The 115,110-nt window shown below is 62.6% G+C and carries 99 protein-coding genes, 5 tRNA genes, 2 pseudogenes and 1 riboswitch (1 of these 107 only partly in view); of the genes and pseudogenes, 60 read left to right on the top strand and 46 right to left on the bottom strand.

Annotated features, from left to right (window positions below; all coding sequences use genetic code 11):
- From ACB032_RS04405 to hypA, 13 genes are all read left to right on the top strand, one after another.
- Positions 1-1,658: the 3' portion of an NADH-quinone oxidoreductase subunit C gene (locus ACB032_RS04405; protein ID WP_049047265.1), read on the top strand. It extends 61 nt beyond the left edge of the window; 1,658 of the gene's 1,719 nt are visible here — the last part of the coding sequence; its start codon lies beyond the left edge, outside the window; its stop codon occupies positions 1,656-1,658.
- 9 nt (positions 1,659-1,667) lie between these two features.
- A complete protein-coding gene (locus tag ACB032_RS04400) occupies positions 1,668-2,225 on the top strand; it encodes a formate hydrogenlyase complex iron-sulfur subunit (protein ID WP_371137444.1) in 558 nt (185 codons plus the stop codon).
- On the top strand, positions 2,225-3,040 hold the full coding sequence (locus ACB032_RS04395) for an NADH-quinone oxidoreductase subunit B family protein (RefSeq protein ID WP_371137443.1): 816 nt from the start codon (positions 2,225-2,227) through the stop codon (positions 3,038-3,040). The genes ACB032_RS04400 and ACB032_RS04395 overlap by 1 nt, the downstream gene beginning before the upstream one ends.
- Entirely contained in the window at positions 3,033-3,446 is a 414-nt protein-coding gene (locus ACB032_RS04390) for a formate hydrogenlyase maturation HycH family protein (protein ID WP_371137442.1), read from the top strand. The genes ACB032_RS04395 and ACB032_RS04390 overlap by 8 nt, the downstream gene beginning before the upstream one ends.
- Positions 3,446-3,955, top strand: coding sequence for a hydrogenase maturation peptidase HycI (gene hycI / locus ACB032_RS04385; protein ID WP_371137441.1), 510 nt, complete (start codon positions 3,446-3,448; stop codon positions 3,953-3,955). Before ACB032_RS04390 ends, hycI begins: the two co-directional genes overlap by 1 nt.
- A 193-nt stretch (positions 3,956-4,148) precedes the next feature.
- Positions 4,149-4,240, top strand: a tRNA-Sec gene (locus ACB032_RS04380).
- Between the two features lie 268 nt (positions 4,241-4,508).
- Complete coding sequence (gene selA, locus ACB032_RS04375; protein ID WP_371137440.1) at positions 4,509-5,945, top strand: L-seryl-tRNA(Sec) selenium transferase; 1,437 nt, start codon at positions 4,509-4,511, stop codon at positions 5,943-5,945.
- Between the two features lie 4 nt (positions 5,946-5,949).
- Positions 5,950-7,833 (top strand): selenocysteine-specific translation elongation factor, encoded by a 1,884-nt coding sequence (selB, locus tag ACB032_RS04370; protein ID WP_371137439.1) that lies wholly within the window; start codon positions 5,950-5,952, stop codon positions 7,831-7,833.
- Positions 7,830-10,268 carry a carbamoyltransferase HypF gene (gene hypF, locus ACB032_RS04365; protein WP_371137438.1) on the top strand — a complete coding sequence of 813 codons (2,439 nt, stop codon included), beginning with the start codon at positions 7,830-7,832 and terminating at the stop codon, positions 10,266-10,268. Before selB ends, hypF begins: the two co-directional genes overlap by 4 nt.
- A gap of 5 nt (positions 10,269-10,273) precedes the next feature.
- A complete protein-coding gene (locus ACB032_RS04360; RefSeq protein WP_042061786.1) occupies positions 10,274-10,525 on the top strand; it encodes a HypC/HybG/HupF family hydrogenase formation chaperone in 252 nt (83 codons plus the stop codon).
- Complete coding sequence (gene hypD / locus ACB032_RS04355) at positions 10,519-11,637, top strand: hydrogenase formation protein HypD (RefSeq protein WP_371137437.1); 1,119 nt, start codon at positions 10,519-10,521, stop codon at positions 11,635-11,637. The genes ACB032_RS04360 and hypD overlap by 7 nt, the downstream gene beginning before the upstream one ends.
- Positions 11,634-12,638, top strand: a complete 1,005-nt coding sequence (gene hypE / locus ACB032_RS04350) for a hydrogenase expression/formation protein HypE (RefSeq protein ID WP_371137436.1) — start codon at positions 11,634-11,636, stop codon at positions 12,636-12,638. The genes hypD and hypE overlap by 4 nt, the downstream gene beginning before the upstream one ends.
- A gap of 69 nt (positions 12,639-12,707) precedes the next feature.
- Complete coding sequence (gene hypA / locus ACB032_RS04345; protein ID WP_005301911.1) at positions 12,708-13,049, top strand: hydrogenase maturation nickel metallochaperone HypA; 342 nt, start codon at positions 12,708-12,710, stop codon at positions 13,047-13,049.
- On the opposite strand, the gene ACB032_RS04340 is transcribed toward hypA, so the two are convergent.
- A complete protein-coding gene (locus ACB032_RS04340; RefSeq protein ID WP_371137435.1) occupies positions 13,027-13,383 on the bottom strand; it encodes a hypothetical protein in 357 nt (118 codons plus the stop codon). The two genes, hypA and ACB032_RS04340, sit on opposite strands and share 23 nt — an antisense overlap.
- Between ACB032_RS04340 and hypB the strand changes: the two genes are divergently transcribed.
- On the top strand, positions 13,270-14,154 hold the full coding sequence (hypB, locus tag ACB032_RS04335) for a hydrogenase nickel incorporation protein HypB (RefSeq protein ID WP_371137434.1): 885 nt from the start codon (positions 13,270-13,272) through the stop codon (positions 14,152-14,154). The two genes, ACB032_RS04340 and hypB, sit on opposite strands and share 114 nt — an antisense overlap.
- Positions 14,155-14,475: 321 nt before the next feature.
- On the opposite strand, the gene ACB032_RS04330 is transcribed toward hypB, so the two are convergent.
- The 11 genes from ACB032_RS04330 to hybO all read right to left on the bottom strand — a co-directional run bounded on the left by ACB032_RS04330 (position 14,476) and on the right by hybO (position 25,529).
- Positions 14,476-15,117 (bottom strand): ATP-binding cassette domain-containing protein, encoded by a 642-nt coding sequence (locus tag ACB032_RS04330; protein WP_371137433.1) that lies wholly within the window; start codon positions 15,115-15,117, stop codon positions 14,476-14,478.
- Positions 15,110-15,904: an ATP-binding cassette domain-containing protein gene (locus ACB032_RS04325; protein ID WP_371137432.1), complete on the bottom strand. Its 795-nt coding sequence runs from the start codon at positions 15,902-15,904 to the stop codon at positions 15,110-15,112. The genes ACB032_RS04330 and ACB032_RS04325 overlap by 8 nt, the downstream gene beginning before the upstream one ends.
- Positions 15,898-16,710, bottom strand: a complete 813-nt coding sequence (locus ACB032_RS04320) for an ABC transporter permease (protein WP_042066226.1) — start codon at positions 16,708-16,710, stop codon at positions 15,898-15,900. The genes ACB032_RS04325 and ACB032_RS04320 overlap by 7 nt, the downstream gene beginning before the upstream one ends.
- Positions 16,700-17,704, bottom strand: a complete 1,005-nt coding sequence (locus ACB032_RS04315; protein WP_371137431.1) for an ABC transporter permease — start codon at positions 17,702-17,704, stop codon at positions 16,700-16,702. Before ACB032_RS04315 ends, ACB032_RS04320 begins: the two co-directional genes overlap by 11 nt.
- Entirely contained in the window at positions 17,689-19,320 is a 1,632-nt protein-coding gene (locus tag ACB032_RS04310; RefSeq protein ID WP_371137430.1) for an ABC transporter substrate-binding protein, read from the bottom strand. The genes ACB032_RS04315 and ACB032_RS04310 overlap by 16 nt, the downstream gene beginning before the upstream one ends.
- 107 nt (positions 19,321-19,427) lie before the next feature.
- On the bottom strand, positions 19,428-19,976 hold the full coding sequence (hybE, locus tag ACB032_RS04305) for a hydrogenase-2 assembly chaperone (protein WP_371137429.1): 549 nt from the start codon (positions 19,974-19,976) through the stop codon (positions 19,428-19,430).
- A complete protein-coding gene (locus tag ACB032_RS04300) occupies positions 19,958-20,488 on the bottom strand; it encodes a HyaD/HybD family hydrogenase maturation endopeptidase (protein ID WP_371137428.1) in 531 nt (176 codons plus the stop codon). Before ACB032_RS04300 ends, hybE begins: the two co-directional genes overlap by 19 nt.
- Positions 20,488-22,191 (bottom strand): hydrogenase 2 large subunit, encoded by a 1,704-nt coding sequence (gene hybC / locus ACB032_RS04295; protein WP_371137427.1) that lies wholly within the window; start codon positions 22,189-22,191, stop codon positions 20,488-20,490. The genes ACB032_RS04300 and hybC overlap by 1 nt, the downstream gene beginning before the upstream one ends.
- Positions 22,188-23,375 (bottom strand): Ni/Fe-hydrogenase cytochrome b subunit, encoded by a 1,188-nt coding sequence (hybB, locus tag ACB032_RS04290; RefSeq protein WP_016351002.1) that lies wholly within the window; start codon positions 23,373-23,375, stop codon positions 22,188-22,190. The genes hybC and hybB overlap by 4 nt, the downstream gene beginning before the upstream one ends.
- Positions 23,368-24,393 carry a hydrogenase 2 operon protein HybA gene (gene hybA, locus ACB032_RS04285; protein WP_010674402.1) on the bottom strand — a complete coding sequence of 342 codons (1,026 nt, stop codon included), beginning with the start codon at positions 24,391-24,393 and terminating at the stop codon, positions 23,368-23,370. Before hybA ends, hybB begins: the two co-directional genes overlap by 8 nt.
- Positions 24,394-24,395: 2 nt before the next feature.
- Entirely contained in the window at positions 24,396-25,529 is a 1,134-nt protein-coding gene (gene hybO, locus ACB032_RS04280; RefSeq protein ID WP_371137426.1) for a hydrogenase 2 small subunit, read from the bottom strand.
- A 730-nt stretch (positions 25,530-26,259) separates the two neighbouring features.
- Between hybO and ACB032_RS04275 the strand changes: the two genes are divergently transcribed.
- The 10 genes from ACB032_RS04275 (at position 26,260) to alr (ending at position 37,825) form a co-directional block, all read left to right on the top strand.
- The gene (locus ACB032_RS04275) at positions 26,260-26,628 is read left to right on the top strand and encodes a response regulator (RefSeq protein ID WP_323993701.1); all 369 of its coding nucleotides are present in this window, start codon (positions 26,260-26,262) and stop codon (positions 26,626-26,628) included.
- On the top strand, positions 26,625-26,945 hold the full coding sequence (locus ACB032_RS04270) for an STAS domain-containing protein (protein ID WP_254200026.1): 321 nt from the start codon (positions 26,625-26,627) through the stop codon (positions 26,943-26,945). Before ACB032_RS04275 ends, ACB032_RS04270 begins: the two co-directional genes overlap by 4 nt.
- On the top strand, positions 26,932-29,088 hold the full coding sequence (locus tag ACB032_RS04265) for a chemotaxis protein CheA (protein WP_371137425.1): 2,157 nt from the start codon (positions 26,932-26,934) through the stop codon (positions 29,086-29,088). The genes ACB032_RS04270 and ACB032_RS04265 overlap by 14 nt, the downstream gene beginning before the upstream one ends.
- Before the next feature lie 43 nt (positions 29,089-29,131).
- A complete protein-coding gene (locus ACB032_RS04260) occupies positions 29,132-30,808 on the top strand; it encodes a methyl-accepting chemotaxis protein (RefSeq protein ID WP_371137424.1) in 1,677 nt (558 codons plus the stop codon).
- A 9-nt stretch (positions 30,809-30,817) separates the two neighbouring features.
- Positions 30,818-31,345 carry a chemotaxis protein CheW gene (locus ACB032_RS04255; protein ID WP_029300496.1) on the top strand — a complete coding sequence of 176 codons (528 nt, stop codon included), beginning with the start codon at positions 30,818-30,820 and terminating at the stop codon, positions 31,343-31,345.
- Between the two features lie 2 nt (positions 31,346-31,347).
- Positions 31,348-32,211, top strand: coding sequence for a protein-glutamate O-methyltransferase CheR (locus tag ACB032_RS04250; protein WP_135320970.1), 864 nt, complete (start codon positions 31,348-31,350; stop codon positions 32,209-32,211).
- Complete coding sequence (locus ACB032_RS04245; protein WP_029300494.1) at positions 32,208-33,284, top strand: chemotaxis response regulator protein-glutamate methylesterase; 1,077 nt, start codon at positions 32,208-32,210, stop codon at positions 33,282-33,284. Before ACB032_RS04250 ends, ACB032_RS04245 begins: the two co-directional genes overlap by 4 nt.
- A 2-nt stretch (positions 33,285-33,286) precedes the next feature.
- Positions 33,287-34,495 (top strand): EAL domain-containing response regulator, encoded by a 1,209-nt coding sequence (locus ACB032_RS04240; protein ID WP_011706358.1) that lies wholly within the window; start codon positions 33,287-33,289, stop codon positions 34,493-34,495.
- Positions 34,496-34,606: 111 nt separating this feature from the next.
- Complete coding sequence (locus tag ACB032_RS04235; RefSeq protein WP_211067554.1) at positions 34,607-36,238, top strand: methyl-accepting chemotaxis protein; 1,632 nt, start codon at positions 34,607-34,609, stop codon at positions 36,236-36,238.
- A 474-nt stretch (positions 36,239-36,712) separates the two neighbouring features.
- The gene (alr, locus tag ACB032_RS04230; RefSeq protein ID WP_371137423.1) at positions 36,713-37,825 is read left to right on the top strand and encodes an alanine racemase; all 1,113 of its coding nucleotides are present in this window, start codon (positions 36,713-36,715) and stop codon (positions 37,823-37,825) included.
- A 146-nt stretch (positions 37,826-37,971) separates the two neighbouring features.
- Here alr and ACB032_RS04225 read toward each other — a convergent pair whose 3' ends face one another.
- Positions 37,972-38,667: a B3/4 domain-containing protein gene (locus ACB032_RS04225; protein WP_371137422.1), complete on the bottom strand. Its 696-nt coding sequence runs from the start codon at positions 38,665-38,667 to the stop codon at positions 37,972-37,974.
- A 43-nt stretch (positions 38,668-38,710) separates the two neighbouring features.
- Between ACB032_RS04225 and ACB032_RS04220 the strand changes: the two genes are divergently transcribed.
- Positions 38,711-39,313 carry a helix-turn-helix domain-containing protein gene (locus ACB032_RS04220; RefSeq protein WP_201973924.1) on the top strand — a complete coding sequence of 201 codons (603 nt, stop codon included), beginning with the start codon at positions 38,711-38,713 and terminating at the stop codon, positions 39,311-39,313.
- Positions 39,314-39,457: 144 nt separating this feature from the next.
- Here ACB032_RS04220 and ACB032_RS04215 read toward each other — a convergent pair.
- Positions 39,458-39,545: transfer RNA gene (locus tag ACB032_RS04215), tRNA-Ser, on the bottom strand.
- 183 nt (positions 39,546-39,728) lie between these two features.
- A complete protein-coding gene (dauA, locus tag ACB032_RS04210) occupies positions 39,729-41,525 on the bottom strand; it encodes a C4-dicarboxylic acid transporter DauA (protein WP_371137421.1) in 1,797 nt (598 codons plus the stop codon).
- Positions 41,526-42,005: 480 nt separating this feature from the next.
- Between dauA and ACB032_RS04205 the strand changes: the two genes are divergently transcribed.
- A tRNA-Asn gene (locus ACB032_RS04205) sits at positions 42,006-42,081 on the top strand.
- A 2-nt stretch (positions 42,082-42,083) separates the two neighbouring features.
- A tRNA-Asn gene (locus ACB032_RS04200) sits at positions 42,084-42,159 on the top strand.
- Between the two features lie 736 nt (positions 42,160-42,895).
- On the opposite strand, the gene ACB032_RS04195 is transcribed toward ACB032_RS04200, so the two are convergent.
- Positions 42,896-43,276, bottom strand: a complete 381-nt coding sequence (locus tag ACB032_RS04195) for a hypothetical protein (RefSeq protein WP_371137420.1) — start codon at positions 43,274-43,276, stop codon at positions 42,896-42,898.
- A 596-nt stretch (positions 43,277-43,872) separates the two neighbouring features.
- Between ACB032_RS04195 and ACB032_RS04190 the strand changes: the two genes are divergently transcribed.
- The 8 genes from ACB032_RS04190 to ACB032_RS04155 all read left to right on the top strand — a co-directional run bounded on the left by ACB032_RS04190 (position 43,873) and on the right by ACB032_RS04155 (position 53,576).
- Positions 43,873-44,358, top strand: a complete 486-nt coding sequence (locus tag ACB032_RS04190; RefSeq protein WP_011706364.1) for a YqhA family protein — start codon at positions 43,873-43,875, stop codon at positions 44,356-44,358.
- Between the two features lie 117 nt (positions 44,359-44,475).
- Positions 44,476-44,925 carry a hypothetical protein gene (locus tag ACB032_RS04185; RefSeq protein WP_005302000.1) on the top strand — a complete coding sequence of 150 codons (450 nt, stop codon included), beginning with the start codon at positions 44,476-44,478 and terminating at the stop codon, positions 44,923-44,925.
- A 4-nt stretch (positions 44,926-44,929) separates the two neighbouring features.
- Positions 44,930-47,926 (top strand): YncE family protein, encoded by a 2,997-nt coding sequence (locus tag ACB032_RS04180; RefSeq protein ID WP_371137419.1) that lies wholly within the window; start codon positions 44,930-44,932, stop codon positions 47,924-47,926.
- Positions 47,926-48,750 carry an FTR1 family protein gene (locus tag ACB032_RS04175; RefSeq protein WP_039213490.1) on the top strand — a complete coding sequence of 275 codons (825 nt, stop codon included), beginning with the start codon at positions 47,926-47,928 and terminating at the stop codon, positions 48,748-48,750. Before ACB032_RS04180 ends, ACB032_RS04175 begins: the two co-directional genes overlap by 1 nt.
- 91 nt (positions 48,751-48,841) lie before the next feature.
- Positions 48,842-50,266, top strand: coding sequence for an FAD-dependent oxidoreductase (locus ACB032_RS04170; RefSeq protein ID WP_371137418.1), 1,425 nt, complete (start codon positions 48,842-48,844; stop codon positions 50,264-50,266).
- Between the two features lie 47 nt (positions 50,267-50,313).
- Complete coding sequence (locus ACB032_RS04165; protein WP_323993660.1) at positions 50,314-50,874, top strand: hypothetical protein; 561 nt, start codon at positions 50,314-50,316, stop codon at positions 50,872-50,874.
- A gap of 179 nt (positions 50,875-51,053) precedes the next feature.
- Positions 51,054-52,337 (top strand): hypothetical protein, encoded by a 1,284-nt coding sequence (locus ACB032_RS04160; protein WP_371137417.1) that lies wholly within the window; start codon positions 51,054-51,056, stop codon positions 52,335-52,337.
- Positions 52,338-52,388: 51 nt separating this feature from the next.
- Positions 52,389-53,576 carry a Bcr/CflA family multidrug efflux MFS transporter gene (locus ACB032_RS04155; RefSeq protein ID WP_016351032.1) on the top strand — a complete coding sequence of 396 codons (1,188 nt, stop codon included), beginning with the start codon at positions 52,389-52,391 and terminating at the stop codon, positions 53,574-53,576.
- Positions 53,577-53,685: 109 nt separating this feature from the next.
- Here the strand turns inward: ACB032_RS04155 and ACB032_RS04150 are convergent, their stop codons facing one another.
- Entirely contained in the window at positions 53,686-54,153 is a 468-nt protein-coding gene (locus ACB032_RS04150; RefSeq protein WP_016351033.1) for a DUF4357 domain-containing protein, read from the bottom strand.
- Positions 54,154-54,350: 197 nt separating this feature from the next.
- Here ACB032_RS04150 and ACB032_RS04145 point away from each other — a divergent pair, with 197 nt between their 5' ends.
- The 4 genes from ACB032_RS04145 (at position 54,351) to ACB032_RS04130 (ending at position 60,009) form a co-directional block, all read left to right on the top strand.
- Positions 54,351-55,031: an ABC transporter ATP-binding protein gene (locus ACB032_RS04145; RefSeq protein ID WP_371137416.1), complete on the top strand. Its 681-nt coding sequence runs from the start codon at positions 54,351-54,353 to the stop codon at positions 55,029-55,031.
- A 21-nt stretch (positions 55,032-55,052) separates the two neighbouring features.
- Positions 55,053-57,263 (top strand): ABC transporter permease, encoded by a 2,211-nt coding sequence (locus tag ACB032_RS04140; RefSeq protein ID WP_371137415.1) that lies wholly within the window; start codon positions 55,053-55,055, stop codon positions 57,261-57,263.
- Positions 57,260-58,324 carry a lipocalin-like domain-containing protein gene (locus tag ACB032_RS04135; RefSeq protein ID WP_371137414.1) on the top strand — a complete coding sequence of 355 codons (1,065 nt, stop codon included), beginning with the start codon at positions 57,260-57,262 and terminating at the stop codon, positions 58,322-58,324. The genes ACB032_RS04140 and ACB032_RS04135 overlap by 4 nt, the downstream gene beginning before the upstream one ends.
- Positions 58,325-58,614: 290 nt before the next feature.
- On the top strand, positions 58,615-60,009 hold the full coding sequence (locus tag ACB032_RS04130; protein ID WP_371137413.1) for a hypothetical protein: 1,395 nt from the start codon (positions 58,615-58,617) through the stop codon (positions 60,007-60,009).
- Between the two features lie 324 nt (positions 60,010-60,333).
- Here the strand turns inward: ACB032_RS04130 and ACB032_RS04125 are convergent.
- The 6 genes and pseudogenes from ACB032_RS04125 to ACB032_RS04100 form a co-directional block, all read right to left on the bottom strand.
- Positions 60,334-60,746 (bottom strand): annotated as a pseudogene (locus ACB032_RS04125) (alpha/beta fold hydrolase); the annotation flags it as partial.
- A 174-nt stretch (positions 60,747-60,920) separates the two neighbouring features.
- Positions 60,921-63,728 carry an FAD-binding and (Fe-S)-binding domain-containing protein gene (locus ACB032_RS04120; RefSeq protein ID WP_371137412.1) on the bottom strand — a complete coding sequence of 936 codons (2,808 nt, stop codon included), beginning with the start codon at positions 63,726-63,728 and terminating at the stop codon, positions 60,921-60,923.
- Entirely contained in the window at positions 63,728-64,372 is a 645-nt protein-coding gene (locus ACB032_RS04115; RefSeq protein ID WP_371137411.1) for a lactate utilization protein C, read from the bottom strand. Before ACB032_RS04115 ends, ACB032_RS04120 begins: the two co-directional genes overlap by 1 nt.
- A 1-nt stretch (position 64,373) precedes the next feature.
- Entirely contained in the window at positions 64,374-65,810 is a 1,437-nt protein-coding gene (locus ACB032_RS04110; RefSeq protein ID WP_371137410.1) for a LutB/LldF family L-lactate oxidation iron-sulfur protein, read from the bottom strand.
- Complete coding sequence (locus ACB032_RS04105; RefSeq protein WP_371137602.1) at positions 65,803-66,594, bottom strand: (Fe-S)-binding protein; 792 nt, start codon at positions 66,592-66,594, stop codon at positions 65,803-65,805. The genes ACB032_RS04110 and ACB032_RS04105 overlap by 8 nt, the downstream gene beginning before the upstream one ends.
- A 13-nt stretch (positions 66,595-66,607) precedes the next feature.
- A complete protein-coding gene (locus tag ACB032_RS04100; protein ID WP_371137409.1) occupies positions 66,608-68,305 on the bottom strand; it encodes an L-lactate permease in 1,698 nt (565 codons plus the stop codon).
- A 60-nt stretch (positions 68,306-68,365) separates the two neighbouring features.
- Here ACB032_RS04100 and ACB032_RS04095 point away from each other — a divergent pair, with 60 nt between their 5' ends.
- Both ACB032_RS04095 and ACB032_RS04090 read left to right on the top strand, forming a co-directional pair.
- Positions 68,366-69,343: a LysR family transcriptional regulator gene (locus ACB032_RS04095; RefSeq protein WP_011706382.1), complete on the top strand. Its 978-nt coding sequence runs from the start codon at positions 68,366-68,368 to the stop codon at positions 69,341-69,343.
- A gap of 66 nt (positions 69,344-69,409) precedes the next feature.
- Entirely contained in the window at positions 69,410-69,724 is a 315-nt protein-coding gene (locus ACB032_RS04090; RefSeq protein ID WP_371137408.1) for a ribbon-helix-helix domain-containing protein, read from the top strand.
- A gap of 77 nt (positions 69,725-69,801) precedes the next feature.
- On the opposite strand, the gene ACB032_RS04085 is transcribed toward ACB032_RS04090, so the two are convergent.
- Positions 69,802-70,197 (bottom strand): VOC family protein, encoded by a 396-nt coding sequence (locus tag ACB032_RS04085; protein ID WP_371137407.1) that lies wholly within the window; start codon positions 70,195-70,197, stop codon positions 69,802-69,804.
- Between the two features lie 153 nt (positions 70,198-70,350).
- Positions 70,351-71,133, bottom strand: a complete 783-nt coding sequence (locus ACB032_RS04080; protein ID WP_005302068.1) for an alpha/beta fold hydrolase — start codon at positions 71,131-71,133, stop codon at positions 70,351-70,353.
- A gap of 106 nt (positions 71,134-71,239) precedes the next feature.
- Between ACB032_RS04080 and ACB032_RS04075 the strand changes: the two genes are divergently transcribed.
- Genes ACB032_RS04075 through ACB032_RS04065 form a run of 3 tightly spaced genes read left to right on the top strand, consistent with a single transcriptional unit; the run spans position 71,240 to position 72,472 of the window.
- Positions 71,240-71,596: an MmcQ/YjbR family DNA-binding protein gene (locus tag ACB032_RS04075; RefSeq protein WP_016351046.1), complete on the top strand. Its 357-nt coding sequence runs from the start codon at positions 71,240-71,242 to the stop codon at positions 71,594-71,596.
- Positions 71,593-72,081, top strand: coding sequence for a GNAT family N-acetyltransferase (locus ACB032_RS04070; protein WP_252476021.1), 489 nt, complete (start codon positions 71,593-71,595; stop codon positions 72,079-72,081). The genes ACB032_RS04075 and ACB032_RS04070 overlap by 4 nt, the downstream gene beginning before the upstream one ends.
- A 55-nt stretch (positions 72,082-72,136) precedes the next feature.
- A complete protein-coding gene (locus ACB032_RS04065; protein ID WP_024944925.1) occupies positions 72,137-72,472 on the top strand; it encodes a DUF3802 family protein in 336 nt (111 codons plus the stop codon).
- Positions 72,473-72,810: 338 nt separating this feature from the next.
- Here ACB032_RS04065 and msrA read toward each other — a convergent pair whose 3' ends face one another.
- Entirely contained in the window at positions 72,811-73,443 is a 633-nt protein-coding gene (gene msrA / locus ACB032_RS04060) for a peptide-methionine (S)-S-oxide reductase MsrA (protein ID WP_024944924.1), read from the bottom strand.
- A gap of 259 nt (positions 73,444-73,702) precedes the next feature.
- On the opposite strand from msrA, the gene argA reads away from it, so the two are divergent.
- Together argA and lysC are read left to right on the top strand one after the other, a co-directional pair.
- Positions 73,703-75,031, top strand: a complete 1,329-nt coding sequence (gene argA, locus ACB032_RS04055; protein ID WP_011706389.1) for an amino-acid N-acetyltransferase — start codon at positions 73,703-73,705, stop codon at positions 75,029-75,031.
- Positions 75,032-75,138: 107 nt separating this feature from the next.
- A riboswitch (Lysine riboswitch) is annotated at positions 75,139-75,363 on the top strand.
- An 89-nt stretch (positions 75,364-75,452) separates the two neighbouring features.
- Positions 75,453-76,805, top strand: a complete 1,353-nt coding sequence (gene lysC, locus ACB032_RS04050) for a lysine-sensitive aspartokinase 3 (RefSeq protein WP_371137406.1) — start codon at positions 75,453-75,455, stop codon at positions 76,803-76,805.
- Between the two features lie 94 nt (positions 76,806-76,899).
- Here lysC and ACB032_RS04045 read toward each other — a convergent pair whose 3' ends face one another.
- A complete protein-coding gene (locus ACB032_RS04045; RefSeq protein ID WP_024944922.1) occupies positions 76,900-77,988 on the bottom strand; it encodes a hypothetical protein in 1,089 nt (362 codons plus the stop codon).
- 254 nt (positions 77,989-78,242) lie between these two features.
- Between ACB032_RS04045 and ACB032_RS04040 the strand changes: the two genes are divergently transcribed.
- On the top strand, positions 78,243-80,504 hold the full coding sequence (locus ACB032_RS04040; protein ID WP_371137405.1) for an LTA synthase family protein: 2,262 nt from the start codon (positions 78,243-78,245) through the stop codon (positions 80,502-80,504).
- 89 nt (positions 80,505-80,593) lie between these two features.
- Here ACB032_RS04040 and ACB032_RS04035 read toward each other — a convergent pair whose 3' ends face one another.
- A complete protein-coding gene (locus tag ACB032_RS04035; protein ID WP_371137404.1) occupies positions 80,594-81,607 on the bottom strand; it encodes a S66 peptidase family protein in 1,014 nt (337 codons plus the stop codon).
- Positions 81,608-81,872: 265 nt separating this feature from the next.
- Between ACB032_RS04035 and ACB032_RS04030 the strand changes: the two genes are divergently transcribed.
- The 5 genes from ACB032_RS04030 (at position 81,873) to cysG (ending at position 87,401) form a co-directional block, all read left to right on the top strand.
- Positions 81,873-82,715, top strand: coding sequence for a patatin family protein (locus tag ACB032_RS04030; RefSeq protein WP_044800216.1), 843 nt, complete (start codon positions 81,873-81,875; stop codon positions 82,713-82,715).
- A gap of 200 nt (positions 82,716-82,915) precedes the next feature.
- Positions 82,916-83,974, top strand: coding sequence for an anaerobic sulfite reductase subunit AsrA (asrA, locus tag ACB032_RS04025; protein ID WP_166463876.1), 1,059 nt, complete (start codon positions 82,916-82,918; stop codon positions 83,972-83,974).
- A gap of 1 nt (position 83,975) precedes the next feature.
- On the top strand, positions 83,976-84,815 hold the full coding sequence (gene asrB, locus ACB032_RS04020) for an anaerobic sulfite reductase subunit AsrB (RefSeq protein WP_371137403.1): 840 nt from the start codon (positions 83,976-83,978) through the stop codon (positions 84,813-84,815).
- A gap of 11 nt (positions 84,816-84,826) precedes the next feature.
- Positions 84,827-85,837: a sulfite reductase subunit C gene (gene asrC, locus ACB032_RS04015; RefSeq protein WP_049047804.1), complete on the top strand. Its 1,011-nt coding sequence runs from the start codon at positions 84,827-84,829 to the stop codon at positions 85,835-85,837.
- 172 nt (positions 85,838-86,009) lie between these two features.
- Positions 86,010-87,401, top strand: coding sequence for a siroheme synthase CysG (cysG, locus tag ACB032_RS04010; protein ID WP_371137402.1), 1,392 nt, complete (start codon positions 86,010-86,012; stop codon positions 87,399-87,401).
- 87 nt (positions 87,402-87,488) lie between these two features.
- Here the strand turns inward: cysG and ACB032_RS04005 are convergent, their stop codons facing one another.
- Positions 87,489-88,091, bottom strand: coding sequence for a hypothetical protein (locus ACB032_RS04005; protein WP_371137401.1), 603 nt, complete (start codon positions 88,089-88,091; stop codon positions 87,489-87,491).
- Positions 88,092-88,362: 271 nt separating this feature from the next.
- Complete coding sequence (locus ACB032_RS04000) at positions 88,363-88,680, bottom strand: heavy metal-binding domain-containing protein (RefSeq protein ID WP_011706400.1); 318 nt, start codon at positions 88,678-88,680, stop codon at positions 88,363-88,365.
- Between the two features lie 437 nt (positions 88,681-89,117).
- On the opposite strand from ACB032_RS04000, the gene ACB032_RS03995 reads away from it, so the two are divergent.
- The 3 genes from ACB032_RS03995 to ACB032_RS03985 are packed head-to-tail and all read left to right on the top strand — an operon-like array spanning position 89,118 to position 92,186.
- On the top strand, positions 89,118-90,236 hold the full coding sequence (locus ACB032_RS03995; protein ID WP_371137400.1) for a hypothetical protein: 1,119 nt from the start codon (positions 89,118-89,120) through the stop codon (positions 90,234-90,236).
- A 24-nt stretch (positions 90,237-90,260) separates the two neighbouring features.
- The gene (locus ACB032_RS03990) at positions 90,261-91,340 is read left to right on the top strand and encodes an HBL/NHE enterotoxin family protein (protein WP_371137399.1); all 1,080 of its coding nucleotides are present in this window, start codon (positions 90,261-90,263) and stop codon (positions 91,338-91,340) included.
- Positions 91,341-91,385: 45 nt separating this feature from the next.
- Positions 91,386-92,186: a hypothetical protein gene (locus ACB032_RS03985; RefSeq protein WP_371137398.1), complete on the top strand. Its 801-nt coding sequence runs from the start codon at positions 91,386-91,388 to the stop codon at positions 92,184-92,186.
- A 105-nt stretch (positions 92,187-92,291) separates the two neighbouring features.
- On the opposite strand, the gene ACB032_RS03980 is transcribed toward ACB032_RS03985, so the two are convergent.
- Both ACB032_RS03980 and ycfP read right to left on the bottom strand, forming a co-directional pair.
- Positions 92,292-93,584 carry an NAD(P)/FAD-dependent oxidoreductase gene (locus ACB032_RS03980; RefSeq protein ID WP_011706404.1) on the bottom strand — a complete coding sequence of 431 codons (1,293 nt, stop codon included), beginning with the start codon at positions 93,582-93,584 and terminating at the stop codon, positions 92,292-92,294.
- A gap of 78 nt (positions 93,585-93,662) precedes the next feature.
- Complete coding sequence (gene ycfP / locus ACB032_RS03975; protein WP_016351064.1) at positions 93,663-94,202, bottom strand: alpha/beta hydrolase YcfP; 540 nt, start codon at positions 94,200-94,202, stop codon at positions 93,663-93,665.
- 469 nt (positions 94,203-94,671) lie between these two features.
- Between ycfP and ACB032_RS03970 the strand changes: the two genes are divergently transcribed.
- Positions 94,672-96,087, top strand: coding sequence for a nucleobase:cation symporter-2 family protein (locus ACB032_RS03970; RefSeq protein ID WP_371137397.1), 1,416 nt, complete (start codon positions 94,672-94,674; stop codon positions 96,085-96,087).
- Positions 96,088-96,138: 51 nt separating this feature from the next.
- Here ACB032_RS03970 and ACB032_RS03965 read toward each other — a convergent pair whose 3' ends face one another.
- The 3 genes from ACB032_RS03965 to ACB032_RS03955 all read right to left on the bottom strand — a co-directional run bounded on the left by ACB032_RS03965 (position 96,139) and on the right by ACB032_RS03955 (position 100,917).
- Positions 96,139-97,947 (bottom strand): M3 family oligoendopeptidase, encoded by a 1,809-nt coding sequence (locus ACB032_RS03965; RefSeq protein WP_371137396.1) that lies wholly within the window; start codon positions 97,945-97,947, stop codon positions 96,139-96,141.
- Between the two features lie 92 nt (positions 97,948-98,039).
- The gene (locus ACB032_RS03960) at positions 98,040-99,818 is read right to left on the bottom strand and encodes a M3 family oligoendopeptidase (protein WP_371137395.1); all 1,779 of its coding nucleotides are present in this window, start codon (positions 99,816-99,818) and stop codon (positions 98,040-98,042) included.
- Positions 99,819-99,999: 181 nt separating this feature from the next.
- Positions 100,000-100,917 carry a DUF808 domain-containing protein gene (locus ACB032_RS03955; RefSeq protein ID WP_371137394.1) on the bottom strand — a complete coding sequence of 306 codons (918 nt, stop codon included), beginning with the start codon at positions 100,915-100,917 and terminating at the stop codon, positions 100,000-100,002.
- Positions 100,918-101,174: 257 nt separating this feature from the next.
- Here ACB032_RS03955 and ACB032_RS03950 point away from each other — a divergent pair, with 257 nt between their 5' ends.
- Positions 101,175-101,771: a DUF924 family protein gene (locus ACB032_RS03950; RefSeq protein WP_371137393.1), complete on the top strand. Its 597-nt coding sequence runs from the start codon at positions 101,175-101,177 to the stop codon at positions 101,769-101,771.
- A 64-nt stretch (positions 101,772-101,835) separates the two neighbouring features.
- Here the strand turns inward: ACB032_RS03950 and secF are convergent, their stop codons facing one another.
- The 9 genes from secF to hinT form a co-directional block, all read right to left on the bottom strand.
- Positions 101,836-102,750: a protein translocase subunit SecF gene (gene secF, locus ACB032_RS03945; RefSeq protein WP_024944906.1), complete on the bottom strand. Its 915-nt coding sequence runs from the start codon at positions 102,748-102,750 to the stop codon at positions 101,836-101,838.
- Between the two features lie 112 nt (positions 102,751-102,862).
- The gene (gene secD, locus ACB032_RS03940; protein ID WP_167825017.1) at positions 102,863-104,665 is read right to left on the bottom strand and encodes a protein translocase subunit SecD; all 1,803 of its coding nucleotides are present in this window, start codon (positions 104,663-104,665) and stop codon (positions 102,863-102,865) included.
- A gap of 147 nt (positions 104,666-104,812) precedes the next feature.
- Positions 104,813-105,319 (bottom strand): hypothetical protein, encoded by a 507-nt coding sequence (locus tag ACB032_RS03935; protein ID WP_039214529.1) that lies wholly within the window; start codon positions 105,317-105,319, stop codon positions 104,813-104,815.
- 66 nt (positions 105,320-105,385) lie between these two features.
- Positions 105,386-106,243, bottom strand: a complete 858-nt coding sequence (locus tag ACB032_RS03930; protein ID WP_011706414.1) for a DUF6279 family lipoprotein — start codon at positions 106,241-106,243, stop codon at positions 105,386-105,388.
- Between the two features lie 61 nt (positions 106,244-106,304).
- Positions 106,305-107,159: a choline kinase family protein gene (locus tag ACB032_RS03925; RefSeq protein ID WP_275201736.1), complete on the bottom strand. Its 855-nt coding sequence runs from the start codon at positions 107,157-107,159 to the stop codon at positions 106,305-106,307.
- On the bottom strand, positions 107,149-107,745 hold the full coding sequence (lpoB, locus tag ACB032_RS03920) for a penicillin-binding protein activator LpoB (protein WP_103829102.1): 597 nt from the start codon (positions 107,743-107,745) through the stop codon (positions 107,149-107,151). Before lpoB ends, ACB032_RS03925 begins: the two co-directional genes overlap by 11 nt.
- Positions 107,745-108,143 (bottom strand): YcfL family protein, encoded by a 399-nt coding sequence (locus tag ACB032_RS03915; protein ID WP_275201735.1) that lies wholly within the window; start codon positions 108,141-108,143, stop codon positions 107,745-107,747. Before ACB032_RS03915 ends, lpoB begins: the two co-directional genes overlap by 1 nt.
- Before the next feature lie 83 nt (positions 108,144-108,226).
- On the bottom strand, positions 108,227-109,648 hold the full coding sequence (locus ACB032_RS03910) for a COG3014 family protein (RefSeq protein WP_371137392.1): 1,422 nt from the start codon (positions 109,646-109,648) through the stop codon (positions 108,227-108,229).
- A complete protein-coding gene (hinT, locus tag ACB032_RS03905; RefSeq protein ID WP_010633658.1) occupies positions 109,648-109,998 on the bottom strand; it encodes a purine nucleoside phosphoramidase in 351 nt (116 codons plus the stop codon). The genes ACB032_RS03910 and hinT overlap by 1 nt, the downstream gene beginning before the upstream one ends.
- A 262-nt stretch (positions 109,999-110,260) precedes the next feature.
- On the opposite strand from hinT, the gene ACB032_RS03900 reads away from it, so the two are divergent.
- Positions 110,261-112,261: a methyl-accepting chemotaxis protein gene (locus ACB032_RS03900; protein WP_227656830.1), complete on the top strand. Its 2,001-nt coding sequence runs from the start codon at positions 110,261-110,263 to the stop codon at positions 112,259-112,261.
- Positions 112,262-112,337: 76 nt separating this feature from the next.
- On the opposite strand, the gene ACB032_RS03895 is transcribed toward ACB032_RS03900, so the two are convergent.
- Positions 112,338-113,222, bottom strand: a complete 885-nt coding sequence (locus ACB032_RS03895) for a 6-carboxytetrahydropterin synthase (RefSeq protein ID WP_371137391.1) — start codon at positions 113,220-113,222, stop codon at positions 112,338-112,340.
- A 79-nt stretch (positions 113,223-113,301) separates the two neighbouring features.
- On the opposite strand from ACB032_RS03895, the gene ACB032_RS03890 reads away from it, so the two are divergent.
- Together ACB032_RS03890 and ACB032_RS03885 are read left to right on the top strand one after the other, a co-directional pair.
- A complete protein-coding gene (locus ACB032_RS03890; RefSeq protein ID WP_011706420.1) occupies positions 113,302-114,645 on the top strand; it encodes a dihydroorotase in 1,344 nt (447 codons plus the stop codon).
- A 232-nt stretch (positions 114,646-114,877) separates the two neighbouring features.
- A tRNA-Pro gene (locus ACB032_RS03885) sits at positions 114,878-114,954 on the top strand.
- Between the two features lie 47 nt (positions 114,955-115,001).
- Here the strand turns inward: ACB032_RS03885 and ACB032_RS03880 are convergent.
- Positions 115,002-115,110: pseudogene (locus tag ACB032_RS03880) on the bottom strand (IS1595 family transposase); the annotation flags it as partial.

Below are 115,110 nucleotides of genomic sequence, written 5' to 3'. Positions count from 1 at the left end.
TGCCCCACGCCATCGTCGACGAGGAGTGGCAAACCGCCGATCAGGCCACCATCACCGTCAAGCCCACCAGTCTGGTCGAGACGGCCAGCCTGATCTTCCATCAGCTGGGGGGCTGGCTTCCGCTCTCCTTTGCCAATGACGAGCGCAGCCTCAACGGCCACTTCGCCGTCTACCACGTCTTCTCCATGGAGGGCGACACCAAGTGCTGGATCACCGTCAAGGTGCTGGTGGATGCCGATACCCAGGAGTACCCCTCCATCACCCCGACCATTCCGGCGGCGGTGTGGGGCGAGCGGGAGATCCGCGACATGTACGGCCTGCGTGCCATCGGTCTGCCGGATGAGCGCCGTCTGGTACTGCCGGACGACTGGCCGGAGGATATCCACCCGCTGCGCAAAGACGCCATGGATTATCGCCAGCGCCCGATGCCCACCACCGACACCGAGACTTACCCCTTCGTCAACGAGCTCGGCAGTGATGCCAACCGCATCGTGCCGGTCGGCCCGCTGCACATCACCTCGGACGAACCGGGCCACTTTCGTCTGTTCGTCGATGGCGAAGACATCATCGATGCCGACTACCGCCTCTTCTATGTCCATCGCGGCATGGAAAAACTGGCGGAAACCCGCATGGGCTACAACGAAGTGGCGTTTCTGACCGATCGGGTCTGCGGCATCTGCGGCTTTACCCACAGCGTCGCCTACACCACCTCGGTGGAGAACGCCATGGGTATTGTGGTACCCGAGCGGGCCAAGATGATCCGCGCCGTGCTGCTGGAGGTGGAGCGCCTGCACAGCCATATCCTCAACATCGGCCTGTCGAGCCACTTCACCGGTTTCGACACCGGCTTCATGCAGTTCTTCCGGGTGCGGGAGAAATCCATGACCCTGGCCGAGCTGCTGACCGGCGCCCGCAAGACCTACGGCCTCAACCTGATTGGCGGGGTGCGCCGCGACATCTTCAAGGAAGATCGCATCAAGGGTGCCCAGCTGGTGCGCGAGCTGCGTGATGAGCTCAAACCCCTGGTGGCCATGCTGCTGGATACCGCCAACATCTCCTCCCGCCTCATCGGTATCGGCAAGCTCGAGCCGCAGATTGCCCGCGATTTCAGCTGCGTCGGCCCCATGGTGCGGGCGAGCGGCTTCAAGCGCGACGTGCGCCGGGTCCACGACTTTGCCGGCTACCGCGAGCTGCCGATGGAGATCCAGACCAAGGCGGGTTGCGACGTGCAATCCCGGGTGCTGGTGCGCATCCACGAGCTCTACGACTCCCTCGACATGATTGAGTTTGGCCTGGAGCACCTGCCGGAAGGGCCACTGCTCACCGAAGGCTTCACCTACCAGCCGGGCAAGTTTGCGCTGGGCTTTACCGAAGCGCCGCGCGGCGAGAACGTCCACTGGAGCATGACGGGAGATAACCAGAAGCTGTTCCGCTGGCGCTGCCGCGCCGCCACCTACGCCAACTGGCCTGCCCTGCGCTACATGCTGCGCGGCAATACCGTGGCGGATGCGCCGCTCATCATCGGCAGTCTGGATCCCTGCTACTCCTGTACCGACCGGGTCACCCTGGTCGACCCCAAGAAGGGCAAATCCACCGTGGTCTCCTACAAGGAGATCGAGCGCTACGGCATCGATCGCAAAAACTCTCCGCTGAAATAAGGGGTCATCATGATCAAGCTGTTCAAGACCATCCTCAAGGCTGGCACCCCGACCGCCAAGTACCCCTTCGCCCCTTACGAGGTGAACCGGGATTTTCGCGGCAAACCCAAATATCAGGCGGATCAGTGCATCGCCTGCGCCGCCTGCACCAAGGCCTGCCCGGCCAATGCTCTGGTGATGGAGGTGGACATGGAGACTGGCGAACGGCGCTGGGAGATCTCCATGGCGCGCTGCATCTTCTGCGGCCGCTGCGAAGAGGTCTGCCCGACCCGCGCCATCGCCCTCTCCCCCGAGTTCGAGCTGGCGGTGACCAACAAGGCGGATCTCTATGAAGAGGCGCGCTTCGCGCTGGCCCCCTGCACCCTGTGCGGCACCTACTTTACCCCGAGCAAACTGGTGGCGCTGGTGGAGGACACCCTCAAGCAGGCGGGTACACCGCTGGCGACCCCGGAGCGGCTGCACCACTGCCCCGACTGCAAACGAAAACAGAGCATGCTGAGCCAGCCTGACTCGGCCCTGATCACACCGATAGCCACACCGATGGCCGCACAAAAGGAGTGGATATGATGAGCAAGATCAAAGGCATAGAACCGGTTGTCGGCCATGCCCATACCCGCGCCGTGCCGCTGGCACAGGATCCCGAGATCACCAAACTCAAGAAGACCCTGCTCAAGGACATTCGCCGCTCGGCCTATGTCTACCGGGTCGATTGCGGCGGCTGCAACGCCTGTGAGATCGAGATCTTCGCCACCATCACCCCGCTGTTTGATGCCGAGCGCTTCGGCATCAAGGTGGTCGCATCCCCCCGCCACGCCGACATCCTGCTCTTTACCGGCGCGGTGACCCGGGCGATGCGGGTACCCGCCCTGCGCGCCTACGAGGCGGCGCCCGCTCCCAAGATCTGCATCGCCTACGGCGCCTGCGGCTGTGACGGCGGCATCTTCCACGACCTCTACTGCGTCTGGGGCGGCACCGACAAGATCGTGCCGGTAGATGTCTATATCCCCGGCTGCCCGCCTACTCCTGCCGCCACCATCTACGGCTTTGCGGTGGCGCTCGGCCTGCTTGAGCAAAAACTCAAAGCCACCAGCCACGAGGTGCAACCGGGTGAGCGGGTCGAACTGCGCCACACCGGCATCCCCAATGAAATCCGGGTGATGATCGAACGCGAAGCGCGCCGCATGGCCGGTTACCGGCAGGGGCGGATCATCGCCGACGAGTTTATGGCCCTGCTCGAAGGGGCGACCCAGCAGGATGTGGATCTGCGCATCCAGAGCTACCTCGATCAGCACGACGATCCGCGCCTCTCGGAGATCGTCAACAACCTCGCAAACGCCTGCCTCAACCGCGCGGCTGGCAAGGGAGAGGCGGTACATGGCTGACGAGGTTTTTTTCTATCGCCTCTCGCGCAAGTTCGTCGACGAGCAGTTCGACGTGCCGGAAGAGGCCAGGGAGGTGATGTACTACAGCCTCGCCATCGGCCACCACCTCGGCATTGTCGATTGCCTGCGAGCAGACCTGATCTGCTCGCTGATCGGTTATCGCGACTGGGTGGCCAAGCTGCCAGAGGGGAGCGAAGCGCGCCGCAAGATGGAGGGGTTTCTCACCTTTGGCGAGATCACCATCTATCGCGAGCACTGCCATATGCTGGCCTGCGCCTTCGATCGACTGCGCAAAGCCGAAGGCGTGCTCGATGAGCAGGAGCTGGGCTGGACCAATACCTTTATGGAGCAGCTCACCGCCCTCTTTAACGACCCCCATATGTACCTGATGGTAAGGAGCCGCTGATGGGCTGCAATCTCGTGTTGACCGTGGGCAATGCCATGATGGGGGACGACGGTGCCGGCCCCTATCTCGCCGACAAGCTGCAGGCCGTCCCCCTGCCCGGCTGGATCCATATCGACGGCGGCATCGCGCCGGAAAATGTGGTCTACAAGGTGCGGGAGCTGCAACCGGAGCGGGTGGTGCTGGTGGATGCCGCCGAGATCGGCGAGAAGGCGGGAACCCTGCAGGTGATCCCCCCCGAGACCATCGCCGAGATGTTTATCTTCTCGACCCACAATATGCCGCTCAATTTCCTGATCGACGAGCTCAAGACCTTTGTCCCAGAGGTGATCTTTGTCGGGGTGCAACCCGCCATCGTGGCGTTCTCCTTCCCGATGACCGAGATGGTGAACGAGGCCATGGATTATCTCTACGATCATCTGGAAGAGGCCAAAGATAGCGAGTTGTTAATAAACCAGCTAGCCCAGTGGAATATCACCAATGCGGCCACCGATTATTTACCAGCTTGTTAACGGCAGCAGTCTGCGCTCCCTCTAAAGGCATATATAAACGCCCGATGTTAAATTAAAAACATCGGGCTAATTGCCATGAAGTTGATATAAATCAACGCGCGGACATTTTTCAGAAAATCGGCCAACTCACTATTTTTAAACATAAAAAAGCGTTGCCAGTCACAGAAAATTGCCACAAAATGGTGGCCATTGCGGAAGCTGATGGGGTCTGGTGGCCTCCTCGGTCTTCAAAACCGATGAGAGCCGAGAAGGCTTTGGCAGGTTCGATTCCTGCCTCTTCCGCCAAATTTCATATATTGGAGAGAAACCGTCAATTATGTTTCACGCTGGTTGGCGACTGTTTCACATATTGTTCTAACAAGGCGCCTGTCGCATTGCCAATATAATCTGAATGCGCTCCGACACGCTTATTTATCTGCTCGAACATTAATTTATCCATTCGCCTTTTTTATTAATTCATGAATGGCGAGAAGCAGCAATAAGCAGCGTCGCAGCGGCCTTCCTCCGGCAAGGCGGCGTGCATGTCACTCCCACGCACAGCCCGGGTCATCCCATGCCAACTCCGTCTGACGTATCCTCCCTCGCCCCCAGCGCCTCTTATGCCGCGACTCCCGCAAATCAGCGTCGCTTGCCGCAAGTGGAACAGCTGCTGCAGCAACCTTTTCTCGCCGGTTTTATCGATGAACTGAGCCGCCCGCTGGTGACCCAGGCGGTGCGCGACACCCTGAGTGAACTGCGCCAGAGCGAGGCGTTTCGCCAGCATGGCGTTGCTCCCGAGCAGATCGAGGCGCTGATTGCCAAACGCTGCCAACAGCAGTTGCGCCAGCGTCAGACCCGGGTCATCAACGCCACCGGCACCCTGGTGCACACCAATCTGGGGCGCTCGCCGTTAAGTGCCGATCTGTGGGACGAGGTGCGCGACCTCAACACCGGCTACAACAATCTGGAGCTGGATCTCGCCACCGGCAAGCGCGGCGGGCGCAAGGGGCTGATCGCTCCCCTGCTCCGTTGCCTCACCCAGGCCGAGGATTCGCTGGTGGTCAACAACAATGCCGCGTCGCTCTTCTTGCTGCTGCAGGAGGTGGCCAAGGGGCGCGAGGTGATCGTCTCGCGCGGCGAGCAGATCCAGATTGGCGGCGGCTTTCGCATCCCCGACATTCTGGCCCTCTCCGGCGCCAAGCTGGTGGAGGTGGGCACCACCAATATCACCACAGCCCGGGATTACCTGGATGCCATCACCGATCAGACCGCGCTGGTGCTGATGGTGCACAGATCCAATTTCGCCATTCGCGGCTTTACCGAATCCGCCGACATCGGCGAGCTGGCCCGCGCCCTGCCCGAGCAGGTGGTGCTGGCGGTGGATCAGGGCTCGGGCTTGACCACCGAGGAGTTTGCACCGGACGAAACCTCGGTGCGCCAGTACATCAAGGCGGGGGTGGATCTGGTCTGCTACTCCGGCGACAAGCTCTTGGGCGGCCCGCAATCGGGCATCATCAGCGGCCGAGCCGATCTCATCAAGCGGCTGGAAAAACACCCCATGATGCGCACCTTCCGCTCAAGCCGCATCATTCACTCCCTGCTCGAACGCCTGCTCATTCACAAGCTCAACAAATCCCCTATCGGCGAGGGTATCGCCCAGCAAGTCTTAAGCAACCCGGCCGCCATGCAGGCGAGAGCCTCCCAGCTGATGGCAGCCCTGCCCGGCTGCTTTGTGCCGGTCCCCGCCCAGCTGGTGGTGGGCGGCGGCACCCTGCCGGACGAGTTCTACCCGGCACCTGCGCTTGAATGCACCGACCCGAGACCGGCCCAGCAACTGCTCGACGCCCTGCGCGAACTGCCTGTGCCGGTCATCGCCACCGTGCGCCAGCAGAAGGTGCTACTCAATATGGCGACCCTGCTGCAGGCGGAGATGGAACTGCTGATCGCCCAACTCAAGGAGTTGCTGCTGCCCGCCCCATTCAATGCAACAAATGCGACCGAGGAGCCCTGATCCCATGACCCCCTATCGCGCCGTTATCGGTCTTGCCGGCCACGTGGATCACGGCAAGACCTTGCTTATCAAGGCCCTCACCGGCATCACCACCGCCCGCGCCCACGAGCAGGCCATCGGCATGACCCAGGATCTCGGCTTTGCCCACTTTGACGACGGTCAGGGCAACACCATCGGCGTCATCGACGTGCCCGGCCACGAGCGCTATATCCGCAATATGGTGGCGGGGCTCTGGAGTCTGGATCTGGTGCTGCTGGTGATTGCCGCCGACGAGGGGTGGATGCCGATGACCGGCGATCACCTGCGCCTGCTCAAGGCGATGGGGGTGCCGCGCCTCTTGGTCTGCATCAACAAGTGCGATCTGGTCTCCCCCGACGAGCTTTTGCTGTTGGAAGAGAGCCTGCTGGAGCGGGTGATGGACGAGAGCGGCATGGTGCCCGATATCGTCAGCGTCAGCGCCAAAACCGGCGAAAATCTGGCCACCCTGCACACCGCCATCGTGCGTCAGTTGGGGGATATGACCGAGCATCATGCCCTCCGCGAACAGGCCGCCCCGCGACTATATGTAGACAGGGTCTTTACCGCCAACGGCACCGGTACCGTGCTCACCGGCACTCTGCAACAGGGCAGCCTCAAGGTGGGGGACAAGCTGCGCCTCTACCCCGCCGATCGGGAAGTGCAGGTGCGCTCCCTGCAGGCCTATCACCAGAGCGTCGACGAGATCGGCGCCGTCTGCCGGGTGGCGGTGGGATTGAAAAAAGTGCCCCACAAGGAGGTGGCCCGCGGTCACTGCCTGACCAGCGCAACTGGCCAGTGCGAAGCGGCGACCCACCTTATCGTGCGACTCAGCGAGGTCGGCGGCAGCATCCGGGAACAGCGCAACCGCGAGGTCGAAGTGGCCCTCGGCAGCTGGCATGGCCGGGCCCGTTTCGTGCCTATCAAGGACACCCGGCTGGCACGGCTGATCGTTGCCAGCCCCATCCCCTGCTTCTTCGGCCAGCCAGTCGCCATCATTCGCCACGGCAGCAGCGAACTGCTGCACGGCGCCCGCATCGTCTGGTGCGGCGACATCCACCCCGCCAGACGCAAGGCACTGCACGCCCTGCTGGGCGAGCTGCCGGATGACTTGGAGCACTACAACCCGGCCACCCTGCAGTTGGGGCTCAACGGCTATGTGCTGGCCAGCCGCTTTGACCAGCGGCCCAAGCAGGTCACCCCCCTCGGTGACTGGCTGCTGGACACCCACTGGCTGGCCCAGAGCCGCGACCAGCTGCTGGCCACCCTGGCCAGCGAACCGCTCAGCGCCGCCGAGCTGGCGACCCGCTTCGGCATCGCCCTGCCGGTCACTCAGGCCCTGCTCCAGCAGCTCAAAAGCGAGCAGCTTGTTCGCCTGCACCATGACAAGTGGCAGCCGGGCAGCGGCGAATCGGAAGATGATCTGGGGGAAGAGGCGCAGCTGGTGCTCAAGGTGGTGCGAGATCAAGGCAAAGAGGGGTACGAGCCCGGTAAACTGGGCCCCGGCGGCGTTGAACTGGATCCCTTTATCACCCGCAAGCTGCCCGCGGCCCTGCAGCAGGGCCTGCTGCAAAAAGGCGCCCTGCAAAAGCAGCTGCGCAACCTGGCGCGACTCAAGTATCTGGTGCAGCTCGATGGCCCCATCTACTACGACGCCGCCCTTTACAACCAGATGGTCGCCGCCGTGCTGGCGGGCCAGCAGGTGGGAGATCTGATCGACATGGCATCCTTCAAGGAGATCACTGGTTTGTCGCGCAAATACGCCATTCCGTTCTGCCTGCGCATGGAGATGGATGGCTGGGTACGGCGCGAGGAGAACGAGCGCCGGGTGCTGCGTTTGCCAGCCACTCAAGATGAGATGGAGCCGGTATGAGCGCCACCATAACCCCCTCTGGCTCTCCCAATCCTGTGGCCAACCGGCTGCGCCGCGAATTTCATATCGACGGCATAGTGCAGGGGGTCGGCTTTCGCCCCTTCGTCTATGGGCTGGCGCTGCGCCACGGCCTTGCCGGCTATGTCTTGAACGACGCCAATGGCGTCACTATTGGCGCCGAAGGATCGCCTGAGCAGCTCGCCAGCTTTGCCCGTGAACTGCGGGAATTGGCGCCTCCCTTAAGCCGCATCGATCACTTCAGCGAGCGGGAACTGCCCCTCGCTCACGATCCCGACTTCGATAGCCAATTCCATGGCCAATTTCGAATTAAAGCCAGCCAGCAGCAGAGCGCGGCCACGGTCGCCATCTCGCCGGATCAGGGAATGTGTGAGGCGTGCGCCCGGGATGTGGCCAACCCTGCGGATCGCCACCACCAATACCCCTTTACCAACTGCACCCACTGCGGCCCGCGCTACACCATCATCCGCCGCCTCCCCTACGACCGCCCCCACACCGCCATGGCCGACTTTGCCATGTGCCCGCGCTGCGCGGCAGCCTATGAAGACCCGCTGGACAGACGCTACCACGCCCAGCCGGTGAGCTGCCCCGAGTGCGGGCCCCATCTCAGCTGGCGCAGCGGCCGCGGCGATGCGCTGGCCGAGCGCGAGGATGCCCTGCGGGCCGCAGCAAGCGCCCTGCAAGCAGGCAAGCTTATCGCGGTCAAGGGGATGGGGGGTTATCACCTGATGTGTGATGCCCGCAATGAGCAGAGTGTTGCCAGATTGCGAACACTCAAGCGGCGCGCGCGCAAGCCGCTGGCGGTGATGATGGGCTCCCTAGCCGAGGCCAAATTGCATGTCAGCGGCAGCGAAGACGAGTGGCAGCTGCTTGCCTCTCAGGCCAGACCCATCACCTTGCTGCGCAAGCGCAAAAATGATGATCGGCACTCAGAATCGCAGCAATCTGCAGCGCCGCTGGCCGAGGGGATCGCTCCCGGCATCCCCTACCTCGGCGTCATGCTCCCCTATACCCCGCTCCATCAGCTGCTGCTGGACGCCTGCGCCATGCCGCTGGTGGCGACCAGCGCCAATGGTCGCGGCAGCCCGATCCTTATCGAGTGCGAGGCGGTGGTCAGGGGACTCGGGGGCGAGATTGACGGTATCCTGGATCACAATCGCCCCATCCTGCACCCGTGCGACGACAGTCTGGTGCAGTGGGCAGGCGGGCGGCGTCAGACGTTGCGGCTAGCCCGAGGCTATGCCCCCTGCACCCCCAGCCTGCAAGAGGCAGTCAAGGCGCCGCTCTTGGCTGTCGGGGCGCAACAGAAGAACCAGCTGGCGCTCGCCTTCGGCCGCCAGCGCATCTACAGCCCCTATATCGGCGATCTGCACAGCCTGCCGATGCAGGGTCACTTCGAACAGACCCTCGCCACCTTTCGCAATCTCTACGATCTCAAACCCGAACTGCTGGTATCGGATCGCCACCCGGGCTACCTCAGCCACCAGTGGGCCAAGGGCTATTGCCGCGATCACAATGCAACCCATCTCGAGGTGCAGCACCATCACGCCCACCTGCTGGCAGTGATGGCCGAGCACGACATCAGGGGCCCGGTGCTGGGGGTTGCCTTCGACGGTACCGGCCTTGGCGATGACGGCACCCTCTGGGGCGGCGAGCTGCTGCTGGCAGACGTTCAGGGCTTCGAGCGGGTTGCCCACCTCCAGCCCTTCAAACTGATCGGTGGCGAGGCGGCCATTCGCGAGCCGGTGCGCCAGCTGCTGGGGCTGCTGTTTGAATCGCACACTCCTGAGCAGATCAGTGCCCTCGATATTCCGGCGATCAAGCAACTGCCCGCTGGGCAGATCAACAATCTGCACCAGCTCTGGCAGCTGGGTCGAAACGCCCCTTACACCAGTTCCATCGGTCGGCTGTTCGATGCGGTGGCGGCGCTCTTGGGGGTGATCGATACCCCGGATTACGAGGGCGAAGCGGGGCTCTTGCTGGAGGCGGCCGCCTTGCAGCTTGCTCCCGATGAACAGCCCTTCCCCCTCGCCTTTGATCTCAGCCAATCATCAGAGGGGCCACTGCAGATCGAGTGGGCAGCGCTGCTCAATACCCTTGTCGGCGAGCGGAGCAAAGGCACCTCAACCGCCAGCCTGGCTGCCGGTTTTATCCGTGCCATCAGCAATCTGGTCATCACCCTGGCCGAGCGCTTCCCTGGCTATCCGGTGGCGCTCGGGGGCGGCGTGTTTCAAAACCGGGTGCTGATGGACCAGCTTGTGCCCGCACTCGAAGCGACCGGCCGGCAGGTATTGACCAGCGAAACCCTGCCGCTCAATGACGGTGGCATCGCCGCCGGTCAGCTCTGGTTTGCCATCCACCATCTTGCCACGCACCAGCCTGTCACCACCGGTTGTGCCACCTTGTCGGAGTCCTGAAATCCATGTGTCTATCCATCCCCTCTCAGGTGGTGCAACTGCACCCCGAAGATAACTGCGTCACCGTCGACACCCTGGGGGTACAGCGGCGCGTCAGCTGCATGCTGCTCGAGGAGCCCCTCCAGGTGGGCGACTATGTGCTGCTCCACATCGGCTTTGTGATGAGCAAGATTGACGAAGAGGAGGCGCAGGCCAGCCTAGAGAGCTTCCGCCAGATGGTGGCCCTGATGCCCAACCAGGATATCTTGCCATGCTGACCTTGAATGATCTCTTTCAGGGCTTTCGCCAGCCCGAGGTGATCCGCGCCCTCGCAGCGCAAATTACCGAGCTTGCCAAAGACCTGCCCGAGCCACTGCGGGTGATGGAGGTATGCGGCGGCCATACCCACACCATCATGAAGTACGGCCTGCACCAGCTGCTGCCGGCCAGCATCGAGTTTGTCCACGGCCCCGGTTGCCCGGTTTGCATCATGCCCAAAGAGCGCATCGATCAGGCCATCGAGCTGGCCCGCCAGCCCAACGTCATTCTGGTGACGCTGGGGGACATGATCCGGGTGCCGGGCTCCAAAGGCACGCTGGCCCAGCAACGGGCCAAGGGGAGCGATATTCGCCCGGTCTATGACCCCCTCGATGCCCTGCGTATCGCCCGTGAGAACCCTGAGAAAACCGTGGTCTTCTTCGCCATCGGTTTCGAGACCTCCACCCCCATGACCGCAGCCTTGCTGGCTGCCGCTGAAGCTGAGGGGATTGAGAACCTGCTGTTTCATATCAACCATGTGCTGGTGCCCCCTGCCATTCATGCGGTGATGGCCGACGGGGTGGCCAAGGTGAACGCCTTTATCGGCCCCTCCCACGTCAGCGTCATCACAGGTGCCGATATCTACCTGCCCATCGTCGATCGCTATCAGGTGCCGGTGGTGGTGAGCGGTTTCGAACCGGTGGATGTGATGGAAGCGCTCTTGATGATGGTGCGCCAGAAGGTGGAGGGTCGCTACGCCCTGGAGGTGCAGTACAGCCGCGCGGTCACCGCCAGCGGCAATAAAGCCGCTCAGCGGCTCGTCGAGCGCTTTTTCGAGACCCGCGAGCACTTTCGCTGGCGGGGCCTTGGGGATATCAACGCCTCCGCCCTGCGCCTGCGGGATGCCTTCGCCAAACGCGATGCGGAGCGCCACTTTCAACTCAGTGAGACCCCCATCGATGACCACAAGGCGTGCCAGTGCGCCGATATCCTGCGCGGGCTGGCCAAGCCGAACCAGTGCAAAGTCTTTGGCCGGGGCTGCACCCCGACCCAGCCCATGGGCAGCTGCATGGTCAGCTCCGAGGGGGCCTGCAATGCCTACTACCGATATATGGGGATCCAGGAACGATGAGAGAAATCCAACTTAGCCACGGCGGCGGCGGCGTGGAGATGAACCAGCTGATCAACCAGCTCTTCTTTCGCCACTTTGGCAACGAGATCCTGTTGCGCGGTGAAGATGCCGCCCTGTTGCCGGTCAGCGGCCCCGTCGCCTTCACCACCGACAGCTTTACCGTCTCACCGCTCTTCTTCGAGGGGGGCGATATCGGCAAGCTGGCCATCGCCGGCACGGTCAACGATCTCGCCATGATGGGGGCCAAACCCGAGTATCTGAGCGCCAGCTTTATCATCGAGGAGGGCTTTCCCTACGCCGATCTGGCCCGCATCGTCGAGTCGATGGCGGCTGAGCTTGCCAAGAGCGGCGCCCGCATCGTCTGCGGCGACACCAAGGTGGTGCCCAAGGGGGCGGCCGACAAGATCTTCATCAACACCAGCGGGGTCGGCACCTTCCCGCTGCCCGAACAGAGCCGGGGCATCTCGGTACGCAACCTCAAGGCCGGTGACGCCATTCTGGTGTCGCGGGATATCGGCAGCCACGGCGCCTGCATCCTGATGGCCCGTGACGCACTGCAGCTGGGATCTGATCTCAAGAGCGACTGCACCACCCTCTGGCCGCTGGTAGAAGCGCTGCTAAAAGCGGGTATTACCCCGCACGCCCTGCGCGATGCCACCCGCGGTGGCCTTGCCGCCGTGCTCAACGAGTGGAGCAGCGCCTCCGGTGTTGCCATCGAACTGGAGGAGTCCGCCATTCCGGTGTGCGATCCGGTGCGCGGCCTGTGCGAGCTCTACGGTTTCGAGCCCCATGATCTCGCCAACGAGGGGACCATGGTGCTGGCCCTGCCTGCCGAACAGGCGCAGGACGCACTGGGCATCTTGCGGCAATTCAACCCCGCCGCCAGCCAGATCGGCGTGGTGCAGGCGAGCGATCGCCACAAGGTGATCCTCAATAACCCCTGGGGCAGCCGCCGTTATCTGGAGCTGCCGCAAGGAGAACTGCTGCCGCGAATCTGTTGAGCAGCCATGCCGTTCTGTCAATTACAGGGAGGAGTCACTGCTCCTCCCCATATCGGTTAAGGAGCCACCATGCACGAAATGTCTCTGGCCATGGCCGCCATCGATCTGGCGGCCGAACAGGCCACCCAGCGGGGCTTTAACAAGGTGACCGCCCTCTGGCTCGAGGTCGGCAGCTTCTCCTGCGTCGACCCGGACACCATTGCCTTCTGTTTCGAGGCGGCAGCCAAGGGCACCGCCGTCGAAGGGGCCCAGCTGCACTTTCAGCACCAGGCGGCAGAAGCCTGGTGTTACGACTGCAACCAGACGGTCACCCTCACCGAACGCGGGCAAGCCTGTCCCGAGTGTGGCGGATACAAATTACGAGTCGCGCAGGGTGATAGCCTGCGCATCACCGACATCGAGGTAAGTTGATATGTGTAGCGTATGCGGATGCGGCCAGGCGCGGATCGCCGGCCATGAGCACGAACATGAACATCACCATGAACATGGTCATGAGCACGACCATCATCATGCTCATGACGCCCATCACCATCATGACCACGAGCAGAGTGCGCCGCGCACCCTGATCATTCACCACCACTACCACCATCAGGGGGATGTCCATCACCACTACCACGGGGTGCTGGCGCCCATGAGCCATGAGGGGCATGATCACCCACACGATCACCACCATGATCACCCCCACGACCATCATCATGAACATGGCCACTCTCATGACCACGGCCATTCCCACGCGCATCCCCATGATCACAGCCATGACCATGACCATGACCATGACCATGACCATGACCATGACCATGACCATGACCATCAGCAGGGTGACCTGCACTATGGCAAAGGGGAAGCGGGATTGTCGGTGCCCGGCATGGGGCAGCGCCAGCTGATCGCCATCGAGATGGATGTGCTGGCCAAGAACAACGCCTTGGCCGTCCACAACCGTGAGCACTTCGATGAGGCGGCCCAGCTGGTGCTCAATCTGGTATCAAGCCCGGGTTCAGGCAAGACCACCCTGCTGTGTGAAACCCTGCGCCAGCTGGCCGACAAACGCCCCTGCGCGGTGATCGAAGGGGATCAGCAGACCAGCGCCGATGCGGATCGCATCCGCGCCACCGGCGTCCCTGCCGTGCAGATCAACACCGGCAAGGGCTGCCATCTGGATGCCAAAATGGTCCACGACGCCTGCCACCAGCTGCCCGCCAATGAAGGGGGCATCCTCTTTATCGAGAACGTGGGCAATCTGGTCTGCCCCGCCAGCTTCGATCTCGGCGAGAAGTACAAGGTGGCGATCCTCTCCGTCACCGAGGGGGAAGAGAAGCCGCTGAAATACCCGGATATGTTCGCCGCCGCCCAGCTGATGGTGATCAACAAGATTGATTTGCTGCCTTACGTCAGCTTTGACGTGGCCCGCTGTATCGAGAACGCCAAACGGGTCAACCCCTATATTCAGGTGATCCAGGTCAGCGCCACCACAGGCGAAGGGATGGATGCCTGGCTCAACTGGCTGGCCACTGCCTGAAACAGTTAAACGCCGCTGATAACGGTAGAAAACAAGAGAGGGAGGCTGATGCCTCCCTCTCTTTTATCTGCGAACCTTGTCGGCCGTCCTATCTGTCCAGAGTGGCCAGCCTCTCACACTCGCGTCTCCTCACCCTGGCCCTCTCCCCAGGGAGAGGGAACCGGTTCGTGGATGCTGGCAATATGCTCGAAGTACGCGCAGCCCCCCGGAGAGTCTGCGAGCATAACAACCAGCATTGTGCCCCCCCAAGCTTGGGGAGAGGCACCTTCCGCCCCCTTCTCCCCTTGCGGGAGAAGGGTTGGGGATGAGGGGAACCAACTATCAAGCTGCGCTTTCGGTCAGCTCCCCAGATTCGGGCTGCATCTCGCCAAAGCGCAGCACCCGATGGCAGATCTGGCGCAGCAGTGCCTGCTGGTGACTGAAGACAAGCATGCCAAGACCGCGCTGCTCGCACTCCATCATCAACTCCCGCCAGAGTTGGCGCTGAATTTGCGGATCCAGCTGGGCGGTCACCTCATCGGCAATCAGCAGTCGGGTGCGGGGATCGAGGGCACGCAGCAGCGCGATGCGGGCCAGCTCGCCGCCGGAGAGCTGACCGGGTTTACGACCGAGCCACGCAGGCTTGACCATAAAACGGGCCAGCATGGCGTCATCGGGGCGCCACACATCCCACAGCGCCTGCCCGGTGGTGCGATAGGGATTGAAGGTGAGTTCCGGGTGCTGGGGCACCAGTTGGATGGGGTTATAGCCCTTCACTGGCTCAGGCACCGGCTGCCCATCTAGCAGGATCTGCCCGCCTGCACGAACTGGTTGCCAACCCGCCAATACCCACCCCAACGTGGTCTTGCCATGGCCGCTCGGGGCAGAGATGCCGAGCCGCTCGCCCGCCTTCACCGTCAGCGACAACCCCTGCCAGAGAGCGCGTTCCCCCTGGGCGATGGTGAGATCCCGTACCTCAAACATCAGCGACCTCCGGTACAGAAAAGAGCGAATTGAACTCCGGCAGCGCCTGCCAGTGGGCGCGGAGCATCTCGCTCCCCTGCCCCTGGCGCAGATGGTGGCAGCTCAAGGTATCGCTCACCTGGCCCTGATGCAGCGCGACTATGCGATCGGCAAAGCGGGCCGCCAACGCCAAATCGTGGGTGACCCAGAGGATGCCGCTGCCCTGATTGGCCAATTCACGCAACTGAGTGAGCAGCTGGCAGGCCAGCCCCTCGTCGAGCCAGGCGGTGATCTCGTCCGCCAGAATGTAGCGGGCGCCGCCAAGGGCCGCGGTGCAGGCCAGAATGCGTTTGGCCATGCCGCCGGAGAGCTGGCGCGGATAGCTGTCCAGGGTGGTGGTGGGCAGTTGGTAGCGCAGCAGTTGCTGGCCGAGCCGTTCGCGAGAACCGCTCTGACCGCACAGACGCGCCGCCCGCCCCAGCTGGCGCTCCACCGTCAGCAGCGGATTAAGGGCGCTCACCCCCTGCGGCACATAGCAGAGGGTGTGGCCGCGCAGTCCGGCCCGGCTGGCGTCGCACAGGGGCACGCCATCGAGGGAGATGGTGCCGCGCATGCGCAGGTTGTCCGGCAGCAGGGTCAGGGCGCTTTGCAGCAGCAGGCTCTTGCCCTCGCCGCTCCCCCCCACCAGTGCCACTATCTCCCCCGGCGCCAGTTGCAGGCAGATATCGGTCAGCAATGGCTGCCAGCTGCGCCGCCCCAGCCAGGAGTAGTGGGCCGCCTCTATGGTCACGTGGTCGAAGCTCAGCATGGTTCTCCCCCAAACCAGAGTTGTTGCAGGGCGCGGGTGGCCTGATCAAACAGTAAAACCAAGGTCAGCAGCATCAGACCAGGGAAGAGAGCCAGCCACCAGCCGCCGCCGGCCAGATAACGCAGGGCATCGGCCAGCAGCAGACCCAGCGAGGCCTCGTGGGCCGCCAGGCCAAAACCGAGGAAGCTCAGCGCCGCGCTGTGCAGCACCGCGTGGGGGAACATCAGCAGGGTGCCGATAAACCACTGGGGCAAGAGCCCCGGCAGCAAGTGGGTGCGCCAGCGGCGCAGCGCCCCCATCCCCTGACAGCGGGCCAGTACCACGTAGTCACTGCTGGCGATCCGCCGCGCCTCGGCGCAGAGAATGAGTGCCAGCTTGGGCCAGTGGGTGAGCGCCACCGCCAGGATCACCCCGCGCATGCCGCCCCCTGCGGTAAAGCAGATCAGGATCAGCAGCAGCATATGGGGCAGCGCCAGCATGGCATCGATCACGAGGCGCACCGCCGCATCGCACCTGGGGTGAATGAGCGACACGCTTGCCGCCACCATGGCCAGCAGGCCGCTGCACAGGGCCGTGCTGATGCCAAGCTCCAGACTGGTGAGGGTACCCTGAAAGGCCCGCAGCCAGAGATCCCGTCCCATCTGATCGGTACCGAACCAGTGCACCAGCGAGGGGGGCTGCTGGCGCGCCAGCAGATCCATCGGCACATCCTGATGAGAGAGGCTCCAACCATAGCTAGCCAGCAGCAGCAGGCAGATCAGCGCAAAGCCCAGACGCAGCAAGGAGGGGAGCGGATTAAACAGCATGCACACCCTCCCAACCGCGGTTGATGCGGGCCAGCAGCACCCGCGCCGCCGTGTTGCCCAAAAAGACCAGCAGGGTGCAGAAAAGCACGATTCCCATCAGCAGGGGAATATCCCCCCGCAGCCCCGCATCCACGGTGGCCTGACCGAGTCCCGGATAGGAGAAGACCTTCTCTGCCAACAGCGATCCGCCAATCAGCTCACCCAGCGAAGCAAACTGCAGACAGATGGCCGGGGTCAGGGCGTGGCGCAGCACGTGAAAACGCAGCATGGGCCAGCCGCCATCACCCTGGGCGCGGGCATAGCGAATAAAATCGCTCGCCAGCACCTCGGCCACCCGCTCCCGGGTGTGCAGCGCGATATTGCCAAGCCCCAGCAGGGCCAGGGTTGTGACCGGCAGCAACAGATGACGCAACCGCATGGCCCAATCCGCCTCATCGGCAGCCAGCCCCGGCGTCCAGGCGCAGCAGACTGGCAGCAAGGGCCAGTGCACCGCAAACAGCGCCAGCAGCAACAGGCCAACCCAGAAGGTAGGCAAGGAGGCGAACAGATAGGCAAAGCGGCAGATAAGGCGATCGGGCCAGCGGTTGAGATAGCGACCGGCGCAGAGGCCCAGCAAAATGCCGAAGAAGCCGGAGAGCAGCCAGGCCCCCGCCAACAGCAGGAAAGAGGCGGCAAAGCGCTGGCCAATGACCTCACCCACAGGCGCGTTGTAGAGCATGGAGTAGCCGAGATCTCCTTGCAGCACCTGGCTAAACCAGTGCCAGTAACGCAGCCAGAGCGGCTGATCCAGCCCCCAGCGGGCGGCGATGCGGGCGTACTGCTCGGGCGGCACGTGCAGCAGATCGTTGCCGATATAGGCCTTGATGGGATCGATGGGGGAATAGCTCAGCAGCACAAAGGTGGCGACAGAGACCAGACAGAGCAGCCCTGCCAAACGCAGCAGGGCTTTCAGTGTGGCAGTCATCATGGTGGACGAACTTAGCGGCACGTCCACCGCCAATCCTGCAGGTTGTTAAGCAAAGACCAGCTACCGTGAATTTCCGGCGCCCCCTTGCCAAGGTCGATGCAGCGGTTGGCGAGATAAGTATGCTGCACATTGAGCAGCCAGGCCCAGGCGGCATCTCCCTGCACCCCGGCGCCACGCTTGCCATCCCACTCCACCTGCTGCCAGAACGGCACGGCCGCCTGCCAGTCGGGGGCATCCAGCGCCTGCTTGAGGTGCGCATCCACCACCGGATTCTGGTAATAACCCGGGTTGTAGAACTCCACGCCGGCGGAACCGCTCTGGTAGTGGTGGTAGAGCTCCATGGGATCCAGACTCCCCCACCCCATCAGCACCGGGTTGGCGTGCATCTCGCGCTCCACCTGCTCCCAGCTGCCGGACTTGAGGCTCACCTCCAGACCTATGGGTTTGAGCATGGCCCGCACCGCTTCCGCCAGATCCCTGCGGGTGCTGTCGCCACTGGTGTACCAGAGGGTAAAGGCGGCGCGCAGATTGCCTTTGTGGCGAACGCCGTCGCTCCCCATCTTCCAGCCTGCCTCGTCGAGCAGGGTGTTGGCGTGGGCCGCATCCCCGTCCTTGAAGGCGGTCGCCTTGTTTAGCCAGGGCAAGCCTTCTACCGCGCTGTAAGCGGGGATGGCATGCCCTTCCAGCAGCTGATCGGCCAGCAGCTTGCGGTCGATGGCGTAGTTGATGGCGCGGCGCACCGCCACGTCCGAGGTCACGTCGTTGCCGATGGGATAGCCCTTGGCATCCTTGCCACCCGCCGGCGGAATGGGGAAGACGATGCCGCGATTCTCCACGCTTGGCCGCACCCACAGCTTGAGGGAGGCAGGGACTGTGGGCGCCAGCGACGGGGCGATGCGCACCAGGTCGAGCTGGCTGCTCTGGGCAGCGGCATAGGCGCTCTCTTCATCGATAAAGACAAACACCAGCCGTTTGAAGTCATTGTTGCCGCCGGCGTAATGGGGGTTGGCCTCCACCACCAGCTGCTGGCCGGGCAGGAAGTTCACCAGCCGGTAAGGGCCGGCACCGACCGGATGGCGGGCGTAAGCCTTGGGATCGTAATCCCGCTTCGACACGATTCCGAGCGATCCCAGCACGTTGACGAAGGTACTCTGGGGGGCGCTTAAAGATATGGCAACCTCGGTGGGTGAGAGCACCTTGGCCGAGACAAAGTTGCCCATGTCGATCTTGCCGCCGCCCTGGGCTGCGCTGTTGTAGGTAAAGGCCACATCCTCGGCGGTGAGCGGCGCGCCGTTGGAGAACTTCAGATCGGGCTTGAGGGTGATGAGCCACCCCTTGCCATCCTTGCTTGGAGTCACCGCCTGGGTGAGCACGTTCTGCCAGCTAAGGTCGGCGTTTTGCTTGAGCAGCGGGCTGTGCAGCAGCAGGTAGCTGCCGTGGCTCCAGCCAAGCAGCGGGTCGAACCCTTCGGTGGGCTCACTGCCGATGGCGAGCTTGAGTTCGGCGGGGACGGGCTGGGCAGCCGGCGCCATGGAAGAGAAACCGCCCGAGAGCAGGGCCAGCAAGGCGGCCGCAGTGGCAGAGAGGCCTTTGCGGCGGGTGGCGTTGCTGCCTGAATGGCAGCCAAAACATTGAATGGTCATAAGATCCCTTGTTCGTTTTACCACTCACTACCCAAAAAACAGGGGCACGACAGAAGCGAGTGAGGGGCCAAAACGGCCCCTATTCTAAACCTGATTGCAGATGAGACCTAGCGCTGGGTGTCGCCCAGAGCGTCACCGCGCCGGCCGCTGAACAGGCGGCGCCGGCTCAAGTTCACGCCGCCCTCCCCCTGCTGCACCGGAAGCGAAAGCAACATCTTGAGGGTGCTGCTCACCAGCGCGCGCCCCTCGTCGGCCCCCAGATGCGGGTCGATGGGGGACATAAGCGAGCAGGCCAGCAACTGCCCCGTCTCGGGCAATGCCCCCACCATAAAGGTCAGGTTGCCGCAGGGGAGCTGCAGGGCGAGCCGATCGCTGCTGCCGCGCACCGGCCAGAGTTGATCTGGCCCCGGCAGCACCACCACGCTCAACATCCAGGGGGTGAGCACACAGCCGAGCCACTGACCTTCAAACAGCACGCACTCCGCAACTATGGGCATGGTGGCGTGATAGAAGGGCAGCGCCTGCATCTCTTGCTGCGCGATCCGCTCGTACTGGGCTACCAGCAATGGTGCGGGATTGGTGGCAAAACCGCTAAACTCCTGCGCCGGCTCTTGCGCGGCTTCGTTCACTGCCTCATTCACAATGGATTGCACCATACGCCCTCCCGCGCTCGCTCGGCCTTCTCCTGCTCAGAGAGCGGGATGGCCGGAGCCCCCAGGCTGGCCAGCAGAGTCAGGATCCGATCCGTCGCCTCCCCCAGCGCCGCCACCACCACGGGGGTGAGGCCGATGCGGGGCTCGAGGGATTCGGGCTCGACCCCGATCAGGGTGAGCCGCTTGGGCGACTCCCCTGTCATGTGCAGCGCCGAGAGCACGTCCGCCAGCCCCAGCTGATGGGGGGAGATCTTGCGACCGAACAGGGTCGGGATCTCCTCATCTTTCAGGGTCACCACGGTACCCGGCGGATTACCGCTGCGCACCGCGTCCGCCAGTATGATGTGGTCGCGACTGGCCATCGCTTCGAGCAGCTCCATGCCAGCGGTGCCGCCGTCAAGCAGCTCGATGCCGGGGGCGAAGCGGTAGTCGTGCTCCAGCCCCTCGACGATGCGCACGCCGACGGCCTCATCGCTCAACAGCAAGTTGCCCACGCCCAGGATCAGGGTGTTCATCACAGCACCTTCACCTGAGTTGTTTCACCACTCTGGGTATCCACCACGTGCACCGCGCAGGACATGCAGGGGTCGAACGAGTGGATGGTGCGCACCACCTCCAGCGGCTTGGCCGGGTCGGCCACCGGGGTGCCCACCAGCGATTGCTCGTAGGGGCCGGGCTCGTCGTTGAAGTTGCGCGGGCCCGAGTTCCAGGTCGATGGCACCACCGCCTGATAGTTCTCGATCTTGCCGCCCTTGATGACGATCCAGTGGGAGAGCATGCCACGCGGCGCCTCTTCAAAGCCCACCCCGCGAAACTCCTTGTCCGCCGGGATCTCGGTCTTGATGTAGGCGCTGACATCCCCCTTGCCGATGTTGTCCACCAGCGCCTTCCACTGATGGGACAAGGTGTCTTTGAGCACGCAGCAGCGCACCGCCCGGCCGATGATGCGGCCCAGGGTGGAGTGCAGCTGTTCGGTCTTGATGGCAGAGCCAGTCAGCGTCTTGTAGAGGCCGTTCAGCTGATCGAAGTGCGCCACCGTCTCCGGATGCTTGGCGGCCAGATTGACCAAGAGGTCTGCGAGCGGCCCCACCTCCACCACCTTGCCGTAGAAGGTGGGGGATTTGACCCAGGAGTACTTGCCGTCATCCTGCCAGCCGGTGTAGTTGGGCTCGGTCTTGCCCTCCCAGGGTTTGAGGGGGGCATCATCCTTGTACCAGGCGTGCTTGTTGCTCTCGGCGATGCCATCCATCAGCCAGGCATCCTGATGGCTCTCGATGGGGCGATAGCCGGCCAGATCGCCGTTCTCGATGTAGCCACCCGGCATCAGGAAGCTGCCGCCGTCACCGTCGGTGGGCAGCTCAGGCACGCTCAGGTAGTGCTTGGCCCCCTGCCCCAGGTTCAGCCACTCGGGGTAGTGCGCGGCTATGATGGCGGCATCCACCTTGTAGACCTGCTCGATGAACTCGCCGAGCCGGTCGATGAAGCTCTTCACGTAGAGCAGCCGCTCCAGGTTGAGCACGCTCGGTGCATCCAGGTTGATGGGGTTGGCCACGCCGCCCACCGCCAGGTTCTGGATGTGGGGGGTCTTGCCGCCGAGGATGGCGACGATGCGGTTGGCATCGCGCTGGCACTCCAGTGCCTGCAGGTAGTGGGCCACGGCGATGAGGTTCACCTCCGGGCTCAGTTTCATCGCCTTGTGGCCCCAGTAGCCGTTGGCAAAGATGCCGAGCTGGCCGCTCGCCACCAGGGCGCGGATCTTGTCCTGCACCTTGGTCAGCTCGTCGGCGCTGTTGAGGGACCAGGTCGATACCCCCTTGAGCAGGTCGGCCGCTTTTTGCGGATTGGCCTCAAGGGCCGCGGTGATGTCCACCCAGTCCAGCGCGGAGAGCTGATAGAAGTGGACGATGTGATCGTGGATGTTGTGGGCCGCAATGATCAGGTTGCGGATGTACTGGGCGTTGACCGGCACCTTGGCGCCGATGGCATTCTCCACCGCCCGCACCGAGGCGATGGCATGAATGGAGGTGCACACACCGCAGATGCGCTGCACTATCATCCAGGCATCGCGCGGGTCGTTGCCCTTGACGATCTCCTCCATCCCGCGCCACATGGTGCCGGACGACCAGGCCTTGGTGACGACGCCGCCTTCGATTTCACAGTCGATACGCAGGTGACCCTCGATGCGGGTGATGGGGTCTATGGTGATACGTTGGCTCATACGTTGGCTTTCCCTCGGGCCTGATAATCTTGGTGAACACGTTCAAGTGATGGCAGTACCGGCAAGAGCCGGATCAGCAGCAAATAGGCACACACCTCGATGGCGACGAAGCCCAAGGAGATCAGCACTTCCGCCGCGGAGGGGAAGTAGTGGTAGCCATTGCCGGGGTTGAAGGCGAGCAGGGAGTAGTCCAGTCGCCAGAGGGCGGCGCCCAGCAGCATGCTGAGGGCCCCCAGGAACAACATGCGCGAATCGCGGCGGCTCTTGTCCCAGTGGAACACCAGCAGCGGGAAGATCATCAGCGCGATCTCGCTCCAGAACATCAAGGCGTAGCGATTCCACTGGGAGAGGTACTCCGACTTGTCGTTGATGACGATCTCGGCAAAGCGCAGCGCCACGAACAGGATCAGGAAGATGTCGATCACCTGGGTCAGCTTGTAGAACAGCGGCTTCTCGTTGGGGCCGCGCCCCGCCAGCCCCGCCTGCACCAGGGAGCCTTCAAACACCACGATGGAGAAGCCCATGATGAAGGCGGTGAGCAAGGAGAAGACCGGCAGCAGCTCATAGCTTTGCCAGAGCGGATGGATTTTCTCCCCCGCCACTATCATCAGGGATCCCATGGAGGATTGGTGCATGGTGGGCAGCAGGGCCCCCAACGCCAGGATGAAGAACATGACCTTGTTGATCCGCGCAAGGGAGACCTTCCAGCCGAACTTCTCCATCAGCACGGGGGCAAACTCCAGCGCCATCACCCCGATGTAGATGGTCATGCAGACCGCCGTCTCGAACAGCACCGAGGAGGTGTTGAAGAAACCCGGAATGTAGAAATACGGCAGGTTCCAGTAACGGCCGACGTCGATGGTGATGGAGAGGCCGCCCAGCGAATAGCCGAACAGGCTCGCCAGCAGGGCCGGCCGCACCAGGGGGTGATACTCGCCCCGGTTGAAGACGTAGACCGCCCAGGCCAGCGCCCAGCCACCGCAGGCGAAACCGGTGCCGATCAGCAGATCGAACGAGATCCAGAGTCCCCAGGGGTAGCCGCCGTTGAGATCGGTGACCGAGCCCAGCCCGAAGATCAGGCGTTTGAGGATCAGCATGCCGCACAGGATGACGAACGGCGCCAGCACCATGACCGGCCAGCTGACCAGCCTGCCCCCCAGCGGATGTGCCTTGTGATTACTCATGATCCTTGCCTCCCGATTGCTTGTCATGGCCCGCGTGCGAGTCATGATCGTCGCCATCCTGATGGTCCTTGGTATTGCGGCGAATGAGCACCGACAGCCCGGTCAGCACCACCAGCGGCAGCACCATCCCCTTGTAAAGGGTGTGCTGGATGTGCTCGGAGCGCGCCCCGGAGGAGAGCTCCGGCAAATCAGGCATGTCGAGCTTGGTGTAGGGCACCCCGGCCAGCACCAGCACCTGGGTGCCGCCCCCCTCTTTCTCGCCATAAACGTAAGGCTGGTAGTTGGGCACCTCGTGCAGGTAGGGATCGTTGGCGCTGAAAGTCTGGCGCGGGTAGGCATATTCGCTGCCCGGGGTGGCCAGCAGCCGGCGCTTGGCCTCGGCCATCAGCGCCTCGCGGGTGCCGAAGATGACGGCGCCGGTGGGGCACACCTCGACGCAGCCGGGCAACTTGCCCTGATCGATGCGCTCAAGCCCCTTCTGGTTGCAGAGCTCGCACTTGTGGATCGCCCCGAACGGGTTGTCGTAGTCATATTTGGGCACGTCGAACGGGCAGCCCACCATGCAGTAGCGACAACCGGTGCAGACGTCCGGGTCGTAATGGACGATGCCGGTCTTGGGATCCTTGGTCAGCGCCTGCACCGGGCAGACGGAGACGCAGTTGGGATCGACGCAGTGCATGCACTGCTTCTTGATGTAGGCATAGCCATCCACCAGCTGATCCTTGTGCTCACCCGCGCCGCTCTTCCACACCTGAATGATGTTGTTGGTGTAGGGGCTCAGCTTGTCGTTGTTGGACCAGGTCGCTTCCCCGGCCGGATTGGCCGGGTTGCCGTTGAGGCGCTGGCACTCCGCCACGCAGGCCTGACAGCCGATGCAGAGGGTGGAGTCGTAAAGCATACCGAGCGCGCCGGGAATGGGCGGCTTGTTCTCGGCCGCCGCCAGGGCCGTGCCGGAGACGGTGGTGCCCGCCGCCAGCGCACCGACGGAGGCGAATTTGAGGAAATTGCGTCTGTTCACGGTCACTCCTCCCGTGAGGTGTGCTGCCCGGCTTCATGGCGCTTCTGCTGGCGACCGAGCTCGCGCACCGTCATCAGACTCACCCCGACCAGCACCCCGAGCGCCCCACCGATAAGGCCGGTGGCGGTGGGCGACATGTGTCCTCCCTCCTGGATGGCCACGTCGGGCTTGTTCACCCGCGGGGTGGGATTCTCCACCTTGGCGAGCTGGAAGATCCCCTTGCTGAAACCCACTCCCTGCTCGTTGCAGCCGTAGCAGGGATGGCCGATACCCACCGGCCAGATGCCGCCGCCCACGTCGCAGAACTCCAGGGTCGAGCAGTTGCCGTAGGTCTCCGGCCCCTTGCAGCCAAGATGGTAGAGACACCAGCCCTGACGGTGGCCCTCGTCGCCGAACTCCTTGGCGAAGCGGCCGGCATCGAAGTGCGGGCGACGCTCGCAGTTTTCATGGATGAGCCGTTCATAGGCAAACAGCGGCCGCTTCTTGGCATCGAGCGCCGGCAGCTTGCCGTAGGTGATGTAGTAGGCGACCGTGGTGAGGAAGTTGTGGGGATTGGGCGGGCAGCCCGGGATATTGATAATCGGCGTGCCGAGGTTGCCGAGGGCCTCTTCCAGGCTGACGGCGCCGGTCGGATTGCCACCGCTGGCGGGCACCCCGCCCCAGGCGGCGCAGGAGCCGATGGCGATGACGGCAGCCGCATCGGCAGCCGCGCGGCGAATATGGTCGACGATGGGCTCACCCGCCACCATGCAGTAGATGCCGCCATCTTTGAGCGGGATGGAACCATCCACCACCAGCACATACTTGCCCTTGTAGCGTTCGATGGCATTGTGCTTGTTCTCTTCGGCCTGATGACCGAAGGCCGCCGAGAGCACCTCGTGGTACTCCAGCGAAATGGTGTTGAGGATCAGGTTCTCGATGGTGGGGTGGGTGGCGCGCAGCAGCGATTCGGTGCAACCGGTACACTCCTGCGCCCCTATCCAGATCACCGGTGGCCGCTCGGGGCTGGCGAGCGCGGTGGCCATCTTGGCCACGGCATGCTGGCTTAATCCAAGGGTTGCGGCCATCCCGGCGCACAATTTCATGAAGTCACGGCGATTAATTCCATGAGCCGATAAAAAAGTATCCTCGACCATTCTTTTTATTCCCGTAGTGAGCACTTGTTTGATAAATGCTTAATAGCGGAAATGCTAAGTACTCCCCCCCTGCCCCGCGTTGATCTCCATCAAGTGACGGAACATTATTCAAATAGAAAACTCATCAGCATGGATTTAAAAATTTCATATGTAGCATAGGCTTAGAAAGCATATCGCCAACTACAAAAATACCCACTAGGGGGTAATCTTGCGTGTTAATGAATTTAATCCATTTAAATTACCCGTTAATTCGTGATGTTAAATAATCAGAATGAAAGCGTTGTCACACTATTTTACCCGGTCTTTATGTTACCAGCCATAGGCTATTTTACCTCGCCAAAAGTGGCTGATAATATATACCTTTATATTTGTATGATTATATGTAAACAAGTTAAATGGACGCGCGAACGATATTTGTTATCATCTTCTAAAATAATCTCCCCTGCCTATTTCAAGAAATATCCCCTTGCTTGATTAATTAATTGTCATCAACAGGGTATCTGCATTTCCCCCCTATTCCCCCTCTTGCAACATGTGACCCACCCCCTCCTTCCCGGCCCGGCTGCGCCACCGGGCCCGTACAACTGGCGCCATTTGTATCTATTAGTCAGTGATGACATAAAAATCTCTCCAACATCAAGCTGTTGAACAACAATTATCACTGAGCCCTGTGCGAGCTCTGCCCTTGGCGCTAAGGGCAAGGAACCCATGAAGTCGATGAGGATGACCGATGAGCAAAACCATACTGGTGGTGGATGATTCCGTGGGGATCAGGGCGGCCATCACCATGACGCTCACCAGCGCCGGTTTTGAGGTGATTGAGGCCGGCGACGGCGAAGCCGCCCTCATCGAACTGGATCAGCGGCGAGTACACCTCATCATCTCCGATCTCAACATGCCCGGCATGGATGGCATGACCCTGCTAAGACGGGTCAAGGCCCAGCAGACTACCCGCTACCTCCCCTTCATCATGCTGACCACCGAAGACTCCGAGCAGATCAAGCGGGAAGGATTCGAGGCCGGCGCCCGAGTCTGGCTCACCAAGCCGTTCGAACCGCTCAAGCTGCTGGACGATGTCTGCAAGGTGGTGCAGCCATGAGCCTGGCGATCGACACCCGACAAACGCCGGTGACCGCCACCCTGAGCGGCGAGCTCAGCGTCATCACGCTGGGTGATCTGCAGGATGATCTGTTCGGTCTGCTCAATTTCTCGGTACTGACGCTGGATCTCACCCCGCTGGAGATGCTCGATGGCTGCGGTGCCCAGCTCATCGCCATCCTGCAGCAAGAGGCCGGTCAGCAGGGCAAGCAGCTGCGACTCGAGGCCGCTGAAGGCAGCCAGGCCCGCCATGTCTTGAGCCTGATGGGGTTGTGGCCAACCGACCACGGGGAGGGCCGCGCGGATGGACATCAATAAGGCCCGTGCCCTCTTCTTCGAGGAAGCCTACGAGCAGTGCGACAATCTGGAACACGCTCTGCTGGATCGCGACACCTATCCGGCCAATCCCGACACCTACAACCTGATGTTTCGCACCGCCCACACCATCAAGGGCTCGGCCGGCATGCTGGGGCTGGCCATGCTGGTGCGCTTCGCCCACGCCATGGAGAACATGCTGGAGCGGCTGCGTAGCGGCGAAATTGCGCTTGACGAACACCTCATCAACCTGCTGCTGGCCTGCAACGATCAACTGCGCGACCTGCTGCAAGGGGCCGAACACAACCCCGAGCTGCAACAGACCGAGACCCAGCAGATCCTGGCCCTGCTCTCCCAACTGCAAGGGCACCAGACCCTGCCCAGCCAGCCGCTGATCATGCCGGCTCCCGCCCCGGTCAACCAGACGGATCGGCGCGCCTGGCACCTCTCCCTGCGCTTCTATCCGGCCCTCTATCAGGACGGCTTCGATCTGCTGGCCTTCATTCGCTACCTCGGCAACCTGGGGGAGATCCACGTCATCCAGCCGGTCTGGCAGGAGTGGCCCCCGCTGCAACTGCTCGATGCCACCGAGTGTTTCCTCGGCTACGAGATTGGCCTGCTCAGCGCCGAACCGGCCGAGCGGATCCGGAGCACCTTTGATTTCGTTGCCCACGCCAGTCTCATCTGCCTGCTCAGCCCCCATCAGGATCTGGCGCAGTTTTCAGAACAGGGGCAAAAACTGGCGGCCTGGCGCAATGAGCCGCTCGCGGCCCAGCTGCAGCGCTGGGTGCAGGCTGACGCCCTGAGCGAAGAGGAAGCTGCCTGCATCGCGCGGGGCGAACTGACGCCCGGCGCGGCAAACTCAGAACCGGCCCTGGCGCCCCCCATCCAGTCAGCCCAGCCGCCGCAGGAGGCCCCCCCACAGCAGACCAGACCCGCACCGCTGCGGGCGGAGGGACACTACATCCGCATCGAGGCGGCCAAGCTCGATCGGCTGATCAATCGGGTCGGCGAGCTGGTGATCGCCACCTCGGCCATCACCCTGCAGGCGAGGATGAGGGGCGATGCGGAGCTCATCGAATCAGTAGCCATCGTCAACACCCTGGTGGAAGGGATCCGCGACGACGCACTCACCCTGCGCATGGTGCCCATCAACGAGATCTTCAACCGCTTCCCGCGATTGGTGCACGAGCTCTCCCAACAGACCGGCAAGGAGATCCAGCTGCAGATCCGCAACGCCGATACCGACATCGACAAATCGATGGTCGAGAAGCTGACCGACCCCCTGATGCACCTGGTGCGCAACGCCGCCGATCATGGCCTCGAAGAGCAACAGGCTCGGCTCGCCGCCGGCAAGCCGGCGCAGGGAACCATCACCCTCAACGCCTATCACGATGCCGGCGCCGTGGTGGTGGAGGTCAGCGATGACGGCCGCGGCATCGACCGCGACAAGATCCTCGCCAAGGCCCATGGCCAGGGGCTGCTGCCGGAAGACAAGGTATTGAGTGAACAGGAGATCTTTCAACTGCTGTTTCTGCCTGGCTTCTCGACGGCCAGCGATGTCAGCGATCTCTCCGGGCGGGGGGTCGGGCTCGACGTGGTCAAGCGCAACCTGGAGTTTCTGCGCGGTGAAACCACCATCGACAGCCGGCTGGGGCTGGGCACCACCTTCAGGCTGAGACTGCCGCTCACCCTGGCCATCATCGACGGTTTTCGCATCGAGGTGGATCACGCCTCCCTGGTGATCCCCCTCGACATGATGGTCGAGTGCATCGATCTGCCGCCGGATGCCCTGCGTACCCCGGCCCGCCAGATCAACGTGCGCGGCGAATGGGTGCCCTTCATCGTCCTGCGCGAGCTGTTTGCCCTGCCCCCTGCCGACGAACCCGAGTTCGTGGTGATGGTGGACTATGCCGACCATCGTGCCGGCATCGTGGTGGATCGCCTGATTGGCGAGGTGCAGGCCGTCATCAAGCCGCTCGGCGAACTGTTCAAGTCCCTGCGCTACGTGAGCGGTTCCACCATTCTGGGCAACGGCCAGCCGGCGCTCATCCTCGACGTCCCCCAGCTCATCCAGCTGGCCTGGCGGAGGGAACAACATGCGCTCCGGCAACAGGCCGATACCATTTACAGCCTCAGAGATTGACCACACACCTTAAGCACATCAACAGAATTGACGGAGTCAGACCATGGACTGGTTTCACAACTTGCAAGTCAGAACAAAGCTGGTGTTCTCGTTCGCCATCCTCATGGTGCTGCTGGTGGTGCTGTCGCTCACCAGCTACTACTCCACCAGGACCATGGTGCAGCTGGTCAGCAACATGCACGCCAACCAGCTGTTGCCGATCAAGGACATCGCCAACGCCAACATCTATGCGGTCTACCAGAACCGGGCCCTCTATCGCTACATCGGTGAGGTCGACCCGGATCTCAAGGCTCAGGCGTTGGTCAATGTCGACAAGTTCGAGAAGGGGATGTGGGATTTTCTGGCCAGCTACCGCAAGACCTATCTCACCCAGCGGGAGGTAGACCTGCTGACCCGCTTCGATCAGGCCTGGGCCACTTACAAGCAGTACGCCAGCGAGATCCTGAAGCTGGCCCAGACACCGGGCCAGAATGGGGAGCCCGAGCGTAACGCCTTTCGGCTGATGGGGGACAAGGGGCGCCCCACCTTCGACATCGCCGATTCCCTGTTGAGCGATCTGGTCAAGGTGAATGCCGAGCTCGCTACCCAATCCATGGATGAGAGCCAGAACATCTATCAGGACAACCTGCAGATCCTCATCGCCATCGCCAGCGCCGCCTTTCTCATCTGCCTCATCCTGGCCCTGCTGGTAACCCGCAGCATATTGCGCCAGCTGGGGGGCGACCCTTCCTACACGGTGCAGGTGGTGGCCCGGGTCGCCGAGGGGGATCTCTCCACCCCCGTGCTGCTCAAGGCCGACGACACCTCGAGCCTGCTCTATGCAATCAAGAGCATGGCCCACCGCCTCTCCGACACCCTCAACGAGGTGGGCGCCATGTCGGAAGCCATCGGCTCGGCCTCCGAGCAGGTGGCCGCCACCGCCAATGCCCTCTCCCAGACCTCCTCCGAGCTGGCCTCCAGCGTCGAACAGACCAGTGCCTCAGTCGAGGAGATGACCGCCACCGTCAGCCAGAATGCCGACAATGCCAAGGTGACCGAAAACATCTCCACCCGGGCGGCCAGCAGCGCCACCGAAAGCGGCAAGGCGGTCGGTGAGATGGTGCACGCCATGAAGGAGATAGCGTCGCGCATCACTGTCATCAACGACATCGCCAACAAGACTGACCTGCTGGCCATCAACGCCGCCATCGAGGCGGCCCGCGCCGGCGAGCACGGCAAGGGCTTTGCCACCGTCGCCGCCGAGGTGCGCAAACTGGCCGAACGCTCCCAGACCGCCGCCAAGGAGATTGGCGAGCTGGCCGGGCGCTCGGTCAGCGTCGCCGAACAGGCAGGATCCTTGCTGCGTGAAATGCTGCCCGGCATCGATCAGACCGCCACCCTGGTGCAGGAGATCGCCTCCGCCTCCCGCGAACAGCGGGCCAGCGTCTCCCAGATCAACATCGCCGTGACCCAGATAAGCGACGGCATGCAGGCCTCGGCCGCCTCGGCGGAAGAACTGAGCTCCACTTCGGAAGAGCTGAGCTCCACAGCCCTACAGTTGCAGGAGCTGATGCAGCAGTTCACCCTGCGCGGCGGCAACACCCGCCAGCCCTATACCCCGCACGGCGGCGCCCATGTCATCCGGCGCAGCAAGCCGAAGTCGGCATTCTCCCGCCCCTACCCCTTTCATGAAGAGGATCTGGAGCGAGAGATAGACGATGGCAAGTTCACCAACTACTAGGAGCCGGCGATGAGAGACAAGCTTGCCCCTGATACCAGCGCCCACTTTCACTGCGTCACCTTCATGCTGGGCGGCGAACTGTACGGCATTGACATCGGCTGCATTCGCGAGATCATCGAGTTCGAGGGGATGACCCCGGTGCCCATGATGCCGCGCTTCGTGCGGGGCATCATCAACCTGCGCGGCGCCGTGGTGCCGGTGATCGACCTCTCCATCCGTTTCGGCCGGGGCCAGACCCTGCTGCAGCCCACCACCTGCGTCGCCATCCTCTCCCTGCCCAACAGCACCGGCGAGGAGCAGGAGATCGGCATGCTGCTGGATGCGGTCTGCGAGGTGCTGGAGATCCGCAGCGACGCCATCGAACCGGCTCCCACCTTCGGCACCCACATCCGCGGTGACTTCATTCAGGGGGTGGTCACCATCGATCAGCAGTTTGCCATCCTGCTCGACATGCACAGGGCCCTCTCCATCGCCGAGCTGAGCACCATGGCCGAGGCGGCCACCGAGCAGCAGTTCTCCCCGGAACAGGGCGGCTGACCATGGTGGCGCCCCCCTTCACCGCCGAACTCACCCCGACTCTCAGCCAGAGCGAGTTCGATCTGTTTCGCCGCTTCATCCTGAATTCGGCCGGCATCGATCTTGCCCCCTGCAAACGGGCGCTGGTGCAATCCCGGCTCGCCAAGCGGCTGCGGGCGCTGCACCTCACCAGCTATCACTCCTACTGGGAGCGGATCAATCAGTCCAGCGATCCCCACGAGCGGCAGCTCGCCATCAACCTGCTCTCCACCAACGAGACCTATTTCTTTCGCGAATCCCAGCACTTCAGCTGGCTCAAGCACCATGCCGAACAGCTGCTTGCCACTCGCCGCCAGCCGCTGCGGATCTGGTCCGCCGCCTGCTCCACCGGGGAAGAGGCCTACTCCGCCGCCATGGTGCTGGCCGAACAGCTCGGCATCAACGATCGCTGGAGCATCCACGGCACCGACATCAACACCCGGGTCATCCCCTTTGCCCGCCGCGCCGTCTACTCGGTCGAGCGGGCCCAGCACGTGCCACCCCATCTGTGGCTGCGCTATTTTCAGCGCGGTCATGACGAGTTCGCCGGCAAGATCCGGGTCAAGCCGGAGCTGGCCGGCAAGGTCACCTTTGCCAACCTCAACCTGCTGACCTGCGGCGACTATCCGGAGCGCAACTTCGACGTCATCTTCCTGCGCAACGTGCTCATCTACTTCAATGACGAGACCAAGGCCCGGGTACTGACGCAGCTCTGCAACCTGTTGCGCCCGGACGGCTACCTGCTGGTCGGCCACTCCGAGATCATCCGCCAGCAGGATCTGCCGCTGGTGCAGGAGGCCCCCTCCCGCTACCGCTGCCTGCCCCTTCAGCCCAAGGAGCTGCCATGACCATACGCGTGCTTATCGTCGACGACTCGGCCCTGGTACGAGAGGTACTGACCCAGATGCTGAGCAAGGCGGAGGATATCGAGGTGATTGGCGCCGCCTTCGACCCCATCTTCGCCATGCAGCAGATGAAGAAGTGCTGGCCCGACGTCATCATCCTCGACATCGAGATGCCGCGCATGGACGGCCTCACCTTCCTCAAGAAGATCATGGCCGAGCACCCCACCCCGGTCATCATCTGCTCCTCCCTCACCGAAGAGGGGGCCATGATCACCCTGGAGGCGATGTCGGCGGGGGCCATATCCATCGTCACCAAACCCAGCGTCGGCATCAAGAGCTTCCTGCAGCAGTCCGCCAACGACTTCATCCAGGAGATCCGGGGCGCCGTCGGTGCCAAGCTGCGCAATCTGCTGCCCGGTGCCGCCCCGCTACCGGTCACCCCGAGGCGCAATGCCGACGAGGTACTCTCCCCGCCGGCGGAGCGGATCTCCTTTCGCACCACCGAGAAGATCGTTGCGCTCGGTACCTCCACCGGTGGTACCCAGGCGCTGGAGTACCTGCTCTCCCGCCTGCCCGCCACCTGCCCGGGGATCGCCATCGTCCAGCACATGCCGGCCCGCTTCACCGCCTCCTTTGCCGAGCGGCTCAACGGCCTCTCCCAGCTGGAGGTGAAAGAGGCCGAGACCGGCGATCGCCTGCTGCCCGGGGTCGCCATCATAGCGCCGGGGGGCAAGCACCTGCTGATCCAGCGCAGCGGCACCCAGTATCTGGCGGAAGTCAAAGAGGGGCCGCCGGTCTCCCGTCACTGCCCCTCGGTGGACGTGCTGTTTCGCTCGGTGGCGGTGAGTGCGGGGCGCAACGCCCTCGGCGTCATCATGACCGGCATGGGGGATGACGGCGCCCGCGGCATGCGGGAGCTGCACGACACGGGTGCACGCACCATTGCCCAGGATGAAGCCAGTTGCGTGGTATTCGGCATGCCCAAAGAGGCCATAGCCCACGGCGGAGTGGATGAAGTCATGTCCCTCACCCACATTACCCAGACGCTCAGCCGTCCGGATCTACGAGGCGTGTAATTATGTCATTGGAAAAATGGCAAGGCCGCAGTGCCATGGTGGTGGATGACTCCCGCACCCAGCAGTACGAAGTGACCTGTCTGCTGCAGGAGCTGGGGTTCGGCCAGATCCACGTTGCCCATGATGGCCAGGATGCCCTGAACAAGCTGCAGCAGCTCGAGCGCATCGATCTGCTGCTGACCGACCTCAACATGCCCGGCATGGACGGGGTCGAGCTCATCAGCAACCTGGAGAAGAACACCCACTACCGGATGTTCGTGGCCGTGATGAGCGGGGTGGAGCGGGACGTGCTGGACGTGATCCACGCCATCGCCGATGCCAGCACCCTGGAGGTGATCGGCGTGCTGTCAAAGCCGCTGCGACAAAGCGATCTGCGCAACATGTTGCAGCATTGCGATCCGCTGGCGCACCGGGAAAACAAGAAGTGGATGCAGCTCACCTTCACCGCCGAGGATGTACAGCAGGCGCTGGACAACCGCCAGCTGATCCCCTTTCTGCAGCCCAAGGTGCTGATGGCGGACGCCAGTCTCTACGGCTTCGAGGCGCTGGTGCGCTGGATCCATCCCGAGCACGGGGTCATCCCCCCCATCTGCTTCGTTCACCACCTGGAAGAGGGGCAGCTGGCGCTCGATTTCTTCTACCAGTTTCTGCACGCCACCTGCGAGGCACTCACCACCCTAGGCGCACTGTCCGAGCATCCCACCTGCTCCATCAACATGCCGGTCAGCCTGCTGCTGACGGACAAGCTGGTCGAGAACATGATTGCCATCGTGCAGGCCCATCAACTGCCCTGCAGCGCCATCATCATCGAAGTCACCGAGACCACCTTTATGTCCAATCTCGCCATGTCGCTGGGCACTCTGGCACGATTGAGACTGCGGGGATTTGGCATCGCAATGGATGATTATGGCACCGGCTACTCCTCCATGAAGCAGCTATCTCGCTGTCCTTTCACCGAGATCAAGATTGACAAGGAATTCGTGCACGACGCCCATAGCAGCCCCAAGAAGCTGGCTATATTGACCTCAGCGATCGTCATGAGCCAGAAGCTCAACCTCAAGACGGTCGCCGAGGGAGTGGAGACCGAAGAGGACTGGAAACAGCTGGCACTGCTCGGCTGTGAGCTGGCGCAAGGCTATTACATCAGCCGACCGCTGCCGGTCGATCAGATTGAAAAATGGTTTGCCGAATGGCAGGCCAGAGCGACCTGAATCGTGTCCCTTTGCGCTATTGAGGAACCCCGCTCTGAGAGGGCGGGATAACAACAACACCGGCAGTATCGACATCGCTGCATGGACGCTTGAAACAAGCATGAGGCTACCATGAACAACCTACTTCGCCAGCTCTCCATCAAGACGCGGCTTATCGTCTCCTTCCTGTTGCTGAATCTCATCCTGATCGGGGTCGGACTCTACGGCAAGCAAAACACCAACACCATCAATGACATGCTCAACGACATGTACCTCAACATCCTGACCCCCATCACGGATGTCGCCAACGCCAACATGCAGGCCATCTATCACAACCGCTCGCTGTTCGATTACGTCATCGAGCCGACCCAAAGCGGCATGGACAAGATTGCCAGGGATATGGATCTGCACGAGCAGAAGATGGCCGCCTTGCTGGACAAGTACCGGGCAACCCAGCTGAGCGAACCGGAGAAACTGGCTCTGGCGGACTTTGACCGCGCCTGGCCGCTTTACAAGGAAGCGGCACACAAGGCGATGGCGGCAAGTTACGCCAACGACAATGACAGCGCCATCAAGCTGATGAAGGGCGAGGCCGCCACCACGTTTCAGGTGGTGGACGATCTGCTCAGCAAACTGGTCGACATCAACCAGGGGCTGGGCAAACAGGCCTTTGATGAGAGCGACGTGATTGCCAGCGACATCACCACCGCCACCTACACCATACTCGCCATCTCGGTGCTGCTCTCCTTGCTGCTGGGCTGGTTGCTCAGCAGCAGCATCAACCAGCCGCTGCTCGCCATCATGCAGGATCTGCAGCAACTGGCGCAGGGCCGGCTCACCGCCCAGGATCAGGCCGAGGGCAACGACGAGCTGACCCGCATGCAGCAGGCGATGATCAGCACCCGCCGCAGCCTGCGCGACATCGTCTCGACCATGCAGCATGCCGCCGAAAGCCTCACCGCCAGCGCCTCCCAACTGGGGGCGGCGGCCGAGCAGGTCAATACCAGCTCCCAGCAGCAGTCCCTCGCCACCGCCAACACGGCCGCCTCGGTCGAAGAGCTCACCACCTCCGTCTCCCAGCTCTCCTCGTTTGCCAATCAGGCCAACAGCGTGGTGATGCAATCCGGGGAGATAGCCCAGGCCGGCGAGAAGCAGGTCAAGCACGCCTCCCAGGAGGTGCTCAGGGTCACCACGGCGGTCAACGACTCCGCCAAGCAGGTGCAGGGGCTGTTTGACGACATCACCCGCATCAGCCAGATCTCGGTGATGATCCAGGGGGTCGCGGATCAGACCAACCTGCTGGCGCTCAACGCCGCCATCGAAGCGGCCCGGGCCGGCGACATGGGCCGTGGCTTCGCCGTGGTGGCCGACGAGGTGCGGACCCTGGCGGCGCGCACCACCCAGGCCACCCAGGAGATCAACGAGATGCTCACCTCCATCCAGCAAGGGGCCACCAGCGCGGTCAAGGGGATGAACGCCTGCTCCGACAGCATGAGCACGGTGCGGGAGACCACCGAGGGATCCAGCGAAACCATGGCCCAGGTGGATCAGAGCTCCCGCAAGGTGGTGGAGCTGATCCAGGAGATAAGCTCCATGCTCCACGAGCAGGCCGCCGCCAGCCAGCTCATCGCCCAGTCGGTGGAGGAGATCACCCAGATGTCGCTGGAGAACGTCTCCGCCGCCGAAAGCGTCAATCATGACGCCTCCCAGCTGACCACCATCATCCAGCAGCTCAACCAGGGCATCGGGTTCTTCAAGGTCTAATAAAAACGTCGAGACCTGCCCGGCCATGGGCCGGGCAGGCCCCTCCTCCTTATCCTGCCATCAAGCTCCCATCTTTACCCTGCCTCTTTGCCACGGGCTCACGACGGCCGGCGCTGGAGCGCCGACATCAGAGCGGTATCCGCTCAACCATCCATCAGAAACAGCCCAAAACAGCCTCATTCCCCTCCCGTTTGGAGGGACAAAACCAGTGATAAATACTGGGTCATAGGGAGCCAGAGAAAGCGTTGGCAGGCAAATTTATACAGAGGAATATCCCGTATTTTACGCATTTACACATTCCTATTCGCCACATAATTTACCAACAAAAAAACAACTGATAACATCTTTTTACATTTTAAAGCATATAAAACAACATGATTCAGTGACCCCCCGTTTGCTCGTCGCGGCAGCCAGGATCACCGGATCAGGATTGAAACCAGCAGCCAACTTATCATCGAGCAGACACCCGACCCCATGATGAACACAGTTACGGCCAGCATCGATATCGATGCACTCCAGCACAATTTCGCCGTGGTGCGCCGCCATGCCCCCCACAGCAAGATCATCGCGGTACTCAAGGCCAATGCCTATGGCCACGGGCTGCTGCCGGTGGCCCATGCACTCGCCCAGGCCGATGCCTATGCGGTGGCCAGGGTCGAGGAGGCACTGGTGCTGCGCGCCAACGCCATCACCAAGCCCATTCTGGTGCTGGGAGGCTTCTTCAGTGCCGAAGCGCTGCCGCTGCTGGTGAAACACGAACTGCAAACCACCTTGCATACCTGGGAGCAGCTGGCACTGCTCGAGCAGGCCAGTCTGCCCGCCCCCATCAAGGTGTGGCTCAAGCTCGATACCGGGATGAACCGGCTCGGGCTGCGCGCCGAGGAGCTGCCCGCCTTCATCGAGCGGCTGAGCCATTGTCGCAACGTGGTGCAGCCGTTCCATCTGATGACGCACTTCAGCCAGTCCGATGAACAGGATACCCGGGCCACTCAGTTGCAGATCGAGGAGTTCAACCGCCTCTCTGCCCATCTGCCGGGCGAGCGGGCCATGGCCAACTCCGCCGGCATCCTCGCCTGGCCGGCATCGCGCAGCGACTGGATCCGGCCCGGCCTCATGCTCTACGGCGCCTCACCGTTTGCCGGTCAGCTCGCCGCCGACCATGACCTGCGCCCGGTCATGACCCTCAAGAGCCAGCTCATCGCCACCCGCGCCTGCGCGCAGGGCGAAGCTGTCGGTTATGGGGGACACTGGGTGGCGGATCGCAATACCACCCTCGGCGTGGTGGCGGCGGGCTATGGGGATGGCTATCCGCGCATGGCGCCCGAGGGGACCCCCATGCTGATCAATGGCCGCCGGGTACCCATCGTGGGTCGGGTTTCCATGGACATGATCACCGTCGATCTGGGGCCGGCGGCCCGCGACAAGGTGGGAGACGAGGTAACGCTGTGGGGGGAAGGGCTCCCGGTGGAACAGGTGGCCGAAAAGATAGGCACCATCCCCTACGAACTGCTGACCCGCCTGACCAGCCGGGTTCATCTCACGCACTGCGACAAACGCGAACAGATGCCGCTGTTGAAGCTGGCCTGAGCAAGCGGGTACGGGCCTGCGATGTGGGCCCTGTTATGCCGTCATCAGGGAATAAGTTGGCCTCTCCTCATGGCGGGAGCTGCAATACCGCGGCAGGAACGCCCTTCCTCTCAGCGTTGGAATGAAGGGCCCCCCTGCTGCCCGGTTCAAGGAAGATCGAAGCCGACCAGGCTCTGCTCGATGCGGGCGTCAGGCATCATGCGCCGCAGCCCGTCCACCAGCCTGGCACCAGCCTCCTGCAAGGCCGCCAACGGCATCTCTGGCAGGCTCTCCAGAATGAACCACATCTGTCTGGCATCTCTATCCAGGCGCGTTCTTACCCCTTGACGCCAGTTCCAGCGCCGGCAGGTAACACCCAGATCGTCGCGCCAGATCACCTCGCCCGCCTCCGGGCACTCCTGCGCCGGCGCCCCCTCTTTCATGGTGTCAAATGCTTCGCTGCCATCGGCAATGACCAGCCGGGGCATCCCGACATAGGCGGCCAGGTTTTCCCCGCCGACCGGGAGGGCGTAGGCGAGGCTGATGGCGTTGTAGAGATCCACCACGGGATCGATGCTCGGCAGAGCGCCATCACGCAGCACCCGCTTGCGCAGGGCATCCGCCGAACAGGGAGTACGCTGGGGCTTGGCGCCAAACCCCTTGAATACCTCGGCCCAGGCGGTCAGATGCGCCTCGGTCCAGGGCGCGGGGTCGTGCAGAACCCGCTGGCAGGCCTGCGCCAGCGCCTCCGTAGCGATGGCCGGATTGACGATCTCGTCGGTCTGCAGGGTAATGCTGATAGCCCGAAATCCCGGAGCCAGCGTCGCCAGCGCGGGATCGATTGACGGTTGTACCGATCTCATGGAATATCCTTATATCGACTATTTTATTTCATGATAATGACCGATGACCAAGAGAGTCAATATAACGACCGATGCCGGCGCCGACGTGGGGCATGTTACTGCCGCCGTCTCCCGCCGGCTCAAGGAGTACAGACAACAGGGCCGACTGTCGCTCGATGAGCTGTCGCGCCGGGCTGGGGTGAGCAAGGGGATGCTGGTCGAAATCGAAAAGGGGGCGGCCAATCCCAGCATCGCCATCCTGTGCAAGCTGGCCGCCGCGCTCGGGGTATCGGTTGCCGATATCGTCGACGTGGCCAGCACCCCAACGCTGCACCTGATCGAGCCGCAAGCCATCCCGACCCTGTGGCAGGGCCCGTTCGGCGGCTCGGCCCGCCTGCTGGCCGGCACCCGGGGACCGGACATGATAGAGCTGTGGCACTGGCAGCTGCATCCCGGCGAGCAGTTTGACTCTGACGGCCACCCGCCCGGCACGGTGGAGCTGTTTCACGTCGAGCAAGGTACCCTGCAACTGCAGTTGGGAGCGGGCGAGCTTGCCGTCACTCAGGGTTGTTCAGCCGTGGCCCGCACCGACCTGCCCCACGCTTATCGCAACGCAGGTGACAGCGTGCTGCGCTTTACCATGACGGTGGTGGAACCGCACGGCTGAGGCTGGTCGCTGCGAGGTGACAAACCGTATCCTGATAAACAAAAGGCCCCATCTTGCGACGGGGCCTTTGCCAATTGGTGGCGAGCACGGATATTGCTGCGCCCAAAACAAAAAAACCGACCATCAGGTCGGTTTTTTGTAATTTGGCGGTGAGGGAGGGATTCGAACCCTCGATACGTTGCCGTATACACACTTTCCAGGCGTGCTCCTTCAGCCACTCGGACACCTCACCAAATTTTGGTCTGCTGTTTAACGTGCTCAGCCAGCACGCTGTTCGCTGCGCTGTTGCGCTGGAACGGGGCGTAATGTACGGGATACGACGGCATGCGGTCAATGCAATTTTTCACTTTTTGCGTTCGTTTGCTCATTATCCGAACCAAGTGACTAAAAACATGCCGTTTCGTATCCCTTTCCATCAATTTCCAGTCGCTTCGTGCAAGTGCTCGCCTTTGAGCGCCTCTTCCAGCGAGCCATAAAACTCCAGCTGACCGGGCACCGGACGCACCTTGGCGCGCGCCAGGGTCTTGAGCGGCTGGAACTGCAACTCGGCGACCCGCAGTTGCACCCCCGCCTTGGCCATCTGCTTTTCAAACTGCAGGAAGGCGGAGAGCCCGCCGGCGTCCAGGATGGAGACCGCCTCCATCTGCAGTACCAGCAGCTTGTGGCCCTTGACCTGGGCTACCAGCTCGCCGAACACCCGCTCGGCAGCGGCAAAGAACAGCGGGCCGTTGATCTTGTAGAGCAGCGCCTGCTCCGGCACTTCATGGGCATAGCGCTTGTGATCCGCCAGATCGTGCAGCTTGGTCATCTTGGCAATCTCGCGCATGAACAGCAGGGAGGCGAGGATCACCCCGAAGGTAATGGCGATGACCATGTCGAAGATGACGGTCAGCGACAGACAGACCAGCAGCACCAGCACGTCGGATTTGGGTGCACGCCGGATCAGCTCCACCACCTTGTGCGCCTCGCTCATGTTCCAGGCGACGATGAGCAGCAGGGCCGCCATGGCCGAGAGCGGCAGCCAGGAGAGCCAGGGCGCCAGTACCATAATGGCCGCCAGCACCACCAGCGCATGCACGATGCCGGAGATGGGGGAAGTTGCCCCAGCCCGCACGTTGGCGGCGGAGCGGGCAATGGCGGCGGTGGCGGTGATGCCGCCGAAGAAGGGGGCGACTATGTTGCCAAGCCCCTGCCCCACCAGCTCGGCGTTGGAGCTGTGCTTGCGACCTGTCATGCCGTCCAGCACCACGGCGCAGAGCAAGGATTCGATGGCCCCCAGCATCGCCATGGAAAAGGCGGCGGGCAACAGGCGCTCGATGGCGGCCAGGTTCCACTCCACCGGCGAGCCATCCGGCCCCGGCAGAGCCCAGGGCATCACAAGGGTCGGCGCGATAGGCGGGATCCCCATGCCCTGGCTGCCGTCGGCCAGGGTATAGCTGAACTTGCTGCCGATGGTGGCGACGTCCACCCCGAACTGATGCAGGCCAAAGCCAAGGCCCACCCCCACCAGCACGGCGGGTAAGTGACCGGGCACCGGCAGCCGCAGGCGCGGCCAGAGCAACAGCACCGCCAGGGTCGCAATCCCGACCAGCGTATCCCCCCACTGCCAGCTGGGCAGGGCATGAGCCAGCGCCTCGACCTTGCCGATGTAGGTTTCCGGCATCTCGGCCACGTGCAGGCCGAAGAAGTCCTTGATCTGCAGGGTTGCAATCACGATGGCGATACCACCGGTGAAGCCCAGGGTCACCGAAGGCGGAATGTACTCGATGAGACGTCCGAGCCGGGCCACCCCCATGGCCACCAGAAAGAAGCCCGAGATCAGGGTCGCCATCAACAGGCCGCCCACGCCGAACTGCTGGGCCACCGGATAGAGGATCACCACGAAGGCGGCGGTCGGCCCCGAGATGGAGAAGCGGGAGCCGCCGGTCACGGCGATGACGATGCCGGCGATGATGGCGGTATAAAGACCGTGCTGCGGCGGCACGCCACTGGCGATGGCCAGCGCCATGGCCAACGGAATGGCAATGATGCCGACCGTGATGCCGGCGATCAGGTCGCGGCCGAAGCGGGGAACGCTGTAGGGTTCGTCAATACAGGATTGGCGTAAAGCAATGGCCAGCTTCACGCTTTGCAAAGGTGCTTGGTTGTGCATGTATTCGTAATACCAGAAGAGGGAGATAAAGGCCGGATTGAACCGGCGCCCGATCATCATCAAGGGCCGGCAGAGCTGTCGACACGGCGATGGTATCCTGGCCAACCATACCCCAGCCGATGAAATATTTCGATGGGCGGGATCAATGAATGGCCGTTACCACGCAGAATTAGCGTTTATTGTCAGCATATCGACCACTTTTCTCACCATTACGCAGCACACTCACTTCGCCTGCTAACCAATTTATCCCGCCCTTATGCGTGCCCCTGCCCCTCCCCCCCCTTTATATCTGCATTGCTCGGCCATAAGACAGCTGCTTATCCCGGGCACCGACATCTCCTCGCCCATTCCCTCTTCATGCCACTGAACCGTCTCGATGAGCCCGAGAGGCCAGCGCCAAGCTGCTGATTGTGCTGAAAATAGTCCGCAGCGGCCAAGTTTTGGGCAAACGGGCCAAAATCCCCTTTTTGCAGCGGATCGCGGGTTGACACCCGGCGGATGGGCCATTAATATCCGCACCGTCTCGACGAGACAGGCAATTCCTCCTTAGTTCAGTCGGTAGAACGGCGGACTGTTAATCCGTATGTCACTGGTTCAAGTCCAGTAGGAGGAGCCAATTCCCTCGTAGTTCAGTCGGTAGAACGGCGGACTGTTAATCCGTATGTCACAGGTTCAAGTCCTGTCGAGGGAGCCACATTCGAAAGCCCAGCCTTATGGCTGGGCTTTTTCGTTGCTGTCGCTTTGATTATTACAAGCTGATCCAGCCCCTCAACTACTGCATGCTCTCCCATAATTTCTTCTCGTAGTAAGCCACCAACACGCTCTATTTTTCTCAACTCAACTCCCAACTAATCATTGCTCCGGTCCCGATCCGGTCAACTCAGCTCAGCTCAGCTCAGCTCAGCTCAGCTCAGCGTGTGAATGGGTCACGATCTAGCCCAAACCAAAAGTCATCCCCTCCCCTGACGTAAATACCCTCCAAAAAACCTCCGTTCACAGATTCCTGTCTTTCTTCTTGGAAGCCATGGGGATGTTCAGGCCGCAACTGTTGCACTGGCGTAGAGATAACGCAGATTGGAAGATAAAAGCACTAACGAAGGGCAAAGGAAGAGGAGTTGTTAGCGGGCAAGCGCAACGCAACTCTGGGGCATATCCGGTCTTTAGAGCTGTTACTGAATTTGCCAAGAGTTAGGTAAAGTAGCGACAAGGTAGCGGTCGTCACTCCGATACGACAGCCTACAATATCTCGCCATACGAAAAAAGCCGCTAAATAAGCGGCTTGCTCAGTAAAGATAACTACGGGCATGGGAAAATATCAGGATAACCTATCTATTTCTGTGAATCTATCACACTGAAACAACGTCATAAACTGTGAAATCTACAATAACTTATTAAATTAATTTAAAATAAAACTTCTTTACTTTTCAGCATTAGCTTTCTGAACAAATAGGATTGACAGTGTAAATTGTCTGCTCTGCCGCCATTGCGCCACCAGTTGCAAAGTCAATCGGAATTGTAAAAATACCAAAATCAATAAAGATCCCTAACAAACTGGTGCCATCAAAACGCCAATCCGTATGAACTGTACCAGTTGAACACTCAGGAGCCTTAGCTTCAAGAATCGTCTTTTTTCCACGTTTTTGGTTAAACATGACGGTATCTTTACCCATCTTCATCCCATCAACGTAGAGGGTTGCATTAGGATTAGCAGATCGAACAGTGATATTGTCACTTGTGCCATTGATGATACCAGCACAACCAGATAAACCCAAACACACAGAAAAACTCAAAGCAACAGCAGAATTATTCATTATCTCTCACGACTTAAAATTAAATTGATAGAAATGTTATTTTACAAATCAACACCAGATACATCAACGCAAATTGGTTTTCTGAGACTATAAATATTCAACAAAAATGATGTAAAACACAAAGTAATTCATCACTGATTAAGGGCGCATTCAGTTTTGTAATCAGCCGCACAACAGCCTTTACAATATTCAATAAACAGCTTATTTCACTAACATTTAAACTTGGATGTTTTCACAACCCCTATCTAGCCCAAGCTCCCGTTCTTTTGCCATATAACCCATGGGAATGTTCAGACCGGAACTGGTGGCTCTAGCGTAAGATAATGTAGATTGAAATATGGAGACGTTCACGAGGAGCAAGGGAGGATGAATGGTTAGTGGCCAAGACCGGCGCAACTCTGGGGCATATCCGGTCTTTAGGACTGGGGGCTGGACTTGCTAAGCGTTGCACAAAGCCGCGCCTATGCCGACGAAGTGTCAGGTCATTATGCTGATGCGACCTCTTCTGCCATCAGCCCTCTGTGCGCAAACAGGGATGCCCTCGATGGCGGATCCGCGCCATAATCAGCGCAACCTCACCCTCTTCAGGAGTTTTCATGCGCCGTTTCAACTTCATGCTCAATGGCAGCCGGTTGATGATGTTCCCCTTCTATGTCTGCATTCTGGTCTGCGTGGCCCTACTGATGGTGAAATTCGCCATGCTGCTTTATGCCCTGTGCATCGACATCGTGGGCATTCACTACATGGACCTCATCACCGGCGTGCTCACCCTAGTGGACTTCGTGCTGGTGGCCCAGATGCTGATCCTGGTCTCCATCTGCGGCTATGTGCAGTTCATCCAGACCCAGGAGCAGCGCGAGGCGCTCGGCAACAACTGGCTCAGCAAGATCAACTTCGCCTCCCTCAAGCTCATCGTCATCAACTCCCTGGTCACCATCGCCGGGATTGAAGTGCTCAAGGCCTTCCTGGATGACGGGGTCGGCAACGAGGTGGAGATGAAGTGGTCGGTGATCGTGTTCCTCGCCTTCTCCACCGCGGCGCTCATCTACGCGGTGACCGAGCGGCTGGCGGACCACAAATAGCGCCGGTTTTCATTCAGCCTTTATTCATCAAGAGCGGAATTGATAACTCTTTTCATTACCTTTCCTGCATTGTAAACTTGCTCCCCCGGGCTGCAGTGCCCGGGCGTTGGAGCACCTATGACAAGCCTTTCCCTCTCACCACGACACTGCTGGCAGTGGCTGGCCTATCACCATCAGGCCGCCGAGGGCTCCCTCTATCTGATGTTCTTCTCCGGCCTGCTGCTGTGGGAACCGCTGACCCCGCTCTGGTCGCTGGCACGCTGGAACCTGTTCCTGCACGTCGCCCTCTCGCTCACCCTGTTCCCCTTGCTGTTCGGCGCCTTCTGGCTCTCCCATCGCAGCCTGCTGCGCAAAAGCCGCAAGCCTTTCTTGCGCACCACCGGCCGCATCATCGAGGCCTTGCTGCTGGTCTGTCTGGCCAGCGGATTGCTGCTGGTATTGCACGGCACCCCGGGCGATAGCCTGGGCAACCTTGCCAGCTGGGCCCACTGGCTGAGCGCGCTCGCGTTGACTCCCCTGGTGCTGCGCCACGCCTGGCGCTGGACCATCTTGAAATGGCGCACCTGATCTTATGTTGAAGTTGTTGTTATCCCTGATGTTGACCGCCCTGCTGCTGGGGACCGCCTCAGCCCAGGAGATGGGCGCCGCCATGATTGCCTATGACGAGGGGAACGCTCCGCGCCTTGTCACCGCCAACCAGAGCGCCGGCTCGGTCACCCTGCTTGAGCGCAATAGCGGCAAGCGACTCAAAGAGGCACAACTAGGTGGCGATCTGCGCCAGCTGGCCCGCGCAGACGACGGCACCCTGCTGGTGAGCGATTATCGCGGCGATCGCCTGCTGCTCTTGGATGATGATCTCGACCTGAACAAGGCGATCCCCACCGGCCATCGCCCCTACGGGGTCATCTTCGATCCTAAGCGGCGCTGGTTCTGGGTCACGCTGTTCGAATCCGCTCGCCTGCAGGCTTATGACACAGCGGGCAACTTGCAGCTGGATGTGGCCACTGCCGAGACCCCGCGCGGGCTGGCCTTGACCGATGACGATCGCCTGCTGCTCACCCACGCCATGACCGGCCAGCTCGCCATCTATGATCTCGCCAAACTGGGCAGCGGCGCCAAGGGTGCCTCCCTGCTCGAGACCACCCTGCCCAAACCCAGACTCATCACCCTCGCCGAGACCCACAGCGACACCCCAAGCGACTCGCAGGGCTTGCCGCGCCTGCTGGACGGCATCACCCTCTCCCCCGATGGCAGCGAAGCCTGGCTGCCCCACGTGCTGTGGAGTTTCGACCACCCCTTCCAGTTTCAGAGCACCGTCTTCCCGGCCGTCTCCATCATCGATCTCGATGAAGAGAAAGAGCGGGTGGACGAGCGCAAGCAGCTCTTCTTGCAGATCAACCTGCCCAGCGTCGGCAACCGCAGCCAGATCGTCTCCAATCCGTTCGCAGCACGCTTCGCCGCCGACGGCAAGCGGGTCTACCTGACTCTGGCGGGCTCGGAAGATCTGCTGGTGTTCGACCTGTCGCGCAGCGGCAAGCAGAACAGCAACCGCCACCGCCGCAAGAAGTTCCAGGGGGGCGCCAAGGCGACCCAGCTCCTTCGCCACCTGCCGGGCCAGAATCCGCGGGACTTGTTTGTAGACGGCGACCATATCCTGGTGCACAACGTCATGGGACAGGATCTCACCCGCCTCAACACCGGCGGCAGCGGCCCGTTTGCCCGGGTCACGGTGGATGTGCCCCACTTCGCCAAACTGGTGGAGATGGATCCGCGCCCCGAACCGCTCAAACGCGGCGAGCGGTTGTTCCATCTTGGTAACACGCTCGGCAACAACGGCGCCAACAGCCGCTTCCCCATGGCGGGGGACAACTGGATGAGCTGCAACTCCTGCCATCTGGACGGGTTCAACTTCACCAACCGCTATCTGATGGCGGCCCACCGCCAGCAGAGCGGCGACAATGCCATCAACGGCCACGCCAACCTCGCCAACATGGTGGCGGGGGACTTTATCGGTGAATACCTGCGCATGACCCAGCAGACCCAGGGTGGCATGGGCCATGATACCCGCGATGGCGCCGAGCCGGTTGACCCCGCCAAACCCCAACCCGAGGTGAAGGCGATGATGGAGGAGTTGCACGCCTTCGTCACCGCCGATGGCAACCTCCCCTATCTTGCCAACTGGCTGCGGCTCGATGCCCCGCGCAGGGATCCTGCCAAGGCGCCGACCACTCATCCCAGGGAGTGGCTCAACTCCGCCTCCTGCCAGAACTGCCACCAACAGGCGTTCCAGGACTGGAGCGAGAGCAACCACCGGCTGATGGGCAACTCCCACCCCTACTACAAGGTGGTGCAGGCGCTGGCTCGCGAAACCGAGGGCGAAGCCTTCGGCCAGTGGTGCCAGGGCTGCCACATGCCCCAGCAGGTGATGAACGGCCAGCAAGATCTGCCCAAGGGCTCTCACATGTTCGAGCAGGGCGGCGCCTCGCTCATTGCCGCCCACAAAGCAGGCGAGCCCGTGGTGGAAGAAGGCACCGGCTGCGTGCTCTGCCATCGCATCACCCGGCTCGAGGATGCCGGCGGCAACAGCGCCTTTACCGTGAATCTGAAAGACCGCGAGAGCTATGTGTTCGAGGATGCCGCCGGTGGCAGCCTCCAGCACTGGCTGGCGGAGCGGCAGATCAATGCCCGCCCCGCCATGCACAAGGCCTCTTACCAGAAGGATTTCTACCGCGACGCGGCCCTGTGCAAGTCGTGCCACAACGAGTTTGCCCCCGGTACCGGCGCCAACATCGTCAACACCTGGGACGAGTGGGAGAACTCCAGCTTCGCCAAAGCCAAAGATCCTGCCAAGCGGCGCACCTGCATCGACTGCCACATGAACCCCGAACCGGGCAACGGCGGCGCGCCGGTGGCTGGCCAGTCCACCGAAAACGGCACCGTGAAAGAACGGCTCTACCGCCACAACTTCACCGGCGCACAGCACCAGCTGGTGGGGCTGAGAAGTGCAACCCTCGAGCAGGAGAGCCTGGCCCTCTTGCGCTCAAGCGCCACCCTCTCGGCCCGTATCGAGCAGGGGGCCGCTAGCCCGCAGCTGGTGGTGCGGGTCGCCAATACCGGCGCCGGCCACGCCCTGCCCACCGGGGTCGCCGATTTCCGCGAACTCTGGTTGGAGCTGACCGTCACCGATGCCAGCGGCAAGCAGGTGCTTGTCAGCGGCCAGCCGGTGGATGGCGCCGTGCCCGACGATGCGCGGCTATTTAGAAAAGTGTTCGGCGATGCCGAGGGCAAGCCGGTGGGGCTCAAGTTCTGGCGCTACGCCAAGCTCTTGGAAGATACCCGCATCCCGGCAGATGGCTGGCGCGATGAAGCCTGGCCGCTGCCCGCAGATGCCCAAGGGCCCTTCAAGGCCGATATCAAACTCAATTTCCGCACCTACCCCAAGTGGGTCAATGATGCGGTGCGCGCCGCCGAGCCGAGCTTGCCGGAGCCACCCATAGTGCTACTCAATCGGCTGCAACTCACCTTGCCGCCTCTCCCCGTCACGCCCGCTACGGAGCCTCAATCCTGATGTTTGCAAGTTTTCTCATTACCCTGCGCGAGGGGCTGGAAGCCTTCCTGCTGGTCGGCATCTGCCTCTCCTACCTCGCCAAGCTGGGGGCGAGCCGCTACAACAAATTCGTCTATCTGGGGGTGGGGCTGGGTCTGCTTGCCTCCCTCGTCGTCGCCTTCCTGTTCCAGGTGGTGGTGAGCCAGTTCGAGAGCGAGCGCTACAACCATTTACTGATGGCGGGGATCCTGATTTTCGCCACCCTGGTGCTCACCTACATGGCGGTCTGGATGCAGAAGCAGGCCAAATCCCAGGTGGGGGCCATGACGGCGCGCATCGATGCCGCCATCGACGGCGGCAACCTGTTTGGTCTGGTGCTGCTCGCCTTCCTGGCGGTGATGCGCGAAGGCTTTGAAACCGTGCTGTTCTTCTCGGCCCTGGTCTACTCCGGACAAGGGGTGGATCTGCACGAGGGGCTGATGGGAGCGCTGGGCGGCCTGCTGCTGTCGGTGGTGCTGGTGTGGGGGCTGCTGCGCTCCACCCGCAAGGTGGCGCTGGCCCCCTTCTTCCGCTGGACCGGCCTGCTCATCATCATCATCGCCGCCGGGCTGCTGTCGTCCGCCGTCAACATGTTGCAAGCAGCCGGGCTCATCACCTTCTGGACGACGCCGGTCTTCAACATCAGTCACATTCTCGACGATCAGGGGGTATTTGGTACCTTCCTGCGCGCCCTGTTTGGCTACAATGCCTCACCAGCCGGCCTGCAGTTGCTGACCTGGGCCAGCTACCTGGTGATCTTCGTCACCGTCTGGCATCGCAACTATCGTCCCCAGCCCCAGCGCTGATCGCCCAGCGCGGCAGCGGATGACAAGGCGGCTCAGCGGGGCCGCCTTTTCAACGTCTTCTCTTTTGGTCAGCTTTTCGGATAACAGAGTCATGAGCGACAACAACACACAACACATTGCGGTACTGGGCGCCGGCCCTGCCGGTCTGATGGCCGCCTGGCGCCTGCGCCAGGCCGGTTTTGCAGTCACCCTGTTCGAGCAGGAGAGCGTGGTGGGCGGCATGTGCGCCACCCAGACTTTTAAGGGGCGCGACGGCGAGTATCGCTTCGACTACGGCGGCCACCGCTTCATCACCAAGAACCCCGAGCTGCTGGCCTTTATCGACGAGCTGATGGGGGACGATCTGCTCCACGCCGAGCGCAAGAGCGTGATCCGCTTTGGCGGGCGCACCTATGACTACCCCTTGAACCTGCCCAACCTGCTCAAGACGGCGCCACTGGCCCTGATGGCCGGTGCGCTGAAAGACTTGCTGCTGTTGCCCTTTGCCAAGAAGCCCACCGATTTTGCCAAGGCGAGCTTTGCCGAGTGGATCCAGAGCCACTTTGGCCGCACCCTCTACCGCCAGTTCTTCGAGGGTTACACCGGCAAGCTATGGGGCATCAACCCGGACCAGCTCTCCGCCGACTGGGCCGGTCAGCGCATCAGCCTGATCGATCTCAAAGACGTGGCGCGCCGCCTGCTGCCAAGGCGCAACGGCAGCATGTCGGTGCGCACCTATGCCCGCAAGTACCGCTACCCCAAGTACGGCTTTGGCCAGATCTTCACCACCCTGGGGGAGCGGTTGGTGGCCGAAGGAGTTGAGCTCAAAACCGGCGCCACCATCACCCGTCTCGAGCAGACCGATGGCCGCATCGAACGGGTCTATTGGTCACAAGATAATGTGGAGCAGAGCGCACGCTTTGATCAGGTGATCTCCACCCTGCCGCTGCCGCTCACCTGCCAGCATCTGGGCTTGCCGTGCGATCTGCACTACCGGTCGCTTCGCTTCGTCAATATGCCGCTCAAACAGGAGAATTTGTCGGACAACACCTGGCAGTACCTCTCCGACCCCCATATCCTGGCCACCCGCTTGCAGGAGCCGCGCCGCCGCAGCCCCTTTATGGCGCCAATGGGGCAAACATCCGTGATGCTGGAGATCCCCTGCAACCCGGGAGATGCCACCTGGCAGGCGCCGCTCGCTGATCTGCGCGGTCGGGTCACCGCCGATCTCGCCAGCCTCGGCGTCGATACCCAGAAGCTTGGCGATGAAACTTTTGAAGCACGCAGCGAGTACGCCTATCCGCTGATGGATCTGGGCTATCAAACACGGCGCAACGAAGCCATCAAGGCGCTGATGCCGATAGGCAACCTCATCATGACCGGCCGTCAGGGGACATTCCGCTACATCTTCACCGACACCGCCATGGAGATGGGGATGATGGCCGCCGACATGGTGATCGACGGGGTGGACAGACGTCACGCCATCTTCAATCATCGCAACGAAAACAGCGTGATCGAGACCCAGAGCGTGGCCTGACCGCCGCGCCATGGGCCTAACCTCTTGGCATAAGTAAGGAGAACAGGATGACCATCCGCCCGGGTTTACTCGCCCTCACCCTGCTGCTGACCCTGAGCGGCCAGGCGCAGGCTTACTCCTACGCCGCCGCCGGCAAGGAGCCGCTGATCGATGCCCGCGAAGCACTGCTGGGCGCCGCCACTGACGGCAAGGATGCCAGCGCCACCTTGAGCGACATCGCCGAGGAGCTGACCTATCTGGAACAGCACCACATGGTCGAACTGCAAGCGCCGCTGGCTGCCGCCATAAAATCCAAGGATGCGGCCGCCACTGCCGCCCTGCTCAACCGGGCCTACAAGGCGGAGATCGAGCGCCGCCTCGAAGGGGCCAGCCAGAACCTTGGCGACTACCAGACCGCCAAGGTGCTGGTGGTCAAGAGCAAGCGCTTCCTCGACTTGATCCTCCCATCACTCAGTGAAGGGGATCGCAAGGCGGCCGAGCAGGCGCTGGCCAAGGTGCTGGATGCCATCGGCAACCCTGGGGTGTTCGGGGTGGGTGCCAAGCCTGCCGATGCCACCGCCTTCGCCGAGGCGGAAAAAGCGCTGATGGCCGTGCTGGCACCGCTTTGATGGCCACCAGCCAATCATTGTGCCATCTCGCTGTGACAAACGGTGGGTTTCGCTGCGCGCTACCCACCCTACGCACGGCCGGCCGATAAATGTACCGGGACGCCGGTTTGCCCCCTTCTCCCCCGGCGGGAGGAGGGAGGCGTCACCACGGCCGATTACGCTTCGCCAATCGACTCTACTTGCTTGCCCTGCTGCAACTGGTCTGGCTTGGCTGGCTGCTGGCCTTCCCGGTGGCGCTCGATTCCGACGATGCCCTCAACTTTGCCCACGGGGTGGTGCGCTTCAGCGTGCTGGAGTTCTCCCCTCACTTTCCGGGCTACCCCGCCTTTATCTGGCTGGCGCGGCTGATCAATCTGGTGGTGGACGATCCGGCCCGCGCGGTGCAGTGGGCCAGCCTCTTGGGGAGCAGTTTGCTGGCGCCACTCGCCGCCTCCCTCGCGGTCAGATTGTGGCAGCGGCCCAGCCTGCTGGCGCCGGTCTGGCTGCTGGTACTGGCCCTGCCGCTCACCCCGACGCTGGCACTCTCCGGCCTCTCGGACGGGCCGGCGCTGGCCGCCTGGCTGGGCGCACTCTTGGCCTTGCAACAGCGCAAGATAGCGCTGGCGGGTCTGCTACTGGGCCTCATGCTGGCGCTGCGCCCCTCCTACTTCGTGCTGACCCTGCTGCCCCTTTGGCTCGGGATGGCGCAAAAAGGTCAGCGGCTTAACTTTCTGCTCCCCATTGTTCTGGTGGGGCTAGCCTGCCTGCTGTTTGTCTGGCAGGCCGACGGCTGCGCCTATTTCAGCGAGGGGCGCCGCTTTACCGACGGTCACTTTACCCTGTGGGGCAATACGGCGGCGGCCCACGGCGATCGACTGCTGAGCTGGGCGAATACCTTCAACGATCAGCTCACCCCGCTCTGGCCCCTGTTGATGGGGGCCTTGCTGGTACTGCCGCTCTGGCAACGCTCAAAGGATCACAATCCAGCCCTCTCCCCCTGCTGGCCCCTCTACTGGCTCGTTCTGCTGCTCTGGACCCTGTTTGGCCAGAACCCGGACAATCCCCGCCATCTGGCCCCCATCACCCTGCTCTGCCTGGTGCTGCTGGCAGGCTGGCTGCCGCGCCGGGGCGAGCTGCCAGCCATGCTGGGAGCCCTGTTGCTGCTGCTCTGCACCCTCACCCCACCGGCGGCGCCAGCCATGACCCGGGCCGCCAGGCTGGCCGAGCAGAAGTGCCCGGCGCTGGTGACCCAGTGGGGGGTGAGGCTGCTGCGCGAAACCACGGCCCTGCCCGTCACCGACGGCTGGTATCAGGGGGATGCTCGCCTTGCATTGGCGCAAGGGGCCTGCCGGCTCAGCCGGCGTTCCCTCGGCCCGGAGGATCTGCCCGCCGGCGGCCAACGGGTCTGGTTTGCCCCCCGCTTTCACGCCGAGCCCGGCCTGTGGCTCGGCATACAGGATCACCCCCGTCACCAAAACTGGTAGACTGGATGTTTGTCACTCCCTGACTTCGCACTCATCAAGACTGGATAGCCTATGCCCCACGCCCCCCTCTCCCCTCGTTTTCTGTTCATCCTGCTCGGCGCGCTGGCGGGCCTGACCCCGCTCGCGGTCGACATGTACCTGCCCGCCATTCCGGCCATCGCCCGGGATCTGGCCACCAGCATCGACGGCGCCCAGCTCACCATCAGCGCCTTTCTGGGTGGCTTCGCCATCGGCCAGCTGTTCTACGGCCCGCTCGCCGACAGCTACGGCCGCAAGCCGGTGATCCTGGCGGGGCTGGTGATGTTTGCCATCGCCTCGGTGGGCTGCGCCATGGCGGACTCCCTGCCCGAACTGCTGGCATATCGGATGTTGCAGGCAGCCGGCGGGGCGGCTGGCTCGGTGGTGGTCAATGCGCTGCTGCGCGACCTGTTCGAGAAGGAGGCCTTCTCCCGCGCCATGTCGTTCGTGATCCTGGTGATGACGCTCGCCCCTCTTGTCGCGCCGGTGGTGGGCGGCTACATCAGCGCCCACAGCGACTGGCGGGTGATCTTCTGGCTGCTGGTGGGCATAAGCCTGCTCATCTGCCTGATGATGCAGTGGAAAATTCAGGAGACCCTGAAGCCCGAGCACAAGCAGCCCCTCAACCTCGGCCAGATCCTGAAGAACTACTGGGGTGTGCTCTCCCATCGCGGCGCCATGGGCTACGTGCTGTGCGGCTCCCTCTCAAGCTCGGGCATGTTCGCCTTCCTGAGTGCCTCCCCCTACGTCTACATCGAGTACTTCAAGGTACCGACCGAGCACTATGGCTGGCTGTTTGGCCTCAACATCCTGCTGATGATGGTGGTCACCTTCGTCAACAGCCGGCTGGTGAAGGGGGTGGGCGCCGAGCGGATGCTGCAATACGGCCTGCTGGTGCTGCCCTGTGCCGGCGCCCTGCTCATCTACAACGCCTGGAGCCAGACCGGCGGCCTGTGGGGCATCGTCATTCCGGTGGTGTTGTTCGTCGGCCACATCAGCCTGGTGGGGGCCAACGCCATGACCGGCCTGATGGGCCACTTCCCGCAATCGGCAGGTACCGCCTCGGCGCTGGCGGGCACCCTGCGCTTTGGCATCGGCGCCGTGGTGGGGATCCTGGTCAACCTCAATCCCCCCGAATCCCCGCTGCCGATGGCCATCGCCATTGCCGGCTGCGGGTTCGGCTCGACCCTGAGCTACTGGCTGCTGACCGGCAAAAAATAAACCCAGACCACGACAAACAACAAGGCCGCCCACCTGCATCGCAGGGGGCGGCCTTGTGTTATCTGCACCTTGTCAACGCATCCTCTGCCCCGAAGGGTGAAGGCTCAGCCTATTTCTTGCCAAACCCCGAGCGTTTGAGGGTATAGCCAGCGCTGTTTTGCCAGGCGTCCAGTCCGCTGCGGTTGTTGCCCGCCACCAGGCTGGCGGCCAGGCTCGGGCTGTTGAACAGCTGATCGGCAGTAAAGACGAAGCCCCCTTCGCTGCGCGGGGCCAGGATCCCCTTGCCCAGCAGCTCCTGGCGCAGCTCGATCACCGCTTCGCGCAGGGAAGCCGCATCCTCGCCGTTGGCGGTGGAGCCTGCCAGCACCATGAAGCCGGGGTTCTGCCGCTTGCCCACCGGATAACCGTGCGCCTCGGCCCCCTTGCCGTTGAAGTGGTAAAGCTCGCGCTCGCCCGGCTTGTTGTCGGAGAGCGCCTTTTGCAGGGTCATCAGCTCGTTGTAAATCTCGATGGGGACCACGGCAGCCTGCTTGTTGCCCTTGCTGTCGATGATAAAACTGACTTGCTTGTGTAACATCCTTGCGCATCCTGTGACCCATGGAGGCCCCTATTCTAACCACCACAGGCGAGCGGGATCCAGCCAGGATCCTCACCTCTTTTGCAGCCTTGATCACTAACTGGCACTCTCGCACAAGGGCAAAGCCGCGTGATCATTAGGCAGGGGAGCAACGTACATGGCATGATGAAAGCCATTGACCATCAACCGGTTATCCCATGCTGACCCTGCGCAATCTCGGCAAGAGCTTTAATAACGGCAGCGAACGGCTGTCGCTGTTTCACCACCTTGATCTGACCCTGGCGGCCGGCGAGATCACCCTGCTGCTGGGGCAGAGCGGCTGTGGCAAGTCGACCCTGCTCAACCTCATCGCCGGCCTCCTCCCCCCGGATGAGGGGGAGATCTGGCTGGGGGAGACCCGCCTTGACAATCAGTCGGCGGACGAGCGGGCCCGCATGCGTGGCCGCCATTTCGGCATCGTCTATCAGGACTTCAACCTGCTGCCAACCCTGACCGTGGCCGAGAACCTCGCCCTGCCCCTTGCCATCAACCAGCTTGCCCGCGATGAGACACGCATTGACGGCCTGCTGGAGCGCCTCGATCTCGCCCACAAGCGCCACGCCTGGCCGGAGCAGCTCTCCGGCGGCCAGCGCCAGCGGGTAGCGCTGGCCCGCGCCCTCATTCACCAGCCCCAGTGGCTGCTCGCCGACGAGCCCACCGGCAGCCTTGATGAACACAACGCCGAGCAGGTGATGGCGCTGATGATGACGGCGGTGCGCGGCACCGGCGCCGGCCTCTTGCTGGTGAGCCACAACCCCGCCTATGGCGCCCTGGCGGATCGGGTGCTGCGCCTTGAAGGGGGCCAGCTGGTCGAGCTCAAGGGGCGCCGCCATGACTGACGCCCGTCACGGAGGGCAGTGATGCTGCCGCTCAAGGCGCTGCTGCGCCTCTATCGCGCCCACCCCTGGCTGCTGCTGATGAGCCTGGTCGGGCTCACCCTGGGGGTCTCTTTGGTGGTGGCCATCGAGCTTTTGAACCACAGCGCCCGCACCAACTTCGTCGCCGCCCGCAGCCAGCTGGCGGGGGAAGCGAACTACCGGCTGGCGCCGGACGGCGGGCTGGACGAGCAGCTTTATGTGACGCTGGTGCGCAGCCAGCCGAACCTCGACGCCATGCCCCAGTTGCACGGCTGGCTGCAAGATGAGCAGGGGCGCAGTTTTCAGCTGCTGGGGATGGATCTGTTCAACCCAGGCCCCTTACGCCGGCTGTTTGGCGCCGCGCCGGACAAAGAGCCCACCTTCGCCCTCACCCGCGCCGACAGCGTCTGGCTGGCCGCTCCCGAGGCCAAGCGCCTTGGCTGGCAAACAGGCCAGAGCCGGCGCTTCGTGCTGGGTGGCGCTGAAGGGGCGCCCCCTCGCCCGCTGACCCTCACCCTGGCCGGCACCTTCGAGCCCGGCGCCGTGCCCATGGAGCGGCTGCTGGTGACCGACATCGGCCTCGCCCAGCCGCTGCTGGGCAAGGCGGGCCGGCTCGATCGCATCGTCTTCAAGCTCAGCGAGCAAGAGGCCACTGCCTTGCAGGCGGCCCTGCAATCCTATGCCCCCCATCAGCCCCTGTGGCTTGAGCCCATCAGTCCGGCGCTCGATGCCAGCCAGCTCGGCGATGCGCTGGCCCTCGCCCTGATGGGGCAGCTCACCCAGGCGCTGGCCGATCTCTATGGCCCCAATCCCATCGATCTGCTGCGCCTCTCCCCCGCCAGCCTTGGCAAGGCGCTGGTGATCGGCCTGCTGGGGACGCTCGCCGCCAACCTGCCCGGCTGGTGGCAACTGCTGCGCCAATCCCCTCTAGAGCTGCGAGAGGGCAACAGCCGCCCGCCGGCTCATCCCTGGCAACGTCGGGGGCTCGCCTGCGTCATCTTGCTGCTCTGTGCGCTCTGTCTGTGGCGGCCAGAAACCGGGCTGGGCGGCGCCCTCTTCGTGGCCGGCGGCTGGCTGCTGGCCATGGCGCTCGCCCTGCCCGATGTGCTGCGCGCCGTGCTGGGCCGGCTGCGCCGACGCGAGCGCGGCCCCCTCAGCGCCCGGCTCGGGGTGGCCGAAACCCTCTATCACCTGGATCGCACCGCCATCGCGGTGATGGCGCTGCAACTGGCCATCGCGGCGGCCATCGGCATCGGCGTCATGGTGTCGAGCTTTCGCTCGAGCGTGGAGATCTGGCTCGGCCAGCGCCTGGCCGCCGATCTCTACGTCACCGCCCCCAAGGGGGTGGCCGGCAACAAGGGCGCCCTGAGCGAGCAGACCCTCAACACCATCCTCGCCGCGCCGGACGTGGGCGCCGCCTCGCGCCGCTCGGTGCACCCGGCCCGCTGGCAGGGGCAGCCCATCGAGTGGGCGCAGATGGACTTTATCCCCGAGCTCAAAGCCGCCTACCCGCTGCTGACCGGACGCTGGCCCGCCACCCCCGCCGAGGTACTGGCGAGCGAACCGCTGACGGTGCGCCTCGGGGTCAAGGTGGGGCAGCGCCTCGAGGTGAGCGGCGAGCAGGGGCCACGCACCTTCACCGTCACCGGCGTCTATCAGGATTACGGCAGCGACAAGGGGCAGATACTGCACGCCTTCGAAGGGGGCAAGGTGCAATCCCTGGCCCTCTTCAGCTCGCACGTTGATCGCCTCGCCGATCGCCTGCGGGCCCAGTTTGGCGAGCGGGTGAACCTGTTGCCCGCCCCCGCGATCCACGCCGCCGCCCTCAGGGTGTTCGACCAGACCTTCGTGGTGACCGAGCTATTGAAGTTGCTCATTCTGGGGATCGCCTTCGTCGGCATCGGCTCGGCCTTCATGGTGCTGGGGCTGGCCCGGCGCGGCGAGTTGCAGACCCTGCAGAGCCTTGGCCTGAGCCCGCGCCACTGCCGCCGCCTGCTGGTGTGGCAAGGGGCGGGCCTCGGGCTGCTCACCGCGCTGTTGGCACTGCCGGTGGGCTATGGCCTTGCCTGGGTGCTGATTGAGGTGGTCAACCCCCGCGCCTTCGGCTGGCGGCTGGCCTTCGAGGCCGCCCCCCTGCACGCCGTCACGGCGCTCCTGCTCGCCCCCGTCTGTGGCGCGCTCACCTCCTGGTACGCCGCAAGGAGAGTGGTATGAAAGCAATCATCTGGCCGCTGGCGCTGATCTGTACCCTGTATGGCACCGGGATCAGTGCCAACGATCTGGGCACCATCCTTGGTGGCGGCAACGATCACTTCAAAAAGGCCCTGCCGGGTCAATCCATCCACCTGCCTGCGGATCACGGTGCCCACCCCGACTACCGATCCGAGTGGTGGTATCTCACCGGCAACCTGAAAGACGAGCAGGGGCGCGGCTACGGCATGCAGTGGACCCTGTTTCGCCAAGGCATCGAGCAGGAGATCACATCCGACAATCCCTGGCTCACGCCCCAGCTCTGGCTGGCCCAGTTCGCCATCACGGATTTGAGCAAAGGCAGCCACCAGCAGGACGAGCGCACCAGCCGCCAGGGGCCGGGGCTGGCCGGTGCCAGCGGCGGTCAGTATTGGCTCAAAGAGTGGGCACTGGCTTCTCAAGGGGAATCGCTCTTTCCCGCCACCCTCAAGGTGCAGAGCAAGGCGGGGGATCTTGATTTGCAGGTGAGTGCCGCCAAGCCGGCGGTGCTGCAGGGTCAACAGGGTTACAGCGAGAAGAGCCCGGGCAACGCCTCCTTTTACTACTCCTACCCGCGCCTGACCATCAGCGGCACCCTGACCCTGGATGGCGAGACCCGCAACGTCAGCGGTGAGGGCTGGTTCGATCACGAGTGGAGCAGCTCGGTATTGGCCCAGTGGCAATCCGGCTGGGACTGGTTTTCGCTGCAATTTGAAGATGGCCGCGAGCTGATGCTGTTTCGCCTGCGCACCAAGGCAGGACGCACTGAGCCAGAAAACCGCTACGGCATCCTGATTGAACGAGACGGCAGCAGCCGGGTGCTGGATCCTGAGCAGATCCGCCTCACCCCCGGCAAGACCTGGCGCGACCCAAAGGGGCAAGCCTACCCCATCGAGTGGCAGCTGGCAGCCGGCGATATGAGGCTCACCATCCAGGCGCGCCAGCCCGATCAGGCCATGACGGGGCGCTTTGACTACTGGGAAGGGGCGGTGTCCGTCTCGGGGGATGCCAAGGGGGTCGGCTATCTGGAGATGACGGGGTATTGAGACCTTGATATCAGAGCGGCTTCAAAAATTCATTCGAATTTCATGTACTGAGTAACTTTTTACTCAACAGAGTGACGAGTGCTTGATACTATCTCCAACCGAAACCTTTTCTGCTTTATCACATATGATTTCGGCCATCGGCTTGCAGAATTTCGGAAGAATTCGCGTAAGCTCGATTACATTCCGCCAGTCGGACCTACCGAGCGGAATCAACTCATTCGATAATGCATAATACAAGCAGTCGAGCAATAAAGGAAAGGTAATAACTGAAATATCATCGAGGTTAATTCATGTCTTTTTTGAAAGATTTAATCGCCAGCTTATACAGTCATGTTGACACGAGAATAAACAACCCAGTATTAGGCACCTTTAGTGCTATATTCTTTATTATTAATTGGCATCAATTCACCATCCTTATATTTGGATCAGATAAAATTGAATCAAGAGTGGCACAATTCAAGTCTTTCATAGAAAACATAAGTCTTAATCAAATTTCATGCATTGCATTTCTCACCCTCTCATATCTATTAATACTACCATTAATTAATCATGCAATTGGATTCGTCCAAGGCCTAATAGAACATAAACGATACACTTCGAATATCTCACAAGAGGTAAAAAATGAAAATGAAAGAGGCCGGTTAATTAATTCCAGATACAAGGCAGAACATCAAAATGAGATTGCAGCACAGGAAATTCTCGAAGAAATAGCTTTAAGCAACGAAAGAATCGAGCAACAAAAAATACTAACTGAAAGATTGAGCGACAGCTATAAATCAGCTAAGAGCATAATTCAATCTATGTATGAAAAATCTCAAGTAATAAGAGCTGAACTTGATAGAGCTCTATTAGAGAAAGAAACTTACGCCCAAAAGCTATCTAGGGAAAATTTTATCAAAGAGCGTGAGAGGCTCTCATATGAAAGATTAAAACTCCAAGTTGAAGAGAAAAGGAAAATATCACAACTGACATTATCTTTTTACTTAATCAATGAACTTCACCTATCTTTGATTGCACACTCAATTAAAATATCTTTCTCTGGATTAGGCTCTATAATTGCTAGTTTGTTTGGATATGCATCATTTTCGAAACTACTTGAAGACGAAAATTTCGATTCCGAGTCGTTAGATTCTGTTAAGTACATAATTTATGATGAATCTTTAATTTCTCAGATAACATCTATATTGGAAAATGAAGAGCTTAGTGGCAGTGTCGATAGTTATACTGTATTTGAAAGTTTAGAAGTTATTTTTAGCTCTAAATTCGAAATAAAAATTCTCACAGAAGAAGAAACAGGTGAAAAAATACAAGAAACACTGGAGGCAGGGAATGAATTGTATGATTTAACAAATTATGATGAGGTAAGTTCCAGCATGGCTGAAACCAATGCCTTTTTTGATTCCGTAGAAGATTTACAAGTTATTACTTCTTCTCTAGAAGAGAATTATTTTGACGTAGATTTTGAATGTGTTTTAACTGGAACCACTCATGAAGATAAGCCTTTCTGTGGTGACAAAATAAACATTTCCTTTATAAGTAGAAGCGAGGTTATATTAGGAAAGAACGCTCTGGGAGACTCAACAATTGAAGAGGTGAATAGTTCGGTTAAAGACTATTATGAAGATGATGACTACATTGAACATAGTGCGGACGATTCATCAAGCCAGCAAGAGTTTGAATTTTGAAACCAGCAAACTGCACTACTTCACTCACCTTCAGATAGATATACCCTTCTATATACCCCCTTCGGTGAGAACTCGCTCTGGCCGAGGGGGGTATTTATTTCCCCACATGTTTTACCAGATACAAGATATTGTGATAGGGAATCGCAGTTAATCCCATCTCGCAGGCACGGCTATTGCTGAACCCCTAGCGGCAATCAGCAAGCACCTGGGCAGACTAGAGAGTGTCTCAGCGTTAATCCGGCATCTCGCAGGCAAGACAGACACGCCGAACAGGCCCAAAAATGGGCACGATGGAGTGGCTTGAAAGAAGAACCGAGCCAAGCATTAAGCGCGGACACATGCCTGCGTTGAGATAAACGCCACGACTGCCGGTTAAAGTGATCTAGCTGCTCAACACTACAGACATGGCCGCACCGCTGGATCATCGCCAGCGATGAACTGGCATAGCCGGCCACCTGTTCACGCACCGGTGCCAGAAACATATGATCCTCCTGCCCCATCACATAGAGGGTCGGGATCGGCAGCATCCGCTCCTTGAAGTAGCGCATCAGAGGGTTGACCTCGGTGGCGAGGCGGAACCAGCGTTTGAACTCCTTCTGGCAGAGTTTGCGGGCCTCGCGCACAAAAAGGTTGCGCGACTCCTGATGGTGCTGGCGCGGCATGATGAAGGCAAACAGCCGGTAGAGCCACATATAGAGCAGGAAGTGTTGACCGAGTCGGCCCAGTTGCACCAACACCCACGGTAACTGTGCACCGGCAGGAGCTTGACGCACACAATTCGGCAGGGATGGGATAATCCGTTTTCTCTATGCTGGCTCTGACAATGGCGCGCCGCCACTCCCTGGGATTACGCCCCAGGCATTTGGCGTCTCCACCAACGGCAGGATAGTTATCCTGCCGTTTTTATTTTCCTATCTCGCCGCCAGATCCACCAGATAGAGGATGCTGTGATAGGGGATGCCGGCGTGCTGGCTGAGCCCCATTTCACAGGTGCGGCTGTTGCTGAATCCCTGACGGCAATCGCTGGGGACCTGGGCGGGCAGGTTGGCAAGCGCGGCGGCGTTGAGCTCCGGGGTCATCAACCCTTTGTCACCGGAAAAGCCGCAGCACTGGATATGCTCTGGCACGATCACCTCGCGGGCACAGGCGCGGGCCACCGCCTGCATCTTATCCCCCAGCCCCATGCGCCGGCTGCTGCAGGTGATATGGAGCATCACTGTCTCATCGATGGGGGTCAGCTCAAGGTGGGGCATCAGGTGTTCCAACACAAAGGCGGAGGGCTCGAACACCCGAAGGCCCTTGCCGATCGCCCCCGAGAGCAGCCGCTGCACGCAGGGGCTGGTGTCGAGCAGCACGGGCCAGCGCCCCTGCTCGCTTGCCTGCCACAGCGCCTCGGCCAGCTCAGTACGCTTGGCAGCGGCCACCTCGACCATCCCCTTGCTGTCATAGGGCATGCCGCAGCAGAGCCCCTCAACTCTCGCCGGCACGATGACCCGGCAGCCCGCCTTCTTGAGCAGAGATAACACCACATCCGGCAGTGAAGGGGCATCCTCCTGCTGGCCGAACACCCGGCTGGCGCAGGACGGCAGGTAGACCACGGCGCGATCCTCTCCAATGTCCTCGCTGGATCCGCCATTGCTCCCCTCCCCTTGCGGCCACCGGTAGCGGCTCGGCCCCGGCAGTGTGGGCAACCAGGCGGGGGTGCGCTGACCGCTCAGATGGCGAACCCCGTTCACCAGCCCTGCCAGCGCCTTGTCTCCCAACACCTTCCCGGCAATGGCTTTGAGGCCCAGCGCACTGCGGGCCGTGCGGGTCACGCCGGCGAAGTGATCGGCGCTCCAGCGGGCGATGGGCACGAAGCGCTGGTACTTGTCAGTGCGCAGCTTCTTGATAAGCGCTCCGGTATTGATGCCCACCGGGCAGCGATCGGCGCACAGCCCGGTCGCGGCGCAGGTCTCAATCCCTTGATAGTCAAATAGCTGGGCCAACTGGTTGGAGGGCTCATCGGCACGATTGCGGCGGGCCAGTTCGCGGTAAAGCACGATGCGCTGGCGCGGCGACAGCGACAGGGTGCGCGAGGGGCAGACCGCCTCGCAAAAGCCGCACTCGATGCACGGATCGACGATGGCATCACTCACCGGCATGGGTTTGAGGTGTGCCAGGTGGGCCTTGGGGTCGTCGTTGATGATGACGCCGGGATTGAGCAGGCCATCGGGGTCCAGCAGCGCCTTGATGCGGCGCATCAGCGCCATCCCCTCCGGCCCCCATTCCAGCTCCACATAGGGGGCCATGTTGCGGCCGGTGCCGTGCTCGGCCTTGAGCGACCCGCCAAAGCGCACGGCGACGAGTTCCGCCACCGCGTCCATAAAGGCGCCGTAGCGGGCCACCTGCGCCGGATCGTCGAACCCCTGGGTAAAGACGAAGTGCAGGTTCCCCTCCAGCGCGTGGCCGAAGATGATGGCTTCACCGTATTCGAAGCGATCGAACAGGGCTTGCAGCCCCGCCACCCCTTCCGCCAGACGTTCGATGGGAAAGGCGACATCCTCGATGATGACGGTGGTGCCGGTGGTGCGCACCGCCCCCACCGCCGGGAAAAGCCCCTTGCGAATGGCCCAGAGGTCGGCAGTATCGGTAGTAAAAGGCACAGAGGCGACCTGAGCGAACTCGGCCGCCATGACCGTCACCTGCTCGCAGCGATCGACCAGCTCCTCTTTCGATTCCCCATGCACCTCGACAAGCAGGGCGCAGGCGGCCAGATCCAGGGTCTTGATAAAGTCCGGCAGGCCGGGCTTGCCCGCCACCGAGCGCAGGGATCGCCCATCCATCAGCTCCACCGCCGCCACCGGCGCGCTTTTCAGGCGCGAGGTGGCCAGACAGGCCTGCTCGGCATCCCGGAACACCAGCAGGGCCGAGGCCTTGTGGGGGTATTCGGGCACGGTGTCGAGCACCACCTCGGCGATAAAGCCGAGGGTCCCCTCCGAGCCGATCATCAGGTGGGTGAGGATATCGACGGGATCCTCATGGTCGAGCAGGGCATTGATGGCGTAGCCGGTGGTGTTCTTGAGCCGGTACTTGTGGCGGATCTTGGCGGCAAGCTCGGCGTTCGCCAGCACCTCGGCGCGCAGGGCGGCGAGCCCCGAGAGCAGCTCCGGGCGTTTGGCCGCCAAGGCGGCGCGGCTGTGGGGATCGCCACTCTCCAGCACGGTGCCATCGGCCAGCAGCAGGGTCATGGCATGCAATGTGTGATAGCTGTTGTGGGCGGTGCCGCAGCACATGCCGCTCGCGTTGTTGGCGGCGATGCCACCGAGCTTGCAGGCGTTGATGGAGGCGGGATCCGGCCCAATCTTGCGCCCCAGAGGGGCCAGATAGCGGTTGGCATCGGCGCCGATCACCCCGGGTTGCAGGGCGATGCGCGCCCCCTCGTCCAGAATGCGGTGGCCGCGCCAGCTGTCGGTCAGGGTGATGAGCACCGAATCGCTCAGGGCCTGGCCCGAGAGGCTGGTACCGGCGGCGCGAAAGGTGCACGGCAGGCCCAATTCGCGGCACACCGACAGCACGAAGCGCACTTCATCCAAAGAGTCGAGGCGCACGATGCGCTCGGGCACCAGGCGGTAGAAGCTGGCGTCCGTGCCGTGGGCCAATCGCAAGTCCGGGTCGCTCACCAGCCGCTCCGGCGGGATGCGCGAGAGCACGGCGGCGTCAAATTCATTCCAGCGCATCAGCAATCCTCCACCAGCACCACCAAGAGGCGGCTCGGGCCGTGGGCGCCGTAGGCCAGGGTCTGCTGGATATCGGCGGTCTTGGAGGGGCCGGAGGCCAGCAGCAAATTGGTGGGCATGGCCTGCTGCCAACGCCCGGTCGCCACCAGCCCCGCCAGGTTGTCGGCGATGGTGGAGGCCGCCAGCAGGGCGATATGGCAGGGGGGCACAAGCGAAATAGTGCGCGGCTCACCGTTATCCGGCAGCAACACCAGGGTGCCGGTGTCGGCGATGGCGCCCGCGCAGTGGGTGATGCCCGCCTGACAGACGTCGAACAGATCGTCCTTCCAGCTCGCGAACTCGCCAGAGGGGGTCAACACAGATCGCCCGGCGCAAGCAGCCAGGGCGGCCTCCTGCCAGCGGCCACCCTGGCCACAGGCCAGATGCGTTATTGCTTCCCCATCCAGCCAGGCGGTCAGCTCCTGGGCCAGGGTTGCCTGTTGGACTGTGAGGATCTCGGCGTGGCTGGCGGTGATCATGCCAACAAAGCGCTCACGCCGCGCCTGATCATCCTCCCCGCACCAGGGCTGCCAGCCATGGGGGGCGTGGGCCATGGGGGCGGCGGCGCCGCGCAGGCGGCTTAATATGGCCTCTTTGCTCGACATCTCAGGACTCCTTCTTCTTCTGGCGCAGCAGGGCGTGCAGGCTCTGGGGGGCGGGTTTGGGGGCTTCGCGGCACTGGGTCCAGGGGCCCAGGTGTTTGGGCATCAAGCCCCGCAGGCGACCGGCCACCCCGGTCGCGGCGTGGTAGAGGCGCGGGTGGGTGGCGGCAAAGGCAAAGCCCTGCATGGCGAGGGTTTCGAGCCGGCTCCTGGCCGCCCCCTGCCCCGCCAGCGGTTCGTGGCCGGGCTGTGCGTCGTGCTTGGCCTCCCGGCGCAGGCGCTGCAACAGGTCGGGAATGGGGATGCGGACCGGGCACACCTCGCCGCAGGCACCGCACAGGCTCGATGCGGTCACCAGATCGCTCGTGCTCTCTAACCCCAGCAGGTGGGGGGAGATGATTTTGCCGATGGGGCCCGGGTAGATGGTGCCGTAGGCGTGGCCGCCGATGCGGGTGTAGACCGGGCAGTGGTTCATGCAGGCGCCGCAGCGGATGCACTGCAAGGTCTTGCGCAGCTCCTCGTCCCGGTAAGCCTGACTGCGGCCGTTGTCGAGCAGCACCAGGTGCACCTCGTCCGGGCCGTCCAGCTCCCCTGCCCGGCGCGGACCGCTGATGACGTTGAAGTAGGTGGTGATGGCCTGACCGGTAGCCGAGCGGGTCAGAGCGCTATAAAGCGGCGGCACGTCGGATAGGAACTCCACCACCTTCTCGATGCCGGTGATGGCCACGTGCACTTTCGGCACAGTGGTGCACATGCGCCCGTTGCCCTCGTTCTCCACCAGACACAGGCTGCCGGTCTCGGCCACCGCGAAGTTGACGCCGGAGAGCCCCATGCCGGCGCGGCGAAACTCTTCGCGCAGGGCCCGCCGCCCGGTCTGGATCAGTTCGTCCACGTCGGTGGTGGGGGTGAAATCCGCCAGATTGCCGGCGAAGGTGTCGCTCACCTCCTGCTTGTTCTTGTGGATGGCGGGCATGATGATGTGGGACGGGGTATCGCCGTCGAGCTGGACGATAAACTCCCCCATGTCGCTCTCAAGGCAATGGATGCCGTGGCGCGCCATCTCGTGATTGAAGCCCACCTCCTCGCTCACCATGGACTTGCCCTTGACGATGCTGCTCACCCCATGTTGCTGGGCGATGCCGAGGATGATGGCGTTGGCCTCGGCCGGCGTCTGGGCCCAGTGCACCCGGATGCCGTTGCGCTCGCAGTTGGTTTCGAGCTGCTCCAGAAGATCTGGCAGGCGCGAGAGGCAGCGCTGGCGAATTTGCTCCGCCGCATCGCGCACCGCCGCCTCCTCGGCGGGATCGGCGAAGGCGTCGCGCCGCTTGGCGCGCAGGTAATCCATGGCGCCGCGAAAATTCTGGCGCAGCACGGGGTCGGCCAGGGCCGCCTCGGCCTGGGGATGGAAGCGGCGCGGCGAATACTTGGCGTGCTCACTCATGATGGGCCTCCTGTTTTGGCTCTTGTAAGCACTGAGCCACCGGCTTGCTGTGGGCGAGCAGGAAGCTGGCCAGGTGCATGGCGGGCAGTGTCTTGCCCTGATAGGCCAGGGATCCCTTGATATTGAGCAGGCACCCCCAGTCGGCGCTCACCAGGGTGTCGGCGCCGGTGGCCAGCAGGTGGCGGGTCTTGTCTTCGACCATGGCCTGGCTGATGTGGGGATGGCGCACCGAGAAGGTGCCGCCAAAGCCGCAGCACTCGCTCTCGTAGGCCTGCTCGTGCAAGGTGACCCCATCGAGCTGGCCCAGCAGGGCGCGGGCCCGGCTGTGTACCTGCATCTCGCGCCGGGCCGAGCAGGAGGTGTGCATGACGATGTTCGCCCTCCCCACCCCGTGCCAGCGCACCCGGCAGACCTGGGCCAAAAACTCGGTGAGCTCGAACACCCGCTCGCCAAACGCCGCCACCTCGCGGCTCGCTGGAAAGAGTCGCGCATAGTGGTGGTGCATCATGCCGCCGCAGGAGCCCGACAGCACTACCACCGGCCAGGGCTCGGGGAAGAGTGCCATCTGGCTTTGCGCCACCTGGCGCGCCTCCTCTTCATGGCCCGAGGTGTAGGCCGGCTGCCCGCAGCAGGTCTGTTTCTCGACAAAGTGCACCCTTATCCCTTCCCGCTCGAGCAGGGCGATGGCATCGAGCCCCGCCACCGGGTCGAACAGGTCCACCAGACAGGTGGCGTAGAGATAGACATCGGCCGGCTTGGCCGGATAGACCCGCATTACCTTCATCACTTGCTCTCCTTTACTTCAACTGCAGCAGGACGTCCGAGATGTGGAAGCTGTACATGAGCGCCAGCCCGATAAGGCCGGTGGCCAGCAGGTAGTAGAGGGTCGGCAGCGCGGTCTTGCGCAGCGTCGCCCCCTCACAGCCGAGCAGCCCCACGGTGGCCGACGCCGCCACCACGTTGTGAATGGCAATCATGTTGCCGGCGGCGGCACCCACGGCCTGCAGCGCCAGCATGGCGGCGGTGGAGACTCCCAGGGTCTGCGCCACTTCAAACTGGAACTGACTGAACATCATGTTCGACACCGTGTTGGAGCCGGCGATAAAGGCCCCCAGCGCGCCGATGGTGGCGCTGAGCGCCGGGAAGAACTCCCCCACCAGCCCGGCGGCAAAATTCGCGGTGGTCACCGGCATGCTGGCGAGATCCGCCCCGTTGACGCCGGAGTTGATGAAGATGCGCACCATGGGCACGGTGAAGATCAGCACGAAGCCGGCGCCGATCAGGGTGCGGCTGGACTCCCCCAGCGCCCGCCCGAAGGGGGCGAGGGAGCGCGATTGCAGCAAGGTGGCGAGCAGGGCGCAGAGCACCAGCAGGCCGCCAGGCAGGTAGAGCGGCTCAATGGAGGCGCTGACCCCCTTCTCCCCCAGGAGGTCTGTGAAGGCGAGGCTCACCGACAAGAGGCTGGCCTTGAATGCCGGGCTCACCCGGCTGGCCACCAGCAAGAGGGCCAGCGCCACATAGGGGAGCCAAGCCAGCAGCAGCGACATGGGGCGGGCGGCGGCCTCTTTGAGATCGAGCTTGAGGGAGCCCAGCCACTCGGCGGGCCACTCCTGCTCGGGGGCGAAATCCCAGCTGGTTTTTGGCACCAGAAAACCGGCTCGCGCCGCCGTCACCACCAGGGCCAGCCCCACCAGCCCGCCGATGAGGGACGGGAACTCGGGACCGAGCAGCATGCCGGTCAGGGCATAGGGCACGGTGAAGGCGAGCCCGGCAAAAATCGCGAACGGCAGGATGGCGAGCCCCTCGGTCCAGCTGCGATGACGGCCGAAGAAGCGGGTCAGCATCATCACCATCAGCACCGGCATCAAGGTGCCGACGGTGGCGTGAATGAGGGCCACGTTGGTGGTCACCTGCTGCAGGTAGACCTCCCAGCTGCTGCCGCCGGCGCTCAGGGTCTGGCCTATGGCCTGACTGTCGAGCCCCTTGTTGATCCCCACCAGAATGGGGGTGCCCACCGCACCGAACGAGACCGGGGTGGACTGGATCATCATGCCGAGCAGCACCGCGGCCAACGCCGGAAAGCCGATGGCCACCAGCAGCGGCGCGGCGATGGCGGCCGGAGTGCCAAAACCGGAGGCCCCTTCGATAAAGGCGCCGAAGCACCAGGCGATGATGATGGCCTGGATGCGCCGGTCCGGCGAGATGTTGGTGAAGCCGCTGCGAATGGCGCTGATGGCGCCGGTGTGCTTGAGGGTGTTGAGCATCAGGATGGCGCCGAACACGATCCAGAGCACGGTCACCGTGATCACCAGCCCCTGCAGGGTGGAGGCAAAGACCCGGGTCGGGCTCATCTGCCAGCCCCACAGGGCGATGAACACGGTCAACAAAAAGGCGACGGGCATGGCGCGCTTGGCGGGCCAGTTGAGGCCGACCAGCAGCACGGCGGCCACCAGGATCGGCGAGAAGGCCACCAGGGCCAGCAGGGTGTCTGTCATCATTGCGTCCTTGTCCGAGCGGTGCAGAGGCGCACCTTGTTGTTGTTTTGTTAAGCGGACGTGACCTTACCCTGTTCCTTTTTCGCGATATATGGAAATAATGAACAACATTCATTCCAAAAGTTGATCAATATGGCCAGTACCGACGACCTCATCCTCTTCGCCCAGGTGGTGGAGGCCGGCTCCTTCAGCAAGGTAGCTGAACAAAATTCCCTGACAAATTCGGTAGTTAGTAAACGGATCGGGCGCCTGGAGGAAGAACTCGGGGTACAGCTGCTCTATCGCACTACCCGCCGGCTCACCCTGAGCGAGGCGGGCAAGGCGCTCTATCAGGGTGCCAAAAATGTGAAGGCCGCCGCACTGGACGCCTTCGATGCGGTGGCGGGTTTTGGTGAAAAGGTGAGCGGCCATGTGCGGATGTCGGTACCCACCATCTCCGGCGAGCTGCTGCTGGCCGACGCGGTAGCCGATTTTTGCCAGCAACACCCTGGGCTCACGGTGGAGATGTCGCTGGACAACCGCTTCGTCAATCTGGTGGAAGAGGGGTTCGACCTGGTCATTCGCACCGGCTATCTGGATGATTCGAGCCTGATTGCCCGCCACATCCTCGACTCCCAGTGGGTTATCTGCGCTGCCCCCGCCTATGTGCGCCGCTTCGGGGCGCCGCGCGAGCCGTCGGATTTGCTCACCCACAACTGCCTGCGCTACGCCTATCAGAGCACGGGGGCCTCGGAGTGGGCCTTCAAGGGGGAAGAGGGCAACTATCTGCTGTCGGTGTCGGGCAGTTTTTGCACCGACAACGCGGGGGCCCTGCGCAAGGCGGCACTGGGGGGGCGCGGCATCGTCTATGTGCCGCGCTGCCTGGTCTATCACGACCTGATGAACGGCGAGCTGGTGGATTTGTTTCCGGATCAGGTGGGCAAGAAGCTCGGCATCTACGCCGTCTACCCCTTCACTCGCCAGCCGCCGCGCAAGATCAGGCTATTGATCGAGCACATCCGCCAGCGCTACCTCGATATCGCCCACTACTTTGGCTGACGGGGGATGGTGGTCATCTCGTATCAACGGGGGGCTTTTTTGACCCGGGCGGCAGAGTTGCCTACCATGGCCCTCCCCTTTACCGCTCAGGACCAGCCCATGTGCACCGTCTTCTCCGGCCAGGATCCCAGTCACTACGCCTGCACCACCCGCTCGGTGCGGATCTGCGGCCACAGCACCAGCATCCGGCTGGAAAACAAGTTCTGGACCATCCTGGAGCAGCTCTGTCAGGCCCAGGGGCGCTCCATGGGGCTGTTTCTCTCCGAGCTCTATCAGGAGGCGCTCGGCAACGGCATGGAGATGAGCAACTTTGCCTCCCTGCTGCGCTGCTCCTGCCTGATCCATTTGGAAGCGAGACAGGAGCCGGACGCCGCCGCCTGAGGAATGGCCGCTTTCTTCCCCATGAAAAAAGGGCCGCAGCACCAGGCTGCGGCCCCTTCTTATTCCACGCTTCAAGCTCAGGCGAAGCGGCCGGCCCGCTCGATGAACTCGATCTGGTAACCATCGGGGTCGGTCAAAAAGAACAGCCGAGCCAGCAGGGTGCCCTCATGGTGCATCGCCTTGACCGGCGCAGGGGTAAGACCCAGTGCCGTCAGACGCTGATGCGCCGCCTCGATGTTTTCCACCGTCACCGCCAGATGGCCATAGCCGCTGCCATGGCTGTAGGGCTCGGCCTGACCCTGGTTGTGCGTCAATTCGAGCTCGAAACCACTCTGGTCATTGGCAAGGTAGGTGAGGGAGAAACCGTCGAAGGGGAAGTGATCCCGCACCTCCAGCTCGAGGGCCTCGCGGTAGAAACGCACGGATCTATCCAGGTCGCGTACCCGGATCATGGTGTGAACGAGTTTGGTCATAGGGACTCCTTGGTGATGGGAGTCACAGGGTAACCAGGGGCTCAGCCGGCCGGGTAGTAGTGGACTAGCACCCGGTGCTTGCCGGCCAAAACCTGACATGACCTCGCAAGCTCAAGCCACCAAGACCACATCAAAGCGGCGGCTGGCGCCGATTCAGCCGGGCTGGGCGGTGAGAAAGGCCAGCGACTGGCGGTTGAAGTGCTCGGGCCGCTCCACGTTGCAGACGTGGCCGCAACCGTCGATGATTTCGAGCCGGCTGTAGGGATCGCGCGCCACCTGCTCACGCACCGGCGCCAGGAACATGTGATCCTCCTCCCCCATCACGTAGAGGGTCGGAATGGGCAGGGCCCGCTCCTTGAAGTAGCGCATCAGGGGATTCACCTCGGTGGCGAGGCGAAACCAGCGCTTGAACTCTTTTTGGCACAATTTGCGCGCCTCGCGCACGAACAGGTTGCGCGACTCCTGATGGTGCTGGCGCGGCATGATGATGAAGGCAAACAACCGGTAGAGCCACATGTAAGGCAGGATATGCTGGCCGAGGCGGCCGAGCTGCACCAGCACCCGCGAGCGGATGTCGAGCCGCAAGATGGCGCCGCCCAGCACCATGCTCTTGACCCGCTCGGGACAGAGCTCCGCCAGATGGCGAATGAGGATGGTGCCAAGGGAGATGCCGACGAAGTGGGCGCGGCGGATGTTGAGGTGATCGAGCAGTTGCAGGATATCCTCGGTCACCGCCCGAAAGCTGTAGTGCCCTTTTATCACCTGCTGCAGCTTGTGGGACTGGCCGTGGCCGCGCAGATCCAGCAGCAGCACATTGAAGTGTTCGCGATAGGCGCGCAACTGCTTGAACCAGATGGAAGAGCTGCCGCCCGCCCCGTGCACGAAGACTACCCAATCCCGCTCGGGACCCAGCTCGAAGGTCTTGTGATACAGCATCTTGCGACTCCCTCATCAACGGCATTGGGGTATAGTAGGCGCGCATCTTAGCAGATTTTTTCACCCGACTAATACGTTTGCACCGCAAGCGGCGAGGAGCATGACCATGGAGTTGACCCGTTTGAGATCCTTTCTGCTGACCCTGCCGGGCGCTCAGGAGGATACCCCCTTCGGCCCAGAGATCCTGGTCTATCGCATCGCCGGCAAGATGTTTGCCCTGCTGGACTGGCAGGCCGAGCCGCTGCGGCTGAACCTCAAGTGCGAACCCGAGCTGGCCCTGCTGCTGCGCGAACTCCACCCCGAGGTCAAACCGGGCTGGCACATGAACAAGCAGCACTGGAACACGGTCACCTTCAGCGACGGCCTGGCCGACGATCTCTGGCAGGGCTGGGTGCATCACTCCTACGAGCGGGTGGTGGCCGGTCTGCCCAAGGCCAAGCGCCCGCAGGCGCCGCAGCGATGAGCCCCGCCATGGCGGCAGAGCCCAGGCTCGTTCAGCTGAACGAGCAGCACATCCCCGCCCTTTGCGCCCTGTTCGAGCAGTCGGTACGAAGGATTGGCCCCCAGCACTACAGCCCGGAGCAGGTGGAGCAGTGGGCCCTCGGCGCCCATCATCCCGGCTTTGCCGGCCAGCTGCGCGAGCACCATGGCTGGGTGTTGGAGCAAGGCGGCGAGCCACTCGGTTTTGTCACCCTAAGCCAGGGTGGCCACCTCAGCCTGCTCTATGTGAGCGCCGATCACCCGCGCCGGGGCTATGGCGGCCTGCTGCTGGCTGCGGCCCTCGCCGAGGCAAAACGGTTCGGGCTCACACAGCTGACAACGGAAGCCAGCGCCTTCAGCTATGGGCTATTTTTACGGTATGGCTTTGAGCTGACCGGATTGGAGAGCGTGGAGCGCGGCGGGGTCGGTTTTATCCGTTATCGCCTGCACTGCCGCTTGCCAAGCTAGGTCCAGCCACTAAAATACGCACAGTTTTTTCGTATTGTTGAGGATTGAGGCCGCCATGGTTGTAGAAAGCGAAGGCTATATCGCCCTGATTGAGTATCTGGTGGAGAGTCTGGGGCTGTTTGAAACCCAGCAACAGAGCAGTGGTGAACAGACCATCGAAGATCTGGTGAGCGGCCGGGTGGCCAGCAACCTGATGGCCATCTGCGAGCAGAACCCGCAGCTCGATCCCAAGTTGCGCTTCGTGATCATGCAGGAAGCCGATGCGGTGGTGGCCGATCTGGAAGAGGTGCTCTCCGCCGTCTGGCTGCGCGCCCCGACCCCGGAGCAGAAAGCCTTCCTCGAAGAGTTCATCGACCTCATCAAGAACCTGTTTGACGGCGCCATCAGCTGATCACCATGGCGAACACCAAGTTCGCCACTCCCCCGCAAATTTTCCGCACCGCAAACATGAAAAGGGCCGCCTTCAACGGGCAGCCCTGCTTGCTATCATTTCAACTCATCAAGCTTTTCAATGACTTTTATGAATTTTCGAGGCAAGAAATGTGTCTGGTCTTAGCCGCCATCCATGGTGGCTACTAGGTTAGGCAAAGCGGGTTCAATTTAGTTCCCGCCCATAACACATTTTTTATGATTTTTTTCACTCTCCTGACAAAGCCCGAGAAAAAGGCCGCAAACGCGGCCTTTTTCTTTTTCAATCAATGACAAGTAACAGATACCCGTCATCTTCACCTAGCGGTTGAGGCTCGGTGGCAAGCAGACGCCGATGCCACCCAGGCCGCAATACCCGTCCGGATTCTTCTCCAGATATTGCTGATGGTAATCCTCGGCGTAATAGAAGGGCGCCAGCGGCAGAATGCGGGTGGTGATGGTACGCCCGTCACCGCTGGCCGTCATCGCCTGCTGGTAGGCGGCCAGACTCTGCTGGGCAATCGCCTCCTGGGTGTCGTCCCCGAAGAAGATGACGGAGCGGTACTGGGTGCCGATGTCGCCGCCCTGGCGCATGCCCTGGGCCGGATCGTGCTGCTCCCAGAACAGCTTGAGCAGGTCGCCGTAGCTGATCACCTTGGGGTCAAACACCACCTGCACCGTTTCGGCATGGCCGGTCAATCCGCTGCACACCTCCTTGTAGGTAGGGTTCTGGGTCACCCCGCCCTGATAGCCGGCGGCGGTGGAGTAGACCCCGGGCTGTTGCCAGAACAGGCGTTCCACCCCCCAGAAGCAGCCCATCCCGAACCAGGCCACTGCCATCCCTTCAGGCCAGGGTCCCTGAGTCGGGTGACCATTGACCGCATGCTGCTGGCCAATCACCATCGCCTCGCGGCGTCCCGGCAGCGCGTCTGCCGGCGAAATAATCTGTTCCATGCACCCTGTCCTTGTATAAAAACCTGTGCGATCGCACAGCTGACGAAAAGGAATATCGAAGATAACAGTTTATGGGCCGGGATCAACCTAGGGCGCACCCTCACACCGCTGACACCCCTGCCCTGCCTGGTGTCGCCGTTGCTCTGGCCGCCTGGCCACCCCGATGACAAAATCACGCAGAATCAATATTTAATCTTGATTTGTGCATTTATTTTCATATATTGAGCCCATTGCTGTTTTTTTATGGAAGAAGCCTCAAGTGCGTGAACGCGAACCCAGCCTGGTCTATGCCTTTCGGCAGTCTACCCCCTACGTCAATGTGCACAGAGGCGCCACCTTCGTGCTGATGATGGGGGGGGAAGCCCTCTGCCACCCCAATTTCGCCAACATCGTCAGCGATATCGCCCTGCTGCAGACCTTAGGGATTCGCCTGGTACTGGTATTCGGCTCCCGTCCGCAAAACGACGAGGCGCTGGCCCGCGCCGGCATCGAGGCCCAGTACCACAAGCGGATCCGGGTCACCGATGACGAGAGCTTCGCCATCATCAAGCAGGTGTGCGGTGGCTTGCAGTACGACATCACCGCCCAGCTCTCCATGGGGCTCGCCAACACCCCCATGCAGGGTGCCCGCATCAGCGTGGTGAGCGGCAACTTCGTCACCGCCCAGCCGCTCGGGGTGGATGACGGCATCGATTTTTGCCACAGCGGCCGGGTACGCCGCATCGACGTGGAGGGGATCACCCGCCAGCTGGATCAGAAGAGCCTGGTGCTCATCTCCCCCATCGGCTGCTCGGTCACCGGCGAGAGCTTCAACCTGAGCTCGGAAGAGGTGGCCCGCCGGGTGGCGGTGGACCTCAAGGCAGACAAACTCATCTGCTTCAGCAGCACCCAGGGGGTGATGGATCGCCACGGCGAGGCCATCTCCGAGCTCTTCCCCGAGCAGGCCGAAGAGTTGCTGGTAGAACTGGAGCAGGCGGGGGAAGAGATGTCCGGCACCGCCCGCTACCTGCGCGCGGCCATCGCCTCCTGCCGCGGCGGCGTGCCCCGCTCCCACCTGGTGAGCTATCAGGATGATGGCGCCATGCTGCAGGAGCTGTTCAGCCGCGACGGCCTCGGCACCCAGATCGTGCGCGAAAGCGCCGAGCAGGCGCGCGCCGCCACCATCGAGGACATCGGTGGCATCCTGGATCTCATCCGCCCGCTGGAGGAGGAAGGCATTCTGGTGCGCCGCTCCCGCGAGCAGCTGGAGATGGAGATCGACAAGTTCACCATCATCGAGCGCGACGGCCTCATCATCGGCTGCGCGGCCCTCTACTGCTTCATGGAAGAGGCGATGGCGGAGATGGCCTGCGTCGCCATCCACCCCGACTACCGCAACTCCAACCGGGGGGATCAGCTGGTGGCCAAGGTGGCCGAGCGGGCCAAGCGGCTCGGCATCCGCCGCCTGTTCGTGCTCACCACCCGCTCCATCCACTGGTTCCGGGAACGGGGCTTCGATCCGCTGGAGGTGGAAGATCTGCCGGTGGCACGCCAGCGCCTCTACAACTGGCAGCGTCGCTCCAAGGTTTTGTCAAAGACAATCGTATAAGTAATTGATTTTGCGTTGGCTTGGCTGACTTTTTGAACTTTTTCACAAACTCGATTGACAGTGCAATCCAACGCAAGGTATTTCTAAATGCACTCCACCGCCCTGGTGGAGCCAGAAGAGGAGCGCTGCCCAGGCAGCCCGAGGGAGGACACCAGTGTCCGGTGAACTTGGGTCAGGGGGAGCAGCGCCGAGACATCTGAGGCAACTGGATACCTCAGTGTCGGCTGCGGGGGCTGAATCCCCCGGGTTGTCATCAGTAGTGGTCATCCCCCACCGCGCCCCGTCAGGGGCGGGTACGGGATGGGCTCTGCGGGTGGAGTGCTTCTGGCCGGGATAGCTTCGATCATTCCTGCCATTTTCAGCCTCCTCCTCTCTTTTTGCCCGATGGATCCGGATTTTCATATTAAGACAGGAGTAAGCAATGAGCCCGATCAATGTCGCCAAATTTGGCGGAACCAGCGTCGCCAATGCGGCAGCCATGAACAACTGCGCCGATGTGGTGCTGGCCAACCCGGCCACCCGGATGGTGGTGCTGAGCGCCAGCGCCGGCGTCACCAACCTGCTGGTGGCACTGGCTCAGGGCGATCTGGACGAGGCGGGCCAGGAGGCGCAACTGGCCAGGCTCACCGAGATCCAGCAGGCCATTCTGACGGAGCTGGGCGACCCAGGCGATCTGAGCGACCTCATCCACGGCCAGCTCGGCGAGATCCGCACCATGGCGCGCCAGGCCCATCTGCACACCGATGCCGAACTGGCTGATCGCCTCATCGCCTGCGGCGAGCTGATGTCCACCCGCCTCTTTACCGAACTGCTGCGCCAGCGAGGCGTGAAAGCCTGCTGGCAGGATGCGCGCCAGTTGCTGCGCACCGACAGCCGCTTTGGCAAGGCCAGCGTGGATCTGGCCGCCACCCGCACCCTCTGCCAGGCCGCGCTGGGCCCCCTGCTTGGCGACAGCCTCATCATCACCCAGGGCTTTATCGGTGCCGACGGCGATGGGCGCACCACCACCCTCGGCCGGGGCGGCTCCGATTACAGCGCGGCCCTCTTGGCCGAGGCGCTCGACGCCGGAACCATCGAGATCTGGACCGACGTGCCCGGCATCTACACCACGGATCCGCGCCTGGTCACCCGGGCCCGCCCCATCCCCGAAATCAGCTTCGTGGAGGCGGCCGAGATGGCTACCTTCGGCGCCAAGGTGCTGCATCCGGCCACCTTGCAGCCGGCGGTGCGCCAGGACATCCCGGTGTTTGTCGGCTCCAGCAAGGATCCGGCTGCCGGCGGCACCTGGATCCGCGCCAGCACTCGCACCAATCCGCTGTTTCGCGCCGTGGCCCTGCGCCGCAACCAGGTGCTGGTCACCCTGCACAGCCTCAACATGTTCCACGCCTACGGTTTTCTGGCCGAGGTGTTCGGCATCCTGGCCCGCCACCGCATCTCGGTGGATCTCATCACCACCTCGGAGGTGAGCGTGTCACTGACCCTGGATCACACCGGCAGCCAGAGCAACGGCGAGCCCATCCTCGGTGACAAGGTGCTGGCGGAGCTTGGCCAGCTGTGCAAGGTGCAGGTGGAGACGGGGCTGGCGCTGGTAGCGCTCATCGGCAACCGGATGAGCGAGGCGGCCGGGGTGGGCAGTCAGGTCTTTGACGCCATTCGCGAGCACAACATCCGCATGATCTGTTACGGCGCCAGCGCCCACAACCTCTGCTTCCTGGTCAAGGAAGACGAGGCGGGCCACATCGTCAACCGCCTCCACCAGGAGCTGCTCGACTGATGTACTGACACCGCATGGAAATAATAAAGAGGGGCCGGCTGGCCCCTCTTTTTATATGTGGTGATATGAAGATGAAATCTAAATGCGGTTCTCCCTAGCCCACCAGGGTCGGCACCGGCAGCAGGTTGGCCCGGATCTCCTCGCGCAGCCCTTCCAGTCGGCTCAGCAGCGCCGCCTGACTTAAGCCCGCCTCGTCGGGGCCCAGGTTGTCCACCAGCTCGGCGAAGTGTTCGGTCACCGCCTGCTGCAACCAGTCGAGCCGGCGCAGGGTGAGCGGGCCGCAGCTCTTGCCGCTGAGATCGTCGGCAATGTCGAGCCGATGGCTGCGATACATGTCGCGCCACCAGTTGGCAGCCAGCGCTTCCTCGCTGGCCAGCGCCGAGCGCCACTCCCCCAGCAGGCTCTGCAAGCGGGCCAGCACCGGTGCGCTCGCCCCCTCCCGGGTCAGGTGTTGCAGCTCCCGCTGCGCCCAATTGATGCACAGGCCGCGCCAGTAGCGAAACTGCGGCAGCGGATCCGGCTCGTCGAGCCACAGGCCCGAGAGGGTGCGGGTCTCCAGCCGCTCCGGCACGTGAAATGCGGGATCGGTGAGGCCGTTGGAATTGAATTCATGGCGGGGGTCAAAGGGCCACATGTAGCCAAAGTCGAACACACTGATCTGCTGGCCATCGTCGAGCAGGTTGCCGGGGCTCGGATCCCAGTCGAACCAGCCCCAATGGGCAAGCTCGGCCTGCACCGCCAGCATCTGCGCCAGGTTGCGCTCGTTCAGTTCATGCACCGGCACGCCCCGTAGCCAGGGGGAGACCAGCACGCCCGCGCGGGCCGAGCCAAAACAGGTACATACCACGTTGGCCAGGATGGTGGGGTGCAACTCCCGCAGGGCCTCAATCTCGCGGCGGCGCTCCAGCTCGGTCAGAAAGGCGGTTCTGCCGTCCACGTTGGCCACCAGGGAGTCGTGCCGGCGCCGCTTCAGGCACCAGTGATGTCCCTCCACCTTGAGGTGGAACACCTCGGCGGTGAGGCCGTGACGATAGACCTTGAGCACCGCCGGATGATCCTCCTTGAGTCGCACCAGCTTGGCCACGGACAAGGGACAGTCCTGCTCGCGCCCGATCCGGATCTCCTGTTTGCTCTCCAGCATGCGGAGCAATCTTGCCTGACGTGCCGCTACTTTGGGATTCATACATGTACCTCCATCCATATTGAGAGACTAAGCAGCAAGGCAGAGGCAGGCCAGCGGCAAAGCGCCATGATGACGCTTTCATCACAGAATGAGTGTGGCCCCCGGATCGGGATCACAGTTTGCATGGTTTCACGGTCACACAATATTCATTGTTCGGTCATTAAATTGACAACAAGGAACAAGCCCATCACCATCGGGTCAAATTAAATGCAGCGGCCATGTTTCATCGTCACTCGCTCAAAGGATGAGCCCATATGAAAGCCCCCACTTCAGCGCGCTTGTCAGCCAGGGTGCCCGCTCTGCCCTCCGTGCTGCTCGCCATGCTGGCGGCGCTGTTGCTGCTGACCCTGTTGCTGCCGCAGATCAACCCCGCCAGCTGGCTCGGCCGAGCCCAGCCGCTGGTGCTGGGGCCGGCGGACAACCCTATCGCCACCCTCACCCGTCACGCCCTGCTCTACAAGAGCGACAGCCGCGGCCTCTATCTGGTGGTTCGCAGCCAGTGGCAGTTGCGCGGGCCGCTGCAGGAGGGTGACAAGGTCAGGGTGGAGCTGCTCAATGATAGGGGCGAGCGCATCGATCAGCTGAGCCAGCCGGTGGACAAGCGCCAGCAGTGCCGCAAGGGGCGCTGCACCCTGGATCTCAACAGCACCCTGCGCGCCCCCGACGACGCCCTGGCCAGCCGCTATCAGCTGCGGATCGGCCTGCTGCTCAAGGAGAGGCCCGAGAGCGGTGAATTCAGCCAGATCCTGCAGACCCTGCCGGAGCGGGGTTTCAACCTCACCTATCTCTGCACCAGCCTGCTGCTGGTGCTGGCCCTGAGCGCCGCCGTGCTGAAGGTGGTGCTGCCCACCCTCAGGCGCAATCTGCGCTGGCGCGTCGCCGGCAGCCTGCTGCTCGGCAACCTCACCTTCGTGCTGCTGCACGGCTTCGTGGTGTTCAAACTGGGGGAATTTCTGCTCTGGTCAGGCTTTCGCCCCGAGCACTACTACCTCGCCTGGGGCAGCATGGTGCTGGGCTGGAGCCTCTGCGCGCTGGCGGGCTTCAACCTCTATATGGGGCTGGTGTTCACGGCGCTGTCCGGCATCGGGCTGCTGGCCAACTTCATGAAGATCGCCATCTACGGCGTACCGCTCGGGGGGGACGATCTCGGCAACCTGGTGGCGCTGCTGCGCATCCTGCTGGAGCAGCACCCGGTGCTGCCGCTGCTGGGCGGTGCGCTCGCCCTCTTCTTGTGCTGGCGCTTCGCCCTGTCGCGCTGGATCCTGCGCACCCTGGCCGCCACCGCCGCCTTCTTTGCGCTGTGCGTGTTCGCCACCCAGACCGGCAACAAGCTGCTGGGGCCCAACATTCGCTACGTGGACAGAGCGGTCAACTACCACAGAGACATCATCCGCTCGGGGCCCGGCCTCTATCTGTTCAACCTGGTGGACGAGATGCTGCAAAGTGGCAGCGTGTTTCGCTATCCCTTGCAGATCAACGAGTTCACCCCTCAGCTCAGCCACGTCAGCCTGAGCCAGCCGCCCCGTTTCGATCTGGTGATCGTGCTGCAATATGAATCCCTCTGGCTCGGCTGGCAGGGCAAGATATGCACGCCGCCCCCCACCCTGAGCCTGCCGGCCAGCGTGCAGCAGTGGCACAAGACCATCCACTCTCCCACCACCGGCGGCATGACGGTACTGGCGGAGTTCGAGATGAACACCGGCCTGCCGGTGGGGCTGCTCAAACAGGGGGTGGTGCCCTACTACTACCTCTCGGAGCAGGTGCCGGGCCTGGCGCAAAGTGCGAAGCAAAGTGGCTACCAGACCCTGTTTGCCCACCCCTATGTGGAGAAATTCTGGGGCCGTGCCAAGGCGATCCCGGCCCTTGGCTATGAGGAGCGCTGGTTCGATACCCGCTTCTCCACGCTCGAACACAAGGGGCTCTATATCTCGGACGATGCCCTCATCGACCACCTGCTCAAGCGCAGCGAGCAAGATGAGCAGCCGCTCTTTGCCTACGCGGTCACCATGCAGGGGCACGGCCCCTTTGACGGGGATCGCTACCAGGCCCAGCAACTCGACAAGGCCTGCCCGGATCAGAGTGACGCCGATCGCCAGTTGCTCAACACCTACTACACCGGTGTGGTGGATGCCATGGCGTCGCTGGAGCATCTGCTGACCAGCCTGGATCGCTCAGGCAAACGCTATCTGGTGGTGGCGTTTGGCGATCACCAGCCGTTCCTGATGTCCGCCGGCAAGGGCATTCACGGCGACAAGCCGCCCCGCGATGCCAGCTACCAGATCCCCATGATGGCCTTTGCCCGCGCCGATGACTCCCTCAATCTGGCGACCCAGTTTGCCCCGGTGCGCCAGCTCTATCAGATGGGCCAGGCCACTCGCCAGCTGCTGGCGGGCGACATGACCCCCATCCCGGATCTGGCCCTGCTCCACCCTGTGCTGGGCGAAGAGAAGGGATTCGATGTAGCCCCTCTGGTGCCGCAGATCCGCGCCAGCTTCCGGCCCGACGCCCTGCCCTGAGCCCCGCTACCGCGGGACAGATGACAAAGAGGTCGCCCAGGCGACCTCTTTGTCTATTTGCCGATGCGGCCATGGCAGCCAACGCGGGCTTACTCACCGAGCCAGGGCTCGCACAGGGTGAGACGCTGGGCATCGAGATCCAGCATCGCCTCGATGCCAAGGGGCAGGGTCAGCATGGGGTGGGTGTGGGCGCAGTCATACTCCGCCAGAATGGGGAAAGTTGGCTCCCCCACCACCTCCAGCAGGATATCGAGCGGCCGCCGGCCGCTGCCCTGACTGTCGAACAGCTCGTGTTTGCCGAGCACCAGGGCACCGATGCGATCAAACACCCCGCACAGCTTGAGATGGGCAAACGAGCGCTCCACCGTCGCGGCCAAATGGAGGCTGTCTTCCAGCAGCAGAATGTCCCCTTGCTCGATGGCCGGCATATAGGGGGAGCCCCAGATCCCCGCCATCGTATTGAGGTTGCCACCGATAAGCCGGCCCCGCACCCGACCGGAGCCCACCGAGATCAGCCGGTTTGGTTGGCACTGCTTGGCACGGGTCTGGTTCTCCCAGTCAAGCCGCTCCTCGGTCCATTGCGCCGGGGTCGGCACTGTGTGGGGCACGGTGGCGCCACCGGTCTGGCAGATCTGGCGAAAGCCCGCCAGCGTCTCGTCCACCAGCGGCGAGAGCTCGCCGAAAGAGGCCACCAGCGCAGGCCCGTAGAAGGTGACGAGGCCAGTGCGGGCATGAATGCCGAGCAGCAGGGCCGTCACGTCGGAGTAGCCAATGACTATCTTGGGATCGCGCTTGAGTGCATCAAAATCGAGGTGGGGCAGCAGGGCGTTGGAGTTGTTGCCGCCAATCACCGACATGATGCAGCGTACCTCTGGATCGCGAATCAGGGCATTGAGCTCGTCAGCCCGGGCGGCGATGGAGCCGGATCGCCAGTGATCCTGCTGGCCGGTGAGGCTGCCCGCCTTGAGTCTGAAGCCTTGCCCCTCCAGAAACGCCCCGGCACGGGCAAAGCGGTTTGGTGCCCAGGCGGTAGCCGCACTGGAGGGAGAAAAGAAGCCGATGGTATCGCCGGACTTGAGCCCCGGCGGTTTGAGCAGAGCCATGAATTGCGTACTCCCTGACAAAGATGATGGGGCCCCGCTCCCGGGGCCGACGGACAAAAATCGTCTCCATCCTAGTCCAGTTCCAGCGAGCGTCACAAGTGGTCACCTTGGGTCTTTTTGTTCATAAAAACAAAACGACTGATTTAAAATTGACAGATATCCCGAACAATAACCCCTGCCTAGAATGGCCCCACTCCGCTCGTCAGCCCCGCGCTGGCATTTTCGACACGACTCGGCACTGCCGGCTCAGCGACGAGGCCCCCATATGAACAGAACCATCTCTCCCCACGCATTGGTCGTCGAAGGCGGCGCCATGCGCGGCATCTTCGCCAGCGGCGTGCTGGATGCCTTCATCGAGCACGATTACCACCCTTTCGACTTTGCCATCGGCGTCTCGGCGGGCGCCACCAACCTGCTGGCCTATCTCGCCAGCCAACATGGTCGCAGCCACGATATTCTGACCGAACTGGCCTGCCGCCAGGAGTTCATGGATCCGCTGCGCTTCGCCAAGGGGGGAAATCTGGTGGATATCCACTGGCTATGGCACACCAGCTGTCGCAAGTACCCGCTGGACGTACACAGCTACCGGCAAAGCGGCATTCCCTTCTACGCGGTGGTGACCAACACCCTGACTGGCAAGGCGGAGTACATCCGGGTCAAGCCGGAGAACATGAACGAGGTGCTGCCCGCCAGCTGCGCCATTCCCCTCGCCTCTCGTGAATACCCGGAAGTGCACGGGGTGCCGATGACCGATGGCGGGGTGGCCGACTCCATCCCGGTGATCGAGGCCTACCGGCGCGGCGCCCGTCAGCTGACGGTGATCCTCTCCGAACCACTGGGCTATCGGCTCAAGCCGATGCCCTTCCCCTGGATGATCCGCACCCTGCTGAAAACTCGCCCCGCCCTGGCGCAGGCGCTGGAGCAGCGGGATCGCAGCTACAACCGGGCGCTCGATTTCATCGCCCATCCGCCGGCGGACTGCCAGATCGAGGTGATAGCGCCGGCCGACTACTTCCCGGTCTCCCGCTTTACCCGTGATCCCGACAAGCTGGAGCTCGGTTACGTGATGGGCAAGTGCGCAGGCTATCAGGCCGCCCTGCTCAATTGACAAGGATTTTACAGGCATGACCCGACCTGCCGCGACGCACGCGCCGCCAACACAATAACAATCGGGTCAGTTGAGCAACATGAGTCATAAAAACAGACCGTGGCGAGGCAAGCGCGGCCAGCACAGGTGCCAGACACTCTGAGCGGTCTGCTCCTCATCCCTATGCCAGGGCATCTCGCCCTCATACAAGGTGTTTATTTATGTCGTTTCTTCTCACCCATCCCGCGCTGGCGCAGCTGTTCGAGCGGCTGCTGCCCGATTACCGGATCATGGCGCCCGCGGCCGAATATCGGGGCGGCCGCTTCTCCGACACCGACAACGTCACCTATCACAGCATCCGTCATCCGGCCGATCTGGTGTGGCAGGAGAAGTCCCACTTCTCTCCGAAAGAGGTGGTGCTCCCCATCACCCAGACCCTGTTCCACTTCGACAATCTGGAACTGCGCGAATCAAAGGTGGAGGCCAAGCCCACCCTGCTGTTTTTGCGCAGCTGCGATATCCACGCCCTGCGCAGGCTGGATCAGGTCTATCTCAAGAACGGCCAGAACAGCGACGTCTACTACGCCCGGCTGCGCAGCAAACTAAAGCTGGTGCTGCTGGAGTGCCGCGAGAGCTTCGAGAACTGCTTCTGCGTCGCCATGGGCAGCAATGAGACCCGGGACTACGCCGCCGCCATTCGTCTGAGCGATGAGGGAGCCCGCATCGAGGTCAAAGATCCCGAACTGCTCGGCTACTTTGCCGAGCTGGGCGAGCCCGACGACTTCACCCCGGAGTTTGTCCAGAGCAACCCGGTCAAGGTCCGCACCCCGGACAGCGTCTGTGACGACCCGCAGCGGATCCGCCAGATCCTCACCGCCCATCCGGTCTGGGCCGAGTACGACAGCCGTTGCATCGGCTGCGGCCGCTGCACCACCTCCTGCCCGACCTGCAGCTGCTACAGCGTGCACGACCTCACCTATGCGGAGAATCCCAAGCAGGGTGAGCGCCGTCGCCAGTGGGCCAGCTGCATGGTGGATGGCTTCAGCGACATGGCCGGTGGCCACGGTTTTCGCGCCAAACACGGCGAGCGTCTGCGTTATCGCGCCCTGCACAAGGTCAATGACTACAAGGCCCGTCAGGGGGAGGAGCACATGTGCGTCGGCTGCGGCCGCTGCGACGATCGCTGCCCTCACTACATCTCCTTTAGCAACATCATCAACAAGATGACCGATGTGGTCGAACAGACCATCGCGGCCGACCACGCGCAGGGGGCGAACTGATATGTGCCAGTGCCAGCAAACCGCAACAGCAGAACAGCTGCAGGACGTGGTCGAAAACCGCTTGTTGCCCAAGGCCTACACCATTCTGGCCATCGAGCGCCACACCGAGCTGGAGTGGAACTTTCGGGTCTCCCGCGACTTTGATGTCCACTACGGCCAGTTTGTCGAAATCTCCCTGCCCACCGTCGGCGAGGCGCCCATCTCGGTTTCCGACTATGGCGATGGCTATGTGGATCTGTTGATCCGCAAGGTCGGCAAGGTCACCGATGCCCTGTTTGCCCTCGATGTGGGCGACAAGATGTGGATGCGCGGCGTCCACGGCAACGGCTATCCGCTGGAGACCTATCGCAACCAGCACCTCATCGTGGTGGCGGGCGGCACCGGCGTCGCGCCAGTCAAGGGGCTGCTGCGCCGCTTTAGCAAACACCCGGAACAGGTGAAATCCCTCGATATGATCCTCGGCTTCAAGAACGAGCAGGCGGTGCTCTATCGCCACGAGATGCAGCTCTGGGCCGAGCGCCAGAATCTCATCGTCACCCTGGATGAGGGTGAGGAGAGTGAGCAGTTTCGCATCGGCCGGGTCACCGACTACATCGATCAGCTGGATCTCGCTGACAAGGAGGATATCCAGGCCATCGTGGTCGGCCCTCCCATCATGATCCGTTTCGTGGTGCTCGCTCTGCTTGAGCGCGGCATCCCCAAGGAGCGCATCTGGGTCGACTACGAACGCCGCATGGCCTGCGCCGTCGGCAAGTGTGGCCACTGCCGGATGGGTGACACCTATATCTGCGTGGATGGACCGGTCTTTCGTTTTGACCAGGCCCAGCATCTGATCGACTGAGGGAGAACACCATGAGTCTCGATATCGACATCATCAAGGCCCGCGCCAAGAACGAATACCGCCTATCAAAAGTACGCGGTGAGGCGATGATCAGCGTGCGCATTCCCGGCGGGATCATGCCCGCCCACCTGCTGGCGGTAGCCCAGCAGATCGCCGAACAGTACGGCAACGGCCTGATCCACCTGACCACCCGCCAGAAGCTGGCGATGCCCGGCATCAAGTATCAGGACATGGACAAGGTCAACGCCGCCCTCGAGCCCTTTATCAAGGAGATCGAGGTGGAGACCTGCGGCATAGAGGTGGATGATACCCGCGCCGGTTACCAAACCATCGGCGGGCGCAATATCGTCGCCTGTCAGGGCAACACCATCTGCCAGAAGGGCAATATCGACTGCACCGGGCTGGCCCAGCGGATGGAGAAACACCTCTACCCCAACCCCTATCACCTCAAGATGGTGATCGCCGGCTGCCCCAACGACTGCGCCAAGGCCAACATGGCCGACTTCGGCATCCTCGGCATCGCCAAGATCCACTTCAATGCCGAGCGCTGCATCGGCTGCGGCGCCTGCGTCAAGGCGTGCAGCCACCACGCGGTGGATTGCCTCGCCATCAAACATGGCAAGGCGGTCAAGGAGGAGAGCAAGTGCATCGGCTGTGGCGAGTGCGTGCTGGCCTGCCCGACCCTGGCCTGGCAGCGGGATCCCAAGCAGCTCTACATGGTCAAGCTGGGGGGACGCACCAGCAAAAAGACCCCTCGTACCGGCAAGCTGTTCCTCAACTGGGTGACCGAAGAGGTACTGCACGCGGTGATCAAGAACCTGTTCGAGTTTGAGGCCGAGATGCTGGATGGCAAGCCCATCTACCTGCACATGGGTCATCTCATCGACCGGGCCGGTTATCACAAGTTCAAGGAGCGGGTGCTGCGCGGCGTCACCCTCAACCCGGAAGCCATGGTCGCTGACCGCATCTTCTGGGCCGAAGATCAGTACGTCGCCAACATGCATGTCAAAGCGGTGCAATAGGAAAAACCTCGTTTGGGGAAGCTGATCATAGTGGCCGACAACCGGTGGGGATCTGTCGTTGGCCCGGGCGTGGATCACGCTTCCCCCTTTTTCCTCTCACTGAGTTTCTACTCCTTCTCCTCTTTTCGTCCTGCGCAGCCCGCTGCTGCCGGACCCGCATCCGGAGCCCGTTATGGACTTTCTCCCTCTCTTCTGTCAACTGCAACACAAGCCGGTGCTTATCGTCGGTGGTGGCGAAGTAGCGGTGCGCAAAGCGCGTTTGCTGCTCGATGCCAAAGCCCGGGTGACCATCAATGCCCCCCATCTCGAGCCCCAGCTGATGAGCTGGGCCGAGCAGGGACTACTGACCGTCTGCGCCGCCGACTTTCACCCCGAGCTGCTCGATGGCAAATGGCTGGTGATCGCCGCCACCAACCAGCCCGAGGTCAACCAGCTGGTTTTCAACGAAGCGAACCTGCGCCAGATCTTCTGCAACGTGGTGGACTCTCCTGCCCATTGCAGCGCCATCATGCCCGCCATCATCGACCGCTCGCCGCTGATGGTGGCCATCTCCAGCGCAGGAGCGGCGCCGCTACTGAGCCGCCAGCTACGGGAAAAACTCGAAGCCATGCTGCCGCAACACCTCGGCCAGCTCGCGGCGCTGGCGGGCAAGCTGCGCGAGCGGGTCAAGGCCATACCGGACAAGCTGGCCCGACGCCGCTTCTGGGAGCGGCTCTTTAGCCATGAGCGACTGGCATGCCAGCTGGCTCGCGGTCAACAGCAGGCCGCCGAAGAGAGCATCAACGCGCTGCTCAATGAACCACAGCAGAGCAAGGGAAACGTCACCCTGGTGGGCGCCGGCCCCGGCGATGCAGGTTTGCTCACCCTGAGCGGCTTGCAGCAGCTGCAACAGGCGGATGTGGTGGTCTATGACCGGCTGGTCTCGCAGGAGGTGCTGGCACTTGTTCGCCGGGATGCCGAGCGGATCTTTGTCGGCAAGGAGGCGGGCCGCCACTGCGTACCCCAACAGGCGATCAACCAGCTGTTGCTGGATCAGGCACGGCTGGGCAAACAGGTGGTCAGGCTCAAGGGGGGCGATCCCTTTATCTTTGGTCGTGGTGGCGAGGAGCTGGCGACCCTGGCCGAGGCGGGGATCCCCTTCTCGGTGGTACCGGGCATTACGGCGGCCTCAGGCTGCGCCGCCTATAGCGGCATTCCCCTCACCCACCGCGATCACGCCCAGCGGGTGCAGTTCATCACCGGCCACGACAAGGAGGGCAATATCGCACAGGAGTGGTCGGCGCTGGCGGCCCCTCGCCAGACGCTGGTCTTCTACATGGGGCTGGCCCATGCCGGCCGCATTCAGGACGAGCTGCAGACTCACGGCCTGCCCGGCCACACCCCGGTAGCACTGGTGGAGCAGGGCACCCACCTGCAGCAGCGGGTGGTACGCGGCGAGCTGCAACAGCTGGCGCTGCTGGCAACCCAGGTCGGCAGTCCGAGCCTGATCATCATCGGTTCGGTGGTGACGCTGGCCGACAAGCTGGACTGGTACGGCGAAGCCAATACCCTGGCCGGAGTGTAACCGCTCATAGCGCGCCCCTTAGCAGACCAGTAAAAAAGCGACGCAGGCCATGGCCTGCGTCGCTTTTATCGGAATTGGGAAACGAATTTATTCAAAGGAGATAGGACCGGTCGAGCCGGCATCCGTATCCTGCCAACTGCTTTCGCTGCGCACTCGGGGATCGCCCTGCAGGGTATAGAGGATCATCCCCTGACGAAACTGCAGGGCACCGTCAGTGCGCTTGGCCTTCACCCTGACCTCGTTGACCCACACCTGCTCCTTGCCATCGATCCGGATCTCGGCCACGGTCTGACCGGTACCGCTGTTCTTGGCGGTCCACTTGCCCTGATAGGGAGAGTTCCCCTTGGCCATCGGCAACGCGGCCGCCTTGCCTGCCGACCAGGATTGTACGGTACAGATGCCATTGGCACGCTTGTCGTGCTTGATGGCGTAGTCGATGCTGGGCTCGCTGGTGGCGGAATCCGAGGTGATGCCGATCATGATCTTGCCGCTCTGGGCCGAATAGGCATTGGGGGCATCGGTTTTCAGGGTGGCCTTCTTGCCGTTGATGTAGACGCTTCCCCCTTCTCCCTTGACCTGGATATTCATGGGGCAGCTGGCGCTGAAGTTGGGCACGGCCGCCACAACGCTGCCAGCATGGGCAGTGATGGCCAGGGTGATGATGGTCAACAGAGCTGATTTTTTGTGCATCTTGATACGCCTTGAGAGAGATAAAATTCATCCATGCCGGATGTCGTCCTGATGGCACACACTCTAGTGCTGACAGCTCACCGCCGCCCAGTTAAAAAATATGAAATCGGCAGCGGGCCATTATTAAAAAATATTAAAGATAACAATCAACAAGTTATGAGCATGCATTGGCACATTTTCCGCTGATGGCCAGGAAAGCGGCACCGCCAGCACCCACAAAAAAGCCGATAACCAGGTTATCGGCCTTTGCCAAAGCAGGGGGAGCGCAGGTTTAAACCAGCACGGCGGTGCCGCTGATGCTGACCATCAGCATGCTGCCACTTTGCCCCACCACCTCGTAGTCGATGTCGATACCGACCACCGCATTGGCCCCTAGTGCCGCGGCGCGCTCCTTGAGCTCGTCGAAGGCGATTTCCCGGGCTCGGGCCAGCTCTTTTTCATAGGCGCCGGAGCGGCCGCCGATAATGTCGCGGATGCCGGCGAACAGATCCTTGAACACGTTGGCGCCGAGAATGGCTTCGCCCACGACGATGCCGCGGTACTCGCGAATGGTCTTGCCTTCCAGGGTGGGAGTGGTTGAGAGGATCATCTTGCTTTCCTTGTGGAGTGTACTGGGCAGACAGCCTAAAGCAGCGCAGGAGACCAGGCAAGCAGGCAGACTCGATACGTGCCAGCCAGACCCTGGCTGATCGTCTCCCATATCCCACAGCCACAGCCCGTTGACAGGCCTGTTTACTGGCAGAAGTTATCGGCAAAAGACAACGCCGAGCCACCAAAACGCCCCGTGCAGACGCCCCTTTCATTAGCCGATCCGGCTCAAACATCAAGTGACAAAACTATCAGTTGTGACCCATTTTGCCTTTCCCTAGGGTGAGTCTGTCCCGGCACCAGCGCGGGGACAGACCCACTTAGTCACGAGGAAAGCAGCATGATGCAGCAGGATACCCGACTACCTCACCCCACCCTCGCACTGGGGGCATGTTCCCCCACCAGCTCGCTCGCCGACAACGCTATGGAGACCATGTCATGACCACGATCGCCACCCTGGATCTGGGGGATCAAGGTCTGCTGGCCGCCTACCTGTCGGCGACCTCACCCGCCCTGCTCAACCAGACCTATGCGAACTTGCTGTTGATGCAGCAGTCCTTGGCCAACAGCGAGATCGACTCCACCCTCGCGGTAAAAATCGAGGCCTACCAGGCCCAGATGATGAATCAGGCACGCTATTACCAGCAGACCAACCTGTCCGGCCTTATCCACCTGCTGAGCAACGGCTCCAACTTCTACGCCCTGGTCGCCGCGTTCAACCGCCTGCTGGGTCAAGAAGACGACGCCACCGTTCTCGCGGGTGGGGCCCGGCTGGGACAGCAACTGACGTCCCTCGTCGATCAGTCCCAGAGCTACCGGCTCAATGCCCAGGCACTCAATACCCGCGTGCAGGTGGCCTGGAGCTCCCTGCGCCCCCTGATGACGCAGTTCAACGACGTCATCACCCAGCTCGAGCAGGATCTGATGGCCGACGCCAAGCGTCAGACCGAGATCATTGACACCCTCAACCAGGCTATTGCCGCCAATATCCAGGCGATCGTCGATGAGGGTGGCAAGGCCGGTGAGGGCGTCAACCAGCTGGGGCGAGCCATCGTCACCTCGCTGACACTGGAGCAGAAACCGGCCGACAAGGGGGCCAAACCCGCCACGTCGCAGGAGATAGCCAAAGAGACCGATCAGCAGACCCAGTACATGATCTCCGGCCTCGAGGCGCTCTCCTCCGGCATCGCAGGCTCCAGCCAGGCGGCCCGCGAGCTCAAGACCAACACCGACAAGCTGGCCCAGGCCTATCAGGCGCTGGCTGCCACCAACACCCTGCTGAGCGTGGCCAAGTCGGTACAGGCGCAAAACCAGCTGTTTGTCGACACCTACAGCCGGGTTGCCGACACCGTTACCCAGTTGCCCGCAGGCTGGCAGAAGGTGGCCGACGCCTACCAAGGGGCCGTGCCCGTGGTCACTGACCTCAACAGCCCCGACGACGTACGCCAGCTGCGACGCACCGTGGCGCTCAACACCCAGTCCTGGCAGCTGCTCTCGAGCCAGGTTGACGACATCAAGGCAGCCTACGCCGGCAACGGCATCCTGCCCGACGCTTAATCCCACCACGCAAGGACACGCCAAATGACCAACGCAACAACCATTACCATGGACCAGGGTATGGCCAACCAGGCTTCCCAAGCCATGCAGATCCAGACCTACTGCAACAGCGTCAAGCAGCAGGTGCCGGTGGACTTCAGCCAGTTCCCGAACCTCAAGGACAACCAGACCCAGATCAACCAGGGGCTCGAGCTGGCGAAGGGGCACGCCGACCTCTATCTCAATACCATCCAGCCGCAGATCATCACCAACATCAGCAACATCTCCAACTACTTTGCCCTGCAAAACGCCATTCCGGCCGTGCTGCCGCCCGGCTCCACCAAGGCGCAGTGGCTCCGGCAGCTGAGCGTCATCAAGGAGCAGGCCACCGAATATCAGCGGCTCTCCTCCGACACCCGCCTGGTGATCGTCAATCTCAACAACAACCTCATCACCGACTCCAGCAACTTCCAGGGGATCGTGGTGAACCTCAACAGCAAGGTGCAGGGGGATAACGGGGTGCTCGCCCAGCTCAACGGCGACATCGACAAGGTGAACGCGGCCATCGACGGCGCCATCGCCGGCATCGTCGCCGGGGGGCTGCTGGTGATTGGTGGCGCCTTCGTCACCGCCATCGGTGCCGTGGCTGACTTCGTGACCGCCGGCACCTCGACCCCGGTGGTCATCGGCGGGGTTGCCATGATGGTGGCCGGAGCCGGCGGTATCACGGCTGGCGCCATAGTGCTGCACAACTCGCTGGGCGCCCGCCAGGATCTGTACCAGAAACGCAGCAGCCTCAACAGCGAGGTGCTGATCGCCACCCAGATCGGCAACGGCTACAAGGGGCTGCAGGTACAGGCGCAAAACGCCGTCACCGCCGCCACCCAGATGAGCAACGCTTGGGACTCCCTCACCTCCGATCTGGGCAGCCTGATCACCGACCTGGACAAGGGGATCACCAGCGGCGACGACATCCGTCAGCTCTGGCTGACCGCCGCCGACACCACGGTCAAGACGGTGCTCACCGACGTGACCACCATCAAGGCCCAGATGGCCGGGGTGAGCCCGCTGCAAGTGCCGCAGACCGACACCATCGCCAACTTCGTGGCGCGCCTGGCCGCCTAAACCCCGGGAGGGCGGCCTGGCCGCCCTCTTTCATAAGGAGATCCCATGAGCAACGGCATTCTTTCCCAATCCATTGCCAACATGCAGCAGGCCGAAGCGACCATTCAGTCCTTCAGCGGTCTGCCGCAAAACGCCATCAACATCCAGCAGAACGTCGGTGAGGTGGTCGCGGCCCTGCTGCCCCAGGTGCAAACCATGCAGCAGCAGGTCCTGGCATTTGCTGCCCGCCTGGAGCTGCAACTGACCCAGCAGCTGGCCAATACCGGCCCCTTCAACCCCGATGCGCTCAAGGCGTTCGTCGATCTAGTCCAGCAAGAGATCGCCCCCATCCAGACCCTGACCGCCCAGACCCTGACCGCCAGCCAGACCGCCAACGATCGCATCACGCAAGACAACATAGCGTTGCAACGGATCGGCGTGGAGCTGCAAGCCACCATCGCCGGGCTGCAATCCAACCTGGACGGTGCCCGGCAGGAGCTCGACTCCCTCAACAAGAAAAAACTCTACCTGCTGGGGCTGGGATTGCTGGGACTGCCGGGCCTCATCGCCCTGGCCGTCACCCTGACGCAGACCCAGAACAAGGTGAGCAGCCTGGAGGGACAGGTGAACCAGATTGAGGGGCAGATCCAGCGTCAGCAAGGCTTCCTCGGCCAGACGACGGCCTTCTCCCAGCAGTTCGGCTCCCTCATCGATCGGGTGAGCAAGGTGGGCAACACCATCACCCTGCTCGGCGGCGACATTGCCAACGTCGCCCGCGATGCCGGGCAAGGAGATCCGGAGCTGGCGCGGCTGTTCTTCACCGCTGCCCTCACCGAGGTGCGCACCCTGCAGGTGGACGCCTCCTGATACGCCCGCAACAAAAAAGGAGAGGCCAGGGCCTCTCCTTTTTCATAGTGCGCGTTTCATGGTGCGCGGGGGCATTGCCGCCCCGCCACATTTGCCCCAGGCGGCTTAGTGCAGCTTCAGGGTCGGGCGCAGCACCCGGTTGATGCGGCCCACCAGCATGATAAGGCCGGTCTTGACGTAGCCGTGCAGGGCAATCTGGTGCATCCGATAGAGCGAGATGTAAACCAGACGGGCGATGTAGCCCTCCACCATCATGGAACCGCGCATCAGGTTGCCCATCAGGCTGCCCACGGTGGAGAAGCGGCTCAAGGATACCAGCGAACCGTGGTCGTGGTAGAGGTAGGGCTTGAGCTCGCCACCGTTCATCTTGGCCAGGATGTTCTTGAACGCCTGGGTCGCCATCTGGTGGGCGGACTGGGCGCGCGGCGGCACGAACTTGCCGTCCGGCTGCGGGCAGGCGGCGCAGTCACCGATGACGAAGATGTTCTCGTCACGGGTGGTCTGCAGAGTCTCTTTCACCACCAGCTGGTTGATGCGGTTGGTCTCAAGACCGGCGATATCCTTCATGAAATCCGGCGCCTTGATACCGGCTGCCCACACCATCAGGTCCGCTTCAATCAGCTCGCCATCCTTGGTGTGCAGACCCTCGCTGGTCGCTTCGGTGATCATGGTGGCGGTACGCACGTCCACGCCGAGCTTGACCAGCTCCTGATGGGCAGCGCCGCTGATGCGCTCCGGCAGCGCCGGCAGGATGCGGGGGCCCGCTTCCACCAGGGTCACCTTCAGGCTGTCGGTGGTCAGATTCTTGAAACCGTAGGCATAGAGCTGCTCGACCGCGTTGTAGAGCTCGGCAGAGAGCTCGACACCGGTGGCGCCGCCGCCGACGATGGCAATCTTCACCTTGTCGCCCGGCTGGTATTCGGTGGCGAACTGCAGGAAGCGGTTCATCATGCTGTTGTGGAAACGATGCGCCTGGGTGGGGCTGTCCAGGAAGATGCAGTGATCCTTGATGCCCTTGGTGTTGAAGTCGTTGGAGACGGAACCGATGGCCATCACCAGGTAGTCGTAGGGCAGCTCGCGCTCGTTGACCACGATGTCGCCGTTATCGTCGACGATCTTCCCCAGCACGATGCGTTTCTCGTCGCGCTTGATGTCGGTCAGGGTACCCAGCTGGAAGTCGAAGCCGTGGTTCTTGGCGTGGGACTGGTAGCTCAAGGCGTCGATACCCGCGTCCATGGAGCCGGTGGCCACTTCGTGCAGCAGGGGTTTCCACAGGTGGGTACGGTTGCGATCAACCAGGGTGATCTTGGCCTTGTTCTTCTTGCCCAGCTTGCGGCCCAGGCTGGTGGCCAGCTCCAGACCGCCGGCACCGCCGCCGACGACAACAATATTGGTCATGGTTAATTACCTCGGTTCCATTAAAGCGAAGGGAGCCATCGGCTCCCTTGATAGTTGAATCCATGACGTGACGATCAATCAGGCTTCTTTGAAAGCCTTCATCTGTTGCAGGTGATGAGAGATGTTCTTGAACTTGTGCGTCTCTCGCTCATCCCACACGATGTTGTAATAATTCTTCAATTCACGCTCAGTTTCGCCATTATCGCGCACTTCATCCTGAACGGAAAGGATACAGAGGCAATTTCCTGAATTTTTACTACGAAATTCAGACACACATTTGGTGCCGATATCCTCGTACTCTTCCGGTCGGTCGATCTTGCCCTGCATGGTGATTTCGGGGTGCAGGTTGGGGTTGAAGATCACCTGTTTGATGCCGCACAGGAAGCCGATGCGCTCGCTCCAGTACCCACCCAGCCCCACCCCGCAGATGAGGGGTTTGGGATCGGTGCTCATGTCGAGCTGCTTCTTCACTTCCTTGAGCAGGTGGCTCATGTCATGACGGGGGTGAACCGTGCTGTAGTGCACGAAACGCACATCATCATCAATAAACTGCAACTGCAGCACTTTCTCGTGATTGCCCGGGCTGGTGGCATCGAAGCCATGCAGATAGATGATCATGGATAAGACCTCAGGATCTGTGTCGGTTTTATCGAAACTACCCCAGCGGCGGGGCCCTGCGCCACCAAAACATCCTACTTTCTTGCTTTGGATCACGCCCTCGGTTACGGATGAAACCAGACGGTGCGCAACCGTCCGCTGCCGGCTATCAATCTGAGAGCCCGGCCGACCGAAATGATAACCGGGCTACCAATCTGAAAGCCCGGCCCCATCGACTGGCAAACGATTGTCAGTCATCGGCGCGTGCAAGCGTGATCCCGCCTGCAAAAATGCGCATGAACAGGGCCAACAGACACCCATGCATACCGACTGAGCACGGTTCCTGCACTCACTCTGCGATACCGCGTGAAGGCAACCTTCGCCTGCGCGGCCGGATCCAGGGCGACCCGGACCCCATCCATGAACGGGGCAGCCAGCCTGCCCCATCTTGCCCGGCTCTTGCCGCCGGGTCGCAAGGAGTGATCTGTTCATGAACCAGACCCAGCCCCCCGGGGCGGCCAAGGGCCGCGCCATCGACGAAGTAGAGCGCCTGCTCCCCCCCGGCCAGCTCTTTACCCTCGGCCTGCAGCATGTGCTGGTGATGTATGCCGGCGCCGTGGCGGTGCCGCTGGTCATCGGCGGCAGCCTGGGGTTGCCCAAAGATCAAATATCCTATCTCATCAGTTCGGATCTCTTCTGCTGCGGCATCGTCACCCTGCTGCAGTGCCTCGGTATCGGCCGCTTCGCCGGGATCCGCCTGCCGGTCATCATGTCGGTCACCTTCGCCGCCGTCATGCCCATGCTGGCCATCGGCGCCAACCCGGCGCTGGGGCTCACCGGCATCTTCGGCGCCACCATCGCCGCCGGCATCCTCTCCACCCTGCTGGTGCCGCTCATCGGCCGCTTGATGCCGCTCTTCCCCACCGTGGTGACCGGGGTGGTTATCACCTCTATCGGGATCAGCATCATGCAGGTGGGGATCGACTGGATGGCGGGGGGCAAGGGCAACCCCGAGTACGGCAGCCTGCGCTACATCGGCACCAGCTTTCTGGTGCTGGCCTTCATCCTGCTGGTAACCCGCTTCACCAAGGGCTTTTTCAGCAACATCTCGGTACTGCTCGGGATCATCTTCGGTTTCGGAGTGGCCATTGCCATGGGAGAAGTGAGCCTGGACGGCCTGAGTGAAGCCGCCTGGTTCGCCCCCATAGTGCCGTTCGCCTTCGGCTGGCCCACCTTCGCTCCCATCTCCATCGCCACCCTCACCGTCATCATGCTGATCACCTTCATCGAGTCGATGGGGATGTTTCTGGCGCTCGGCGACATCGTCGGCCACCCGGCCAGCCGGGGTGACATAGTGCGTGGCCTGCGGGTGGATGGCATCGGCACCATCATCGGCGGCATCTTCAACAGCTTCCCCCACACCTCCTTCTCCCAGAACATCGGGCTGGTGAGCGTGACCGGGGTGTCGAGCCGCTGGGTCTGCGTCATGTCGGGGGGAATCCTGCTCGCCTTCGGCCTGGTGCCCAAGATGTCGGTGCTGGTCGCCTCCATTCCCCCTTTCGTGCTGGGAGGCGCCGGCATAGTCATGTTCGGCATGGTGCTGGCTACCGGCATCCGCATCCTGGCCAGGGCCGACTACAACAGCAATCGCCACAACCTCTATATCGTCGCCATCAGCTTAGGGATAGGCATGATCCCCACCGTCTCCGGCCACTTCTTCCAGCACTTCCCCGCCGCCCTGCAACCGCTGTTTCACAGCGGCATCCTGCTGGCCACCCTCAGCTCGGTGCTGCTCAACCTCTTTTTCAACGGCTACCAGCCGGACCTGCGCCACCAGCCGAGGCCCCTGCTGGTGGGGCCGGTGCGCCCGCCCGCTCAGCCGCAGCCAGGCAAATCCACCCCATAAAAAACCGCCGGACAGCATGGCGGCCCGGCGGTTTCATTCAGCAAGCCTGTGTTAGCCGCGAGTCTGGGCGAAACGCTCCACCGCCGCTTCCACCAGCGCCAGGCTCCCCTGCCAGAAGGCGCTCTGGCGGATGTCCTGGCCCAGGTGCTTGACCACCAGATCTTCGGCGCTCATGCGGCCGGTATCGCGCAGCAGGTCGCGATAGGCCTGGGCCACGTTCTGTTCCCCCGCCTTCTGGCGATGCATCAGCTGCTGATAGACGCCGAGGCTGAACAGATAGCCGAACAGGTAGGGGTAGTTGTAAAAACCCAAGCCCGCGATGGAGAAGTGCGCCTTGGCCGCCCAGAACAGGGGGTGATAGCGGCACAGGCTCTGCTCATACCAGCGGCCCCAGGCCTCGTCGGTCAGCGCCTTGAGCCGCGCCGGCGAGACATAGCCCGCCGCCCGCTCCGCCACCAGGGCACGCTCGAAATCGAAGCGGGCCGGGATATTGACCAGGAAGGTGGCGGCGCCGTCGGCTTCCGCCCAGGCGATGGCCTGCTGCTCCTCGGGGGTCTGCGCCTGCTCGAACAGGGCACTGCGCACCAGGGTCTCGGCGAAGATGGAGGCGGTTTCGGCCAGCGTCATGGGGTAGCTGCGCTGGCTCATGGGCAGATCGCGAATGAGCCAGTTGTGCCAGGCGTGGCCGAGCTCGTGGGCCAGGGTGATGACGTTGTCCATGGTGCCGGCATAGGTGATGAACACCCGCGGCTCCACCGGCTCGGCAAACTTGGTGCAGTAGGCCCCGGTACGCCGGTTGGGGGTGGGCGCCGCATCGATCCAGCCCTTCTCGGCCATCATGCGGGCAAACTCGCCCATCTCGGGATCAAAACGGGAGAACGCCTCGGCGATGATCTCGATGGCCTCCTCGAACGGGATCTCGCGGCTCACCGCGGCCGGCGGCGGGGCAAACAAATCCTCCGGCCCCAGCTCCTCGATGCCGAGGCGCTCGGCCATCAGCCCCAGCGCCCGCTGACCGAGCCCGCGTGCACGCCAGGTCTCCTGCATCAGGGTATCCAGGGTCGCCCGCTCGATATGGCTCTGATGGCAGGAGAGGTCGAGCGCATCGAGCTGGCGGCTGCGGCCACGCTGGCGCGAAAGCTCAAGCCGCCAGCCGTTGATGGCGTTGAGGATGGCGGCCACCGTCTCCTGCTCCCCCTCCCAGCCGGCGCTGATGGCATCGAACGCCTCCCGGCGCAGGGCCCGCAGCGGGCTGGAGAGCAGGTTGCTCGCCTCGGCCAGTCCCATCTCGCGGCCATCGATCACCAGCCGGATCTTGCCCACCAGATCGTTGTAGAGGTTGCCCCAGGCGTGCAGGCCGTCGGTGCCAAGACCGATCACCAGCTGCTCCGCCTCCACCGGCAGGCGCTGATCCTGCAAGCGGCGCTCGTGACGCAGCCGGTACGCCTCCTCCCCCAGCAGGGAGTCCGCCATCAGCTGCTCAAATTCAGCCTCCGGCAGGGCCAGCATCAGATCCTCGACCGGGGCCAGGGTCTTGAACAGATCGGCATTGAGGGCGCGGGCACGGGAAGCCAGCTGCTTGGCCAGCTCGTCGCGGGCATCCTGACTGCCCTGACAGGCTGCCAGCACGGCCAGGTTCCAGCCGATGTTTCGAATGCGCTGGGCCCGCAGCCGCACTTCACGCAAGAAATCCTGCAGCGCCTGCGCATTGGCTCGCACGGCGCCAAGCCCCTCGATGAACAGGCCGAGTTCGTCCACACCGGCGCGCGCCAGGGCGAGATCGGCGGCCACCTGCGGGCAGTCGAGGGCGGGATAGATATGCTGGTTTTGCCACTGTTGTGGGTAGATTCGTTGCTGCATCAAATGCTCGTATCAGGTTGCGGGGCCGAGCCCCTTTGAATGCGCGTGGCGAGCCACAGGGCCCGCCACCAGGATAAAAACCGCCGTGCTGCCTACACCAGCCGCTCGAGGCGGGCGACCGCTTCTTCCACATAATCGAGGCTCTCCTGCCAGAAGGCGGGCTCACGGATGTCGACCCCCAAATGCTTCTCCACCAGCTCTTCTGCGCTCATGCGGCCGGTGTCGCGCAGCAGCTCCCGGTAAGCGTGGACGAACTCGCGCCCCGCCCGCGCCTGCTGGGCATAGAGCCCCAAGCTAAACAGGTAGCCAAACAGATAGGGGTAGTTGTAGAACCCGAGCTCGGCGATGGAGAAGTGGCCCTTGCTGGCCCAGAACAGCTCGTCATATTGACTCAGGGTGTCACCATACCACTGCTGCTGCGCCGATTTCATCATCTGCCGCAGCTGGCCGGCCCCCACGTAGCCCTGCTCCCGCGCCGCCACCAGGGCCCGCTCGAAGGTAAAGCGGGCCGGCACGTCGAGCAGCAGGCTGGCGGCGCGCTCCCCGTCCAGCCAGGCGATGGCCCGACGCTGCTCCATGTTGTCGGTGGCCGCCAGCAGGGCATCGCGCACCAGCGCCTCGGCAAACAGGGAGGCGGTCTCCGCCAGCGTCTTGGGGTAGTCACGCTGTTCCAGCGGCAACTCCCGCAGCAGCCAGCTGTGCCAGGCGTGGCCCAACTCGTGAGCGAGCGTGATGACGTTGTCCAGGGTCCCCTCGAAGGTGAGAAACACCCGCGGCTCGGGCGGATCGGCATACTCGGTGCTGTAGGCACCGCTGCGCCTGTGCTCGCTCGGGGCGGCGTCAATCCAGCCATTGGCCGCCATCATGCGGGCAAAGGCCCCCATCTCGGGGTCAAAGCCGGCGAAGGCATCGGCCACCAGGGCCAGCGCCTGCTCGAAACTGATCAGGCCGCTCGTCGCAGCCGGCGCCGGGGCATAGAGATCCCAGGGGGCGAAATCACTAATCTGCTGGGCGCAGGCCATGGCGCGCAGGGCACGTCGCCCCAGCTCCTTGTGCTCGCCGGCCGCCCTCATCAGGGTCTCCAGGGTGACCCGCTCCAGGTGTCCCTGATGGCAGGAAACGTCGAGCGCATCCCACCTGCGTGCTCTGCCACGCTGGCGAGCCAACTCGTTGCGCCAGCCGTTGATGGCGTTGAGGATGGCGGCCACCGTCTCCTGCTCCGCCCCCCAGGCAGCCTGGATGGCGTGCCAGGCGGCGGCGCGCCGCGCCCGCTGCGGATGGGCCAGCAGGTTATCTGCCTGGGCCAGCCCCATGGGCTGCCCCTCCACCACCGGCCTGAGCCTTCCTACCAGGTTGTCGTAGAGATCCCCCCACCCCTGCAGGCCGTCCACACTCAGCCCCGCGATCAGCTGCTCGCTCTCGAGCGACAACCACTGATCCTGCTGGCGCCGGTCGTGGCGAATGGCGTAGGCCAGCTCGAACAGCTCGGGATCCTGCAGCAGGGCACGCACCTGCTCCTCGGGAGCGCGCACCCAGAACAGGGTCACCGGCTTGCAAAGCTGGGCCAGGCTCGCCTGCAGCTGCTGGCCACGGGAGAGCAGCACACGGGCCGCCTCGTCGCGCCCATCCCGGCTGAGCCGGTTGTAGCCGTAGGTCTGGCAGTTCCACTCCAGCCGGCGCACCTCGCGCCAGCAGGCCCTGATGGCCCGAAGCAGATGGCGCAAGGCATTGATGTCGTTGGTCTTGGTGAGTTCATCCAGCAGGGGTGGCAGGCGGTTAAGGGCTTCGCGGGCACGCTGGAAATCGGCGTCGATCGCCGGGCAGTCGGGGGCGGCATAGATGTGATCATCCAGCCAAACGGGTGGTTTCATGACCTTCCTTGTCTGTTTGCGTCCATGTGGGCTGACCCCGCCTCTGTGAGCGGGTGTCTGCCGGATAGTACGAAGGGGGCAGGCCCTTGCCTAGCCCCCATCCGAGGCAACAGACGAGACAGTATCTGACGGGATGACCCCCACCGCAGGGATATGCCCCACGAGGGTCAGCCCGCTGCCACTATTTGGCGGGCTTGAGCTTGCTCACCAGGGTCATGGCCAGCACCAGCACCAGCCCGGCCACCACACCGGCCACGGAGTTGAGCAGGGTCGGCGTCACCAGCGCGAGGGCGGCGCCGACCGCAGGCAGAGTAGCCACGGCGGTGGCGGCCCCTTCAATCAGGTGATGCACAAAAGGCCAGCCGTGCACCAGTATGCCGCCCCCCACCATGAACATGGCGATGGTGCCGACCAGTGCCAGCAGGTGCATCAGCCGCGGCGCCGTCACCAGCAGCCCCTGCCCCACTGCCCGGCGCAGGGCACTGCCATCGGGCTTTTGCAGCAGGTGCAGGCCGATGTCGTCCAGCTTGACGATGAGCCCCACCAGGCCGTAGACCCCCACCGTCATCAGCAGGGCGATGCCCGCCACCACCGACAGCTGCAGCGCCAGGCTCGCCCCCTGTACCGTGCCAAGGGCGATGACGATGATCTCGGCCGACAGAATAAAGTCGGTGCGAATGGCCCCCTTTATCTTCTGCTGTTCAAACGCCACCAAATCATCGGGAATGGGTGCGGTGTACGCCTCCCCCTCACTCGCCTCATGGGGCAGAAACTTGTGGGCCAGCTTCTCGGCCCCCTCGAAGCAGAGGTAGGCGCCCCCCAGCATCAGGAGCGGGGTGATGAGCCAGGGCACCAGGGCACTGATGGCGATGGCGGCGGGCACCAGAATAAGTTTGTTGCGAAACGACCCCTTGGCCACCGCCCACACCACCGGCAGCTCCCGCTCGGCGCGCACCCCGGAGACCTGCTCGGCATTGAGGGCCAGATCGTCCCCCAGCACCCCGGCGGTCTTCTTCGCCGCCAGCTTGGTCATCAGCGCCACGTCGTCGAGCACGCTGGCAATATCGTCGAGCAGGGCCAACAAACTGGTTCCGGCCATATCAGAGAATCCTTATGTCAGTAGAAGAGAGCTTCCCGCAGTACACCACGCCCTTGTTGGCCACATCATCAGCGCCACCCATCGAGTACATTGGCCATGTCATCCGACAGGACCGGCCAACCGGTTCCGGCCGAAGGGGGATCCCTATTGCGGGAAAAGATGGCACAGTGTAACGAGAAGCCGCCCGTTCGGCAGCAACCACAGCAGGGTCATTTGGCCTTGATTCATCCGGTGCCCGCAGGCCCAAGGAGTATTCCATGCAACCCTGGCAACCGCTGATCACATTCTGGTTTGGTGAAGAGACCGACGACGTCACCCGCGCCAAACGCCAAGCGCCCCTCTGGTGGGGCAAAAACAGCGACACCGACGCCCTGCTCGCCAGCCGCTTCGGTGACTTGGCCGCCGCCGCCGGCGAGCTCGCCCACTGGGCCGACGCGGCCGAGGGCCGGCTGGCCCTTATCCTGCTGCTGGACCAGCTGCCGCGCAACATCCATCGTGGCACCCCCGCCGCCTTTGCCCAGGATGCCAAGGCGCGGGATCTCTGCCTCAAGGGGCTCTCTCTGGGGGCGGATCTGGCGCTGCCACCGCTGGGGCGGGTCTTTTTCTACCTGCCGCTGGAGCACGCCGAATCCCGCGAGCAGCAGGCCAGAAGCGTGACCCTGTTCGAGGGGCTGGCGGCCGAGCAGGCAGACGGCCCGGCGCGGGAGACCTTCGCCGGTTTTGCCGACTTTGCCCGCCGCCATCAGGTGATCGTCGAGCGTTTTGGCCGCTTCCCCCACCGCAACGCCATCCTGGGCCGCCAGGACACGGCCGAGGAGGCCGCCTTCTTGCTGCAACCTGGCTCGGGCTTTTGAGCCTCATTTCAGCTGCGCATAAAAAAACGGGCCCGAGGGCCCGTTTTGCATGGGAATGGCGGAGTTATGCCGCCTCCGCCAGCTCCTCTTCTTTTTTCTGGTAAGCCTGCGGCGAGAGGCCCAGCAGCTCCTGCACGGTGGAGGCCACCGTGATGGAGGAGATGGTGCCCACCAGAATGCCGGCAAACAGGGTGAAGGAGAAACCGTAGAGGGCGTCGCCACCGAACAGCAGCAGGGCCCCCACCGTGAACAAGGTGGTGCCCGAGGTGATCATGGTGCGGCTGAAGGTGGCCTTGATGGCCACGTCGGAGCAGTCGTGGATCCCCATCTGGGTGCGCGAGCTGAGCAAGTCCCGCAAGCGGTCGGAGATGACGATGCTGTCGTTGAGGGAGTAGCCGATCACCGCCATCAGACCGGCGATGACGTTGAGGTCGAACTCGATGTTGAACAGCGCCAGCAGCCCCAGCGCTACCAGACCGTCGTGCAGCACCGACACCAGGATGCCGATGGCTTGGCGCCACTCGAAACGCACCGCCAGGTAGGCGGATATGGCGAGCGAGGCTACCAATACCGCCAGCATCCCCTGCTGAAACAGCTCGGCGCCCACCTGGGGACCGACGATGGTGGTGCGCAGCAGCTCCACCGGCAGGTTGAGCTGCTGACCCAGCATCACCGCCAGCTCCTCGGCCGCCCAGGGCAGCTCGTGGGGCGGCAGCTTGATCAGCCACTCGCCGGGCACGCCAGCACCGTGCAGCTCGACCACGCCCGCTAGGGGAGCCGTCAACAGGGCGTTGAGCTCATGGGCCTCCTTCAGGGTCTGGATGCGAAACTCCAGCAGGATGCCGCCGGTGAAGTCAAGACCGAGGGAGAGGCCGTTGATGGCGAGCACCGCGATGCTCGCCACGGTCAGCAGCACGGAGGCCCACAGGCCGATGTAACGCCAGCGGGTCAGCCCCATGGCAATGATCATTCTCAGCATTGTTGTTCCCTCGACGGCAGATGGCTCGGGCTTCCCGCAGGGAAGCGCGTGACGCGGGCGCGGAGCAGGCTCGAACGCGCGGCGCGATGACACTGGTGGTGGTAAGTCATGGTCACACCCTCAGCAGCTTGGCGCTGCTCTTGCCCCACAGGGGGTTGATGATGGCGCGCGTGCCCCAGATGCCGGTCACCATGCTGGAGATGAGGCCCAGGATCAGGGTGATGGAGAAGCCCTGCAGTGGCCCGGAACCGATGGCATAGAGCACCACGGCGCAGATCAGGGTGGTGATGTTGGCATCGAAGATGGTGCGAAACGCCGAACGGTAACCAAAGTCGATGGCGTTGGCCAACGAACCCCCTTCCCGCAGCCGGTCCTTGATCCGCTCAAAGATCAGCACGTGGGTATCCACAGCCATGCCGACGGTGAGCACCAGACCGGCGATCCCCGGCAGGGTCAGCACGGCGCCCGGCAGCACCGCCAGCATGCCCACCTGCATCAGCAAGTTGGCGATGAGCGCGGTGATGGCGACCCAGCCGAACTTGCGATACCAGGCCATCATGAACAGCATCATGCCGGCCATGCCGAACGCCAGCGCGGTGAAGCCTGCCTCGATGTTCTGCAGACCCAGGGTCGGGCCTATGCTGCGCTCTTCCAGGATCTTGAGGGGCGCGGTGAGGGCGCCGGCGCGCAGCAGCATGGCCAGCTCCTGGGCTTCCGGCAGGCTGCCGATCCCGGTGATGCGGAACTGGTTGCCAAGAGCGGTCTGGATGGTGGCGACGTTGATCACCTCGCTCCTGGCCCGCAACTTGCCTTCGGCATTGGTCTTGTACTCGGTAAAGACGGTGGCCATCGGCTTGCCCACGTTCTGGCGGCTGAACTGGTTCATCTTGCTGCCGCCCAGGCTGTCGAGCACGATGTTGACCTGGGGTTGCCCCATCTCGCCCATGTTGGCGCGGGCATCGACGATGTGCTCGCCGGTCAGCACCGGCTTGCGGGCCAGCCCCACCGCCTGGCCGTTGCGATCCGCCATGAAGAAGCGGCTGTCGGCCTGGGCCTCGTAGAAGGCCAGCGACGCGGTGGCCCCGATCACCTCTTTCGCCTGCTTGGGATTGTGCACCCCGGGCAGCTCGATGCGGATGCCGTCCTGACCCTGGCGCTGGACCGAGGCCTCGACGATGCCGAGCTCGTTGATCCGCTTTTTCAGGATCGACAGGTTCTGGGTCACCGCGTTGTTGGCCAGCAGGGTGCGCTCGGCCTCGCTCATCACCAGCCGCAGCTCGTTGCCGCTGCGCTTGAGGGTCCACTGATCCTGCCGGGTGCCGGCGGAATCCTTGATGATGGTGAGCCAGGGCGCCTGATCGGCCACCTCAGGCAGAATTACCCTCACCTCCCCTTCGCTCACCCGGGCCACGTTGGCGCCGCGCAGGCGCGCCTCGCGAAACTGGGTGCGCAGCATGTCCACCAGGTTCTTGGTCTGGTTGTCGACCACGAAGCTGAGATCGACCCCGATCAGCAGCTGGGAGCCGCCGCGCAGATCCAGCCCGAGCTTGATGGGGGCGGCGCCGAGCTGGCTGATCCAGCTAGGGGCGTTGGAGTAGAACTCCAGGGTCAGCGCCGAGCTGTCATAGCCCTGCTGCTCCAGCAGCTGCTTGGCGCGCTGCTGTTCGGCCTGGCTGGCAAACACCAGCTCGACCCGCTCGCCCTGCTGCACCTGTTTGAGTGGCTCGATGCGGTTGTCGGCCAGCAGGGTACGCTGCGCCTCGGTCAGGCTGGTCTGGCCGTGCAGACCGAGGGAGGGCTGCTCACCGAAGAAGGTGGGCAGGGAGTAAAACGCAAAGGTGAACAGCATGAGCAGCAGCAGGGCGTACTGCCACATGTTCATGCGGTTCAAGGTGATACGACTCTTTTTTCTCATGAAATCAGCCTCTGTCAGGAGAAGGCTGCGCACTCGCCACGCAGGCGGCACGCAAGAAAATACGAATGAGACAGTGGCCCGTTCACGCGCGGTGAGCAGGCATCAGGAGGCGATGAGGTGGTGCGAAAGGACCGGACCCCATCGGGATCAGGCGAGGTAACTCTGACAGAAACGGTATTGCAGGTGCTGGCGTTGCAACCGGTGCCGATGGATGGTGGCAAACCGATCGCGGAAACTGTGTCTGCGATAGAAGAGGGCGGCATAGAACAGCAGGCCGCACAGCAGCAGCAGGATCGCCTGCTGGGACCAGCTCATGATCAGCTGGTACACCACGTTGCCGGGCTGATGATCGCTGCGCAAGGAGTGTTCGAGCCGCAGCAGGTGATTCTGGTGGGAGCTGACGAACTTGACGACCCCGTCGTCGCTGTCGCTGGCACTGTGGATCACCTGGCCGCCATCGGTCGGCGCCACTGTATCCCCCATCAGCTGTACCTGCTGGGTCGACTGCTGGGCGGCGGGCAGCTTGAACCCCTCCACCGAGAGGGTAGAGAACAACAGAGCGAGGGTGATGAGCAGGGTCATCAGCGCCAGTTTCACTTTGTCGGTCAGGCTCAAAAAGTTAATTCCCGCATAATAGAAAGGGCAAACTACCACAGGGGCCCCGCCAGAACAAGGGCATGGGGGCCGGCCGGCCCCTGCCCTGCGGCCCCCTTGGCGCCATTATCCCTCCGACATCTGCCTGAAATCGCGGGCATAGCCCTTGAGCAGGCTGTAGAGGTGGGCCCGCTGGGAGATGTCCAGCGACTGGCTGAGATCGCTCAGCCAGTTGACGGTACGCTGGCGCGACTGGTCGGTATAGCCGGTGAAGCGGCCATCCATCAGGCCATCCCCCTGTTGCAGCAGGGCGGTGAGCTGGGCGCCGAAGTCCTGGCTCTGACGCTGCTTCATCAGCCGATCCAGCTCCTTGGTCCAGGCGGTCTGAAACTCAAGCCAGGGGGCCTGCAGCTCGTACTGCCACTGGGCCCACTGGGCCACCAGCGGGGCCTGGGCCGGTTTCACCTCGCCAATCCAGAACACCAGCCGCTCGTTCATCTTGTCGCGAAACTCCTTGAGCATCTCCTCCCTGGGCTTGTCGGCAAACTCCTTTTCCCGTTCCGCCTGGCGGGTGAGCCGGTCCTTCATGAACATGGCCACCTGCGCCTCGGTCAGGGTACGCGCCAGCCGCACCGCCCGCGGCACCGTGTTCTCCAGGGTGCGGGTCAGGCTCTGCTGGGCCGCATCCAGATGGCGAGAGACCTGGGCCGGGGTCATGGGGCTCGCCACCGCCTTGGCCAGCGCATCGAGATCGTCGGCATAACGGGGCACCTCGCGCTGGCGGTGCCAGGCCATCAGCCCCTTCACTTCGTTGTCCAGCAGCCGCTTCTGGCCGCGATCCAGCGAGAAGTAGTCGTCCAGCTGCCAGACGATGGCCACGTCGAGCCAGTAATAGACGACCCGGGTGGAGCAGCCGGCCAGCAGCAGACAGAGCAGCAGCAGACTCCAGCTACTGGGCTTGCGCCAGGAAAAGGTGGTCACCATGCAAGGCTCCAATGTTGATGAAACAGGGTTGACGCAACGGATGATTCATAATGCCTGATGCCTACTCCAGCCGCTGCCGGTTGAGATCGATCAGCGCCTGGTAGTCGGGCCCCGGCTGCTGCTCCGCCATCAGCAGTGCCCACAGCAGCCCTATGTAATCGACCCAGGGCAAAAAGGCCCGGCTCTGAAAACCGAGCGGGCCGACCGGCCCCCCTGCCCGCTCGCAATAGCTCTGCTCCAGCGCCTCGCGCTGGGCATCCTGCCAGCCGTGGGTACGCTGGATGCTGGCCACCTCGAAACCGGGATGCCCGGCGGCGCCATACTCCCAGTCGATGACCCAGGGCCGGCTCCCCAACAAATTAGCCGGATTGAGATCATGATGGCAAGGGAGCCAGCAATCGGCGGGTTCGCGGCTGGCCAGCAGCCCCCGCTCCAGCGCCGGCAGCCAGGCCGGCACTCGGGCCAGCCGGGCACGATAGCCGGCGCTGTGGGCCCGCACCGCCATCACCACGGTCGGCACCGGCAACCGGTGCAGGCGCGTCAGCACCCCGGCCAGCAGCACTGGCTGCAACGCAGCCGGGGGCGGCGCCGCCAGCCAGTTCGGCTCGTCGCACCAGTCCAGCAGCATCAGGCCAGTGGCAGGATCGCTGTGATGGCAAGGCAAGGCCAGCCTCTGCCCCACAGCCCCCTGATAGAGCTGCCATTCGGTGGCCCGATCGATGCCAAGGCGCACCGGATCGGGGTGGCCCTGGCGCAAAAAGTGACTGCGCCCCGAGGGGAGGCGCAGTCGATAGTTGCAGTTGGTCAGGCCGCTGGCCAATGGCTCCAGCCGGCCCGAGCGCCAGGGCGGCGGCAGGCGGGCCAGCAGGGCGCGCTCGGCCGCTTCCAGAGAGGCCTCGCTCGACTTACCAGCCAAAGGTGGACTTCTTGGCCTGCTTGCGGATCTCTTTCTGATCGGCCCACAGCAGCTCGCCGTTTTGCAGATCCATCAGGTTCATGGTCATCTGGTAGTAGACATCCTTCACCTTGCCGTTGTCCTTGACGATGCTGGCGAGGTTGCCATAGACCATGTAGCGGGCGCCGGTCTGCTTGCCCAGGCGCACCATGGAGGCAGGATCCACCATGCCGCTGCTCTGCTGGTATTCGAGCTGCTGCTTGACCGCCGCCACCTTGCTCATGTCGACGAAGCGGAACTTGCCGGCGCGCAGCAGCTTGGTACGGATGGTGTCGGTGATGGCTTCGGTGTCGATGTGTTCGGAGGTCTTGTTGCGGATGGAGTCCATGAACATCACCGGACGGCCGCCGGCGGTGATCTCGCTGGTGGCCGGCGACGCCAGCATGGAATCCGCCATCTTGTCGGCGATGGCCTGCAGATCGCTGGAACCGTAATCGACGGTCACCGTCTCGGTTTCGGTCGGATCGCCATAACTGACGGTGGTGCTGGAACAACCGCCCAGCACCAGGGCGCCGGTCAGGATCAGCAGGGCATGATTCATTTTCATCAGTAGGATTCCTCAATCACTTCGCGTACGTAAATCCGGTAGCCCCGGGCGGCCGGGCTCGGCGCCAGGGCAGACAGGGTGCGGGTCTGATAGCCGTGCAGCTTGAGCGGCGTCCAGCCGCGGCCATCGCTGGCCACCTCCTGCCCCGCCTCATCATACCAATAGAACAGGTATTGCAGCTTGTTGTCACCGCGCTGGGTGCTGGCCGCCGCCACATTGACCTGCAGCAGGCCGTTCTGTTCGCGCCGGCTGAGCTCGGTCAGGGTGACATTGACGTTTTGATGCTGCTCCGTCACTGGCGCGGCGCCCGCCGCCCCATAGAGCGCCACGCCGGAGGTATTGGTGGCGCAGCCGGTCAGCAGCAGCGCGAGCCCGAGGGCCAACCCGTATGCTTTCATCTTGCTCTCCTTGATTGGAGTGAGTGGGGCAGCACTGGGGGCTGCCCGGTTAATCGTCTTGCTCATCTCTCTTTGTCGCTTGCTCAGAGCGGCATCACCCGGGTCGTCAACCCGGCGCCGAGCCGCTGCACCCACACCAGGGTGGTGCGTCCCTGGTGGATGGTGAGCGGCAATTGCCGCTGCGCTGCCCCCGCGCCCAGGGTGAGGGCCACGTCGCCCGCAGGCAGCATCCCCTGCCAGCTCGCTGCCTGCGCCGGCAGCGTCAGCCAGCTGCGGGTGTCGGCCCGCTCCGAGAGGGTATTGAAGATGCCCACCAGAATATTGCCCACATCACCCCCCTCCTTGGCAGCGGTGCGCCGCACCTGCTCCTTGGCCACCAGCCGCAGCGCCTGGCGGGTCAGCATACCGGGCAGCCGCTCCTGCAGATCTTTGGCCGCCAGCGCTTCCAGCCTGACCAGCTCGCTGGTCTGCTCGACCCGCTTGCCCACCGATACCGTGAGCGGCCCGGTGTCGCTGGCCCGATTATCGTAATAGGGGATGGCGACGGTAAAGGTGCGAAAATCGCCGCCGGAGGTGGCGATGGGCAGCGGCAGGAACAGCTCGCGCCGTGCCGGGATCAGCCCATCTTCAAACAGCACCACCAGTTGGCCCTGATTTTTAGCTGGTGGTGGCGCTTTGCGACCCACCTTTTTCTCGGTTTCGCGGATCTCGTCCGCGGCGCCCCGCAGCACAGCCAGGCGCAGCAAGGCATCCTGCAGACTGCGGTTGTCCGGCGCTATCTGGTAACCGCGCTGATAATCGACCCAGGCATCGTTGAGATCGCCGGCCGCCTCATAGAGCACGCCGGAGAAATAGAAGGTGTAGGCGTTCTGGAAACCGTTCTTGACCCGCCCGATCAGCCGGTCGAGCTCGGGGGCGCCGCGCGACATCAGCTGGCGCATCTCCCCTTCGGCCTCGGCCTCTTCGCTCTTTTGCTTTGCCTTGCGCACCTCGTCGGCCCGCCGTTTGAGGGCCTGCTCCTGCACCTGGTTGGCGCGGCGCACCTCCACCAGGGCGCCCTCGGCATCCCCGCGCTGCAGGTAGTTGAGAGCCAGATAGTGGTGCAGCATGGTGCGCTCATAATCGGGCGCACGGTAAACCATGGTCTGGTCATTGGTAAGCAGGCTGCCCGCCTGGGCCAGTCCCTGGCTGACCCGGTACTCGGCCTGATTGTCTTCCCACGCCAGCCGGCTGTCGGCGGCGGCAAAGGCCTGCTTGCTGGCGGCGTCCTGACTCGCCAGCCAGGCGATGCGCCCCTGCTCGAGCCGGTCCAGCACATAGGTATCGTCCCCCGGCGTGGAGTCGCGCACCTCGGGCAGCGCCTCGGCAGCATGACCCAGCAACAGCTGGTTGCGCAGCGGCACCATCTGATCGGAATAGGAGACGAACATGTCTTGCCAGTGGGAGGCACAGCCCCCCAGCAGGGAACCGGCCAGCAGGAGACCGGCCAGAGGAAGGCGCGGCATCACAGGCTGAGCAGGGGTCCCAGCGGCTGGCCGCCGACCAGATGCAGGTGGATGTGGTAGACCTCCTGCCCGCCGTGGCGGTTGCAGTTCATGATGAGGCGGTAGCCATCCTCGGCAATGCCTGCCTCGCTGGCCAGCTTGCGGGCGACGGTGAACATCCGGCCCAGCGCCAGCTCGTGATCCGGCTCCACGTCATTGACGGTGGGGATCAGCACGTTGGGGATGATCAGGATATGGGTCTTGGCCTTGGGCTGGATGTCGCGAAAGGCGGTCACCAGGTCGTCTTGATAAAGGATGTCGGCGGGGATCTCTTTGCGGATGATTTTGCTGAAAATGGTTTCTTGCGCCATGGATAACTCCTTTATATGAAAAAGAAAATTCAATGCCTGTCTCAAGCGGTTCCAACGCCCGTCATCAAGGCCCGGCAAGTGTGACACAAGCCGACATTTGACACAGCCGTTGTCCCATTCTCTTCAGTTATTGTTAAAAATACCGATAGCCGGAAGACGTCTGCCGACGTTGCTCGCCCACAGTGGTAGCAGGGTATCAAATGGACGGGGTATTCAGGCAAGGGACTTTTGCATATACAGCGGGACAATAATGAAACAAACAATGTCAGACCTCTCCATCTTGCAGAGGGTCTATCTTGGCTTTGCCATCCTGGTGGCCGTGATGGCGGCCACCTCGGTACTCACCTTCCGCAGCCAGAGCGAGCTCAATCAGGCGCTGGATCAGGTCACCCGGCAGACCATGCCGCTGGTGATCGCCAGCAGCCAGACCCAGATCAGCCTGCTCAGCGCCAACAAGTGGCTCACCGACGTGCTGACCGAGCAGGATCTCAAGCAGATCCCGGCCGAAGTGGCCGAGCTGCAGCAGGCCAAGGCGCTGGTCGACCAGACCCTCGCCACCCTCGCCCGGCAAGCGGCGGAACACCCGGAGCTGCAGGGGGAGCTCGGCGCGCTCAACCAGCTGGTCAAGGACTATCTGCAGCTGACCGACACCCTGCCCACCGAACACCAGGCCCTGCTCACCCGGCTCTACAAGGTGAACCAGGCCAAGGGCCAGTTCCAGGTCAGCCTGCCCCAGTTCAAGAAGAACCTCGGCGACATGATGATCACCATCGACGACAGCTTCATCAAGATGCTCTCCGAGACCCTGACCACCAAGCTCTCCGCCATTGAACTCTCCACCATGGATGCTCTCAACCAGAGCATCCCAGCCCCCATCGAGGCGGCGCTCAAGCGCAACAAGATGCAGATCGAGGGCTTCAACAGCACCATCAAGGATCTGCAGGGGGAGCTCAAGGATTTTGACAACAACATGGGCCACTACGTGCACGGCTTCGTACGCGACACCACCGCCAGCGACGGCGTGCTGGCCCAGTACCTGGCGCTGATGCAGCAGCAGGAGCGGATGCGCGAGCAGAGCAAGCAGGCCAGTAAGCTCATCGTCAACATCCAGAGCAAGCTCGAGCAGATCACCGCCCAGAGCCAGCAACTGATGAACAACAGCATTCGCGCCTCCGGCAAGGTGCAGACCCAGAGCACCCTCACCCAGGGGGTGGCGCTGGTCATCGCCATCACCATCGCCATCCTGGTCGCCTACACCCTCGGCAAGGCCATTCGTCGTCCGCTCAAGGAGCTGCTGCGGGTGCTGACCGAGGTGACCCAGGGCGACATGACTCAGCGCATCGGTTTTCGCAGCAACAACGAATTCGGCCGGCTCGGCAGCCAGGTCAACCTGCTGATCGAGCAGATGGGCGAAGTGCTGAGCCAGCTCTCCCAGGCGTCGGCCCAGCTCAACAACGCCGCCCACGACAACCGCCACACCACCGAATCGGTGCGGGCGGATCTGGAGAAACAGCGCCAGGAGACCGCCTCGGTCGCCGCCGCCATGACCCAGATGGAGGCCTCGGTGCGCGAGGTGGCCCAGGCCGCCAACCAGACCCTGGAGCGGGTGATGGACGTGGAGAAAGCCTCCGAGACCGGTCGCAAGGTGATGGCCGGCAACATCACCACCACCCACCAGCTGGCGGGCAAGCTGCAGCAGACCGGCAAGGTGATTGGCGACGTCAGTGCCATGAGCGGCCAGATCGGCAACATCCTCGACGTCATTCGCGGCATCGCCGAGCAGACCAACCTGCTGGCCCTCAATGCCGCCATCGAAGCGGCCCGGGCCGGCGAGCAGGGACGCGGCTTTGCGGTGGTGGCCGACGAGGTGCGCAGCCTGGCCGGGCGCACCGCCCAGTCCACCAGCGAAATCCAGACCATGATCGAGAACCTGCAGCAGGGGGTCGCCAAGGCGGTCACCGTGATGCAGGAGTGCTCGCGCGAGATGGACAGCTGCATGGATCAGAGCTCCCACGCCAACAACGCCATGGAGGAGGTACAGGGCATAGTGGTGCTCATCAGCGACATGTCGAGCCAGATCGCCTCCGCCGCCGAGCAGCAGCAGGCCACCAGCGCCGACATCGCCACCAACCTCAACCGCATCTCCGACATCTCGGATCTCAACTATCAGGGCATAGAGCGGGTGGCCGAGACCAGCCAGCAGCTCGACTCGCTGGCCGAGCAGCAGGAGAGCCTGGTCAAGCGCTTTAGGCTCAGCGCCTGACGCCCACGCCAGCCCCGCCAACGACAAGGCCCCGCAGATGCGGGGCCTTGTTTTTTTACTGGCAAGCGGCGCGGGATCAGGCGTAGGCGATGGCGCCCTTGCCCACCCCTTCATAGGCGACAATCTTGACGAACTTGTCGCCCACGCTCTTCTTCACTTCGCGGGCGATGTAGTGGGCCAGCAGCTCTATGGTGGTGTCGGTGTCGATCATCTCCACCTCCGCCGCCGGCATGGCCAGCTGGAACAGCCCTTGCGGCGCCACATACTTGAAGCCGACGTAGTGCTCGCCAGCCTCTTGCAGGATGGCCTTGGCCTGCTCGCTCAACGCGAGATCGCCGAGGGCTACCCGATCCTCGTCGGTCCCCAGATAGATGTCGGCCCAGCGCTCGGCCCAGTTGAGCTCAAGCTCCTGGTCGCGCTCGCCGTCCACGTGGATCTCGATGGGAGAGCGGTGGCCGTGGGCGATGCGCTGGCAGTTGCCGTCGTGCTTCTTGAGGCCGTGGCTGTAGTGGTAGAAGGCGCCGTCGATGGCCTCCTGGCGCAGGGTCAGCGACAAATCCTTGATGTTGCCCGGCAGCCGCTTGGCCAGCACCGCCAGCAGATAGCGGGTGACGGACTCCTTGTCCACCTGAGGGGCCGGAATGAAGGCAAAGCCCTGGCTCGGGCAACGCAGGTGAATGGAGCGACCCGGCCGCAGCAGATCGACGGTGCTCTCGTCACCGTCCAGCTGGGTCACCTGCACCAGGGGGCACTCGGTCGGTACCAGCAGCTTGTGATCCACCTCGTCGTCGATGATCGACTTGATCAGTTTCTTGACCCGGCCGAAGTCCAGCAACATGCTCATCTCGTTGAGCTCGCCGCTCATTTCGATGTCCACCAGCCAGCTCTCCCCCACCATACCGCGGCGTTCGCACAGGTAGCTGGAGTCGATCACGGTCAAATCTTTTACAAATAACTTCATCAGTCAGGCCTTGCTACAGAGAAAGGGCGGTTTGCGCTATTATGACCCGCGATTATCGGCAAAGGAACTGGAACCCCCCATGAACAAATTGCTTATCAAGAATGCCACCCTGGTCAACGAAGGCCGCATCTATGCCTCCGACGTGCTGATCGAGGGGGAACGGATCGCCCGCATCGCCCCGGATATCCAGGCCCCCGATGCAGTGGTGATCGATGCCGCAGGCCGTCACCTCATCCCCGGAATGATCGATGATCAGGTCCACTTCCGGGAGCCCGGGCTGACCCACAAGGGGACCATCGCCAGTGAATCCCGGGCCGCCGTGGCCGGTGGCACCACCAGCTTCATGGAAATGCCCAACGTCAATCCCCAGACCACCACCCTCGATGCCCTCGAAGCCAAATACCAGATAGCCGCCAACTCCTCCGCCGCCAACTACAGCTTCTACCTCGGCGCCACCAACGACAACCTGGAAGAGATCAAGAAGCTCGATCCCAAACAGTCCTGCGGCATCAAGATCTTCATGGGTGCCTCTACCGGCAACATGCTGGTGGACAATCAGGAGACCCTGGCCGCCATCTTCCGCGAGAGCCCGGTGATGATCGTCACCCACTGCGAGGACACCCCCACCATCAAGGTGCTGGAAGACGAAGCCCGCGCCAAGTGGGGTGAGGATGTGCCGATGCGCGAGCACGGCCGCATCCGCAGCGCCGATGCCTGCTACAAGTCCTCCAGTCTGGCGGTCTCCCTGGCCAAGCAGTACGGCGCCAAGCTGCACGTGCTGCACCTGACCACCGCCAAGGAGCTGTCGCTCTTCACCGCCACCCCGGATCTGAAGGATCTCAAGGACAAGAACATCACCGCCGAGGTGTGCGTTCACCATCTGTTCTTCAACGAGGCGGACTACGACACCCTGGGCAGCCAGATCAAGTGCAATCCGGCGGTGAAGAGCGCCGCCGACCAGCACGCCTTGCTGGATGCGGTACGCAATGACGTGCTCGACATCATCGCCACCGACCACGCCCCCCACACCTGGGAAGAGAAGCAGAACAGCTACTTCAAGGCACCGTCCGGCGTGCCGCTGGTGCAGCACTCCCTGCTGGCCCTGCTGGAGCTCTACCACAACGGGGTATTCTCGCTGGAAACCATCGTCAAGAAGACCTCCCACGCGGTGGCCGAGCGCTTCCAGGTGCAGGATCGCGGCTACATCCGGGAGGGTTACTTCGCCGACCTGGTGCTGCTGGATCTGGGCAAACCCTACGTGGTCAACGACAGCAACCTGCTCTATCTGTGCGGCTGGTCGCCCTTCAACGGCTACCGTTTCCACAGCACGGTGGAGATGACCCTGGTCAACGGCCAGATCGCCTGGCAAAACGGCCAGGTCACCAACGAGGTGCTGGGCAAGCGGCTCACCTTCACCCGCTGATCCCTCTTGTATATGCGCTGTCACCACAGCACCATCACAGGCCGCCCACTCGGGCGGCCTGATTTTTTGCAGCCGCTCACAGCCCCGCAATGAGCGGTTTTTCGGCGATTGGCGGCACTTTAAGCGCAGATTGCTCGCAAAGCAGGCGAATGATCCCGGAGTGGAATGTCCACTGTTGACAGGCAGGGTCCATCTCCATAAACTCAGCCCCCGTCAGCCGAGCTGACTCCGTCGGTGTGTAGCGCAGCCAGGTAGCGCATCTGCATGGGGTGTAGAGGGTCGGAGGTTCGAATCCTCTCACACCGACCAAATTCCCCGAGAAAGGCCTTGTCAGATGACAAGGCCTTTTCTTTTGGCTATGTCCCAATTACGTGTTGCATGGGGCGCCCCAGCGCCTCATGCAAGCAACGTGAGATATTCACTTCCCTCCCATAGCGCTCCAACATCCTTCGCCAACCTAGATAA

It is taken from the genome of Aeromonas sp. S5(2024), assembly GCF_041403025.1.
GTDB classification, from domain to species: domain Bacteria; phylum Pseudomonadota; class Gammaproteobacteria; order Enterobacterales; family Aeromonadaceae; genus Aeromonas; species Aeromonas hydrophila.
Note: the sequence above shows the minus strand (reverse complement) of the source record. Positions and strands in the feature narration are given on the sequence as shown.

Coding starts and splice junctions, on each gene's coding strand:
- ACB032_RS04400 (WP_371137444.1), top strand. CDS start 1,668: ATGATCAAGCTGTTCAAGACCATCCTCAAGGCTGGCACCCCGACCGCC.
- ACB032_RS04395 (WP_371137443.1), top strand. CDS start 2,225: ATGAGCAAGATCAAAGGCATAGAACCGGTTGTCGGCCATGCCCATACC.
- ACB032_RS04390 (WP_371137442.1), top strand. CDS start 3,033: ATGGCTGACGAGGTTTTTTTCTATCGCCTCTCGCGCAAGTTCGTCGAC.
- hycI (WP_371137441.1), top strand. CDS start 3,446: ATGGGCTGCAATCTCGTGTTGACCGTGGGCAATGCCATGATGGGGGAC.
- selA (WP_371137440.1), top strand. CDS start 4,509: ATGCCAACTCCGTCTGACGTATCCTCCCTCGCCCCCAGCGCCTCTTAT.
- selB (WP_371137439.1), top strand. CDS start 5,950: ATGACCCCCTATCGCGCCGTTATCGGTCTTGCCGGCCACGTGGATCAC.
- hypF (WP_371137438.1), top strand. CDS start 7,830: ATGAGCGCCACCATAACCCCCTCTGGCTCTCCCAATCCTGTGGCCAAC.
- ACB032_RS04360 (WP_042061786.1), top strand. CDS start 10,274: ATGTGTCTATCCATCCCCTCTCAGGTGGTGCAACTGCACCCCGAAGAT.
- hypD (WP_371137437.1), top strand. CDS start 10,519: ATGCTGACCTTGAATGATCTCTTTCAGGGCTTTCGCCAGCCCGAGGTG.
- hypE (WP_371137436.1), top strand. CDS start 11,634: ATGAGAGAAATCCAACTTAGCCACGGCGGCGGCGGCGTGGAGATGAAC.
- hypA (WP_005301911.1), top strand. CDS start 12,708: ATGCACGAAATGTCTCTGGCCATGGCCGCCATCGATCTGGCGGCCGAA.
- hypB (WP_371137434.1), top strand. CDS start 13,270: ATGAGCCATGAGGGGCATGATCACCCACACGATCACCACCATGATCAC.
- ACB032_RS04340 (WP_371137435.1), bottom strand. CDS start 13,383: ATGGGGATGCGCGTGGGAATGGCCGTGGTCATGAGAGTGGCCATGTTC.
- ACB032_RS04330 (WP_371137433.1), bottom strand. CDS start 15,117: ATGTTTGAGGTACGGGATCTCACCATCGCCCAGGGGGAACGCGCTCTC.
- ACB032_RS04325 (WP_371137432.1), bottom strand. CDS start 15,904: ATGCTGAGCTTCGACCACGTGACCATAGAGGCGGCCCACTACTCCTGG.
- ACB032_RS04320 (WP_042066226.1), bottom strand. CDS start 16,710: ATGCTGTTTAATCCGCTCCCCTCCTTGCTGCGTCTGGGCTTTGCGCTG.
- ACB032_RS04310 (WP_371137430.1), bottom strand. CDS start 19,320: ATGACCATTCAATGTTTTGGCTGCCATTCAGGCAGCAACGCCACCCGC.
- hybE (WP_371137429.1), bottom strand. CDS start 19,976: ATGGTGCAATCCATTGTGAATGAGGCAGTGAACGAAGCCGCGCAAGAG.
- ACB032_RS04300 (WP_371137428.1), bottom strand. CDS start 20,488: ATGAACACCCTGATCCTGGGCGTGGGCAACTTGCTGTTGAGCGATGAG.
- hybC (WP_371137427.1), bottom strand. CDS start 22,191: ATGAGCCAACGTATCACCATAGACCCCATCACCCGCATCGAGGGTCAC.
- hybB (WP_016351002.1), bottom strand. CDS start 23,375: ATGAGTAATCACAAGGCACATCCGCTGGGGGGCAGGCTGGTCAGCTGG.
- hybO (WP_371137426.1), bottom strand. CDS start 25,529: ATGGTCGAGGATACTTTTTTATCGGCTCATGGAATTAATCGCCGTGAC.
- ACB032_RS04275 (WP_323993701.1), top strand. CDS start 26,260: ATGAGCAAAACCATACTGGTGGTGGATGATTCCGTGGGGATCAGGGCG.
- ACB032_RS04270 (WP_254200026.1), top strand. CDS start 26,625: ATGAGCCTGGCGATCGACACCCGACAAACGCCGGTGACCGCCACCCTG.
- ACB032_RS04265 (WP_371137425.1), top strand. CDS start 26,932: ATGGACATCAATAAGGCCCGTGCCCTCTTCTTCGAGGAAGCCTACGAG.
- ACB032_RS04260 (WP_371137424.1), top strand. CDS start 29,132: ATGGACTGGTTTCACAACTTGCAAGTCAGAACAAAGCTGGTGTTCTCG.
- ACB032_RS04255 (WP_029300496.1), top strand. CDS start 30,818: ATGAGAGACAAGCTTGCCCCTGATACCAGCGCCCACTTTCACTGCGTC.
- ACB032_RS04250 (WP_135320970.1), top strand. CDS start 31,348: ATGGTGGCGCCCCCCTTCACCGCCGAACTCACCCCGACTCTCAGCCAG.
- ACB032_RS04245 (WP_029300494.1), top strand. CDS start 32,208: ATGACCATACGCGTGCTTATCGTCGACGACTCGGCCCTGGTACGAGAG.
- ACB032_RS04240 (WP_011706358.1), top strand. CDS start 33,287: ATGTCATTGGAAAAATGGCAAGGCCGCAGTGCCATGGTGGTGGATGAC.
- ACB032_RS04235 (WP_211067554.1), top strand. CDS start 34,607: ATGAACAACCTACTTCGCCAGCTCTCCATCAAGACGCGGCTTATCGTC.
- alr (WP_371137423.1), top strand. CDS start 36,713: ATGATGAACACAGTTACGGCCAGCATCGATATCGATGCACTCCAGCAC.
- ACB032_RS04225 (WP_371137422.1), bottom strand. CDS start 38,667: ATGAGATCGGTACAACCGTCAATCGATCCCGCGCTGGCGACGCTGGCT.
- ACB032_RS04220 (WP_201973924.1), top strand. CDS start 38,711: ATGACCAAGAGAGTCAATATAACGACCGATGCCGGCGCCGACGTGGGG.
- dauA (WP_371137421.1), bottom strand. CDS start 41,525: ATGATGATCGGGCGCCGGTTCAATCCGGCCTTTATCTCCCTCTTCTGG.
- ACB032_RS04195 (WP_371137420.1), bottom strand. CDS start 43,276: ATGAATAATTCTGCTGTTGCTTTGAGTTTTTCTGTGTGTTTGGGTTTA.
- ACB032_RS04190 (WP_011706364.1), top strand. CDS start 43,873: ATGCGCCGTTTCAACTTCATGCTCAATGGCAGCCGGTTGATGATGTTC.
- ACB032_RS04185 (WP_005302000.1), top strand. CDS start 44,476: ATGACAAGCCTTTCCCTCTCACCACGACACTGCTGGCAGTGGCTGGCC.
- ACB032_RS04180 (WP_371137419.1), top strand. CDS start 44,930: ATGTTGAAGTTGTTGTTATCCCTGATGTTGACCGCCCTGCTGCTGGGG.
- ACB032_RS04175 (WP_039213490.1), top strand. CDS start 47,926: ATGTTTGCAAGTTTTCTCATTACCCTGCGCGAGGGGCTGGAAGCCTTC.
- ACB032_RS04170 (WP_371137418.1), top strand. CDS start 48,842: ATGAGCGACAACAACACACAACACATTGCGGTACTGGGCGCCGGCCCT.
- ACB032_RS04165 (WP_323993660.1), top strand. CDS start 50,314: ATGACCATCCGCCCGGGTTTACTCGCCCTCACCCTGCTGCTGACCCTG.
- ACB032_RS04155 (WP_016351032.1), top strand. CDS start 52,389: ATGCCCCACGCCCCCCTCTCCCCTCGTTTTCTGTTCATCCTGCTCGGC.
- ACB032_RS04150 (WP_016351033.1), bottom strand. CDS start 54,153: ATGTTACACAAGCAAGTCAGTTTTATCATCGACAGCAAGGGCAACAAG.
- ACB032_RS04145 (WP_371137416.1), top strand. CDS start 54,351: ATGCTGACCCTGCGCAATCTCGGCAAGAGCTTTAATAACGGCAGCGAA.
- ACB032_RS04140 (WP_371137415.1), top strand. CDS start 55,053: ATGCTGCCGCTCAAGGCGCTGCTGCGCCTCTATCGCGCCCACCCCTGG.
- ACB032_RS04135 (WP_371137414.1), top strand. CDS start 57,260: ATGAAAGCAATCATCTGGCCGCTGGCGCTGATCTGTACCCTGTATGGC.
- ACB032_RS04130 (WP_371137413.1), top strand. CDS start 58,615: ATGTCTTTTTTGAAAGATTTAATCGCCAGCTTATACAGTCATGTTGAC.
- ACB032_RS04120 (WP_371137412.1), bottom strand. CDS start 63,728: ATGCGCTGGAATGAATTTGACGCCGCCGTGCTCTCGCGCATCCCGCCG.
- ACB032_RS04115 (WP_371137411.1), bottom strand. CDS start 64,372: ATGTCGAGCAAAGAGGCCATATTAAGCCGCCTGCGCGGCGCCGCCGCC.
- ACB032_RS04110 (WP_371137410.1), bottom strand. CDS start 65,810: ATGAGTGAGCACGCCAAGTATTCGCCGCGCCGCTTCCATCCCCAGGCC.
- ACB032_RS04105 (WP_371137602.1), bottom strand. CDS start 66,594: ATGAAGGTAATGCGGGTCTATCCGGCCAAGCCGGCCGATGTCTATCTC.
- ACB032_RS04100 (WP_371137409.1), bottom strand. CDS start 68,305: ATGACAGACACCCTGCTGGCCCTGGTGGCCTTCTCGCCGATCCTGGTG.
- ACB032_RS04090 (WP_371137408.1), top strand. CDS start 69,410: ATGGCCCTCCCCTTTACCGCTCAGGACCAGCCCATGTGCACCGTCTTC.
- ACB032_RS04085 (WP_371137407.1), bottom strand. CDS start 70,197: ATGACCAAACTCGTTCACACCATGATCCGGGTACGCGACCTGGATAGA.
- ACB032_RS04080 (WP_005302068.1), bottom strand. CDS start 71,133: ATGCTGTATCACAAGACCTTCGAGCTGGGTCCCGAGCGGGATTGGGTA.
- ACB032_RS04075 (WP_016351046.1), top strand. CDS start 71,240: ATGGAGTTGACCCGTTTGAGATCCTTTCTGCTGACCCTGCCGGGCGCT.
- ACB032_RS04070 (WP_252476021.1), top strand. CDS start 71,593: ATGAGCCCCGCCATGGCGGCAGAGCCCAGGCTCGTTCAGCTGAACGAG.
- ACB032_RS04065 (WP_024944925.1), top strand. CDS start 72,137: ATGGTTGTAGAAAGCGAAGGCTATATCGCCCTGATTGAGTATCTGGTG.
- msrA (WP_024944924.1), bottom strand. CDS start 73,443: ATGGAACAGATTATTTCGCCGGCAGACGCGCTGCCGGGACGCCGCGAG.
- lysC (WP_371137406.1), top strand. CDS start 75,453: ATGAGCCCGATCAATGTCGCCAAATTTGGCGGAACCAGCGTCGCCAAT.
- ACB032_RS04045 (WP_024944922.1), bottom strand. CDS start 77,988: ATGAATCCCAAAGTAGCGGCACGTCAGGCAAGATTGCTCCGCATGCTG.
- ACB032_RS04040 (WP_371137405.1), top strand. CDS start 78,243: ATGAAAGCCCCCACTTCAGCGCGCTTGTCAGCCAGGGTGCCCGCTCTG.
- ACB032_RS04035 (WP_371137404.1), bottom strand. CDS start 81,607: ATGGCTCTGCTCAAACCGCCGGGGCTCAAGTCCGGCGATACCATCGGC.
- ACB032_RS04030 (WP_044800216.1), top strand. CDS start 81,873: ATGAACAGAACCATCTCTCCCCACGCATTGGTCGTCGAAGGCGGCGCC.
- asrA (WP_166463876.1), top strand. CDS start 82,916: ATGTCGTTTCTTCTCACCCATCCCGCGCTGGCGCAGCTGTTCGAGCGG.
- asrB (WP_371137403.1), top strand. CDS start 83,976: ATGTGCCAGTGCCAGCAAACCGCAACAGCAGAACAGCTGCAGGACGTG.
- asrC (WP_049047804.1), top strand. CDS start 84,827: ATGAGTCTCGATATCGACATCATCAAGGCCCGCGCCAAGAACGAATAC.
- cysG (WP_371137402.1), top strand. CDS start 86,010: ATGGACTTTCTCCCTCTCTTCTGTCAACTGCAACACAAGCCGGTGCTT.
- ACB032_RS04005 (WP_371137401.1), bottom strand. CDS start 88,091: ATGCACAAAAAATCAGCTCTGTTGACCATCATCACCCTGGCCATCACT.
- ACB032_RS04000 (WP_011706400.1), bottom strand. CDS start 88,680: ATGATCCTCTCAACCACTCCCACCCTGGAAGGCAAGACCATTCGCGAG.
- ACB032_RS03995 (WP_371137400.1), top strand. CDS start 89,118: ATGACCACGATCGCCACCCTGGATCTGGGGGATCAAGGTCTGCTGGCC.
- ACB032_RS03990 (WP_371137399.1), top strand. CDS start 90,261: ATGACCAACGCAACAACCATTACCATGGACCAGGGTATGGCCAACCAG.
- ACB032_RS03985 (WP_371137398.1), top strand. CDS start 91,386: ATGAGCAACGGCATTCTTTCCCAATCCATTGCCAACATGCAGCAGGCC.
- ACB032_RS03980 (WP_011706404.1), bottom strand. CDS start 93,584: ATGACCAATATTGTTGTCGTCGGCGGCGGTGCCGGCGGTCTGGAGCTG.
- ycfP (WP_016351064.1), bottom strand. CDS start 94,202: ATGATCATCTATCTGCATGGCTTCGATGCCACCAGCCCGGGCAATCAC.
- ACB032_RS03970 (WP_371137397.1), top strand. CDS start 94,672: ATGAACCAGACCCAGCCCCCCGGGGCGGCCAAGGGCCGCGCCATCGAC.
- ACB032_RS03965 (WP_371137396.1), bottom strand. CDS start 97,947: ATGCAGCAACGAATCTACCCACAACAGTGGCAAAACCAGCATATCTAT.
- ACB032_RS03960 (WP_371137395.1), bottom strand. CDS start 99,818: ATGAAACCACCCGTTTGGCTGGATGATCACATCTATGCCGCCCCCGAC.
- ACB032_RS03955 (WP_371137394.1), bottom strand. CDS start 100,917: ATGGCCGGAACCAGTTTGTTGGCCCTGCTCGACGATATTGCCAGCGTG.
- ACB032_RS03950 (WP_371137393.1), top strand. CDS start 101,175: ATGCAACCCTGGCAACCGCTGATCACATTCTGGTTTGGTGAAGAGACC.
- secF (WP_024944906.1), bottom strand. CDS start 102,750: ATGCTGAGAATGATCATTGCCATGGGGCTGACCCGCTGGCGTTACATC.
- secD (WP_167825017.1), bottom strand. CDS start 104,665: ATGAGAAAAAAGAGTCGTATCACCTTGAACCGCATGAACATGTGGCAG.
- ACB032_RS03930 (WP_011706414.1), bottom strand. CDS start 106,243: ATGGTGACCACCTTTTCCTGGCGCAAGCCCAGTAGCTGGAGTCTGCTG.
- lpoB (WP_103829102.1), bottom strand. CDS start 107,745: ATGAAAATGAATCATGCCCTGCTGATCCTGACCGGCGCCCTGGTGCTG.
- ACB032_RS03915 (WP_275201735.1), bottom strand. CDS start 108,143: ATGAAAGCATACGGGTTGGCCCTCGGGCTCGCGCTGCTGCTGACCGGC.
- ACB032_RS03910 (WP_371137392.1), bottom strand. CDS start 109,648: ATGCCGCGCCTTCCTCTGGCCGGTCTCCTGCTGGCCGGTTCCCTGCTG.
- hinT (WP_010633658.1), bottom strand. CDS start 109,998: ATGGCGCAAGAAACCATTTTCAGCAAAATCATCCGCAAAGAGATCCCC.
- ACB032_RS03900 (WP_227656830.1), top strand. CDS start 110,261: ATGTCAGACCTCTCCATCTTGCAGAGGGTCTATCTTGGCTTTGCCATC.
- ACB032_RS03895 (WP_371137391.1), bottom strand. CDS start 113,222: ATGAAGTTATTTGTAAAAGATTTGACCGTGATCGACTCCAGCTACCTG.
- ACB032_RS03890 (WP_011706420.1), top strand. CDS start 113,302: ATGAACAAATTGCTTATCAAGAATGCCACCCTGGTCAACGAAGGCCGC.